The following is a 95092-nucleotide window of genomic DNA, read 5'->3' as shown; positions in this document are numbered from 1 at the left end:
CACCACCACCACCACCACCACCATCCTTCGCATACGCATTCGAAGTATTGCCGATAGTGTCAGGCACCAATACCGCCGAAGCCGACAACACAGCCCCGATGGCCAAAGCCAACAAGCATTTCCTGAGCATGATGATCCTCCGCTTGGAGTTGCACAGATTGCTTGCGGCAACCTGTGTTTTGCGGCCCCCCATGGGGCGACCTGCCAAACCAGCGCGACCATCCATCAGCAGCGGTGAACGTGATCCTTCAGGGCCTGCTGGCCTAATGTTGCAGAATGTTTCTCAAGTAGTGAGCGTAGCCGGCTGCCGGGCTTCTTGCCCGCGATCCATCCAAATGCTAAACGCCAGAATGGGCGTAACACCAAGGCTGCAAGGCCTCGGTAACGGCCGTCTCGCCGGGGACCGAATCGGTGCCTAGGTGGGGGTGCATGGCCGCTACTGTCCATTGCGCTTTACGCTTGACCGAAGAAGTGCCGTGGTTGACGATCGGCTCTTCCCGGAAAAGGACTACAGCATGCTACGGATATTGGGCAGGGATTCTTCCATCAATGTGCGCAAGGTCCTCTGGGCCTGCATCGAGTTCGATATTCCCTTCGAGCGCGAAGACTGGGGCGCAGGCTTCCAGCCCACCGACACGCCCGCCTTCCTGGCCCTGAACCCCAACGCCATGGTCCCAGTGATTCAGGACGGCGACTTCACGCTGTGGGAATCCAACACCATCATCCGCTACCTGGCCACGCGTTATGGCGATGCACTGGTGTACCCCACCGAGGCCACGGCCAGGGCCAGGGTGGATCAATGGATCGACTGGCAGGCCTCGGACCTGAACCGCTCGTGGAGCTATGCGTTCATGTCGCTGGTGCGTCACTCACCCGCGCACCAGGATGCCCAGGCGCTGGCCGCCGGCTGCGCAGACTGGTCGCGCCATATGCGAATCCTCGAGCAGCAGTTGGCTGCGACCGGTGCTTATGTGGCCGGTGACAGCTTTACGCTGGCCGATATCCCCATCGGGCTTTCGGTCAATCGCTGGTTCGAAACGCCCTTCGAGCACCCTCACCTGCCGGCGGTGCGGGATTACTACCAACGGTTGAGCGAGCGTGCAGGCTTCCTGGCCCATGGGCGCAACGGGATGGCGTAGGGGTAGCGTCAACCACGAGGGCCAGGCCGGCGTAACGGCTGAAGCTCGACAGGCACCGGCTTCGCCGGTGAGCGCCGGCAAGCCGGCACACACACGAGGTACGGCGCCGGCCATAAGGCATGGCATCCAACCCGTTTCACCACCTTGCGGGGCACTGGCTTATCCAATTTCTACAGCTGACGCCACTCCTGTAGGAGCCGGCTTGCCGGCGATCACCGGCAAAGCCGGTGCCATACACCGCAGCGCCTGCATCACCAGCAAGGGCGATGCTGCATTCTGCCGCAGGATATCGGACATACTTGCTTTGCCAGGCCGTGGTATGGCCGCAGACTGCGCAAAGCTGACAACACAGGATGCTGCTGCGCAGGGAACGTCTGCCCTGCTGCGCCCTCCCACAGTAATGCAGGGCGAACGGCGCGCTGCCCATTCATGTTTGGAGAACAGGCTCAGATGAAAAAGATCCTGATGGTGCTGACATCCCACGATCAGTTGGGCGATACCGGCAAAAAAACCGGCTTCTGGCTGGAGGAGTTCGCCGCACCTTACTACGTGTTCATCGACGCCAACGCAGACGTCACGCTCGCCTCGCCCAAAGGCGGGCAGCCGCCGCTGGACCCCAAGAGCGACGAGGACGATGCGCAAACCGATGCGACCCGGCGTTTTCGCAGTGACACCGAGGGGCAGATGGCATTGGCCGACACAGTACCGCTGAGCGAAATCGACCCTTACGACTTCGACGCCGTGTTTTATCCCGGTGGCCATGGGCCGCTGTGGGACCTGGCCGAGGACAAGGACTCCAAGACGCTGCTCGAAGCCTTCTATGCGTCCAACAAACCGATTGCCGCCGTGTGCCATGCGCCGGGTGTGTTCAAGAACGTCAACGCGCCAGACGGCCATCCTGTGGTCAAGGGCAAGAAAGTGACCGGGTTCGCCAACAGCGAGGAAGACGCGGTCGGGCTGACCGATGTAGTGCCATTTCTGGTCGAGGACATGCTCAAGCGCAATGGCGGTGAGTATTCCAAGGGCCCGGACTGGGCAAGCCATGTGGTCGAGGACGGGCACCTGATCACCGGGCAGAACCCGGCATCGTCCGAGGCGGTGGCCACGGCGCTGCTCAAGCGCCTGGCAAGCGAATAGGGCCGCTGCACCATGACGCTGAACGCACTCATCTGCGGCGCCAGCCAGGGCATCGGCCTGGCGCTTTGTGAACAGCTGCTGGCACGCGATGACGTGGCGCGGGTGTGGGCGGTGTCGCGCCAGGCCAGGGGCAGCGAAGCCCTGGCCGCGCTCGCCGCTGCACATGGCGAGCGCCTGGTGTGCATCGATTGCGACGCCCGCAACGAACAGTCCCTTGAAGCACTGGCCCGTGAGGTCGGCCGCACCTGCACGCACCTTGATCTGGTCATAAGCACCTTGGGCATTCTGCAGCGCGACGGTGCCAAGGCGGAAAAGGCCCTGGCCCAACTCGACCTGGCTGGCCTGCAGGCCAGCTTCGCGACCAACGCGTTCGCGCCGGTGCTGCTGCTCAAGCACCTGCTGGCGCTGCTGCGCAAGCAGCCCTGCACCTTTGCCGCACTGTCGGCCAGGGTCGGGTCCATCGGCGACAATCGCCTGGGCGGCTGGTACAGCTACCGCGCCAGCAAGGCCGCGTTGAACCAGTTACTGCATACGGCAAGCATCGAACTCAAACGCATCAACCCAGCTTCCACGGTGCTGGTGCTGCACCCCGGCACCACCGATACGCAGCTTTCCCAACCGTTTCAGGCCAATGTGCCCGCCGAGCAATTGTTTGAACCTGCGTTCGCGGCGCAGTGCATCCTGGAGCAGATTGGCCGGCTTGGGCCGGCGGACAGTGGCAGCTTCTGGGCGTGGGACGGTCAGCCGATCACCTGGTGATGTTGCCAAGGTTGAAGACAGTGACGGGTGCATGGCTCGGGTGTTCTGGCGCTCGATCCAGACAGCGCTGAAAACCCCGCCCCATGCACCTGACAGGGCACTGCTCAATCCGCGAAGTTGATCACCATCCGACCCTTGATCTTACCTGCCAGCATCTCTTCGAAAATGTCGTTGATGTCTTCGATCGGCCGCAGCGTCACCTTCGGCACCACCTTGCCTTGCGCGGCAAATTCAAAGGCTTCAGCCAGGTCCTGGCGGGTACCGACCAGTGACCCGACCACTTCGATGCCATCGAGCACCAGCCGCGGAATGTCCAGGCTCATGGCCTCCGGCGGCAGCCCGACAGCCACCAGCCGGCCACCGGCACGCAGCGCATCGACCGCAGAGTTGAACGCGCTTTTCGACACTGCCGTCACCACGGCCGCATGCGCGCCACCGGTTTGCGCCTGGATGACTTTGGCTACATCCTCACTGCGCGCATTGACCACCAGGTCGGCGCCCATCTCACGGGCGAACGCCAGCTGTTCATCATTCACATCGATCGCGATGACCCGGGCGTTGAACACATTCTTCGCATACTGCAGGGCCAGGTTGCCCAGCCCGCCGAGGCCATAAACCGCAATCCACTGCCCAGGGCGGATGTTGGACGATTTCACCGCTTTGTAGGTGGTCACACCAGCGCAGGTGATGCTACTGGCGGCAGCCGAGTCGAGCCCGTCGGGCACCTTTACCGCGTAGTCGGCCACCACGATGCACGCCTCGGCCATGCCGCCGTCGACGGTATAGCCCGAGTTCTTCACCTCACGGCACAGCGTTTCGTTACCGCTGTTGCAGTACTCGCAGTGCCCACAGCCCTGGAAGAACCACGCCACGCTGGCCCGGTCGCCCGGCTTGAGCGAAGTGACGCCCGGCCCTACCTCCACCACCACGCCAATCCCTTCGTGGCCGAGGATCACACCGGTCTTGTCACCGAAATCGCCATTTTTGACGTGCAGGTCGGTGTGGCACACGCCACAGCACTGCATCTTCAGCAACGCTTCACCGTGCGCAAGCGAGCGCAGTTTTTTTTCCACCACCTCCACACGGCGCCCTTTTGCAACAACTGCAGCTTTCATGAATGCCTCCTTGATTACCTGAGTGAGCTTGAGTTGAAGGGTTCAGCATAGTGGTGGTTTGGCCGCAGGACTTGCTGCAGGTCAGGGTCTGTGACGGTAGGTGCCCGGGTTTGCTAGGATTCGAGCCTAGCCTGCTGACAAGGCGCCCCTGCACCATCACCAGGAAGCCCGCCATGCCCTACCCCATCGAACAGAAACTCGTCGTCGGCGTCGCCTCCAGTGCACTGTTCGACCTGACCGTCTCGGACGATATCTACCAGACAGATGGCGTGGAAGCCTACCGCCTGCACCAGGAAGCCAACCTCGACGTACCCTTCCCCAAAGGCGTGGCATTCCCCTTCATCCGCCGCTTCCTGAGCATCAACAAGGCCTTCCCCGAGCAGTTGCCGGTAGAAGTGGTGCTGCTGTCGCGCAACTCACCCGAAACCGGCCTGCGGGTGTTCCGCTCCACCGCCCATTACGGCCTGGACATCACCCGTGCCGCATTCATGTCCGGCCGCTCGCCCTACGAATACATCCCCGCCTTCAACGCCTCGCTGTTTCTCAGCGCCCACGAAGGTGACGTGCAGCGTGCCATCGACGCCGACTACCCCGCCGGCCTGGTGCTGCCGAGCAAGATCTATGATGACGAGATTGACACCGAATTGCGGGTGGCCTTCGACTTCGATGGGGTGATTGCCGATGACGAAGCGGAGAGCGTGTACAAAGAGCGCCAGGACCTGAATGAATTCCAGGCACATGAACATGCGCACAAGGCCATTCCGCACCAGCCGGGGCCGTTGGCGGACCTGTATCGCAAGCTTTCGCTGATTCGCACGCTCGAAGATCAGAAGCTGGTGCAGGACCCGGCATACAAACGCATCCTGCGTATCGCCATCGTCACCGCGCGCAATGCCCCGTCACATGAACGGGTGGTGACGACCTTGAAGGACTGGGGTGTTTCACCGGATGAATCGTTCTTTCTTGGGGGAATGGAGAAGAGCCGCGTGCTGTCGATTCTCAAACCACACATGTTCTTCGATGACCAGCGCAGCCATCTGATGTCGGCGGCAGGGGACTTGCCGATGGTGCATGTGCCGTTTGGGGTAGCCAACAAAACGCTAGAGCGGCGCCCGAGCGAGGTGGTCAACACGACCACGGCACGCTTGAAGATGGGTTGAAAGCGCCGCTTCAGCCACTTCAATCGAACGCCCCGTTCACCACCTCATAAATGATCCCCGTCGCGACAGCTACCAGGATCAGGTCAACCCCGGCCTGCATCCACTCGTATCCGTCGTAATGCGGCAACTGCCCAAGCAGCCGGCCATCGAGCTTCTTGGCGATACCAGGCGGCAGCGGCTTGCCCCGCGCCAGGTTTTTCTGGATGCCCGGCGGTAATGCGGGGCCCGGGCTCCAATAGCTGCGGTGGCCACCCAGAATGCCCAGCACATCCCCCCGGTCGATCGACGGCCCGCCATGCCAGTCACTGCCACCCGAGCCACCCTTTTTGCCGCCAGCGTTGCCTTGCCCTTGGGCATGCGGGGCCTGCCCCTTGCCTTGCCCATGCCCCTTATCGTTGCCATTACCGTTGCCTTTGCCGTTACCCGGGTCGGCGAGCGCAGCGCCCGACGCCGCGAGCAATGCCACTGACGTTACAGCGGCAATCAGAGCGTTCAACTTGGCCATGAGAGCATCCTTTGCGGTGTAGAGGTTTGTTGAAATGTAGACGACATTGCAATCATCGACAGCAGGCCAGCGCGCCTGGCAGGCTCAGCACATGGCGCCTACAACGTGGTAGGCATGCCGCGCCGGTCCAGCTCGAACACCTTGGTACGCTGCAGGCAATCGCGCAACCACAGGGCAGCCCTGCCCGGCCGGCGCTGCTGATGCCACAGCAGGTCGACGCCGACCAGCCAGTCGGTGTGCGGATAGGCCTGCAGCTGCAACTCGATCAGTTCACCGGCACCCAGCTCCCGCTGCACCAGCTGCCGTGGCAGGGTCGCCCAACCCAGGCCACCGCGCACCATTTCCACCAGCGCCAGGTAGCTCTCGGCCTGCCAGAGCTGCGCGGTACGCAGGTATTCGCTGCTGGGCAGCTTTTGCGCGTGGGCGAAGAAGGCCAGACGGCGGTGGGCGTGCAGGTCGGCGAAGGTGCAGGTTTGCAGTTGCGCCAGCGGGTGGGTGGCGTGGCAGACATGAGCCATGATCAGTTTGCCCAGCTGCTGGAAGGCCAATGCAGGCGGGTAGCCCGGCTGGGAAAAAGCGATGCCAAGGTCTGCCTCACCCTTAAGCACCATTTCGCTGACATCGCCGTGCACCGGGTGGCGAATCAGCAAGTCGACGAAGGGGAACGCCTGATCGAACGCTTTGAACACCGGGATCAGTGACCCATACGGCACCTCGATGGCGAGCGTGAGCGCAGGCTCGGCCTGCTGCGCCAGGTTGTCGGCGCTGCCCTCCAGGGCATAGCAACGCTCAAGGATGCCCTCGGCCCGTAGCAGCAGTTTATGCCCGGCGGCGGTCAATGCCGGAATGCGGCTGCTGCGGTCGAACAACTCCACGCCCAGGTCGGTTTCCAGGTTGCTGATTGCAGCGCTGACGGTGGACTGGGTACGCCCCAGGCGCCGCGCCGCTGCCGAAAACGAGCCCGCCTGTACTGCGGCGACGAACACCTGCAATTGCTCCAGCGAAAAGCGCATCCCAACCCCCTGCCCTGCCACATGATCCATCGATGCTAACGATGGTTACTCATTTGTTCCATCGTTCATTTCGCCGGATCATCGGCCTCGACCACGCTTGCAGCTGCCCTGTTCAAACCTGCGCTGCGTGTCACTCCAGGCGCCGAAAACAACGAAAAGAGCCGCACCTTCAGGAGATTCACGCCATGAGCCCAAGCAAGGTCCACGCTGTAGACGAAGTATTACCGCTGCGGCAACTGTTCACCTTTGGCCTGCAGCACGTGCTGGTGATGTATGCCGGCGCGGTCGCGGTGCCACTCATCCTCGGCAGCGCACTGGGCCTGACCCAGGCGCAGGTCGTGACGCTGATCAACGCCAACCTGTTCACCTCGGGCATCGCCACACTGATCCAGACCCTCGGGTTCTGGCGCTTCGGGGCACGCCTGCCGTTGATCCAGGGCTGCTCGTTCATCGCGCTGGCACCGATGATCATGATCGGCAAGCAGTACGGCCTGCAGGAGGTGTTTGGCGCCGTGATTGCCGCCGGCGCCATCACCATTGGCCTCGCGCCACTGTTCAGCCGGCTGCTGCGCTTTTTCCCGCCGGTGGTGATCGGCAGCCTGATCACCATCATCGGTATCTCGCTGATGCCCGCAGCGGCCATCTGGCTGGGTGGCGGCGACCCGGGGGCGCCGGACTTCGGCAACCCCGCCAACCTGCTGCTGGGCATGGCGACGGTCGCCATCACGCTGCTGGTGTATGCGCGCTTTTCGGGCTTTATCGGCAACCTCAGCGTGCTGATCGGCCTGCTGTGCGGCAGCCTGCTGGCCGCAGCCTTTGGCATGACGCACTTCGGCAAGGTCAGCGAAGCCGCCTGGTTCGAGCTGAGCCCACCCATGGCCTTCGGTGCGCCGCAGTTCTCCACTACGCCAATCCTCATCATGGTGCTGGCGATGCTGGTGATCATGGCCGAGACCACGGGTAACTGCCTGGCCATCGGCAAACTGGTCGGCAAGCCCACAGATACCAGCACACTAGGCAACGCTTTCCGGGCAGACGGCCTGTCGACGATGCTCGGCGGGCTGTTCAACAGTTTCCCGTACAACGCCTTCACCCAGAACACCGGGCTGATCGCGCTTTCCAACGTCAAGAGCCGCTTCGTGGTCGCCGCTGCCGGCGCAATCATGGTGTTGATGGGGCTGTTTCCGAAACTGGGCGCGCTGATCGCCGCCGTGCCCACGCCGGTGCTGGGCGGGTGCGCCATCGTCATGTTCGGCATGACCACGGTGGCCGGTATCCAGGCGCTCTCACGCGTGCCTTTCGAAGGTACCCGCAACGGCATCATCGTCGCCGTTTCGATCAGCATCGGCGTGTTGCCAATGTCGTTCCCGGCGCTTTTCCATCACCTGAGCGGCCCGCTCAAGCTGGTGCTGGAGAGCGGCATTTTCCTCGGCGCGATCACGGCGATCACGCTCAACCTGCTGCTCAACAACGACAAGACCACAGACCCCGACCACGCCGATGCCAGCGTGGCCAAGTGAGCCCTTTTACCCCTGCCTATTCCCAGGAGCATCCATGACCACTCCCTACACGCCAGCTGCCACCGACCTGTCCGCCCTCGACCTGGACCTGCTACGCCAGTCAATGCGCCTGGCAGAGCAGTCCAAAGCACGCGGTCGCCACCCCTTCGCGGCCATCGTCGCCGATGCCGAAGGCCGGGTGATCGCCAGCGCCGGCAACAACTCCATGCCGCCCGAAGGCGACCCCACCCAACACGCCGAACTGGTCGCTGCGGCCCTGGCAGCCAAGGCCCTGCCGCCCGAAGCACTGGCCAACTGCACGCTCTACACCAGCGCCGAACCCTGCTGCATGTGCGCCGGTGCCGTGTACTGGACCGGTATTGGCCGGGTGGTGTATGCGCTGTCGGAACATACGCTGCTCGGGCTGACCGGGGACCACCCGGAAAATCCGACGTTTTCCTTGCCGTGCCGTGAGGTGTTCGCCCGTGGTCAGCGTGATGTGATCGTGCACGGCCCGCTGTTGGAGGACGAAGCAGCGGCTGCGCACAAGGGGTTCTGGAAATGAGCATGGCCGCACACTGAGCCCAAGAAGTGCCAGGCAGGGTCACCGAACTGCCTGGCACCTTGAACCGCCTGCAGGCAGCTTACTGCGGTTGGCGATTACGTTTGGCCAGCAATGCCCGTGCGGCCACAGCAGCCACCACCAGGCCTGGTGAAGCCGCCAGCAGCACCCCGCCTACGCCCGTCCCTGCGGCCAGGATCTGCCCCGCCGCCAACGGCCCGGCCATCGAACCCAAGCGCCCGATGGCAACCGAAGCGCCCACCCCAGTGGCCCGCACCTGGGTCGAATACAGCGTCGGCGCCAGTGCATACAGCACCAGTTGGCCGCCGATGGCGCAGTAGCCGGCAATGAACCCGGCCACGAGCATGAAGGCAAAGCTCGTCGACAGGCCCAACCCAGCCAGCGCCGCCAGCATGCCGATGTACGCAATGAACACTGCGCGGCGGGCGTGGCCCTTGTCCATCATCCGCCCGGTCAGGAACGAGCCCGCCGCACCGCCGAGGTTGAACAGGATCTGTACCGTGCCTGCCTGTGGGCGGCTGAAACCTTGCCCGATCAACAACGACGGCAACCAGTTGAGCAGCATGTACAACACGGTCAGGGTAAAGAAGCACGCCACCCACAGCAGCAGGGTGCGGCTTGCATGCCCCGGCCCGAACAGCTGGGCCAGCATGCCTTGGCCGGCAACCTTCTCACCGGTTTGGGCACGAAACGCCTGGGACTCTTTCAGCCATACCACCAGCACCAGGGCGATGACGATCGGTGCGATACCACCCACGTAGAACACCACACGCCAGTCTTCGCCCAACGGCGCCATGCCGATGATCGAAGCGATGGCGCCGCCCAGGGGCACGCCACAATACGTGATGCTCACGGCGGTGCTGCGCAGCCGCTCGGGCGCCGCTTCACTGGCCAGGGCGATCAGGATGGGCAACGCGGCACCCAGGCCCAGGCCCGTCATCAGTCGAGCGACCAGCAGCGAGGCGTAGCTGTCGGCCAGGGCGGTACCGAGCGAAAAGCCGCCGAACAACAGCACCGCCACGATGAGGATGTTCTTGCGGCCCAGCCGGTCAGCGAGCCAACCGCCGATGAATGCACCGGGCAGCAACCCCAGCAGCCCTGCACTGAACACCCAGCCAAGCATCGCCGGTGTCAGTGCAAACGCCTTGGCCATGTGCGGTGCGGCGATGCCGGTAGCCTGAAGGTCGAGGCCTTCGAGCAGTGCCACGAGAAAACACAGGCCGATGGTGAGCACCGGCTTGCTTGAAGATGAGGATGAATCACGCATGGGTAGGCCCTTTTGTTGTTATGCGTTGGGTTGGGATCAAAGCCTGAACGTGGCACGTAACGAGATGAACGAAGAATCTTCCCCACCGGCGTCCTTGATGGCGGAACTGACGTCGTAGTACTTCAGGTCGACGTCCAGGGTCAGGTTGGGTGTTGCCAGCCAACGGGTGTTGGCACGGTAGATGGTGCCCACATGGCGCCCGGTACCACGGGTATTGGCCAGCAGGCTCATGCCAGGCATGTACACACCGTCTTCTGCACGCTGCTTCCACACTTCGAAGACGCCCGGTTCGAAGCGCAAGGTACGCCAAGGTGAAAAGCCGAACGTCGGCCCCACCACGATGATGTTGCTCAAGGTGGTCAGGCTGGCCTCGCCATAAACGCCGTTGCGCGGGAACAGCGGGTCGAAGGTGTTGACCTTGCCATCGCCCAGCTCGCGGTCACCGCTGGCGGCGTCGATGCGCATGCCCAGCCGAGGCTGCCAGGCGTGCGCGAAGGTGTAGCCGGTATCGCTGGACAGCGCCCAGGCACGGATCGAGGCGTTGCCCAGGTGCCCGGTCTGCCCGGCCAGGTTCCAGCTCCAGTCCAGCGCCTGCTGGCGGCCAAACACCCGCGTGCCGAAGGTATAGCGTTGCTCGTCGCCCGCTTCACCGGCCAGGCTGCGGTCATCGGTTTCAAGGCCGAAGGCGAACAGGTCGATGTTCCAGGCCGCCGTCAGCGGCAAGGTGCCATACAGGCCATAGAACTTGACTGCATTGTTGCTGCCATCGTCCCAGCTGTCCTCGCCGGTCTTGAGCGGCCGAAACGCGAAGGCGTCGAGCTTGCGGCCGTCCTTGAGGTTGAGGCTGGCGCGCACGCCGTCGAAGCTCAGGCGGATGTTGGGCGAGTCCCGGTAGGTGACCCAAGCCTGGTCGCCAAGCCCCATCTCCTGGCGGCCGATGCGGGTGGTGTAACGCCCCTGGGCAAAATCATGGTTGAAATCGACGAAGGCCTGGCGCACTTCATTGCGGCTTTCATCATTTGGGGAGTACAGGTCCTTGCCGAAAGCCCGGGTGTTCTCCACCTGGACGAAGGTGCGCACAGCATCATCGAACAGATGCAGGTCGGCGTGCGCCTGCAAGCGCTGCATCAAATAGGAGTCGTCGTTCAACCCGCGCAAGCCGAAAAAAGGCTTGTTGAATACATCGGCCCGGTAACGGGCTTCGGCCCCCAGCTGCAGCCAGGCCGACTCGGACAAGCGATGGTAGCGCACCCCATCGAATGGGTCGCTGGCCTTGGCCGGGGCATCCAGGAACCGATAGTCCTCGACCCAGCGAGGCGCGCCGGGCCGGCCTGGCCGGCTCTGTTCAAGCGGACTGGCCGCCTGCACGCATTGGCCTATCGAAAGCAGTACAACGGGCACCCACCACCGGTTCAACGGCCTGGTCATCAGAATTTCCCTTTACTTGTTTTTATGAAATTGGATAACTCTGTTAACGATTATTTTTGTTAACCATCTTGCCGTCAATAGGGCGAGTGAAACTACCTGATATCAGGCAGATCCAGCGTTCGTTTATCGAACGTTTTTTTCACAGGCGCCTGCGCAGCCGCACAAATGGCCGTTACCATGGACGTTGCGGGCTCTCTACCTTGCGGGCACGCCGCCACGACTCTAATCAAAACAAAAAGAGCATCCTCATGAACTGCCTCAAACCTCTTGCCGCTCTCGGCTTGCTCATGCTCGGCGCAAGCCAGGCCATGGCCACGCCAACCGTTAAACAACCAAACATTCTGCTGATTGTTGCTGACGACCTTGGCTTCTCGGACCTATCGGCCCTGGGCAGCGAAATCCAGACGCCCAACCTGGACAAACTGCTGACCGACGGCCGCCTGATGCTGGACTTCCATGCCGCGCCAAGCTGCTCCCCTACCCGCGCCATGCTGATGTCTGGCAACGACCCGCACCTGGCCGGGCTGGGCATGATGGCCGAAGCACGCAAACGCTTGCCGGCCGGCGCTCAGGTGCGCGCCGGTTACGAAGGGGTCCTGGGCAGCAATGTCGCCACCCTGGCAGAACTGCTGCACGATGCTGGCTACCGCACCTACATCTCCGGCAAATGGCACCTGGGCATGCAGCCCGCGCAGCAGCCCCAGAACCGTGGTTTCGACCAGGCCTACGTGCTGCTCGAAGGGGGCGCCGCGCATTTCAAGCAGGCCAACATGGCGCTGCAGCCCAACTACAGCTCGACCTTCCGCCACAATGGCGAGCCCATCGAACTGCCCGACGACTTCTACTCCACGACCTGGTTCACCGACCGCCTCATCGCCGCCATCGACGACGGCAAGGCCAGCAACAAACCCTTCTTTGCCTTTGCCGCCTACACCGCGCCGCACTGGCCCTTGCAGGCACCGGATGAATACCTGGCGCAATACCGCGGCCGCTACGACCAAGGCTATGAGGTGATTGCCCGCGAGCGCCTGGCGCGTCAGCGCAAGGCCGGGCTGGTGCCAGCGGACTTCCCGCTGGAGCCGCAACTGGAGGGCGTACCGGGCTGGGCATCGCTGACAAAACAGCAGCAACAGCAATCGGCGCGCACCATGGAGGTCTACGCGGCCATGGTGGCGGCCCTGGATGCCGAGGTCGGGCGCCTGGTCGATCACCTGCGCAAAACCGGTGAACTGGACAACACACTGGTGCTGTTCATGTCCGACAACGGGCCGGAAAATGCCACCCGCGTCGACCCCAACTGGATCAAGGAAAACTTCGATACCCGCCTGGCCAACTACGGGCGGCGTGATTCGTTCCTGATGATCGGCTCGGCCTGGGCCCAGGTCAGCGCCCTGCCCAGCCGCCGCTACAAGATGACCACCTACCAGGGCGGCATCCGCGTGCCCGCCTTCGTTTACCACCCGGCCACCATCAAGGCCGGACGCAGCGATGAGCTGGCCAGTGTCCGGGACATCATGCCGACGCTGCTGCAACTGGCCGGCGCGCCGATGCCCGGCATCAACTACCGCGACCGCGCCATCGTTCCGCCGCAGGGCACCTCGGCGCTGGACTACCTGCAAGGCAAGGACACCCGGATCCACGCCCATGACGAGGCCCTGGGCTGGGAAATCAACGGCAGTGCCTCGCTGCGCAAAGGGCCGATGAAACTGCTGTGGGATGCTACCGATGGCACCCCGGCCTGGCACCTGTACGACCTGAGCAACGACCCTGGCGAGCACCATGACATCGCAGCCGCACACCCCCGGCAGGTGAGCGACCTGCTGCGCGACTGGAAGGCCTATGCCCAACGCAGCAATATCGCCATCGACGCTGACGGGCGCCCGGCAAGCCCCGCCCTGCCCCTGGCCAGCAAGCCATGATTGCGCGGGTAGCCGGTTGCGCGTTGGTCGCCGCCGGCTTACTCGCCGTGGCCTACGGCGCCTGGCCACAAGCCCCGGCGCCGGTACTGCTGTGCGAGGGCTACAGCGGCTTGCCCGCCAGGCACGATGGCATGGTGCACGTGCCGGGCGGCGCGTTCACCTTCGGTTCCGACCGTTTCTACGATGAAGAAGGCCCGCCACACGCGGCAAAGGTGTCGGGCTTCTGGGTCGACCGGCACCCGGTCACCAACGCCCAGTTCGCCCGGTTCGTGGCAGTTACCGGTTACCTTACCCAGGCTGAACGGGGCATCAGCGCCGAGGTGGACCCCACCCTGCCCGACACGCTGCGCGTGCCGGGCGCAATGGTGTTCCAGCAAGGGCCGAACGTGCTCGCCCCCGGCTGGCAGTTTGTGCCAGGGGCCAGCTGGCGCCACCCGCAGGGCCCTGGCAGTGACCTGGCAGGGCTTGAAAACCACCCGGTGGTGCAAGTGACACTGGAAGATGCCCAGGCCTACGCGCGCTGGGCTGGCCGTGCCCTGCCCAGCGAAGCGCAACTGGAATACGCCATGCGTGGCGGGCTGGAAGATGCCGACTTCAGTTGGGGCAAGACTGAGCTGCCCAAGGGCAAGCTGATGGCCAACACCTGGCAGGGCCAGTTCCCCTACAACAACATGGCCGCTGACGGCTTCACCGGTACCTCACCGGTGGGCTGCTTCCCGGCCAACCGGTTCGGCGTGTTCGATGCGGGGGGCAATGTCTGGGAGCTGACCCGCACGGGTTATCGCCCGGGCCACGATGCGCAACGCGACGCGGCCTTGGACCCGCCCGGCCCCGCCTTGAGCGAAAGCTACGACCCCGCCGAGCCGGGCATACCGGTGGCGGTGATCAAAGGCGGCTCGCACCTGTGCTCGGCAGACCTGTGCATGCGTTACCGGCCCTCGGCGCGCCAGCCTCAGCCGGCCTTTATCGCGACCTCGCACGTGGGGTTCAGAACGGTTCGCCAATGAACGGCAATGGGCAGGCGGCCGCCTCGATGGCTGCCACCTGCCGGTCGAAGTCTGGCAGCAGATAGTTGAAAAAGAAGGTGGCGCTTTCGTGCTTCTCGCGCCGTAGCGGCGCTTCGGCCGGCAACGCCTCGAGGCAGCGAACGGTGCGGGCCCAGGCAAAAGCCTGCAGTGCCGTGGCGCACAACTGCAGGAACGCCCCGGCCGCGCGGTAGGGGTATTCCGGGCCGTGCGCAGCACTGCGCTCGACCTCGGCAACCACCCCTTGCAACCGGTCGCAGACCGTACCGAGCGCCTCGGCAGCGCCGCCCTGGCCGGCCCCGGCCTCGGCACGCAGCTCGCCCAGCAGCAGCGCAAAGCCTTCACCGCCATCGCCCAGCACTTTGCGCAACAACAGGTCGTTGGCCTGAATTTCGTTGGTGCCTTCGTAGATCATCGCAATCCGGCTGTCGCGCAGCACCTGCTCGATGGGGAATTCGCAGGTGTAGCCATAGCCGCCAAACACCTGCAGCGCTTTGCTCGACAGGCTGAAACCGTAGTCGGTGAACGCCGCCTTGATGATCGGCGTCAGCAACGCCGCCAGTGTCGACGCTTTGGCACGCTGGGCAGGGTCACTAGAGGCGTCGGCCACATCCAGCCAGTGCGCCGTCCAGTATCCCAGGCTGCGCATGCCTTCGGTGCGCACCCGCAACTCCAGTAGCGTCAGGCGCATGGCGGGGTGCAGGTGGATGGGGTCGGCAGCGGCGCCCGGCGAATGCCCGGGTGCGCGCATCTGGCGACGCTCCAGTGCGTAGTCACGGGCCAGTTGCCAAGCCGCTTCGGCGTGCCCCAGCCCTTGCAGGCCGACGTGCAACCTGGCGGAATTCATCATCACGAACATGGCCGCCAGGCCACCGTGCGCCTGCCCCACCAGCCAGCCCTTGGCCCCCTCGAAGCGCAGCGCACAGGTGGCGCTGCCGCGAATGCCCATTTTGTGCTCCAGGCCATCGCACTGCACCCCGTTGCCCACACCGCCCTCCAACCCGTTGGGCACCAGCAGCAATGACAGCCCACGGCTGCCTGCCGGTGCATCGGGCAAACGCGCCAGCACCAGGTGCAGGATGTCGCGGGTCAGGTCGTGGTCGCCCCCGGAAATGAACAGCTTGTTGCCGGTGACCGCGTAGCTGCCGTCGCCCAGCGGTTCGGCACGGCAGCGCAGCAAGGCAAGGTCACTGCCGGCCTGCGGCTCGGTCAGGCACATGGTGGGCAGGCTTGCGCCGCTGACGATGCCGGGCAGGTAACGCGCCTGCAATTGGGCACTGCCATGGGCCTTCAGGCACAGGTAAGCGCCATGGGCGATGCCGGTGTACATAGCCCAGCCATGGTTGCTGGCAAAGAGCATCTCCTGAACCGCCGCATCCAGCACCAACGGCAAGCCCTGGCCGCCGAACCGGGGCTCGCAGGCCAGCGCCGGCCAGCCGCCGTCCACGTAAGCCCGATAGGCCGCCGCAAAGCCGTCCGGTGTGCGCACCCTGCCCTGCTCCAGGTGGCAGCCCTGGCGGTCGCCCAGTGCATTCAACGGCGCCAGTGCCTGTTCGCTGAAGCGGGCGGCCTCCTGCAGCACCTGCAGGGCCAGTTCGAGATCGACGTCGGCGTAGGCCGGCAACTGCTGCCAGGCCTGCTCGGCCCTCAGCCAGTGCTCCAGCACGAATTGCATGTCCTGCAGGGGAGCCTTCCAAGCCATGGGAGTCCTCGGATTCAAGCCACGAAGTGGGGGTTTTCTATCAGCACCGCCATGCCTTGGCCGCCGCCGATGCAGGCCGCAGCGATGCCATAACGCAGGTTGCCCTGGCGCAACTGACGGGCCAGGGTGTGCACCAGACGCAGGCCGGTGGCAGCCAAGGGGTGGCCCAGGGCGATGGCGCCGCCATGCACGTTGAGTTTTTCCACATCCAGTTGCAGCGCCTGGGCCACTGCCAGTACCTGGGCGGCTTGCGCTTCGTTGATTTCGAAGCGGTCGATCTGCTCCAGGCGCAGGCCACTGCGTTCGAGCAGCAAGGCAATGGCCGGGGCCGGCCCGATGCCCATGGTGCTGGGGGGCACGCCCACGGCCGTGGCCATCAGCAAGCGTGCCAACGGTGGCTGGGTGCACGTGGAAAAACGCGTCACCAACGCCGCCGCCGCGCCATCGACCACTGCACAACTGTTGCCGGCGGTTTGCACGCCACCGGCGTGCACCGCACGCAGGCGGGCCAGCGCTGTGGCATCGGTCGGCCGCGGGTGGCTGTCGTGGCTGACGTGGGCCACGCCGCGTGGCAGTTCGATGCCACGTGGCAGGCAGCCTTCAGCGCTGAAAGCCTCTGCCGTGACCTCGACGATTTCCTCGTCGAACCAGCCCTGCTGCTGGGCTTGCAGCGCACGCTGATGGCTGCGCAGCGCCCAGGCATCCACGGTCTCTCGGCCAAGGCCATGCGCGCGTGCCAGGTTTTCTGCAGTACCGATCATGTCCACCCCGGCAGCCGGGTCGTACAGCGCCTCCCAGAGAAAATCCTTGAACCCTACCGGCGCGCCAAGGCGAAAGCCGCCACGGTGTTCATACGCCGCGATCGGGTTGCGCGACATCGACTCGGCGCCCACGCACAGCACCTGCTGCACACCACTGCGCAACTGCTCCCCGGCCTGGCGCAGCAACTCGAGACCGGTGCCGCAGATGCGCTGCACTGCCAGCGCGGGCACGGCTTGCGGCACCCCGCAGTACAGCCCGACATGGCGCGGCAGCAGGTACGCATCGAAACTGGCCTGGGCCATGCTGCCGGCCAGCACGCTGTCCACCGCCTGCGGGCTGATGCCGGCGCGCGCCAGCACCGCCCGCCCGGCCTTGATGCCCAGGTCGATCGGTGAAACCGCGGCGAGCGCACCGCCGAGGTCGACCCACGGCGTGCGCACCATCTGCACGATGGCCACATCGTCGAACGCGGTGCACAGCCCGGCGCTGCTCACGGGCGCGCCTGCGCGGGCAGCACGGTCGGGTCTTCGCCACGGTACAGCGCCTCTACCGTGTCAGCCCGGCGCTGCAACACCGCACGCTGGTTGATCGAACCTTTGTCGGTGATTTCCCCGGCGTCGATCGACGGCGGCTCTACCAGCAGTGACAACCATTCGATCCGGCTGGCGTTGCCCTGGGCGTCACGGTTCAGGCGCTCCAGCCAAGCGGCGAACCAGCTGCGCACCGCGTCGCTGCCGAGCACTTCGGCATCGCTGGCCGCAGCCGGTAGCCCGGCCAGTTGCCGGCATTCGGGCAGACGCGGGAACACCAGGATGCCCAGGCATTCGCGGTCCGGCGCAGCCACCACGATGTCCTGCACATAGGGTGAGCCTTCGAGCACCGCACGGTTACGCAGCGGCCCGACACTGACGAACACCCCCGACGACAACTTGAAGTCTTCGGCAATACGCCCATCGAACATCAGGCCCTGTTCGGGCTGCTGCGCATCGGCGAGCTTCAAGGCATCGCCCGAGCAGTAAAAGCCCTCGTCATCGAACGCCTCGGCCGTTTGCTGCGGCGAACGCCAGTAGCCGGGCATGATGTGCGGGCCGCGAAAGCGTGCCTCCAGCTTGCCGTCCAGCGGCACCAGCTTCACTTCGCACCCCGGGGCAGGCAAGCCCACATAGCCTGCCAGCGACAAAGGCCCGGTGGTGAACGTGCAGGATGGCGCCGCTTCGGTCATGCCAAGGCCGGCCATCATGCGGATGCGCTCGCCACAGTGCTGCTCGGCAATGCGGTCCAGGCGGTCCCACACGCTTTGTGAAAGCCCGGCGGCGGCGAAGAAGAACAGCTTCATGCGGGCAAAGAACACTTCACGCAACTGTGCGTCCTGCTCCAGCGCTTTGACCAGTTCTTCCCAGCCCTTGGGCACGGTCAGGTAGGCGGTGGGGGAAATCTCGCGCAGGTTGCGCAAGGTTTCGCCGAAGCCTTGCGGGGTGGGCTTGCCGGCGTCCAGGTAGAAGCTGCCGCCGTTGTACAGCACGATGCCCAGGTTGTGGCTGCCGCCGAAGGTGTGGTTCCACGGCAGCCAGTCCACCAGCACCGGCGGCTCTTCTGCGAACACCGGGAAGGTCTGCAACAGCATCTGCTGGTTGGCGCACAGCATGCGTTGGGTGGTGACGACCGCCTTGGGCAGCTTGGTGGAGCCGGAGGTGAAGAGGAACTTGGCGATGGTGTCGGGCCCGGTAGCGGCAAACGCCGCATCGGCTGGCGCAAGGTCGCCCGGCTGCAGCAGGCTGTCGAAGCTCAGGTGCCGGCGGCCGGCGGCCTGGCCGCGCACGCTCACCACCGCCACCGATGGGTCCAGCACGGCGTCGAAGGCACGCTGGAACGGCTGGGTGTCGGTGGCGAACACCAACCCCGGCGTCAGTACCTCGCACACATGCCGCAGCTTGGCAAAGTCCTGGGACAGTAGCGCGTAGGCCGGCGACACCGGGCAATACGGGATGCCGGCATACATGGCGCCCAAGGCGATCTGCAGGTGCTCGATATCGTTGCCGGAAAAAAGCGCCAGCGGCCGCTCGGCGCTCAGGCCAAAGCCCAGCAGGTTGGCGGCGATGGTACGTACCTGCACGAGCATCTGCGCGTAGGTGATTGTGCGCCAGGCACCGTCGGGCTGACGCGCGGCAATGAAGGTGGTGTCCGGGCGCTGTGCGGCCCAGTGCAGCAGCCGGTCAAGCAGGCGCACCGGCAGCGGCGCCAGGGGCTCGACGGCCTGCATGCGCAGGATGCCGTCGGCCTCGCTGAACTGCACCTGGGGATGCCCGATGGACACCTGCCGGTAGCGCGGGCTTTGACCAGGGGCGGTCGCCCCTGTGCGGGCTTGGTTATTCACGCAGGTTGCTCCTTGTTATTGTTGTACAGCCTGCCGCCGCCCGGCGGTGCGGGCGGCGGCCGATGGTGCGCGTTGCCTAGATGGGGTAATGCCTGGGGCCGTGCTGGAGGGTGACCCAGCGCAGCTGGGTGAATTGATCGATGGCGGTGCGGCTGCCGAAGCTGCCGTAGCCGCTGGCCTTGACTCCACCGAAGGGCATCTGCGCCTCGTCATGCACGGTCGGGCCGTTGATGTGGCAGATACCCGACTCTACACGCTGGGCCAAGGCCAGCGCACGGCTGGTGTCGCGGCTGAAGATGGCCGACGACAAGCCGAACTCGGAGTCGTTGGCCAGCGTCAGCAAGGCTTCATCGCCCTCGGCGCGCAGCACCACTGCCACTGGCCCGAAGGACTCTTCGTGGTACAGGCGCATGCTCGTGTCGACGCTGTCCAACAAGGTCGGTTGCAAAATGCTGCCGTCCAGCTGGCCACCGCACACCAGGCGTGCGCCCTTGGCCACGGCATCGTCGATCAGCGCCTTGATGCGCTCGCCGGCCGCACCGCTGACCAGCGAACCGAGCACCGACGTGCTGGCCTGCGGGTCACCTGCGCGCAGCCCGCCGACCTTGGCCGCCAGCTTGTCGACGAAGGTGTCGGCGATGCGGTTGTCGACCACCAGGCGCTCGGTGGACATGCAGATCTGGCCCTGGTTGAAGTAGGCCCCAAACGCTGCAGCTTCGACGGCGGCGTCCAGGTCGGCGTCATCGAGCACCAACAGCGGCGCCTTGCCGCCCAGTTCGAGCAAGGCAGGTTTCAGGTGCCGTGCAGCCAGCTCGCCGACAATGCGCCCCACCTGGGTGGAGCCGGTGAAATTGACGCGGCGCACCGCAGGGTTGGCGATCAGCCGCTCGACGATGGCGGGCGCATCGGCAGGGTCATTGCTGATCACATTGACCACGCCCTCGCCCAAGCCTGCATCGTGGAGCACCTGGCCGATCAACCGGTGCACCGCCGGGCTGACCTCGGAGGCCTTGAGCACTACGGTGTTGCCACAGGCCAGCGGCATGGCGATGGCCCGCGTGGCGAGGATCACCGGGGCATTCCACGGCGCGATGCCCAGCACCACACCGCACGGGGCGCGCAGGGCCATGGCGAAGCTGCCGGGCACATCCGAGGGGATGACCTCACCGGTAATCTGCGTGGTCATGGCCGCAGCTTCGCGCAACATGTTTGCGGCCAGCTTCACGTTGAAGCCATACCAGTTGGCCATGGCCCCGGTTTCGCCGGCCGCGGCGATGAACTCGGCAGCGCGCGCCTGCAGCAGGTCGGCGCCGGCCAGCAAGCGGCTGCGCCGCTCACCGGGCGCCAGCGCGGCCCAGGCCGGGAACGCTGCGCTGGCGGCGGCCACCGCAGCATCGGCATCGGCCAGCGTGGCGGCAGCGGCTTGCGACACCACCTGGCCGGTGACCGGGTTGCAGCGCTGGAAGGTTCGTCCATCGCTGGCGGGGCGCGACTGCCCGCCAATCAGCAAAGGCACCTGCAACATGCTCATCCCTCTTGTTGTGGTTGTAGAGAAATATCCGCAGGCTGTGGCCAGTGGCGGCACAGCCCGCCCCGGCCCTCAGCGTTTGTAAGCCTGCAGGCCCGGCTTGATGGACTTGTCGTCGAGGAACTGCTTCATGCCCTGCTCGCGACCGCCCTCGGTGTCCAGCAGGCGGGACTGGTCGAGTTTGGCGTAGAGGTAGTCTTCGTTCTGCTCCCAGGTCAGTTCGCGGCAACGCTTGAAGCCGTTCTTGGCTGCACGCAGCACCACCGGGTTCTTCTCCAGCAGGTTCAGCGCCAGCTCGCGGGTCGTCTCGCGCAGCTGGGCCAGCGGTACGCTCTCGTTGACCAGGCCCATCTCGGCGGCTTTGGCACCGCCGAAGGTCTTGCCAGTCATGATGTAGTACAGCGACTGGCGATGGCCAACGGTATCGGCCATCGCCTTGCTGACCAGGTTGCCGGGCGGGATGCCCCAGTTGATTTCCGACAGGCCGAAGGTGGCCTCGTCGGCGCAGATGGCCAGGTCGCAGGCCACCAGTGGGCTGAAACCGCCGCCGAAGCACCAGCCGTTGACCATGGCGATGGTCGGCTTGGCGTACATGCGCAGCAGCTTCCATTGCCATTGCGAGGCTTCACGGCGGATTTTTTCCTGAAGGATTTCGGGGCCGGCGTCGACCTCGCGGAAGTATTCCTTCAGGTCCATGCCTGCAGTCCACGACTCACCGGCCCCGGTCAGCACCAGCACGCCGGCGTCGGCGTCCTGCTCCAGGGTTTCCAGCACGTCGACCATTTCCCGGTTCAGGGTGGGGCTCATGGCATTGCGTTTTTCCGGGCGGTTGAGGGTTACCCAGGCGATGCCCGACTCCAGTTCGACCTTCACGGTGGTCCAGCGGCCTTCGTATTTGCTCATGGTTCTGCACTCTTGTTGTTCGAGGTGGTGACCATCAAACTAATCCGGCAAATTAGTTATGTCAATTAACTATTATGAAAATTATCTTTGCCTTCCAGCCGTTTGAGAAGCTTTTTAGCCTGAGCTTCACTAGCCGGATTGAGCCAGCGCAGGCAAACTGGGTAACTTTCTTACTCATGACACAGGAGCATGCAATCCGATGGCAAGGTCTGCCCGAACCGACGACACCGCTTCCCTGCCCACGCCCCCTGGCGACACGGTCCTTGAGGACCTGCTCGGTTACGCGTTGCGCCGCGCCCAGCTGAAGCTGTTCCAGCACCTGATCAGCCGGCTGGCGGCCTACGACCTGCGCCCGGCGCAGTTCTCTGCGCTGGCGATCATCGAGCAGAACCCGGGCCTGATGCAGGCGGACCTGGCGCGCGCCTTGGCGATCGAGCCGCCGCAGGTGGTGCCGCTGCTGAACAAACTGGAAGAGCGTGCGCTGGCCGTGCGAGTGCGGTGCAAGCCGGACAAGCGCTCTTACGGGATTTTCTTGAGCAAGTCGGGCGAAGCGATGCTCAAGGAGCTCAAACAGATCGCCAGCGACAGCGATCGGGAGGCTACTGGCAGCCTTGAAGAAGCCGAGCGCACAGAACTGCTGCGGCTGCTGACGAAAATTTACAAGGAATAGGGCCATTCATCCCCAATCCGCCAAATGGATCCATTAAGCGTACGATAATCGCACGGCCTCCAATTTTTGTTGGGATTAACCATTGACCAGCCTTTCAGCTCAGGCCTTAATGGATCCATTAAATAACAACAACAATTGGAGGTCCTTCATGTACCCGAAAAACACCTGGTACGTCGCCTGCACCCCTGACGAAATCGCCGAGAAACCCTTGGGCCGGCAGATTTGCGGGGAAAAGATCGTGTTTTACCGCGCCAACGAAAACCGCGTCGCCGCCGTAGAAGACTTTTGCCCGCACCGCGGCGCGCCCTTGTCGCTGGGCTTTGTCGAAAACGGCAACCTGGTGTGCGGCTACCACGGGCTGGTCATGGGCTGTGATGGCAAAGCCGTCGCCATGCCTGGCCAACGGGTGCGGGGCTTCCCCTGCAACAAGGCCTTCGCCGTGGTCGAGCGCCATGGCTTCATCTGGGTCTGGCCCGGTGACCAAACCCAGGCTGACCCGGCCCTGATCCCGCACCTGCCGTGGGCGGCCAGCGACGAATGGGCCTATGGCGGCGGGTTGTTCCACATCGGTTGCGATTACCGCCTGATGATCGACAACCTGATGGACCTCACCCATGAAACCTATGTGCATGCCTCCAGCATCGGCCAGAAGGAAATCGACGAGGCGCCCCCGGCCACCACGGTGAGCGGCGACGAAGTGGTCACCGCCCGACACATGGAAAACATCATGCCGCCGCCCTTCTGGCGCATGGCCCTGCGCGGCAACGGCCTGGCCGATGACGTGCCGGTGGACCGCTGGCAGATCTGCCGCTTCACCCCGCCCAGCCATGTACTGATCGAGGTGGGCGTGGCCCATGCCGGCCACGGCGGCTACCACGCCCCGGCCGAGCACAAGGCCTCGAGCATCGTGGTCGATTTCATCACCCCCGAGAGCGACACCTCGATCTGGTACTTCTGGGGCATGGCGCGCAATTTTGCCGCCCACGATCAGGCCCTGACCGCGAGCATCCGCGAAGGCCAGGGCAAGATTTTCAGCGAAGACCTGGAAATGCTCGAACGCCAGCAGCAGAACCTGCTCGCCTACCCCGAGCGCAACCTGCTCAAGCTCAACATCGACGCCGGCGGCGTACAGGCGCGCAAGGTGCTGGAGCGGCTTATCGCCAAAGAGCACGCGCCCCAACCGCACGTGATCGCCACCCACACCACCCCCGCCTGAGGAGCCCGCGCCATGATCGATGCCGTAGTGGTATCCCGCAACGACGAAGCCCAGGGCATCTGCAGCTTCGAGCTGGCGGCCGCCGATGGCAGCCCACTGCCGCCCTTCAGCGCCGGCGCGCACATCGATGTGCACCTGCCGGACGGGCTGGTGCGCCAGTATTCCCTGTGCAACCACCCTGCAGAACGCCACCGCTACCTGATCGGCGTGCTCAACGACCCCGCCTCACGCGGCGGTTCGCGCAGCCTTCACCAGCAGGTGCAGGCTGGCCACCGCCTGCGCATCAGCGCCCCACGCAACCTGTTCCCGCTGGCCCAGGGCGCCCGGCGCAGCCTGCTGTTCGCCGGTGGCATCGGGATCACGCCCCTGCTGTGCATGGCGGAGCAACTGGCCTGCAACGGCGACGATTTCGAATTGCACTACTGTGCACGCTCCAGCGACCGCGCAGCCTTTGTCGAGCGCCTGCGCGCCGCACCCTTCGCTGACCGCCTGTTCGTACATTTTGACGAGCAGCCGGAGACCGCCCTGGACATCGCCCAAGTGCTGGGCAACCCGCAGGGCGATGTGCACCTTTACGTGTGCGGGCCTGGCGGCTTCATGCAGCACGTGCTGGACACTGCCAAGCAGTTGGGGTGGCAGCAGGCCAACCTGCACCGCGAGTACTTCGCCGCAGCGCCGGTTGCAAACAGCGACGACGGCAGCTTCTCGGTGCAGGTAGGCAGCACCGGCCAAGTGTTCGAGGTGCCGGCCGACCAGAGCGTGGTGCAGGTGCTGGAACGCCACGGCATCGAGATCGCCGTCTCCTGTGAACAGGGTATTTGCGGCACCTGCCTGACGCGTGTGCTGCAGGGCACGCCAGAGCACCGCGACCTGTTCCTCACCGAGCAGGAACAGGCCCTGAACGACCAGTTCACGCCGTGCTGTTCGCGGGCGAAGACGCCCCTGCTGGTACTGGACCTGTAAAACGCCTCAGGACGGGGGCAGGATCACCTTCATGCCCTCGTCCGCCGTGGCCGCGCCAAAGGTTTCGGCATAGCGCAACGTGGCATTGGCATGTTCGCGCATGATCGCCTCGGCGCGGGCACCCTGGCCGTGGGTGAGCGCATCGAACACCGCATGGTGCTGCATGTGCGCGAAGTTGAAGCGCCGGAATTCACGGGCGAGGTCGTGACGGTCCACCGCCAGCGCAGTGACCGAAGCGAACGGCAAGTGGTCGTTGCGCGCCAGGGCATCGGCGATGGCCGGGTTGTGGCTGGCCTCGACGATCACCTGGTGAAAGCGCATGTTCAGGTCGTGATAGGCGTGCAAGTCTTCTTCGGTCACATACCCCTTGTCGAACAACAGGTCGCCTTCGACCAGGCAGCGCTGCAGCGCCTCGCGCGCCGCAGGCAGCAGGCCGCGCTCAGCGGCCTGGCGGGCAGCCAGGCCTTCGAGCACACCGCGCACCTCCACCGCGCCGGCAATGTCGTCGGCGCTGACCGAACGCACCTGGAAGCCACGGCCGCCGCAACGCACCAGCAAGCCCTCCTGCTCCAGGGTACGAAACGCCATGCGTACGGGCATGCGTGAGACGCCGAACCGTTCGGCGGTAGGCACTTCCATCAGCCGCGCGCCAGCCGCCAGTTCGCCCGAGGCGATCATCTTGCGCAACGCGATCAGCACCATTTGACCGGGCTTGCTCATCCAGGGAGGTTCCAGAGACAGAAGCGCCAATCATACCGCAAGCGCGGGCGCGCTTGGCGGCCTGTGACACCTGCCCTGTTCAGGCTACGATGGTACTTCGTCCTTCGGAGCCCAGCAGCGCCATGCCCAGAACGAGCAAAGTCAGCGACCCGTCCTACGAGTTGATGGACGATCACGAGGGCGACTCTCTGATCTACCGCCAGCATGGCTTTCCCAGCCCGCTGGTGCGCTGGCATTTCCACAAGGAATACGAACTGCACCTGATCGTGGACAGCGCCGGCAAAGTGTTCATCGGCGACTACATCGGCAGCTTCGCGCCGAACACGCTTTTCCTCACAGGGCCCAACCTGCCGCACAACTGGATCAGCCAGGCCGGCCCCGGGGAGGTATTCAGCCAGCGCGACATGCTGGTCAATTTCACGGACGAGGTGCTGCACAGCGGCAGCCGGGCATTTTCTGAACTGCACCAGCTCAGCCCGTTGCTGGCCCGCGCACACTACGGCATCGAGTTCCGTGACCCCACGCTGATCGCCGAGAGCCGCCAATTGTTGCAACGCATCGCGCACAGCCGCGGCATGACCCGCCTTGGATACTTTTTTATCCTCATGGAACAGCTGGCCGGCTGCGAGGACTACCAGTTGTTGTCCACAGTCACCTCCTCGCATTTGGCTGACGAGCACAACGTCGAGCGCATCAACCGGGCGGTGAACTACATCTTCCAGCACTACGCCCAGGACTTGACCCAGAACGAAGTGGCCGAGCACCTGGGCATGACCCCCACCTACTTCTCACGCTTCTTCAAACAGGCGGCCGGGCGCGGTTTTGTCGAGTTCGTCAACCGCCTGCGGGTCAGCAAGGCCTGCGAACTGCTGGCCAAAAGCGACCTGCCGGTGACCGGGGTGTGCTTCGAATCAGGCTTCAGCAACCTGTCCAATTTCAACCGGCGCTTTCAACAGCTCAAAGGCATGACCCCCTCCGACTATCGCAGCCTGGTGATCCAGCGGCTGACCGAGCAGAACCATCACTGAGCGCAACAACTGCAAAAAAGTATCAGCCAGCGTGCAGCCCAAGCTTTGTGGGCTGCGCCACGCGGGGGTGTAATCAGCGCCAGCGACACAAAAATAATAATGTCTTCCGTGCCGTCAGCCGGCCCGGTAAGGGAGTTCATAGATGAACGACGCGATCAAGGCCTGCCTGGCCGCTGCCTGCCTCAGCCTGCCGCTAATGGCCCAGGGCGCCGAAACGCTGACCATCGCCACGGTCAACAACAACGACATGATCCGCATGCAGCGCCTGGCCAAGGTGTTCGAAGAGCAGCACCCGGACATCAGGCTCAAGTGGGTCGTGCTTGAAGAGAACGTGCTGCGCCAGCGCCTGACTACCGACATCGCCACCCAGGGCGGGCAGTTCGACGTACTGACCATCGGCATGTACGAAGCCGCACTGTGGGGCGCCAAAGGCTGGCTGGAGCCGATGAAGGATCTGCCGGCCGATTACAACCTCGACGACGTGTTCCCGTCTGTGCGCAATGGCTTGTCGGCCAACGGCACGCTGTACGCCCTGCCCTTCTACGCCGAGGCCTCGATCACCTACTACCGCAAGGACCTGTTCCAGAACGCTGGGCTGAGCATGCCCGAGCAACCGACCTGGACCCAGCTGGGTGAATTTGCCGCCAAACTCCACCACCCCGACCAGGGCCAGTACGGCATCTGCCTGCGCGGCAAGGCCGGCTGGGGCGAGAACATGGCGCTGATCGGCACCGTGGCCAATGCCTTTGGCGCACGCTGGTTCAACGAACAGTGGCAGCCGGAATTCACCGGCAGCGCGTGGAAGAACGCGCTGAACTTCTACGTCGACACCCTGAAGCAGTACGGCCCGCCAGGCGCGTCGAGCAACGGCTTCAACGAAAACCTGGCACTGTTCAACAGCGGCAAGTGCGCGATGTGGGTCGATGCCAGCGTTGCCGGCTCGTTCGTCACCGACAAGACCCAGAGCAAGGTCGCCGACCAGGTCGGCTTCACCTTTGCGCCAAAAGAGGTCACCGACAAGGGCGCCTCGTGGCTGTATTCCTGGGCGCTGGCCATCCCCAGCAGCTCCAAGGCCAAGGACGCGGCGAAGGCCTTCAGCACCTGGGCCACGTCTGAAGCCTACGGCAAACTGGTGGCCGACAAGGAAGGCGTGGCCAACGTGCCACCAGGCACCCGCGCCTCTACCTACAGCGACGCCTACCTGGCCGCAGCGCCGTTCGCCAAGGTGACGCTGGAGTCGCTCAAGCGCGTTGACCCCAACCACCCCACGCTCAAGCCCGTGCCGTACGTGGGTATTCAGTTGGTGACCATCCCCGAGTTCCAGGCCATTGGGACGCAGGTCGGCAAGCTGTTCTCCGCCGCCCTGACCGGGCAGATGAAGGTCGACCAGGTGCTTGCCGCCGCCCAGCAGTCCACCGAACGCGAGATGAAGCGCGCCGGTTACCCCAAGTAGCCCACCCGTGGCCTGAGCCGCGCCAACGCCTGGCGCGGTGACGGCTGCCGTCCGCCCTTTTCGCTGCACACGGAGTCGCCATGGACACTTCGGCCCTCGATACCCCGCCCCTCGCCACCGCACGCCCCGGCAAACGCCGCGTCGGCCCGGGCTGGTTCCTGGTCAGCCCTTCGGTGGCGCTGCTGCTGTTGTGGATGGTCGTACCCTTGGGCATGACCCTGTATTTTTCGCTGATCCGCTACAACCTGCTGTACCCGGGCGAAAATGCATACGTAGGCCTGGAGAACTTCGCGTACTTCGTCACCGACCCAGGCTTCATGCCCGGCGCCCTGAACACCCTGACCCTGGTCGGCAGCGTGCTGGCGATCAGCGTGGTGTTTGGCGTGCTCATCGCGGCGCTGCTGGAGGCCGGCGAGTTCTGGGGGCGCGGCGTGGTGCGGGTGCTGCTGATTTCACCGTTCTTCATCATGCCCACGGTCAGCGCGCTGCTGTGGAAGAACCTGATATTGCACCCGGTGTCGGGCATCCTCGCGGCCGTGTGGCGGCTGTTTGGCGCGCAGCCGGTGGACTGGCTGGCGCACTACCCGCTGCTGTCGATCATCCTGATCGTCTCCTGGCAGTGGCTACCGTTCGCCATCCTGATCCTGATGACCGCCATGCAGTCGCAGGACCTGGAACAGAAAGAAGCCGCGCGCCTGGATGGCGCCGGGCCGCTGGCGATCTTCTGGCACCTGACCCTGCCGCACCTGGCCCGCCCGATTGCCGTGGTGGTGATGATCGAGACCATCTTCCTGCTGTCGGTGTTCGCCGAAATCTTCACCACCACCAGCGGCGGGCCGGGCTATGCGTCCACCAACCTCGCCTACCTGATCTACAACCAGGCGCTGCTGCAGTTCGACGTCGGCATGGCCTCGGCCGGCGGCCTGATCGCCGTGCTGATCGCCAACATCGCCGCCATCGTGCTGATACGGATGATCGGCAAGAACCTGACCGAGCGCCGCTGAGGAGCCCGCCATGCTGCCACTCAAGCAAACCCGCCGCCTGCGCGACGCATTGATCGGCCTGCTGTGCTGGGGCATCGCCCTGGTGATCTTCTTCCCGATCTTCTGGATGCTGCTGACCAGCTTCAAGACCGAGCTCGACGCCTTTGCCACACCGCCACAGTTCATCTTCGCGCCAACGCTGGAAAACTACCTGCACATCAACGAGCGCAGCGACTACTTCGCCTACGCCTGGAATTCGGTGCTGATCGCCTTCTCGGCAACCGCGCTGTGCATGCTTGTCGCAGTGCCGGCGGCCTACTCCATGGCCTTTTTCGAAACCCGCCATACCAAGCGCACGCTGCTGTGGATGCTGTCGACCAAGATGCTGCCGCCGGTGGGCGTGCTGATGCCGATCTACCTGCTGGCCAAACAGTTCGGCCTGCTCGACTCGCGCCTGGCGCTGATCATCGTCTACACCCTGATCAACCTGCCGATCGTGGTGTGGATGGTGTACACCTACTTCAAGGACATCCCGGTGGACATCCTTGAAGCCGCGCGCCTGGACGGTGCCGGCACCTGGCAGGAAATCGTCCGCGTGTTGCTGCCGATCGCTCGCGGCGGGCTGGCCTCGACCGTGCTGCTGTCGTTGATCCTGTGCTGGAACGAGGCGTTCTGGTCGCTCAACCTGACCTCTTCGGCTGCCGCCCCACTGACCGCGCTGGTGGCTTCCTACTCAAGCCCGGAGGGGCTGTTCTGGGCCAAGCTCTCGGCCGTCTCGACCCTGGCCTGCGCGCCCATCCTGATTTTCGGCTGGATCAGCCAGAAGCAGCTGGTGCGCGGCCTTTCGTTCGGCGCCGTGAAATGAACCGCCCCCACACGACACCTGCTCAATCACCCCTATTGCGGGCCGCCGCAGAGGACATTCGCCATGGCTGACCTGAAGATCCGCAACCTGCACAAAGGCTTCGATGGCCACGCCATCATCAAGGGCATCGACCTGGAGGTGCGCGACCGTGAGTTCGTGGTGTTCGTCGGCCCGTCCGGGTGTGGCAAGTCGACACTGCTGCGGCTGATCGCCGGCCTTGAGGAGGTCAGCGGCGGCCACATCACCCTGGACGGCGTCGACATCACTGACACCGCCCCGGCCAAACGCGACCTGGCCATGGTGTTCCAGACCTACGCGCTCTACCCGCACATGACCGTACGCAAGAACCTGTCGTTCGCCCTGGACCTGGCCGGCGTGGACAAGCGTGAGGTGCAGGCCAAAGTCGACAACGCCGCGCGCATCCTAGAACTGCAACCGCTGCTTGAACGCAAACCCCGCCAACTGTCTGGTGGCCAGCGCCAGCGGGTGGCGATCGGCCGGGCGATCGTGCGCAACCCAAAGATTTTCCTGTTCGACGAGCCGCTGTCGAACCTTGACGCCGCCCTGCGCGTGCAGATGCGCCTGGAGCTTGCGCGCCTGCACCAGGAGCTGGCTGCAACCATGATCTACGTGACCCACGACCAGGTCGAGGCGATGACCCTGGCCGACAAGGTGGTGGTGCTCAACGGCGGGCGCATCGAGCAGGTCGGCTCGCCGCTTGAGCTGTACCACCACCCGGCCAACCTGTTCGTCGCAGGCTTTCTCGGCACCCCGAAAATGGGCTTTTTGCGCGGCCACCTGAGCCACAGCCAGGGCACATCGTGCGAGGTCACCCTTGAATGCGGCGCCCGTGTCAGCCTGGCACTGTGCACAGACGGCCTGCCCGCTGGCAGCCCCGTGACGCTGGGCATCCGCCCGGAGCACCTGAACATCGCCAGCGCCGGGCACGGCACACCCGGCTTGCTGCAGGTGACCGCCGACGTCAGTGAGCGCCTGGGCAGTGACAGCTACTGCCATGTACGTGCCGGCTCCGGGGAAATGCTCACCGTACGGGTGCGCGGCGACTTTGCGCCGACCTTCGGCGAGCCCCTGGAACTGGCCTTCGACCCAGGCCACTGCCACCTGTTCGACAGCAACGGCCAAGCCCTGGACAAACGCCTGCAGCAAGCGGCCTGAGGACGTACACGATGAAACTCGACCCGCACCACCTCGACCTGCTGGCGCCCACGGTCGCCCGCCCTTCCTACGCGCCCTCGCAGCTGCGCCAGGGCATTGTGCACATTGGCGTAGGTGGGTTTCACCGTGCCCACCAGGCGGCCTACACCGACGCCCTGATGAACCGCGGCGAAGGCCTGGACTGGGCCATCTGCGGCGCCGGCCTGCGCAGCGAAGACCGCGCCATGCGCGACGCCCTGGCGGCGCAGGGCTACCTGTACACCCTGTTTGTGCTGGACGACCGACCCGACACCGAAGTGCGGGTGATCGGTGCCCTCAATGACATGCTCTTGGCCGAGGACGATGCCCAAGCGCTGCTGGCCAAACTGGCCGAGCCCGGCGTCCGCATCGTCTCGCTGACCATCACCGAAGGCGGCTACTGCATCGACGACAGCACCGGCGAGTTTCGCGCCGACCTGGCGCAGGTCCGGCACGATCTGGCCAACCCGCAGGCCCCGCAAGGCGTGTTCGGCTTTCTCTGCGAAGCCCTGCGGCGGCGCCGCGAGGCCGGCGTGGGGCCGTTCACGGTGATGTCCTGCGACAACCTTCCGCACAATGGCGCGGTCGCGCGCAAGGCCCTGCTGGCCTTTGCCCGGTTGCTCGACCCGGACCTGGCCCACTGGATAGGCGAGCACGTGAGCTTCCCCAACGCCATGGTCGACCGCATCACGCCAATGACCAGCAGCGACCACCGCCAACGACTGTTCGAGCGCCACGGCGTCGAGGATGCCTGGCCGGTGGTGTGCGAGCCGTTCCTGCAGTGGGTGGTGGAAGACAAATTCGTAGCCGGGCGCCCAGCGTGGGAAAAGGTCGGTGTGCAGTTCACCGACGACGTCACGCCCTATGAAGAAATGAAAATCAAGCTGCTCAACGGCAGCCATCTGGCACTGACCTACCTGGGCTTCCTGCAGGGCTACCGCCTGGTCCACGAAACCCTTGGCGACCCACTGCTGCGCCGCTACATGCGCACGTTCATGGACCTGGACGTGACGCCGCAGCTTGCCCCGGCGCCGGGCATCGACCTGGAACGCTACAAGGACAGCCTCACCGAGCGCTTCGCCAACCGCGCCATCGCCGACCAGCTGGAGCGGGTGTGCTCGGACGGCTCATCGAAGTTTCCCAAGTACATCGTCCCCACCGCCAACCAGCTGATTGCCGAGGGCCAACCGCTGGACCGCGTGGCCCTGGTGGTAGCGGCCTGGGCCCTGTACCTGGGCGGGGTAGACGAACAGGGCAGCGCCTATGCCATCCCCGACCCACGCGCGGCCCAGTGCCAGGCACGGGTGGTGCAGCGTGACGGGCTGGCTGCCCGAGTGCTGGGCGACGAGACGATATTCGGCACGATCATCCCCGCCTCCGACGCCTTCGTCAGCGCTTTCGAGCGCCTGTATGACAGCCTGTGTGAGGTTGGCGTAAGCGAAACGCTGCGCCGAGTGCTTGGCGACTGACCCGGAGCGCACGCAATGGACGGACTGTTTCTCGGCATTGATTGCGGCACCCAGGGCACCAAGGCGCTGGTGCTGGACGCCGGCAGCGGCCGGGTGCTGGGCCTTGGTAGTGCAGCGCACGCCCCTGCGCGGGGCCGCGACGGGCGCCGCGAGCAGGACCCGGCCGACTGGCTGGCCGCCCTGCACACGGCAGTCGCTGGCGCACTGCATGGGGCCGGCGTCGATGGCCAGGCCATCCGTGCGCTGGCGGTATCCGGCCAGCAGCATGGCCTGGTGATGCTGGACGCCCAAGGGCAGGTGCTGCGCCCGGCCAAGCTCTGGTGCGACACCGAAACCACGGCAGAAAACCAGACGCTGCTGAACCTGCTCGGCGGCCCGCAGGGCTCGATCGAACGCCTGGGGCTGGTGATTGCGCCGGGCTATACCGTGTCCAAACTGCTGTGGAGCAAACGCAGCTTCCCCGACCTGTTCGCCCGCCTGGCCCATGTGCTGCTGCCCCACGATTACCTCAATTACTGGCTGACAGGCCGCGCCTGCAGCGAGCCGGGAGATGCGTCTGGCACCGGTTACTACAACGTGCACCACAACACCTGGGCAACCGATGTGCTGCAACACATCGAACCGGGCGAGCGCCTGCTGGCGGCACTGCCAGAGCTGCTCGCACCCGGCGACTGCGTCGGCCCGCTGCGCGAGCAGGCCGCCGCAGGCCTGGGGCTGAACCCTCACGCCTGGGTGGCCACCGGCGGCGGCGACAACATGCTCAGCGCCATCGGTACCGGCAATATCAGCCCTGGCATGATTACCCTCAGCCTGGGCACCTCGGGTACCCTGGCAGCTTACGCCGACCATGCCCAGTTCAACCCCAAGGGCGAGGTGGCGAACTTCTGCGCCTCCAGCGGTGGCTGGCTGCCCTTGGTCTGCACGATGAACCTGACCAACGCCTGCGCGCTGGTGCGTGACCTGCTGGAGCTTGACCTCACCCGCTTCACGGCCCTCGCCGCGCAAGCGCCGCTTGGCGCCGACGGCTTGTTGATGCTGCCGTTTTTCGATGGCGAACGCGTACCGGCGCTGCCCACTGCCAGCGCCAGCCTGCATGGCATGACCAGCGCCAACCTGACCCGCGCCAACCTGTGCCGGGCCGTACTCGAAGGCACTTGCTTCAGCCTGCGCTATGGCCTGGACCTGCTGCGCGCCAGCGGCCTGCAGGGCAGCGAAATCCGCCTGGTGGGCGGGGCGGCAAAAAGCGAGCTGTGGCGCCAGGTACTGGCCAATCTGCTCGGCCTGCCGGTGGTGTGCCCGCGCCAGACCGAAGCCGCCGCGCTGGGGGCGGCAATCCAGGCTGCCTGGAGCCTTGGCCGCCAACTGGGCCACGGCGACAGCCTGCAGGCCCTGTGCGAGCGCTGCGTCGAGCTGGACGAAAGCACCCGCACCCGGCCCGGCCTGGCGCAACAGGCCGCCTACGGCGTGGCCTACAGACGCTACCTGGATCACCTGCCTGTGCTCTGATCGCGGTACTGTCCTTACTCTTTTCTGTTTGGGAGAACTTCATGTATCTGGTATGTGGCGAGGCGTTGTTCGATGTCTTCAGCCTGGCAAACAGCCCGCGCAGCGCAGAGCTGGGCTTTACCGCGATTGCTGGCGGCTCGCCGTTCAACGTCGCCGTCGGCCTGCGCAGGCTGGGCGTTGCCGCAGGCTTTTTCGGCGGGTTGTCCAGCGACCACCTCGGCGCGCGCCTGCGCCGGGTACTGGAGGAAGAAGGCGTGAATTGCCAGCACCTGGTGACCAGCGATGCACCCACCACCCTGGCCATGGTCGGCCTGGATGCCAACGGCTCCGCGCAGTACCAGTTCCGCGGCGAAGGCTGCGCCGACCGGCAGGTGCGGCTTGAGCATCTGCCGGTACTGGATGAGAACGTACGCGGGCTGCACGTGGGGTCATACACACTGGTGGTGACACCCGTGGCCGACACGTTGCTGGCACTGGTGGAACGCGAACGTGACCAGCGGCTGATCAGCCTGGACCCGAACGTACGCCTGAATCCGCAGCCTGATGTGGCGCTGTGGCGCAGGCGCGTTGAAGCGTTTGCCGCGCATGCACATTTGATCAAGGCCAGCGAGGAAGACCTGCAGGTGCTGTACCCGGGGCGCGACACTGGCGAGGTAGCCCGTGGCTGGTTGAACGAGCGCTGCCGGCTGGTGTTCGTGACCCACGGGGCTGAGGGTGCCAGCGTGCATTGTGCGCACGGGTCGTGGCACCGGCCGGCGGACAGCTCACTGCCGGTTCGCGACACCGTGGGGGCCGGGGATACGTTCCAGGCGGCCGTGCTGGCCTGCCTGGTTCGGCTGGGTGCGGACAGCCCGATGGGTGTGGCGATGCTGGCGCGCGACACGGTCGATGCGATGCTGGCCTACGCCATTGGGGCGGCGGCGGTGACCTGTTCCAGGGCCGGGCCGGACCTGCCGTTTGCAGGCGAGCTTTCGTGCATGCCACAGGCCATCGGTACCTCGGGCTGATTGCGGATCAGGGTTTGTGCTGCTTCATCGTTTGCCGATGCAGGGCAATGAACGGCGCCTCGGCCGGGTCGATGCGGTCCATTTTCGCCGCGATGCGATGCCAGTACGGATACTGCGGCGCGATCCGCGTCACCCGCTCGATCTGTTCAAGGTCTTGGCCTGTCAGCACCAGCTCCACCGCCTGCAGGTTGTCGTGCAACTGCTCGGCCGTGCGCCCGGCCGTGATGACACTGGTGATGCCTGGTCGGTCCTTGAGCCAGGCCAGGCACACCCGCGCCGGTGAGCAGCCATGCCGGCGCCCCACCTCGATCAGCGCCTCGATGATGTCGTAGGCCCGCTCCTTGTCATGCACGTAGGGTTCCGGCCAATCGTTGCCTTGGCGGGTACCGGCCGGCGTCTGTTGCCCGCGCCGCACCTTGCCGGTCAGCAAGCCCTCCCCCAGCGGCCCCCACACCAGCGTGGCAAGGCCCTGGTCGAGTGCCATCGGCAGCAGTTCGTACTCCGCTTCACGGGCTTCGGGGGTGTAGTAGATCTGCTGGGAAACCGGCTGCTGCCAACCGTTGAGCCGAGCACTGCCGAGGGTTTTCATCATCTGCCAGGCGGTGTAATTGGACGTGCCGAAGTAACGCACCTTGCCGCTTTGCACCAGGTGCTCAAGGGCGGCCAGGGTCTCTTCCACAGGCGTGATGCCGTCCCAGTTGTGGATCTGGTAGAGGTCGATATGGTCGGTGCCCAAGCGCTTGAGGCTGGCTTCGCAGGCGCGGATCAGGTGATAGCGCGAAGCGCCGCTGTCGTTGGGGTTGTCCCCCATCGGGCTGCGCGCCTTGGTGGCGAGGATGACCGACTGGCGCCGCTCACCCAGCGCCTGGCCGACGATCTCTTCGGCCAGGCCGTGGGAGTACAGGTCTGCCGTGTCGACCAGGTTGACCCCGGCGTCGAAGGCCATGTCGAACATGCGCCGGGCCAGTGCCACGTCCACGCTGCCGGTTTTCTCGAATGCGCCACGCCCGCCGAACGGGACCGTGCCGACCACCAGTTCAGAAACCAGCAGGCCAGTGTTGCCGAGTGCGCGGTACTTCATGGGTAGTGCCTCCAAATGCGAACGACTTGGAAGTACCGACGGGATGGATTGCTGAAACGTTCAATCTGATTGGTTACCTGCGGGGTGGGCGGCGAAGCGTTTCAGGGCTGCTGCGCAGCCCATCGCCGGCAAGCCGACTCCTACACGGACCGCGCAGTTCTTGAGCTGCACGCCTGATCACGCGTCGAACTGAACGTCCAGGCCCTCGGGCGCGGCGAACATTGCCATGCGTCGGCGCGACAGTTCCATGTGCGCGCGGATCAGCCGCTCGGCATCGTCCACGTCACGACGCTCGATGGCATCGATTATCTGGTCATGCTGGTTGGCCGCCGTTTCAAGGTCGGCGGCAAGGTCCGGGTCAGGCTGCACCTTGTAGAAGGTCTTGCCCAGCCGCGCGTGGTCAATCAGCAGACGGCACAGGCTCGGCATGAGGTAGCTGTTGTCAGCCATGCGCCCGATTTCAAGGTGAAATGCATCGTTGTACAGCACGCGACCATCGACATCACCGGCATCTACCGCCTGGCGGAAACGCTGTTGAATGCGCTTGAGCCCTTCGATCTGCGCAGGGGTAGCATGCAGGGCAGCGAGCTTGGTGGTCGCGACATAGATCAGCGGCGCGGCAAGAAAGAAGCTGCGCAGTGTCTGGTGGCTCATCAGCGACACCCGTGGCGCACGGTTAGCTTCCAGGTCAATATAACCCTCAGCAGCCATCTGCCGTAAAAGCTCACGCACTGGCGGACGCGACAGTCCGAATTCCTCGCTCAACGCAACTTCATCGAGCACCGCCCCAGGGGCGATTTCCATGCTCAGGATCCGCTTGCGCAACGATTGGCCCAAGGCTGTCTTGCGATCGACTGCGGGACCTTCGCCATCGTTTAGCACTGCCGCTTTCATGGTTTGCTCCTAGGTGGACGGATGCCAATACTACAATCTGTAGACTCCAGGGTGATAGTCCAAGTGTCAGCCAAGGGCGGGACAGAGCCACTCCCGCCTCGGCCACAACCAGAACCCATGCCTCAGGCAGGGCGCTCGCCGCGTTGCAAAGCCCCACGAGACAGCCGATCCAGCAGCAGCGCCACTGCCACAATCGCCAAGCCTGCGCGCAGCCCCAGGCCCATCTCCATGCGGGTCAGTCCACGGGTGACTTCAGCCCCCAGCCCACCCGCGCCAACCAGCCCGGCCAACACCACCATCGCCAGCGACAGCAGGATGCACTGGTTCAAACCCACCACCAAGGTGGGCATGGCTGTGGGCAGCTCGATCTTCAGCAGAATGGTGCCAGGAGTAGCGCCACTGGCCCGCCCCAGCTCCAGCAGGTCCTTGCGCACTTGGTTAAAGGCCAGGGTGGTGAGCCTGAGCATCGGTGGAATACCGTAGACGATGGTAGCGATGATCGCCGGAACCTTGCCCAGGCTGAATACCATCACCGCAGGGATCAGGTAGACCCAAGGCGGCACCGTCTGCATCACGTTCATCAGCGGCCCTAACGTCCGGTCCAGGCGTTTGAAGCGCGATGCCAGGACCCCCAGCGGGAAGGCGATGGCAACCGAAATCAGTACCGAGACCGAGACCAGCGCCAGGGTCTGCATCGACGACGCCCACAACCCCGACAGCCAGCAGAAGCCCAGCATACAGGCCGCCAACAGCGCGGCACGTACGCCAATGGCCAACAGCGCAAGCACCGCCACCAGCGGGATCATCAGGTAAAACGGAACCCACAGCAGTGCGGCTTCTATACCACCGAGCATGGCCTCGATGACCTTGCTGATAAAGGCGAACAGCGGATGCCAGTTGGTATTGAGCCAGTCCACCGCTGGCGCCAGCCAGGCGCCGGGCGACAGCTTGAGGTCAGTGAGATTCATGCAGTGCCTCCTTGCCGGCGCGGGTCGCGCTCTGCGCCAGCCGGTCGAGGATCAGGGTCAGGATAACGATAGCGATGGCACCATTGATCGAGCGGGCGATGTCCAGCGTGCGGATCGCTCCGTAAATCACCTCCCCCAGCCCACCGGAGCCGACGATGCCGGCGATCACTACCATGCCGAAGGCCATCATCAGGCTCTGATTGACGCCGGTCATGATGCTCGGCAAGGCAAACGGCACGCGAATCTTGAAAAACAGTTGCGCCGTGCTGGTGCCACTGGCCTCACCCAGTTCGATGAACTGCCGGGGTGTACGGCCGATACCCAAGGAGGTCAGGCGCAACACCGGTGGCACGGCGACAATGAACGTGGCAACCAGTGCGGTCGCGGTACCGTAGCCCAACAGTGCAATGGCCGGCAGCAGATAGATGTAGGGCGGCAGGGTCTGGATGAGATCGAGCAACGGTTCGAATACGCGATTCAGGGCTGGAGACAGGCCGGCCGCGACACCGATCGGGATACCGACGATCAAGGCCAGACTGGTCGCGGTCAATACCAGCGCCAAGGTGCTGATGGTTTCCTGCCACAGGCCCATGAAGGCGCACAGCAACAGTGCCAAGGTGGCACCGAGGGCAAATCCGCGGCTAGCGGTGAGCCGCCAGGCCATCAGGCCCACGATGATCGCCAACCCTGGGTAAGGCAGCAGATTCAGGACCCAGAACACCGCTTCGTAGAGGCCGGTGAGCACTGTGTTGAGGCCGTCGAAAAAGCCCGCCCAATTTTCCGATACCCACTCCAGGGCGCCGTCGACCGTTTCGTCAAAGCGCACGGCAAAGGTCGGCTCGTTCATAGCGAGGCCTCCCCTACCGGCGCCGTTTTGAAGTCCGTCTCCACCTGGGCCTGGCCCTGTACGCCACGCAACAGGTCGCTTTGGGTCACCACGCCGACAATCGCACCTGCCTGTACCACTGCAAGCGCATCACTGCCGGACGCAACCATCAGGTTGATCAGTGCATCGAGGTCGGCCTGGGCCTCCACCCTCGCCAGGCTTTCCGGGTCAGCGCCAGGGCGGGCCGCCCGCCAGGCCTGCACCGCCGTCATGATCGAATGGGCGCGCACCAGGTGCAGGCGCGAAATGCCTGCGACGAACTCTGCCACGTAGGCATCCCTGGGGTTGAGCACGATCTCTTCAGCGGTGCCTTCCTGAATGATCATCCCGTCCTTCATGATCGCGATACGGTCACCAATGCGGATCGCCTCTTCCAGGTCATGCGTGATGAACACCGCAGACTTGCCCAAGGACTTGGTCAACTCGCGGAACTCGTCCTGCAATTGGCGGCGGATCAACGGGTCGAGTGCGCTGAAGGGCTCGTCCATGAGGATGACTTCTGGGTCCGAGGTGATCGCACGGGCAAGGCCGACACGTTGCTGCATGCCGCCGGACAGTTCGTCCGGATAGCGACCTGACCACTCCGCCAGGCCGACCTTGGCCAGGGCCTGCTCGGCCACCTTGTGCCGCTCTGCCTTGCCAACGCCCTGCACTTCCAGACCGAACGCGGCGTTCTCCAGCACCGTACGGTGAGGCAACAGGGCCACGCTCTGGAATACCATGCCAATGTGTTTGGCCCTCACCTCGCGCAGTGCCTTGGCATCGAGGCTGGCCAAGTCCTGGCCCTTGACCCGCACTTGACCTGCGGTGGGCGTGATCAGCCGGTTGAGCAGGCGGATCAGGGTGGACTTGCCGCTACCGGAAAGCCCCATGATGCAGAAGATCTCGCCGCGCCGCAGTTCCATGCTGACGTCGGAAACGCCGACGACGCAACCGAAGTCCTGGAGGATCTGGCTTTTCGACAGCCCGCGCTCCTGGTAGGCACGCATCGCCTCCGGCGCCTTCTTGCCAAATACTTTCCAGACGCTCTGGCAACTCACCAGCACATCCCCAGGCGTGTCATTTTTCGTGTTCATATCGCACCCGTCGAACCAGAGGTTTCTGGTTGTTTGAATAATTCAAGTTCGGCAGCAGCAACTAATAAAGGATGGATCAGTACTTCTTTATGTTTTCCCAGCGCTTGAGCAAATCGGCGTTCTTGTCGGTCCAGTCCTTCACCGCTTCGTCCATGGTTTTGCCGTCCTTCACCGCGCCGTTGATCGACGTGATTGCGGTCAACGGCACGTAAACGCTGGCAATGGCTTCGCGGGCCTGTGGGTTCTCGGCAGAAAAGCCCTTCTTGCCGATCCAGTAGTAGCCTTGCGGTGGCGCGAAGACGCCCTTGGGGTCCTTGAGGAATTTGATGTCGAACTTTTGCGCCATCCAGGACGGCTCCCAAACGGTGACCGCTATCCAGTCTTTGCGGTCCACTGCAGATTTCAATGCAGCGGTCATGGCCGCAGTGCTGCCTTCGAGCAGGTCGAGCTTGAGGCCATACTGTTTCACTGCTTCGGCCGCTTCGCTCATCAGGCCAGAGCCCGGCTCGATGCCGATGATCTTGCCGTTGAACTTCTCGGCGTTCTCATTGAGCTGTTCGAGGGAATCAATGGGCACGTAGCTGGGCACGGCGATGGCCTGATACAGGCCGTGGGACACGGGCGAAATCTTCTCCAGCTTGTTTTTGTTCTTGTTCCAGTAGTCCTGAGCCACGTAATCGATCTGCGAAGCGAGGATCTGAATGTCACCTTTGCCCAAGGCTGCGTAGGCAATGCCCCACTCGGAGAACGAAGTCACCTTGACGGTGTAGCCGGAGTCTTCGAGTACCTTCTTGGTGATGCCGCTGATAGGCGTGAGGTCTTCCCAGGAAAGCGTCCCCATGTTGATGACCTTCTCTTCGGCTTGCACCTGGAAGATCGTCAGCCCGACCACCGCCAGTGCACACAACGCCTTACGCATGAGTTTCATATTGATTCCTCGTTCGCAGATAGAGAGGCGACCCGCTTTCAAGGGCGGGCTTCGCGTTTTTATTGATGTAAATCCCTTCCCCGACGGACATCACCGGAATCCGTGACCACACCCCCTGTGGGAGCGGTGGTTTTCAAGAGGCTGGCACGAGTCTCGGCGACCGTCAATGCCATTGTCTTCAAACTGTATACTCATAAAAATCAATGTGAATTACATATAAATTATTGATTTATATGAATATAAAACACGCCCTGTAGCTCCTAGAGATGCACAAGCGTCGTTTTATGACATGAAAAACGTCGTTTATTGACATCACCTCAATTGGCCTCCGACCGCTCGTCAAAAAACCGATAGACACATTGTATATCGAGCAATATATTCGGTAGACGAATTGTAGACACAGCCATGGCGGAGCGGATCCGACCGGGCCGTATCGTTCAAACCGGTACTGAAGTCGAGCCGTTGACAATGACAAAAATTACGTCTTTACCCGCCGATGACCGCACCTGCGGTTGGTATCACCTCAGCCAGCCGCGCACGCCAAAACCCCGGCATAGCGGCCACAGCGACGTGCGTTGGTGCATCGTCGGTGCTGGGTTCACCGGCCTTGCCGTTGCCCGCCAGTTGGCGCTGCACTTCCCCAATGAGCAAATCCTGCTGGTCGAAGCCCAGGAAGTCGGCTTCGGTACCTCCGGGCGCAATGCGGGTTTCGCCATCGACCTGCCCCACGACATCGGCGCAGAGGACTACATCGGCGACATCGAAATCGCCCAGAAATCGATGAAGCTCAATCTGACCGGCCAATCGTCGCTCAAAGCGTTGGTCAGCCAGTTCGACATCGACTGCCAGTTCAAGCACTGCGGCAAATACCAAGCTGCCATCGAGCCACGTGGCATTGCCGTACTCGACGCCTATCGACGGGGCCTGGACAAGCTCGGGCAGCCTTGGGAAATGATCGAGGAACAGGACCTGCCGGGCCACATCGGCACGTCCTTCTACCGCAAGGCGTTGTTTACGCCGGGCACTGCCCTGGTGCAGCCAGCCGCGCTGGTCAAGGGCTTGGCTGACAGCCTGCCGGCCAACGTGCAGCTGTGCGAGAACACTCCGATTCTTGACGTCGAATATGGCCAGAAGGTGCGCCTGAACCACGCGAGCGGCAGCATCACCACCGATAAGCTGATCCTGGCCAATAACGCCTTCGGCATGAGCTTCGGTTTCCTTCGCGGCCGTATGCTGCCGATCTTTACCTATGCCAGCCTGACCCGCCAGCTCACCCCGCAGGAGCAGGCAAGCCTGGGCGGCAAACCCTACTGGGGGCTGATCCCGGCCGACCCGTTTGGCACCACCGTAAGGCGCACACCAGACCAGCGCCTGCTGATCCGTAACAGCTTCAGCTTCAACCCCGACGGGCGCAGCAGCGCCAAGTACCTGGAGCGCTTCGCCAACCGGCACAGGGCCTCCTTCGCCCAGCGCTTCCCGATGTTGCCGGGCGTGACCTTCGACTACACCTGGGGCGGTTCGCTGGCCCTTTCGCGCAACCACACCAGCCAGTTTGGCCAGCTGGCGCCCAACGTCTATGGCGCGCTGTGCTGCAACGGCCTGGGCGTCACCCGCGGCACCGCCACCGGCAAGCTGCTGGCCGACTGGCTGGCCGGCGAGCGCAACGAGCTGATCGATTTCCTGCTGGACTCCCCTGGCCCCAACAGCAACCCACCCCAGCCTTTCCTCTCCTTGGGTGTGAACCTGAACCTGGCATGGGGGCAATACCGGGCGGGCAAGGAAAGCTAAAAACAAGATCCACGAAGAAGCGGAGATAGCATGACAATAAATAATCGCTCCATCGAAGACGTACCCCTCAACAGCTTCCATAGACTCCTGACCGTGCGCTCAGCGGGCGGCTCGTTTGTCGATGGCTATGTTCTAAGCATTATTGGCGTATCGCTCATCTACATGACCAATGCGCTGGGGCTGAGCGGCTTCTGGCAGGGCATGATCGCCGCTTCGGCGCTGATCGGCATCTTCTTCGGTGGCTTTCTCGGAGGCTGGCTCACCGGCCGCCTGGGGCGCAAGCGCGTGTTCTTCATAGGCCCTGCGTTGTTCGTACTGTCGTCGGTGGCACAGTACTGGGTGGAATCCGCATTGGCGCTGTTTGTGCTGCGCTTTGTGATCGGCATCGCCGTGGGCATCGAGTACCCGGTAGCGACATCCCTGTTGGTGGAGTTTCTGCCAAAGAAATACCGCGGGCCACGTCTGGCGATGCTGACCATCATGTGGTTTGCCGGCGCTGCGTTCGCCTACGTGCTGGGTAATTTCATTCTCAACGTCGGTGGCGAGGATGGCTGGCGCCTGGTGCTGGTAAGTTCTGCGCTGATCGGCGCCGCACTGTTCATCGTGCGCCTGGGCACCCCTGAGTCACCACGCTGGCTGCTGAGCAAAGGCCGCAGCACCGAGGCCGAGCAGATCATCAAGCAGGTGTATGGCCCCAGCTTCTCGCTGGCCAACCTGCCCGAGCAGCCCAGGGAGCAGAAAATTTCGGTGTGGAACCTGCTGCACTCCGGCTACGGCAAGCGGATGCTGTTCGTGACCATGTTCTGGAGCTGCTCGGTTATCCCTGTGTTCGCGGTCTACGCCTTCGCTCCGAAGGTACTGCTGGCCTTGAACCTCAAAGGCGAGTGGGCATCATTCGGCTCGGTGGCAATCACCTTGCTGTTCGTCATCGGCTGCGTGATCGCTACCCGCCTGATCAACAGCATGGGCCGGCGCAGCATGCTGATCTACAGCTTCCTGCTCTCTGGCCTGGCCCTGCTTGGCCTGGGCGCCTTCCACGACAGCGCCCCCCTGTTGATCCTGGTGCTGTTCGGTGCTTATGCGCTGTTCATCGGCGGCGCCCAGGTGCTGCAACTGGTCTACCCGAACGAGCTGTTCCCCACAGAGATCCGCGCCCAGGCCGTCGGCATCGGCACCTCGCTGTCGCGTGTCGGTGCGGCAGTGGGCACCTGGCTGGTGCCAATGTCACTGGAGTCGCTGGGCATCGCCAACACCATGCTGGCGGCGGCCGCAGTCACCTTCGTCGGCCTGGCCTTCGCATGGGCCCTGGCGCCGGAAACCCGTTCGCTGAACCTGCAGCAGGCCGCTTCGCTGAGCTGAACATGAATCTGAACCGCCCCCCATTACTCGTTGCACTGGAGACTCAACCGTGAAATTCGAAGGCATCTACACCCCGGCAATCACTCCCCTGGCCGCAGACGGCTCCATTGACATGGCGGCGTTCGCCGAAGTCCTGGACTACCTGGTGGAGTCGAAGATCCATGGCGTGATCATCGGCGGCTCAACCGGCGAGTACTATGCTCACACCGCTCAGGAGCGCATCGACTTGGCCGCCAAAGCCAAGGACGTGCTCAGTGGGCGCCTGCCGCTGATCATCGGCACCGGAGGCATCCGCACCGAGGATTCGGTGGCGTTCGCCAAGCATGCGCGTGAGATCAAAGCGGACGCGCTACTGGTCGGTACACCACCCTACGCACTGCCGACCCAGCAGGAGATCGCCATTCACGTCAAAGCCGTAGATAAAGCTGCCAACCTGCCGATCATGCTCTACAACTACCCAGGGCGAATGGGCGTAAGCATGGGTGAGCCGTTCTTCGATGCCGTCGCCGATGTAAAAAACATCGTTGCCATCAAGGAAAGCTCTGGTGACATGGCCCAACTGCATCGCCTGGCCATCCAGCGCACAAATATCCAGCTGTCGTGCGGCTGGGACGACCAGGCCCTGGAGTTCTTCGCCTGGGGTGCACAAAGCTGGGTCTGCGCCGGCTCCAACTTCATCCCGCGCGAGCACGTTGCGCTGTATGAGGCCTGCGTGGTCGAGAAGGACTTCGACAAAGGCCGCCGCATCATGGGCGCCATGATGCCGCTGATGGACTTCCTCGAAGGCGGCAAGTTCGTTCAGTCGATCAAGTACGGCAGTGAACTGCAAGGCTTGCGTACCGGTGGCGTGCGCGCCCCGCTGCAAGCGCTGGACGACGAAGAAAAGCAGGCGCTTGAGGGCGTCGTGGCCACGCTCAAGCGCAACATCGCGCAGATTACCGGAGGTGCCTGAAATGGCTGAGCTGCTGAGCAAGGAACAATACGCGGCCATCGCCGCCGAACTGCAGTTGCGTACCCAGGCATTCATCGACGGCGAGTTCCGTGACGCCATTTCGGGCCGTACATTCGTCACCACCAACCCGGCCACTGGCAAGCAGTTGGCGGAAGTGGCCGCGTGTGACGTGCAGGACGTCGACGTTGCTGTAGCGGCGGCCAAGCGCGTGTTCGAAGACGGCGCCTGGTCCAAGCTGCAGCCGGCCGAGCGCAAACATGTCTTGCTGAAATTTGCCCAATTGCTGGAAGACAACAGCCACGAGTTGGCCGTGCTCGAAGCGTTGGACAGCGGCAAGCCGGTCAGCGAGTGCCAGAACGTCGATGTGCCGGAAACCATCCACACCATTCGCTGGCACGCCGAGCTGATCGACAAGATCTATGACAACACGGCGCCGACCGGTAACGCGGCGGTGACCATGGTGGTGCGCGAAGCCATCGGCGTGGTTGGCCTGGTGCTGCCGTGGAACTTCCCGCTGCTGATGCTGGCATGGAAGATCGCCCCGTCGCTGGCCGCCGGTTGCTCGATCGTGGTCAAGCCTGCCAAGGAAACCACTCTTAGCGCCCTGCGGGTTGCCGAGCTGGCTTACCAGGCCGGCGTACCTGCCGGCGTGTTCAACCTGGTGCCCGGTGGCGGCCGCGAAGTGGGCGAGGCCATCGGCCGGCACATGGATATCCCCATGGTGAGCTTCACCGGCTCGACCGACACCGGCCGCCTGTTCCTCAAGTACGCCGCCGAATCCAACCTCAAGCGCATCGTCCTGGAGCTGGGGGGAAAGAACCCGGCCGTGGTCATGAACGACTGTGAAGATCTGGATGAAGTGGCTCAGTTCGTCACTGCCGGTGCGTTCTGGAACATGGGTGAGAACTGCTCGGCCTCCTCGCGCCTGATCGTACACAAGGACGTCAAGGATCAACTGCTGGGGCTCATCGCCAAGCACCTTGAAGACTGGAAGCTGGGCGATCCGCTCGACCCGGACAACCGTCTGGGGGCGATGGTCAGCAGGTCGCACTTCGAGAAAGTGAAGTCTTACCTGGACTACGCCGCCGAGCAGAAGCTTACGGTGGTTCAGGGTGGCCAGACTGAGCAAGGCGTGTTCGTACAGCCGACCATCGTCGATGGCGTAGCGCGCGACAGCAAGCTGTTCATCGAGGAAATCTTCGGGCCGGTACTGAGCGTCACCAGCTTCGAAACCATCGACGAAGCCATCGAACTGGCCAACGACACCGTTTACGGCCTGGCCGCTTCGGCCTACACCGGCAGCTTGCGCAATGCCCTGCGCCTGTCGCGGGAAATTCGCGCCGGTGTGGTCACGGTCAACTGCTTCGGCGAGGGCGATGCCTCGACCCCGTTCGGCGGCTACAAAGAGTCAGGCTTTGGTGGGCGTGACAAGTCCATCTGGGCTCATGACCAGTACACGGAGCTGAAAACCATCTGGATCAATGCTTCGTAAACTGAGCGTACCGGTGCTGTTCTGACGGAGTTCGGCACCGCAACAGGCCCCCGCTCCACGCAAGCGGGGGCCGACCTGTTTCACGGCGAATAGCAGCAAAGGCACAACAAACGCTGCGGCGCTTTCGGCAACCGGGTCCCCGGTGGCCACACCTATCCAACCTCTATATTTTTTACCGGATACCGGGAAACTGCCATGTTCGCCACACAAACCGGGGCGGCGTCTTCGCTTGCCCATCGCAATGCATTGATCAATGCCCACATCGCTGCAGTACTGTTCGGCCTCACCGGCATCCTCGGCGCGTTGATCCATGCCGATGCCACTGTGATCACCTTCGGCCGCGCAGCGTTCGCCATCATCGCCCTCGGGCTCGTCGCACAGGTACAAAGGCGCCCGCTGTTCGCCGTCCTGCGTTGGCGCGAACTTGCCCTGATGTGTCTGACTGGGGCACTGCTGGCCTCACACTGGGTAACCTTTTTCATTGCCATCAAAGTTGGCGGCATCGCAGTTGCCACGTTGGGCTTCGCCAGCTTCCCGGCCTTCATCGCGATCATCGACCTCTTGGTATTCCGTGCACGCATCAAAGTCGGTGAAGGCCTGTTGCTGATGCTGGTAACCCTTGGCCTGGTGCTGGTGGTTCCATCGTTCGACCTGCTCGACCAAGGCACGGTCGGCTTGCTCTGGGGGCTGACCTCGGGGTTGTCGTTTGCCCTGCTGGCCATTGCCAACCGCCGCGCCGCGCGGGGCATGGATGCGCTGCGGGTGGCGTTCTGGCAGAACCTGGTGGTTGCCACGCTGGTGGCGCCGTTTGCCATTTCGCATCTGACCATGCAGGAGCTGACGACCAGTGACTGGGTTTATCTCGGCGTGCTAGGGGTGGTCTGCACCGGTTTGTCTCAGTACCTGTTCGTCAAGAGCCTCGAGGGACTGGAGGCCCGTAGCGCGGGCATGATCATCGCGCTGGAGCCCGTGTATGCGATCGCCTGCGCCTGGTGGCTGTTCGATGAACAGCCATCGCTGCGAATGGTGCTGGGCGCGGTTCTGATCATCGTTGCCACCCTTGTGTCGGCCTGGAGCAGTGCTGGGCAGACCTCGGGGCATTGAAAGCTGCCATAGCAACAAGTGCATAAAAAACTGAATTGAAATTGCCAATCGTGCTGATGCGCAGGATCAATTTAGGAGGGCACCCCACGCTCATTATCCTCTGCGGCGCATTCAAAAACGCCCGATTGAGCCTATGGAGCTTCTCGATGACCCCTGTGCTAAAGCATTTCCAACCCGGCCGCCTGCTGGTTGCAGCAAGCCTTGCCGCCAGCCTGCTGACGATGTCCGTCCAGGCCGCGACCCTGACCCGCGACAGCGGTGCACCGGTTGGTGACAACCAGAATTCGCAAACGGCCGGCGCCAACGGCGCGGTACTCCTGCAAGACGCCAACCTGCTGCAGAAGCTGCAGCGCTTCGACCGCGAACGCATTCCAGAGCGGGTGGTGCACGCCCGTGGTACCGGGGTGCACGGTGAGTTCACCGCCAGCGCCGACATCAGCGACCTGAGCATCGCCAAAGTCTTCCGCCCAGGTGAGAAAACGCCGGTGTTCGTGCGCTTTTCTGCCGTGGTGCACGGCAACCACTCGCCCGAAACCCTGCGTGACCCACGCGGCTTCGCCACCAAGTTCTACACCGCAGACGGCAACTGGGACCTGGTAGGCAACAACTTCCCGACCTTCTTCATCCGCGACGCCATCAAGTTCCCGGACATGGTGCACGCGTTCAAGCCTGACCCACGCACCAACCTCGATGACGACTCCCGCCGCTTCGACTTCTTCTCCCACGTACCAGAAGCCACCCGCACCTTGACGCTGCTGTACTCCAACGAGGGTACCCCGGCCAGCTACCGCGAAATGGACGGCAACAGCGTGCACGCCTACAAGCTGGTCAACAGCGAAGGCCAAGTGCACTACGTGAAGTTCCACTGGAAGAGCCTGCAAGGCCAGAAAAACCTTGACCCCAAACAAGTCGAGCAGGTCCAGGGCCGTGATTACAGCCACATGACCAACGACCTGGTCAGCGCGATCAAGGACGGCAAGTTCCCCAAATGGGACCTGTACATCCAGGTGCTCAAGCCCGAAGACCTGGCCACGTTCGACTTCGACCCGCTCGACGCCACCAAGATCTGGCCGAATGTGCCAGAGCGCAAGATCGGCCAGATGGTGCTGAACCGCAACGTCGACAACTTCTTCCAGGAAACCGAGCAAGTCGCCATGGCGCCGTCGAACCTGGTGCCAGGTATCGAACCGTCTGAAGACCGCCTGCTGCAAGGCCGCCTGTTCGCCTATGCCGACACCCAGATGTACCGCATTGGCGCCAACGGCCTGAGCTTGCCGGTCAACCAGCCGCGCATCCCGGTCAATAACGTCAACCAGGATGGCCAGGCCAACGCGGGCCACACCACCACGGGGGTCAACTACCAGCCAAGCCGCCTGCAGCCGCGTGAAGAACAGGCCAGCGCCCGCTATGTGCCGACCCCGCTGGTGGGCAGCACCCAGCAGGCGAAGATCCAGCGCGAGCAGAACTTCAAGCAGACCGGCGAGCTGTTCCGCTCCTACAGCAAGAAGGAACAGACCGACCTGATCAACAGCCTGGGCCAGGCCCTGGCAGTGACCGACGAGCAAAGCCGCTACATCATGCTGTCGTTCTTCTACAAGGCCGATAGCGACTACGGTGCAGGCCTGGCCAAAGTGGCCAAGGCAGACCTCAAGCGCGTTCAGCAGCTGGCAGCGAAGCTGCAGGACTGAGTGCAATGACTGAGCGGGCCGACGGCCCGCTCTTCCTTTGTAAGCAGGTAAACACCATGCACAAATGGATGATGGCAGCCGTGTGTGGCTTGCTGATTCTCACCGCCCAGGCACAAGAGCCGCTGCCGCCCCAAGGGCAAGACACCAACACCGAGCAGCGGTTGCGCGATTACTTCTTCGGGGCCGCACGCCGCGGGGATGAAGCAATGCTCAAAACATTCATCCAGGCGGGCTACAACCTGGATACCCCTGATGAAAAGGGCTACACCGGCCTCATTCTGGCGGCTTACCACGGCCAGCAAGCAGCCGTGGAACAACTGCTGGTGGCCGGCGCCGACCCATGCGCCCAGGACAAGCGGGGCAACACCGCACTGATGGGGGCGATATTCAAAGGCGAGGTGCGCATTGCCAGGCGGCTGATCGACGCCAAGTGCAACCCTGACCAGCGCAATGGCGCGGGGCAGACGGCCGCCATGTATGCGGCCATGTTTCAGCGCAAGGAATTGCTCGACGCGCTGACCACCCATGGCGCCGATATCGAAGCAACAGATGCACTGGGCAACAGCGTGCAAAGCCTGCAACAGGGTGAGCTCAACGGCGTATCGGCGCAACGCTGAGGGCTGCGCATTCTGCAATGCCACTTGCCAGCACACCGCCAGGGAGCTGCGATAAGAAAATTGGATATCTCGTTAAGATAATCCCGCAGGCGCTAGCTGAACCGCAGGATTACAGTCGCCGTCACGCCGAAGTCCGGCGGGGTGATTTCTGCTGGGCCGTAACGCTTTCGAAGCCTTACCGGAACCAGACGGAACTCATACCAATACAAGAACAAAGGTGACCACCCATGCTCAAGACTCCTGTCGATGCCCCTGTCGATGTCAAAGACTGGATCGATAACCGCCCCATCGCTGCCTACCAGTGGCTGATCCTGTCGCTGTGTTTCCTGATCGTGCTGTTCGACGGCTTCGATGTCGCCGTCATGGGTTTTATCGCACCTTCGCTCATGCAGGACTGGGGGCTGTCGCGCACCGCCTTCGGCCCGGTGATGAGTGCCGGCATGGTCGGCCTGGCCATCGGCGCACTGACCGCCGGCCCGTATGCCGACCGGTTGGGCCGCAAGAAAGTGCTGCTGATCGCGGTCAGCGGTTTCAGCCTGCTGAGCCTGGCCTGCGCCTTTGCCCGCAACCCCTATGAGCTGGCCGTGTTACGGCTGCTGACCGGCATCGCCCTGGGTGCGGCCATGCCCAACTGCACCACCCTGCTCGCCGAATACCTGCCCACACGCAACCGCTCGCTGATGATCACCATCATGTTTACCGGTTTCAACATGGGCTCGGGGCTGGGCGGCTTTCTGTCCGCCTGGTTGATCCCTCATCACGGCTGGAAATCGGTACTGCTGGCCGGCGGCCTGCTGCCACTGGCCTTGCTGCCCTTGCTGTGGTGGCTGCTGCCAGAGTCCGCTCGTTTCCTTGCCGCACGCCAGGCGCCGGCCAGCCAGATTGCGTCAGCCTTGGCCAAGCTTGGCGGCCGCTTCGCTGCCGGCACCCGTTTTACCGTCAGTGAGCCGACCACACAGCACAAGGCACCGGCCCGGCAGCTGTTCAGCGAGCGCTACCGGTTTGGCACCCTGGCCCTGTGGCTGACCTATTTCATGGGCCTGCTGGTGATCTACCTGACCATGGGCTGGTTGCCGACCCTGCTGCGCGATGGCGGGCTGTCCATCGAGCGCGCCGCCACCATCACCGGCCTGTTCCAGATCGGCGGCGCAGTGGGCGCAATCGTGGTCGGCTGGATCATGGACCGGCGCAACCCCAACCGGGTCATCGCCATCGCCTATGCCCTGGGCGGCCTGTGCATCGTCTCGCTGGGCGCCCTGAGCCTGGAGTCGAGCCTGCTGGTGGTAGGCGTGGCGGCTGCCGGCTTCTGCATGAGCGGCGCGCAAACCGGCCTGAACGCCTTCGCCCCTGGCTACTACCCAACCGAATTCCGCGCCACCGGCGTAAGCTGGATGCTCGGTATCGGGCGCTTCGGGGCCATTTTCGGCTCCCTCATCGGTGGTGCCTTGCTCAGCCTGGGGCTGGGCCTGCCACTGCTGTTCACCCTCCTCGGCCTGCCGGCATTCGCCGCTGCCCTGGCGATCCTGGCCAACGGCCACGCCCGGCTGCGCACGACCCCCGCAGTAACCGCGCCGTAACCTGTAACAGAGGACTTTCGCATGGCTCGTATCATTGGTGGCCTGGCCGTCTCCCACACCCCGACCATCGGCTTCGCCGTCGACCACGACAAACAGGAAGAAGCCGCCTGGGCGCCGATCTTCGAAAGCTTCGAGCCGATCCGCACCTGGCTGCAGCAGCGCCAGCCGGACGTGCTGTTCTACATCTTCAACGACCACGTCACCTCGTTCTTCTTTGACCATTACAGTGCCTTCACCCTGGGCGTGGACGAGCAATACGGCGTGGCCGATGAAGGCGGCAACCCACGGGACCTGCCGCCAGTAGGCGGCCATGCCGCGCTGTCGCGGCACATCGGCCAGAGCCTGATGGCCGATGAGTTCGACATGAGCTTCTTTCGCGACAAGCCGTTGGACCACGGCTTCTTCTCGCCCATGTCGGCACTGCTGCCCTGCGATGAAAGCTGGCCTGTACAGATCGTGCCGCTGCAGGTCGGTGTACTGCAGCTGCCGATCCCCACGGCGCGGCGCTGCTACAAGCTGGGCCAGGCGTTGCGCCGCGCCATCGAAAGCTACCCCGAGGACCTCAAGGTGGCGATCGTCGCCACCGGCGGGGTATCACACCAGGTGCATGGCGAGCGTTGCGGTTTCAACAACCCTGAGTGGGACGCGCAGTTCCTCGACCTGCTGGTCAACGACCCGCAGCGCCTTACCGAGATGACGCTGGCCGAGTACGCCACGCTCGGCGGCATGGAAGGCGCCGAGGTGATCACCTGGCTGATCATGCGTGGCGCGTTGTCTGCCAATGTCGAGCGCAAGCACCAGAGCTACTACCTGCCGTCGATGACCGGCATCGCCACCCTGCTGCTGGAAAACCGCGACCAGCCACTGCCGGCACCGGTCAACGAACGTCACCGTCAGCACATGCAGCATCAGCTGGCGGGGGCGCAGCAGCTCGAAGGCACCTACCCCTACACCCTTGAGCGTAGTGCCAAAGGCTACCGCCTGAACAAGTTCCTGCACCGCATGATCGAGCCGCAGTGGCGCCAGCGCTTCCTGAGCGAGCCCGAAGCGCTGTACCGCGAGGCAGGCCTGAGCGAGGAGGAAAGCGACCTGCTGCGCCGCCGCGACTGGCGCGGGCTGATCCACTATGGGGTGATCTTCTTCGTGCTGGAGAAGCTGGGCGCCGTGCTGGGTGTGTCCAACCTGGACATCTACGCCGCCATGCGCGGGCAGAGCATCGAAGACTTCATGAAGACCCGCAACCAGCAGGTTCGCTACTCGGTCGCTGGCAAGGCGTCCAGCTGACCGACGCAGCCCGTTGAGCCCGCTCCAAGGCCCCAGTCCGGCTCAGGCATGCTCGGTGATCACCTGGCGGATACAAGCCATCAGCGCGACCGCCGCCGGCGACTGCAGGCAGCCACTGCGCTGCATGAGGCCGATGGCGCGGGCAGTACCGGGCAGTGCCAGCGGCAGGCGTTGCAGCTCGCCGCTGGCAATCTCGTAAGCCAACTGGTGCGCAGACACCGCCGCCAGCATGTCTGAACGCACCAGCAGGCCACGGATAACCGCCAGATCAGCGCTTTCCACCACCGGCCACGGTGCTGCCAAACCAGCGGCGGCGAAGCAGTTGTCGAGCAGCCCGCGCGCCGGCGAACCGGCCCGCGGCAACACCCAGCGCGCCTGGTGCACGCCCTTGAGCGTCAGGTGTGTGTGCAGCAACGGGTGCCCCCGGCGGGCCAGCAGCACCATTTCCTCGTTGATGAGCGGCTCGCCCACCAGGTCGCTGGCATAGTCGTGAGGCCGCAAGGCGCCCAGCACGAAGTCCACATCCCCCACCCGCAATTCGGTTGCCAGCAGGTCGAACGGGCTTTCGTTGGTCACCACCCGGACCTGTGGATGCTGGGCGGTAAAACGCAAAATGGCCTCCGGCAGAATGCGCGAGCGGCCCAACGGCAACGCGCCGACATGCACCACACCGCGCAGGGTGCCTTGCATCGCACTCAGGTCACTGTCCATGTGGCGTAACTCGTTCAGCGCCCGGCGGATGGGGAAAAGAATGTCCCGGCTGGCCACAGTGGGCTGCAGGCCGCGCGACGTGCGCACGAACAAGGGCTGCCCGCACCCGCCTTCGAGCACTTTCAACGCAGCACTGACGGCCGGCTGGCTAAGGCCGAAGTGCCGCGCCACGGTTTGCATGTGCCGTGTTTCACAGAGTTTCACGAACACCTGCAGGCGCCGCGCCTGAAACAGATACAGGGGCTCGCCCTGCGCGGTGCCCAGCAACCCCGGCACACCGTCCAGTTCCGCCAGCACCCGCTGTGCACGCGGCAGCAGGCACTCGCCATAGTCGGTCAGGCGCATGCCATTGGCATGGCGCTCGAACAGCGGGACAGCGAACCGTGCCTCCAGCTCGGCGATGGCCCGGGTGACCACGGACTGAGCACGGAACAACACCTGCGTCGCCCGCGAAACGCTGCCCAACTCGGCGACCCGGATGAACGCACGTACTTGCATCAGGTTGGGCAGTTCGACGTCGATCATAAGGCTTCCCCGGCGCTCGGCTCGTGACTGGGGCGACTATGCCCCTACCCCGCTTGCCAGGCAATAAATAAAACGCATAGCCGTTGCAAGTGAACGCATTAGTGCAGTGCGCAGGCCGATGACATCCTGCGTCAACCCCCACTGCAGGAGCCTACGAACAATGAATACCCCACAAAAAGCCGCCCTGGTGGTCAGTGCACATTCGGCCGACTTTGTCTGGCGTGCCGGTGGCGCCATTGCGCTGCACGCTGAGCAAGGCTATGCCATGCACGTGGTTTGCCTGTCGTTCGGTGAGCGTGGCGAGTCTGCCAAGCTGTGGCGCAAGGGTGAAATGACCGAAGCCAAGGTCAAGGACGCACGCCGTGAGGAAGCCATGGCAGCAGCCGAAATCCTCGGCGCCAGCGTGGAATTCTTCGATATCGGCGACTACCCGATGCGCGCCGACAAGGACACCCTGTTCCGCCTGGCCGATGTGTATCGCCGGGTACAACCGGAGTTCGTGCTCAGCCATTCGTTGAAAGACCCCTACAACTACGACCACCCGCTGGCCATGAACCTGGCCCAGGAAGCCCGCATCATCGCCCAGGCCGAAGGCTACAAGCCGGGCGAGAAGATCGTTGGCGCACCGCCCGTGTACGCCTTTGAGCCGCACCAGCCCGAGCAGTGCGAATGGCGCCCGGACACCTTCCTGGACATCACCCCGGTGTGGGACAAAAAGTTTGCCGCCATCCAGTGCATGGCCGGCCAGGAACACCTCTGGGAGTACTACACCCGCGTGGCCCTGCAGCGCGGCGTGCAGGCCAAGCGTAACGTGGGCATCACCAGCGCACGCAACATCGTCTACGCCGAAGGCCTGCAGAGCGTGTTCCCACGGGTGACGGAGAACCTGGCATGAGCGGGCTGATCGGAAAGACCGGCATCGTGGTACGTAATATCCCGCGCGTCGAGCAGGAACTGATCGATGCCTTGGGCCGGCTGGGCGTGGCCACGGTTCATGAGGCCCAAGGTCGCAAAGGGCTGCTCAGTACCGCCGTGCGCCCCATCCAGCAAGGTGTGGCAGTGGCCGGCAGCGCGGTTACGGTGCTGGTGGCCCCTGGCGACAACTGGATGTTCCATGTGGCCGTGGAGCAGTGCCGGCCGGGCGATGTACTGGTGGTGGCGCCCAGCTCGCCGTGCAGCGATGGCTATTTCGGCGACCTGCTGGCGACCTCGCTGCAGGCCCGCGGCGTGCGCGGCCTGGTGATCGACGCGGGCGTGCGCGACAGCCAGACCCTGCGCGACATGGGCTTTGCCGTGTGGTCGCGCGCCATCAACGCCCAAGGCACGGTGAAGGAAGTGCTGGGTTCGGTGAACCTGCCGCTGCTGTGCGCCGGGCAGCTCGTCAATGCCGGCGACATCGTGGTTGCCGATGACGACGGCGTCGTGGTGGTGCGCCATGGCGAAGCCCAGGGGGTACTCGAAGCCGCCACCCAACGCGCCGACCTGGAAGAACGCAAACGCCTGCGCTTGGCCGCCGGCGAGCTTGGCCTGGACATTTACGAGATGCGCCCGCGCCTGGCAGCCAAGGGCCTGCGTTATGTCGAGCACCTCACTGACCTGGAAGGCTGAACATGGGCCAGACCCGCATACCTTGCCTGCTGATGCGTGGCGGCACCTCCAAGGGTGCCTATTTTCTGCATGACGACCTGCCCGCCCCTGGCCCGCTGCGTGACCGCGTGCTGTTGGCGGTGATGGGCTCGCCCGATGCCCGGCAGATCGATGGGATTGGCGGCGCCGACTCGCTCACCAGCAAAGTCGCCATCATCCGCGCCTCGCAGCGCGAGGACGCCGACGTCGACTACCTGTTCGCGCAGGTGGTAGTGGACGAAGCGCGGGTGGACTACGGGCAGAACTGCGGCAACATCCTGGCCGGCGTCGGGCCCTTCGCCATCGAGCGCGGCCTGGTGGCCGCCAGCGGCGCGAGCATACCGGTGCGTATATTCATGGAAAACACCGGGCAGCTCGCCGTGGCCCAGGTGCCGACCACCGATGGCCAGGTGGAGTATGCCGGCGATACCCGTATCGATGGCGTGCCGGGCCGGGCGGCGGCGCTGGTGGTGACGTTTGCCGACGTGGCCGGCGCCAGCTGTGGAGCCCTACTGCCGACCAGCAGCAGCCGCGACCGGGTCGATGGCGTGGAAGTGACCTGCATCGACAACGGCATGCCGATTGTGCTGCTGCGTGCCGAAGACCTTGGCGTGACCGGCTACGAGCCGTGCGAAACGCTGGATGCCGACAGTGCACTGAAAACGCGCCTGGAAGCCATCCGCCTGCAACTGGGCCCACGCATGAACCTGGGTGATGTCAGCCAGCGCAATGTGCCAAAGATGTGCCTGCTGTCGGCACCGCGCAACGGCGGCACGGTCAACACCCGCTCGTTCATTCCGCACCGTTGCCATGCGTCCATCGGGGTGTTTGGCGCGGTGAGTGTCGCCACGGCCTGTTTGATCGAAGGGTCGGTTGCACAGGGGCTTGCCAGCACGTGCGGCGGTGATATCCAGCGTTTGGCGGTGGAGCATCCTAGCGGCGAATTTACAGTGGAGATCAGCTTGGAACGTGGCGTGATCACGGGGTGCGGGTTGGTGAGGACGGCGCGTTTGCTGTTTGATGGGGTTGTGTGTGTTGGTCGGGATGTATGGGGTGGACCGCAGCAGTGATTGCCACAGTTTCTTCAGCACCCTTGAAGTCAAGCGCCGCCCGCGCGGCGCATCAAAAACTCAAGAAAAAAACTGCTTCGGTTGCAAAACTGAAGATTTTCGCATCCTCGGCAAGAAAATATCGCCACACTGGTCAGAACTGAAGAAAAACCCAAGCACAGATTTCGGACGTTGCGAGCCCACCTCACATGCCCTGTGGAAAGTGAAGAAAAAAACGGCATAATCACGAAATCTGAAGATTTTGTGAGCTGACTTAAAAAAAACACAGCGCTCACGCCCAAACTGAAGGAAAGGTACATGCGGGCAGCGGGATATTCGCTACTACTCGATAGGCTGCAGATCTCTGCGGTCGCACTCAAGCGCCCTGCGATCGTACAACCGGTCACCCGGATTGAGAAAATCGGGAACACGCTCGCGGTGCCCCATCGAATGGCGCCCTCAGAGGACGACCTGCTTGGGAATGTGCTTTTTGCGCTCAAGCATGAAGGTATCAACCTTTCAATTCTCGCCCAGGCTCTGCCACAGATCCCAGCTGAACGTTTTTCGCAAGCGCTGGAAGCATCACCCAATGGCGTTTATATCCGTAAGGCCTGCTATCTCCGGGAAGCCTTCACCGGTGAAGACATTGAGCAGCCTTCACCTGTACGCGGCGGCTTCGCTCAGCTATTCGACCCAGAACAGTACATTACGCGACCAGGTGAGCGAAATTCGAAGTGGCGGGTGGAGTTCAACGGGCTCGGAGATCTGACTTACTGCGCGACCGTAGAGCGCACTGCGCAAGTTACAGAGCTTCTCGAGCATGACATTCTCGGCAAGGCGAAGAACTTCATCGGTTCACTCCCTCCGCTGATGATGGACAGGGCTATCAACTGGGCGTATCTGCACGAGACCCAGGACTCGTTTGCAATCGAGAAGGAAGCCCCAACCGAAGATAAATCCCGCCGCTTCATCAAGCTCTTGCGCCAGGCCCATGAACGCCACCCACTGACTGAGGATTATCTGGTTACTTTACAGAACGCCACTGTGGCAAACCCTCTGGACCTTGCGGCGGCATTTCGGCACGAGCAGAACCACCTTAGCAATGGCATGCATGGAGCAGCCGGGGTGACCTATGTCCCCCCTCCCCCGGGCCTGTGCCGCGAGTTGATGGAAAGCCTGATGCGCTTCGCCAATGAAGGCCCTACCCAAATCGATCCGCTTGTGGCGGCAAGCATCATTTCATTTGGGTTCGTGTTCCTCCACCCGTTCATGGATGGGAACGGGCGCTTGTCGCGCTTTTTGATCCACCAGGCTCTTTGCCATTCCGGGGCGCTTGAAAACGGCCTGTTGCTCCCAGTTTCGGTTGCGATGAAACGCGAAGAGCGCCTGTATCTGGAGACACTTCAAGGATACTCCGGGCCCGTGCGTGAATACTGGCAAGTGCACTGGATCGATCACGAGCAGTTTACATTTGAGTTCATCGGCGCTGACGCGATCTATCGATTCTGGGATGCAACGCAGTGCGTTGTATTCACCTGCATGATGGCAAAGCGGGCGCTAGAGGTCGAGCTACGCGATGAGACGGCCTTTCTGGAAAACTATGACGCCGTCTACAGGGCCGTAGATGAGCGATTCGATGTTCGCGGCAGCGACCTCGCAAACCTGGTGATGATGTGCCTGAGCAATGGCGGGAGCGTGTCGAACAATCGGCGTAAGCAGTACCTGTACAGGGTCCCCGAGGCAGTGTTCGACTATATCGAACAGACGGCGCAACAGGTACTTGCCGCCCAGCGCTCAGCCGCTCAGCCGCAACAGGGCGCAGAGCCACAGACGGATGCATAGTGTTGGGTCGCAGAGCGTCTATTCATGGAACGAAAAGCAAGCCACGCAGCCACCCCCGACTGGGTCATCCGTAGCGCTCACCCTGGCAGTGTGGAGCGGATCGAAGCGTGGTTCGGTAGCCATGGCTATGACCCTCACCGTCACGACACATACTCGATCGGCCGCACCCTCGCCGGGGTGCAGAGCTTTCACTACAAAGGGGCGCTGTGCCACGGCCTACCGGGTAATACGCTGGTCCTGCACCCTGACGAAGTGCACGACGGCATGGCCGGGACTGAAGCGGGCTTTCGCTACCGCATGGCCTACATCGACCCGGCACTGATCCAGAACGTGCTCGGCGGTGAGCCGTTGCCCTTCATTGCTGGCGGGCTGTCCAGCGACCCGCGCCTGTACCGCGCCAGTGAAGCCTTCGTGCAGGCACTGGACCACCCGCTGGAAACGCTGGAGGAACAGGACGCCGTGTACGACCTGGCGATGGCGTTGCGTGCGGTGGGCGGTAAGCCACGCGGCCGCAAACGCCTGGATTACCGCGCGGCCGAGCGCGCCAGGGCATTCATCATGGAGCACCTCCACCTGGGCATCACCCTGCAGATGCTGGAGCAGGCCAGCGGCCGCGAACAATGGAGCCTGTCCCGCGACTTTCGCGCCCTCTACGGCACCAGCCCCTATCGCTTTGTGACCCTGCGACGCCTGGACACTGTGCGCAGGCTGATGCTCGATGGCTTCACCTTGGTTGATGCAGCCCTGGCGGCAGGCTTTCACGACCAGAGCCACATGACACGCCACTTCACACGTAGCTATGGCGTGCCACCGTTGCGCTGGCTGGAGCGCTTGCGACCTGCCCGCTGACGTGCAGGATCGTACAAGAACGCCTTGTGTAGGTTCGATAGGCTGGCCACTTCAACCCATGAGGATCCGCCATGTCCAACTCCAACCCGCAACTTGCAACATGCCCTGTAAACCTTGCCCAGAAAGCTTCGCTGATCGACCAGCAGTGGAGCCCGAGAGTGGTCGCCGAAATGAACGACTACCAGTTCAAGGTTGTGCGAATAGAAGGTGAATTCATCTGGCATTCACACCCGGAAACCGACGAAGCGTTTCTTGTGCTCGAAGGCACCTTGCGCATCGATTTACCGGAGGGCTGCGTTTATGTGAACCCAGGCGAGTTGTATGTGGTGCCCCGTGGGGTGGAGCACAGGACAGCGGCGCAGGGAGAAGCAAAACTGATGATGATCGAGCCGCGAGGCGTTCTGAATACCGGCCATGAAGGTGGGGAGCGCACCGCTGTGAACGACGTCTGGATATGAGCGCTGGAAATCACTCATCAAGGAGTGCTTCTGGTTTCAAAAATCCATTGCTATCGCAAGTGCACTGATCAGCAAACAGAGGCTTGCGACAGCCGTCAAATGGACTCGCATCGGCATGAACCACCCAGGCACAGCTTGCGCCAGTTGGCGATCCTGCCAAAGATGACCGATAAAACCAAAGGTCAACACCAAACAACCCAATGGCACAGGTAGCAGCGTGCCAACCCAACCGATCAGGGCCGGTATTACGCTCCACACGAGCCGCTGGCGACGCTGCTTGGCGAGCAAACCCTCTAACGTCATGGCGAAACCCCAGTGCAGAGCACCGACGAAGCTCAATATCACAGCGCCATAGCTGACCAGCATGATCGAGGCAAAACCTCGGTATTCAGCAAAAAAAACGATGAGCAGCGTCAAACCAACAAACGGCAGCAAGCCACCGTAACCCAGCACTGCAAAGCGGCTTGAAGGTAAAGCAGCAGTAACTGAACTCATTTGGACACCCCTTGGCGACGGCTCAGCATCGCGTGTCAATTGTGTCGGCCAATGAGGTTGAGGAATTCGTGGCGAGTCGAAGCGGAGTCGCGAAACTCACCCAACATCACCGATGAAATCATCACCGAGTTCTGCTTCTCTACACCGCGCATCATCATGCACATGTGCTTGGCTTCAATCACGACTGCAACCCCTGCGGCATCCGTGACTTCCTGAATGGCATAGGCAATTTGCCGCGTCAGGTTTTCCTGTATCTGTAAACGACGGGCAAACATGTCAACAACGCGCGCGACCTTGGAAAGCCCCAATACGCGCCCTGTTGGCAGGTACGCGACATGAGCTTTGCCAATGAAGGGCAACATGTGGTGTTCGCATAACGAGTAGAGTTCTATGTCACGAACAACAATCATTTCATCGTTTTGACTCTCGAACAAAGCGCCGTTCACTACCTCTTGAAGATTCTGGCCATACCCGTTGCACAAGTACTGCATCGCTTTGGCCGCACGCTTGGGCGTGTCCAGGAGCCCTTCGCGCTGCGGGTTTTCACCAACGCCGACGAGGATTTCATGATAGTGCTCGGCTAACGAATGTGACATTTGGACTCCTCACCGCTACAGCGGTGCCCGCCATCGGGATGTGGTAGCCAGGCCAGGTGTGGCCTCAAACGGCAGAACAGCCTGTAGAAAACTGAAAACAGGGGGCGTAACGGGCGCCAGGACAGTGGCGCGACCCACCCTCCCACATCGGCAGCCCGCCAACTCCACAAGGTTGCGTCCAAGCCTGTGACCCAGTGCCCGTTCGCGAACCTTGCATGCAGGCATGACCTCAGTTGCTCAACCGTCAAGCTCAATGCCTCTGCATCGAAATCATCAGCACTGATGTCAACCAGAATGAGCTTTGCCTCGGTCGATTTCCTGCGCAGGAACGCGATCTCTCTGGCGCACAAAGGGCAGGCGCCATCGAAGTACAGCGTCAGGGGCCACTTACAATACATGTACAACCTCTCATCTTTGTACAGTTTTTTGTATAAGTTAGCCGAAACCAGGAAAATCGCAATACAGCCGTACACCTGGCTGTCGCACGCCGCTGTCACTGACCTTTGTGCTCAGGTGATCACTTCACCTTCACCACGACCTTACCTTTGGCTCTACCTTCGGCCACGTATGCCAGGGCATCAGCTGTCGAGCCCAATGCGAAGGCGCGATCCACCACGGGCTTGATGACCCCGGCTTCAACCAGCCTGGCCAGCTCAGCCAGTTGCGCACCACTCGCCCTCATGAACAGAAACTTGTAGTTGACGCCCTTGTGCTCCGATTTTTTCCTGATCCCTCGGCTGATCAAGCGAACGACCTGCCTGAACAGCCAGGAAAGGCGAAGCAGTTCTGCGAACTCGGGGGTGGGTGGGCCTGAGATGGAAATCAACAAACCACCCGGCTTTAATACATGGAGAGATTTTTCGAGAACGTCACCGCCCAGTCCGCTGAGCACGACATCGTAATCACTCAGCTGCGACTCGAAGCGCTGCGTTTTGTAATCGATCACCACGTCCGCACCCAGCGCCTTGACCCACGACACGTTGCCGGTACTCGTGGTTGTGGCGACGAATGCTCCCAGGTGCTTGGCGACCTGAATGGCGATGCTACCGACGCCACCGGAGCCGGCCTGGATCAGAACCTTCTGGCCCGGTTGAACCTTGGCCATTTCCGCCAACGCCTGCCAGGCTGTGAGAGCCACCAATGGCAGCGAGGCCGCTTCTTCCATGTTCAGGTTGGCAGGCTTGAGTGAAACAGCAGATTCGCTGACCGCCACGAACTCGGCGAAGCCACCCATACGCGCCTGGTCTACCCGTGCGTAGACTTCGTCCCCTACCCGGAAACGACTGACTTTCCCTCCGACACGTTTCACAGTGCCAGCAACATCGTTACCCAGGATCAGAGGCATCTTGAACGGCAGGACCAGCTTGAACTCGCCCTTCCTGATTTTGATATCGAGGACGTTCACGCTTGCGGCATGAACCTCAACCAGAACGTCGAAATCATCCACCCGGGGCTCTGGAACTTCAGTGATATCACCGACGACGTCTTTGCCGTAGCGATCGATCAGAAACGCTTTCATGTTCTTAAAATTCCAAAAATATAGACGTGTCCGATGGGCTGGGTCATCGGGCAAGGCGCTGCCTTACTCTTCCAGGAACTGAAGGGCGTGTTTCAGGAAGCGCTCAGGGAACTGGAAGTGCGCGGCGTGACCGGAGTCGGGGTAGATCAGCAACTGGGCATCTGGAATGTTCTGTACCAGGTGCCACGAATTGATCGAAGGGATCATGACGTCGTCGACGCCATTGACCACCAAGGTAGGCTGCTTGATTTCGCTAAGGTAAGCGAAGCGGTTCTCACCCTGTGCCGACTGGACATAGGCTGCAAATGCAGCGCCCTGAGCCATTGCGACCTCAACCGAGCTTGGGGTGTCCTGATCGGCACGCTGGTTGCGCCGTTCCCAGAACGCCAGGCCCGCTTTCCTGGCAGCTTCCGAGCGACCGAAGAAGAGGAACAGGAAGTTCTCGATGGTGGGGACGGGGTTCGAAGCGGCCTCTCTCACACCCTCTGCCATGCTCGGATCACCACCGCGCAGACCGGTGCCGAGCAGCACAAGCTTGCGCACCAACCCAGGGTGACGCAGTGCCACTTCCTGAACCTGCAAGCCACCGATGGAGAAACCGAGCAGGTCGACCTGCGTCAGCCCCAAGGCCTTGATGGCTGCTGCAATGTCATCCGCCATTTGCTCAATGGTGGTGGCCGGAGTGCCCGACGATGAAGCCACACCTCTACCGTTCAGCAGGATCACTTCGCGCCCCGCCGCCAGACCATCAGTGATGATCGGATCCCAGTGGTCGAGCCCGCCACGGAAATGGGCAATGAAGACCAGCGGCACACCAGAAGGGTTGCCCCAGCGGCGGTAGGTGAACGTGTCGCCGCCTACTTCAACTGTGCGGGTCGGAACGGTGAGATGGGTATGGCTCATGACGGTTTGCTCTTTCAGTGGAAGATACGACCTAATGATGATGATCGTAATCGAAACCGTCAACGCCTTTGATGATGAACGTCATCAATGTATGCTATTGGTTGGCTTGATAGCAGAGAGAGCAACGAAATGAAGGTCACAAAGGCCCAGGCACAAGCTAACCGAGCGCATATCGTGGAAACGTCTTCCAGGCTGTTTCGCGAGCGCGGCTATGACGGCGTCGGTGTTGCAGACCTCATGGCTGCCGCCGGCTTCACCCATGGCGGGTTTTACAAGCACTTCAAGTCCAAGGCAGATTTGATGGGCGAAGCAGCCACTTGCGGGATCAACAAGACGGTCGAGCAGATGCAGGGCATCCAGCTGGCCGACTTCGTCAATTTCTACCTGTCCCGCGAGCACCGCGATGAGAAAGGCAAAGGTTGCACGCTAGCGGCGCTGGGCGCAGACGCTGCACGCCAGCCCAATGAGATCAAAGCTGCTTACGGCGCTGGGATCGAAGAATTGCTGGAGGTTTTACAAGGCAAAAATGAAGAGCCTGGCGCAAGCCGTGCTGAAATCATCGATACCTTCGCACATGCCCTCGGCGCCTTGGTTCTGTCTCGCGCCTGCCCGGACGACTCTCCACTGGCTGATGAGGTGCTCAGCGTTTGTCGTGAGAAGATCCTGGGCAAGCTGGGGTCCTGAGGGCGGTCGAGTTCGCGTGGACGTTCGACCGGGATTACCGACCTCGTACAACCCATACTCGATGGATATCACCTACGCAGAGCCGTAGCGCTTGGTGATCGTGCGTGCGGCCTGTCAAACCCCGCACTTTGATTTTGTAGCCCGTGCCCCTATGCTCCCCGCTCGATGTGGCTGCCCGGACGCAGCTGCCGTAATCACCCAAGGACTAGCATGACCAAGCTCACCAAACTTCGAATTTTTCTGACACTGGGCGCGCTCATTGGCATCGCGCCGGTTACCTACTCCTTCATCGGGGCCACGCTGTTTTTGGCAGTAATGCTCTTCAAGGTGCCGGAGTTTGTGGTACCCGTCTTCTTGATTTCCACGTTCGGCCTCTGGGGGTGCTGGAAGGCCTATGCGGCAGCCATGGCTCGCGAGCCGAAACTACCCAAGGACAGGCGAGTTATCGCTGCAGTCATCATTGCGCTGGTCTGGGGGCTGATCTTGGCAGGGGGCTTGGGCTGGGTCAGCGAATTGAGTGAACTGGAGTGGTATTCAGTTTTTGTGTTGTTCTACCCAATGCCTGGATTGACCGCAGTGGTCATGCTGCTCGTGACTCACCGAAGGGCGCGCCAGGCTTCAGAAGAGGGTGTTGTGGCAACAGCTGAATGAGGCCTCTTCAGTTTTCTCGGGGCACGGGTGGAAAAGAGAAATGAGCATTGACTGGCATGCTGCCCACTCTGCCCAGCCCTGAATTTTGACTGCCAACGCTTTACATGCTGTTACATCGAACGGCTGAAAAAATCAGATTTAACCCCTTTCCTGTAGGGCATTTCCCAAAGATACTGCCGCCGCCCATTTTTCGTTGCACATGGCCAACGTGGATTCTAGTCTCGGCCGGTCGCTGCCAATTCAGCGATCGGTTTTGACGGACCGTCGACGCTGTCCACATGTGCACACTGTTATGGTGGCTGTACGTGCGGGCACCCTCTGGTGCGCCGAGTGCCAACGTCTCGGTCCGTCAACCCGCGTACAGCTGCCACCCCAATTGCTTGACGGCATTGCCGTGGTAGCTCCACCGTTCGACGTTGGAGTTTCATCATGCTCAAGATCGTCCCCGATCCGCCTCACAATCCCCACTCCCTCGAAGACACGCTGATGATGGCTGCCGACTACGCGCTCTGCGCCGAGGTCGTTGCCTAACAGGCGATGTTGATGCAGCCCAAAGCACCCGTGTCCTTGATGATCATGACCTCGATGCACGAGCTTGATGCCCTGCGCAAATTGCTCGAGTCAGCACTGGCCCAAATACAAAAGCCAGCCGACCCGCAGACGCTGCATTAATCCTCATCATGATCTGCCTGGCCTGGCTCTTTCACGGGCTAGCTCTTTCGCACAGCACCGCCCCTGAGGTTGTAGACGACCCTTAGGCGTCCGGTGAAACCTGTGGGAGTCCGGCTTGCCGGCGATAGGGCCAGCCCAGGCAGCTACACCTTCAGGGAGATCAAACGATGGCTACCGAAGAAACCGCATTCACCGTCGGCAAAACCACCTTCTACCAAGGTGAAAACCAGACCCACCCCCTGTTCCGCATCGAGCCCGGCATCCCTTGCCAAAGCGCCCGCGAACAGGCCTCGGAACTGATGGGCTATGCCCGCGACCTGACCATCGACGGCCTGATGGAAGACAAGCCCCAGCTGCTGTGGGCCTCGCACTACCTCTGCGCCCTGGCCAAGGCCCTGCTCGATGATGCCGAACTGGGCATGATGAAAAACCCGTGAACACACCGCTACCTGCAGGCCCACGCCGCCACCCCCTAGAGACCGTCTTGACCCTCACCCGCAAGGGGGATTTGGGGGGCAACCGGTTTGCCCGACTTCACCACGCCGTAAACCAGATGCAGCAGCTTGCGCATTGCCGCGCATACGATCTGCTTATACGCCTTATGCCGACCACAGCAGTGCAATATCGAGCAAAAGGCTCTCCTTAACCATACGCTCAAACGCAATTACTTTTTTCTCAATGGATACGGTAAAGATACACACGCAAAATTCAGCGCAACCTCTTGCAGGAAGGTTCCAGGAAGGAAGAGGACATGGATCAGGCATCGCCGCCAGTGCCTTCAACCGTTTTGTACTTTTCCTGGCATAAGACGCGGTTCCTCCCTGGGAGCACTCGACATATCACACGGACTGGTCAAAGTGAGAGAAAACGTGTGGCCAGAACTCATCGGATAACCATACCTCGCGTTCTGTCTGTGCCCTCTGCTTCGTGGCAAGCCAAGAGAACAGATCCCTGACTGCTCAGATGATCCATCCGTTGCCCCCAAAAGTCCTCTCGCCTTTCCGTCGGAATCTACCCCCTTTCAAGAACGGCTGAGGTACAGAATGTGAAACATCTTGACTGGTATTTGCAGATAAACCTGAAGGCGCGGCACTTGCGCCTGCTCGTGGCGATCGACACCTACCGCAATCTGACCCAAGTGGCCGAAGTCACCCATGTGACCGTACCCGCTGTGTCGAAATCATTGGCAGAGCTTGAGCGAGGGCTTGGACTCGCTTTGTTTTCACGCACAACACGAGGTTTTATGCCGACGCCGTATGGTGATTGCCTGATTCGCCACGCGCGCGCAATGCTGGCTATCCTGCACCAGGCCCGCGACGAACTGAAGGCCTTGAGTTCAGGAGCGGAAGGCAAGGTTCGTATTGGCATGTTGCCGGCTTCGGCCTCAGTGCTGGTGCCGTATGCACTGAACCTGCTGAAGCAACAGTCACCTGGTACTAATGTAACTGTAATCGAAGGCACGACAGAGTCACTGCTTCCCGAGCTGTGGCAGGGACGCCTCGACTTGGTAGTGGGCCGCCTGCCGCCCCCGGACACGCTCGGCAGCTTCGAGGAAAAGGAGCTTCTTGAGGAGCCGGTGGTGCTCATGACGGGCCGCCATCATCCGTTGGCCCGGCAGAACACTTTGAATTGGTCGGACCTGTGCGACTACCCCTGGATTTTGCCGCCGCCGGGCTCGATTCTTCGTGACCCACTGGAGCGAGCGCTCGAAGCGAATGATGTGCCGCTGAGTAGCAACTACATCGAGACGCTTTCGATTCACGTCGTCCGTGCGCACCTGCAAGTGTCTGATTTCATAGCGGTTATGGCCGGATCACTAGCCAATGACCCTGTGCAGCCCTTTCATAGGCTGCCGCTGAGCCTGCCTAGACTACTGCGTCCTACCGGCGTGTTGTGGAATAGCAATCGTGGCCTGACCCCCAGTGCGCAGCTCATGGTTTCATGTCTGGAAGAGGCGGCCCAGCATGTGCTGAAGGATTTTACCGGTTCGCTATCCCCTGCCAAATCCAAGCGGACGCGCTAGTCAACCAGCGCATTGAGTTATCGCGCCTTCAACACTTAAAAGTGCATAGCCCCTGATCGTCATAGGCGGGGGGCCGCACCTGCGGGGGCCCTTCGCAATCCCGGATCCACTCCGTATAACAATTGATTGGGCATTGCATATGGCAAGAAACACGAAAGCCCACATTCGGTCTCTGATCATGCAGGAATACCAAATGTAGGCCGATAACTCCTTATTAGAACCGCACTTTGACCCCCGAAATGATAGACACCTGCGAGCCTCCGGCCGCTGGTGGGACCTTCGGTGAGGAATTGGTTGCTGCGAAGTTGAGGTCGCCGCTGTTGCTCATCTGCTCCGCTGACACGTACAGGTCTGTTTGCTTGGACAGCGCATAGACGCCTCGCAATACGATAGCTTGTCCCCTATTGGACGAGTTTTCATAATCCGTTTGCCCCAGCATGCCGTCGATGGAAATTTTCTTGGTCACGGGCACCTTGGCAGCCACCCAGACCAGATTGCTCTGCGGTGTAGTAATACCTTCATTATCGCGCTTGACCCAGCCCACGGCGACTCGCGCATCATGGATCATGAAGTAGCCGCCCAAGAGAAACCGACTGTCTGTGATGTCCGGCGAAGTGAGACCGCCGTAGGTCGCTGAGGTACCGCCGTAGATACGCTCATAGGCACTGGAAAGCCCCCAGCTCTTGCCGTCGTATTTGACCATTGCCGCCCATTCCCGGCACTGGTTTAGATCGTCTGTCTCACCCGCACAATTACTGGCAACGGTGCTCGTGCCTTTAACAGCGTCACGGCCAAAACTGTAGTTCGCTCCGAGGGTGAAGTTACCAACGGGAACGATGTAGCGGACAGCGTTATCAGAGCGGGCGGTGCCTGTATATCCTTCGTCTAGCGTGGTTAGGCCATGCGAACCTGCGCCGAACGGATTGAGCTCCTTCCATGCCAGAAACCGCACGTTGTATTGCCGACCGAGTGTCAACGCGCCGTAAGCGCCTTCGAGGCCGAGGTAGGCCTGCCGTCCGAAAAGGCGCTCCCCCTGGAGCGAAACGCCACTGTCAGGCGTAAAGCCGGCCTCCAAGTTCCATATTGCATTGAGTTTTTCGCCTAGTTTTTCCTTACCACGAACGCCTATGTAGGAGGTGCCCATGCCAGAACTGATACGCGTGGCGTTGCCACTGTTCTTCACGTTGGAGACGTGCTCTAGCCCGAGATCAAGCTGGCCGTAGAAGGTAATGTCGCGGGCAATGGCTTTGAGTTTTTCCTCTTTTGCGGCAAGGGCCTTGCTCTGCTCGGCGCTGGTAACGCTGGCTGCCTTCTCGGCCTTCAGTTCCGCACCCATTTGATCGAGTCGCTTGTTCAGTTCCTCAAGCCTTGCGGTGAGTGCCTCCATCTGCCTGGCCTGGTCTGCGTCCTGCTGAGCCCATGCTGGAGAAATGCTCAAAAGCGCAGAGCAGGCGAAGACAGCAGTTCTGTAATTCGACATCTCGGAAACTCTCTTTTTTGTTATTAGATTGTTGAGTGAGCGCAATGAAAGATTGCGGAGATGCCGGTGTTGAATCAATTGAGAAAGCCTGCCCTGTGCTTGAGCAGATGGTTAAGACACTCGACATTTCAATGCGATAGAGAGCGGGCGAATACACTCATACGATGCTCACGGATGCGTTCGACGCCAATGATGTGATGAGGTAAAGCGAGGGGGATGAGGCACCAGATATCGATACCCCATTATTTTGACCCTGGGCTCGGTCTCCCTTGAGCTGAAGATGATGGCGAGGATGCTGGCCAAGCCCTTAGGCAGCCTCCTCCACCCCCAGCGCAGCGCGGCTTATCATCGGGACGAGGGCCAGCAATAAAACAATCAACACGCCCGAGGACACTTCCACAGTAAGGGTAAGACCTATCCGGTCAGCGGCGAAGCCGATAATCAAAGCGCCAATAGCCGGGCTTCCACGGGCGATGAGGCCGTGCACGCTCAACACGCGTCCGCGCAACCGTTCCGGGGTGGTCAGCTGCACGAATATCTGGGTCGACACAAGACTGCGGGTGACCGTAAAACCGATCACCATGGCCGCGACCACAGCAATGGCCGAACTCTGCGATTGCGCCAGCACAATAGCGGCTACCGCACCGATCCCCCACCACGGCAGTATTCCGTAAAGCAGATGCGGTGCCCTGCCAGGCCCCATGGCCAACCCCGACGCCACGGCACCGAAGGCGCCCGCGCCGGTTAGAACAGCAAGGCCTGTGGCGTCGCCGGAAAAGGTCCCGGCGGCGATGGCCGGAATCAGCTCCATCATTGCCCGCACCATGGAGCCTCCACACAACATCACGAGCAAGATCAGCCATAGCGCCTGGTCGCGCAAAATGTGGGTAAACCCTTCAATCATCTCACTGAAAAAGCTGTGGGCACGAGGAGGAATCCGTTGGGGTGCGAGTCGCAGCCGGGTAAGGATGATGACTAGGATCAAGGTGAACAGCGCATTGATAATGAACACCCATGAAATATCCATTTTAAGGATCATTATTCCCGCGACCGCAGGCCCAACGAGACGCGCTAGGTTAACGCTCACCGAACTAAGGGCCACGGCCGTGCCCGTTTGCTCACGCGGGACCATCTGTTGGACCATGGCCAGGCGAGCTGGCTGAATAGCCGCTGCAAGTGTGCCTTGCGCGGTGATCAACAGCACCAAGCCGATCAGGCCCAGTTCGTCCATGGCTATCAGGACTGCCGTGAGTACTGCCAGCACGGCTGAGGCAATCTGCGCATACATGTTCAGCCTCAGCCTGTTCCATCGGTCGGCAACTACCCCGGCAAATGGGCCGATGACCATGCCAGGCAGCAAATCTCCGGCCGCAAGAATGCCGAGCCAGAAAGCGGAATGGGTCCACTGCCAGACGAGCCACCCACAGGCGAGCCGCTGCATCCAGGTGCCGACCAGGGACAGGTTGTTACCCAAGAAGAACAGGCCGAACTGACTGCCAATGAGCACACGAAGTGGCGCCGGAAGGCGCTTGGTATCGAGCATGGTTTTTTTTGCCGATGTCACTGCAGATCCTTCGGCAACACACTTTCAGGGAGGTTCTGGTAGCACACGGGACGTAACCAGCGGCGAATGGAAAGCGTGCCGACCGAGGTGGCGCCGAAGTTGGTGGACGCCGGATAAGGGCCACCGTGGACCATGGCATCACAGACTTCAACGCCCGTCGGGAACCCATTGACTAGTACTCGACCGGCCTTACGCTCAAGGATTGGCAGCAGGCTACGGGCGATCTCGGTATCCGCCTCATCCATGTGAAGGGTCGCGGTCAATTGCCCAAGGAGGGTGTTGGCAACCTCGCGCATCTCTGCCAGGTTTTCCACCGTAACGATCAGTCCGAGCGGACCAAAAACCTCTTCAGCGAGCGCGTGATTGCCGAGCCATTCCTGAGCAGTCACGCAGAACAGATTGGGCGTGGCGTTACGCTGATCGCAGGACGACGTCAGCAGCGAGCGCACACTCGATTGCGCTGCAACGCGGTCGCGTCCGCCGCGGTAGGCTGCAGCAATACCGTCGGTCAGCATTACCTGCGGTTGAGTCTGGCTCAGCGCAGAACGGGCGGCTTCGGCAAAATCGATACCGTGGGCACCCCGTATCACCACTGCGATACCAGGATTGGTGCAGAATTGCCCCGCGCCCATAGTCAGCGAAGCGGCCCAGCCCGCACCGATCTCCTCGCCACGCGCGGCAAGAGCAGCAGGAAGCAGGAACATCGGATTGACCGAACCCAGTTCGCCAAAGAACGGGATCGGATCGGGACGTGCCATGCACAGGTCGAACAGCGCGCGGCCACCGCCAAGTGACCCGGTGAACCCCACGGCACGAATCAGCGGGTGCTGGACGAGTGCCTCGCCCACATCACGTCGTCCGCCCTGCACGAGTGAGAAGACACCCGGATGCACGCCACAACGAGCGGCGGCCGCAACGACGGCTTGCGCGACGATTTCGCTTGTGCCGGGATGCGCCGAATGCCCCTTGATCACCACCGGACAACCCGCTGCAAGCGCCGAGGCGGTATCGCCCCCTGCTACAGAGAATGCTAGCGGGAAGTTCGAGGCGCCGAAGACCGCGACAGGGCCAATCGGCCGCTGCATCAACCGCAGCTTTGGAGTCGACGCGGATTGTGGGTGAGTCAAGTCGGTGTCGTTGCGCCGATCCAGATAGTCACCCTTACGGATATGTGCAGCAAACAGTCGCAGTTGCATTACAGTGCGGCCGCGCTCGTTGATGAGCCGGGCGACAGGCAGGCCGGTTTCTTGGGCGCCGATCTCGGTGATCGTGTCAGCGCGCGCCTCGACCTCATCCGCGATGGCTTCCAGAAAGACTGCGCGGTCCTCACGTGAGCTGTAGCCAAACGACCAGAAAGCCTCCTCGGCTGCACGACAGGCCTCATCGACCAGTGCAGGCGTGCCCACCGAGAAGGAATGCGCGGGACCATGGGCCGGCGCGGAACTGAACTGCGCCTGTGTTGCAATCTGCTTACCCGCGATGAAGTGCTGCCCGTGGGGGACGAAAGAAGATACGACGCTCATGGGGGCATCCTTTATTCAAGTAGGTATTAGGGGACTAGTGCGCGAAATGCCGTTGAACAGATGTCAGCCTTTTGGTTCAAGCGCATGCAGGCTCATGGCCAACGATACCGAGGTGAAATACCCGATGGTGATCAGCAACTCTGCAATCACAGCTCGGCCCAAATCGGCTTCATAACGATAGAACCGCGCGTCGTCGATCACGCCACCCGCGAGCATGTCGCTGACCGCATCACAGATCAGGGCAAGGCGCTCATCACTCGATTCGGGTCGCTGCTTTTCGAGGATGGCACCGACAACTGCTTCTGGAACGCCGGCCTTGAGCGCGTGCTTGCGATGGTTGGCGATGACGTACGGCGCGCTCCAGAAGACCGCTGTGGATAGGATAGCCACTTCGCTCTCGACCTCGCTCAGCACAGGCGAGCAGTCAACATGTGTGCCGATGATCTCCATTCCCTCGGCCAGGTGCGGGTTGTGCAGCCAGATGTTGAACGGCGTAGGAATCCGTCCGCGTCCTTCGCCCAGCCTGGCGATGACTTGCTGTTGTTTATCACTGGCACTCGTCGAATCTACAGGTTCCAATCGATTCATCTTTCTCACTCCTTCCGCAAATGGATGCCAAGGCAGGACTGCACGTCAGTGCTCCATTGACAGCCTGTTGCACACGTCCTTGTGCGCGGCTTTGTCCTGCAGGCTCTTAATCAGTCTGGTAGTTACCCATCAAAAACCGAGGAGACTGGTCGGCCAGGCGATGTGCAACAGCCGGTCAAACACTGCATACAGGAATGCCGTCACGCAGACCGCCAGGATCAGGCTTAGACGCCAGCTCTCGCGGCCTTCGAAGCGCATGAAACCTATGACCACCAGCGGTACCGTCGGCAACATACCGATCAGTGCTGTGGAAGCGAGAAAGGCGATAAACCAGCCGAAGAACCTCATTGCTCGTGTGATCACTACCTTGTTGGACAGATCGCCGTGGTCACTCGCAGCGTCCATATGCACACCGCTGATAACCCTGGTCGGGTGAGTCGAGGTGACGAACACCTTGTATGCAAGGCTGATCACGCAAGCGATGATGAGCGCAGTCGAGACTACGGTCGGCCCGATCGAAGCCAGGAAGTTCCACTTCTGCGCAGTCACCAACATGAACAGCCCTACGCCGATGAAGGCCACATGCGTGAGGTCTTCGAGCTTGAAGGCGATCTTCGCGCCTTCCGGCCGGTGCAGCATCTGCGAGAACGCGCCTTTTTTCATCAACTTGAACAGCGGGCTCAACAGGATGAGCGTGGAGAGAGTGAGCAGGACCATCACACCCGGCCGCATCAACCAGGCCGAGTCATAGCGCATGAACGAAATCGACATGTAGCGTTCGATGAGCAGGCCAAGTACCAAGCCGAGGATCAGTGGCGGGCGCGGCCATTTTTGACGCTTCATGATCCAGCCGATCAGCCCGGCAATCAGCAGTACGAACAAATCGCCCCAGCTACGCGAACCTTGGAAAGCACCGACCAGCACCACCGGAATGATGACCGGCAGGATAAGCGAATAACGAAGCGACGCGACTTTGGCAAACTGGCCGCTGAACAGGAAGCAAAGTCCCGCACCAAAAATGTTGGCAAGCGCGATCGACCAGACCATGGAATAAGTCAGGTCCAAATGCTTGGTTAACATCTCGGGTCCTGGATTAAACCCGTGGATCATCAACGCACCAAGTAAAATCGCCTGTGCTGCGCCACCGGGCAAGCCGAAAGCAAGCATCGGCACGAGCATCCCGCCTTCCTTTGCGTTATTCGCTGACTCGGGGGCAATCACACCACGCACATCACCCTTACCGAAGGTTTCCTTGGCACCCTTTACGGTCTGCAACGCATGACCATAAGCGATCCAGTCAGTCACCGCTCCCGTGATACCCGGGACTGCGCCGCAGAACGCGCCGATGCCCGCACAACGAATTACCAGGAACCAGTTGCGCAGGGTGTCCTTGATGCCCAGGCCCATCCCTTTGAAGCCCCCAACAGCCGCCTGATTGCTGATCGTTGCACGCTTGATTGCAAGATCACAAAGCTCAGGCAGCGCGAAAACACCAAGCAACACCGGCAAGATCGGCAAGCCCTCCTCCAGATAGAGCAGGTCACCGGTCCAGCGCAATTGGCCGGTCTGGACGTTGGTGCCAATCATGCCGATCAGAATGCCGAAACAAGCGGCGACCACCCCTTTTAGCGGTGCGTTACCTGAAAGCACCGCCACCATCGTGACCCCAAAAATGGTTAGCGCCAGCATTTCCGGCGTCGTTATCGAGAGGACCAGCGGTCGCACCATTGGCAGAGACACGGCGAGGATGAACGCCCCGATCAATCCCCCTAGCAGCGAAGACGTGTAACACGCACTCAGCGCGCGCGACGCCTCGCCGCGCTTAGCCATCGGTAATCCGTCGAGCACGGTCGCTTGCGAGGCCGCGCTCCCTGGCACGCCCAGAAGCACCGCTCCCAAGACATCCGAGGTCGCAGTCACCGAATGCATGCCGAGCAACATACCTATGGCTGCGATCGGGTCCATGGTATAGGTGAACGGCACTAGTAGTGCAAAGCCGGTCAGGCCACCAATGCCTGGAACCAGCCCGATAGCGATACCAACTAACACACCGAGGACGACAAACACTAAGCGGTCGACCGACATGATCAGCGATAGCGCGTGACCAGCTGCCGACAGCGTTGCAGAATCGAAAAGGAAATCCATAATGCACCCTGATAAGTGGGCAAGCTCACTCTGAGAGTCAGCAAGGCTTGAAGATGGCCACATTGCTTGCCAGGCGTTTCATCCCGGCGAGCGTCGTACGGCATCACCCAAGTTTGGAAAGCACTGGCGCTTCCTGATCGGCAAGGCCCGGATAAAGGACCTTCGCCGTTCGTCCCCAAATCCAGGCACGCTCCTCTTCGCTCAACGCTGCGAAACAGGCTTGCCCCTGTTCGATCAAATTTTTCAACGGTCCTTCCGAGGCCGGATAGTTCGATCCAAAGGCTAGATGATCGGCACCGAATACCTTGACCAGATGCGGGAAAAACGCCTCACTTCCGCCCGGTGCTGCCTGCGCCAATTCGAAGGTCTTCGGTGTAATCTTGAGATAGACGTTCGGGTATTTCGCCAGGTCGAACAAGCCGGCGCAGGCGGCATAGGGCGCGCCACCCTCCAGGTCCGGACGCCCGCAGTGATCAAGGGCGATCCTCACGCTCGGAAACCGCTCGGCCAGCTCGGCCACCATATTCAAACCGGACGGGGTGGTCTGGATCACAATGGTCATGCCGATCTCGGCGCAGCGCTGCCAGATCGGGAAGGTCTGCGGGTTGACCAGCCAACTCCCGTCGGTCTGATGTGTCGCGCCGCCAGTAAATAGGCGAATGCCGCCCATACCGTGAGCCAGCCAGTAGTCGAACGTCTGCAGTGCATCGGGCGCCAGCAGATCAAAGGAATAAACACCGGTGAAGCGCTTCGGTTGTTTTTCCACGGAGTCAGCCACGTAAGCGTTGTTGTGGCCGTAGGTGGTCGAAGAATGGACGATCGCCGCCTTGGCAACCCCAGCTTCATCCATTTGCTGGACCAACTGTTCGAACGTGGCCGGACGCGAGGACGACCACTTGGAACGATGCCCGCTTTGCGGAGCAATCGGATACAAGGCAGTGTCTGTTGAAATGATGTGCGGGTGAATGTCGATGATTTCCGGCGTCATTTGACTGAACCTCTTGACGATTTGCTGCCATTGCTCCTCGAAAGGATCATGACCTTTTGTTTTTGACATCAGAGCTGACTTGATGGCGCACACGAGGGCCGTTGGGCGACACCGGCGCGCCTTTTCAGACTGTATGTAATTCAGGGTTAGCGATTACGAAGCTTGCGTGCTTTCTTGATAACCGAGTCGGGTGTTGCGAAGAGCTTGCTGATGATTTGCTCCACCGCAGCCCCGTCAATGGCATTGACCGGAAAGCCGGCACTTTGCACTGACTTGATGAACTCAGGGTCCGCGACTGTCTCGGAAAAAGCCGTTCGCAACGCGGCGAGCCGATCTTCAGGAACACCTTTTGGTACGGCGAGGGGCCGCCCTGCCTCAAACGGAGAAACGAAGAAATCAAACAACGCCTTGGTGTCGGGATCCGTTATGTAGGCACTCAGGCTCGGCGCATCCGGGTAATTCGGATCTGTCTCCCAGCCCATATGCAACAGTACCTTCATCCGGCCATCGGCAATCATTCGCGCTGGCTCGCCTGTTTGCAGCCCATCGATCGTCGAGGCCCAGCCATCGACTTCGCCGCGCTGCATTGCCAGGTAGACTTCGCTGCGACCGGTATAGCCGGAAACGATCCTCATCTTGGTACCAGCGTATTCGTTGAGCATTGCTGGCAGGATCCGGTTCTCACCAGAGAAGCCGGTTGCACCAATGATCAGTTCCTTCTTGAAGAGGTCATCTGCCGTTATCACCCCGGAGTGGGTCATCGCGACCAGGGTGTAGTTGACCTTGTCGAGACTGCCGAGCCAGGTGACTTGCCGAGGATCAAAGCTACTCTTCGACTCCAGCAGCGGTGCGTAGAGATTATTGCGCTGCAGGAAGCCGACAACAGAACCGTCCTTGGGTTGTGTGGCCTGCAGCGAAGCTGCCGCCACCATCCCTCCCGCCCCTACGACGTTTTGTACGACCGGTATAGGCTTGCCGGGAATATGTTGTGCAAAGAAACGCGCGAACTGGCGCGCAAACGTGTCCGTCGGCGTGCCTGCATCGGCACTGACGACCAGTGTGAGCGCTTTGCCACTATAGAATTCTTCTACTGACTGGCCAAAAGCCGGTCCGGCAATGAACGTGGCAGCTGTGAGCGCAAAACCGAACAATGCGGCTCGGCGGGGAGTACCCATGGCCTTTGCCTCCTACTAGTAATTGTAATTGGATAGGAATACGCCATCACCCTTCGTGAGGTCGGTTCAGCTGTTCGGTTTTTCAAACCGTGATGCCCAGGCCTATCGGGCAGTCTTCTTCGCAGAACAGGCGTGTCGAGATGTTGTCGGCGCGCCACTAAAGTGTCTATTGAGAAAAGCTACCCGCGGTTTAAGCAAATGGTTAACCGCAGGCATAGTTGCAATGACGACACCCGGCAGTTGACTACCACGTTAAAGCGCGAGATGTGCCGGGATAACCGTCGGCCCGGTGTTATGGATAATCTGCGAGGAGTTTCACAAGGTACCTCCGCACGCGGCGAAGCCTGAGCCGGGCGCTGTCATCCATGTTGACAGAGCCTTACTGCGCGCTCGATTGATCGCCCAGGCTTGCCAACCGAAACCGGGCCGTCTCTTCCAGGCACAACACCATGAGCTGTGCACTGGGTGTCAGGCCACGGTTGCGATTCCACAGTACGCCGACCGGTCGAACCACTCGAGGCAGGCTCAACGGCAACACATGAAGGGGTTGAATGGGATCAGTAGCGATCGAACCTGCCATTACCGCGATGGAATCCGAGACTTGCAGATGCGCGCGTACGACGTGAATCGAAAGCGTCTCGATGTAGTTGTTGCTCAAGGGTACGCCATTCGCTTCCAACACCCGCTCCAGTGGATCACGTAGCAGCGAGCCGGGCGGCGGCAACACCCAGGGATAAGGACTCAGATCCGACCACTCCACTTTCTTTTTGCGGGCCAATGGGTGATGCAGACCCGTCATCAGCACCACCGGCTCCTCTAGCAACTCTTCTTCTTCGAAGCTGCCGAGCGTATCAGGGGGAGGTAAGCGGCCCACCACCAAATCGAGGCGGCCTTGCCAGAGCTCGGGCAGCAGAAACTCTGTAGTGCTTTCGATCACCGTCACATTAGTACTGGGCGATCGCTGCTTGAGAAGGTTCAACGCCTGGGGCAAAAGCACCGAGGCGGAGGCCGGCAGCATGCCGATTCGAATCTTGCCCTCCGCCCCCGAACTCAAGGCCTTGAGCTCGTCGCGGGCGTCATGCAGGACCGTCAACATGGAACGTGCATGCCGAATCAGACAGTCGCCATAGGGTGTAGGCATCAAGCCCTGGGTCGTACGCGAAAACAATGCGAGCCCCAGCCCCCGCTCGAGTTCGGCCAAAGACTTCGACACAGCAGGCACGGTCACATGGGTGACCTCGGCCACCTGGGTCAGATTGCGGTAAGTGTCGATCGCCACGAGCAGCCGCAAATGCCGCGCCTTCAAGTTGACCTGCAGGTACCAGTCAAACTCTGCCATAGAGTGACCCTCAACAGCTTTACCATTTCGTTAAGCCTAACCCATTTTTACTCAATCGACCGGTGGGCAACTCACGAGCAACATACGGATGCGTCCACTGCCCTACCAGGCAGCCCGGTGGATGCTCTGTTGCCCTTCAAGGCCCGCACAGACCTTGGCGCTACTTCCACTCAGAGTCTGGACCACATCTCTGCAAGTAGTCGTTTGACAAAAATCACCACTCAGGAACGATCAATGTCAGTTCATCTCAAGATTGCTATCGCCGACCATCCACACACCGCAGCGATCCGTAGCGGCGCCATCAAAATCGAAGGCGTTGATGCCGAATTCGTAACCGTCAAACCACAGATCGCCGCTTTCCGTCGCATGGTGCGCGATGTCGAATTCGACGTCTGCGAAATCGCCCCGACCACTTACATCATTGCCCGCGCCTATGGTGCTCCTTTTGTCGCCCTTCCGATCTTTGTGGTGCGCCGTTTCCATCACTCCGGCCTGCTGGTTCGCCCAGAAGCCGGCATCAAAGAACCGAAAGACCTGGAAGGCAAGAAGGTCGGCGTGCGCGCCTACTCGGTGACCACTGGCGTGTGGACGCGCCAGGTACTGATGGATGAGTACGGTCTCGATTCAAGCAAGGTTACCTGGGTTGTCGACGACGAAGAGCATGTGACACAGCTCAAGCTGCCATCCAACGTTATCCACGCCACCCGCCCACTGGCCGACATGATGGCCGACGGCGAACTGGTTGCAGGGTTCGGCGCCAACGCGGGTATCGGCCGCACTGGCAACCCTACTGACGGCTGGAAAGAAGTCGAAGCTGATTATCCCGATCTGTTCCCGAATGCGGCAGAAATCGAAGCTGAATACTACGCGCGGACCGGTGTCTACCCAATGCACGGCACCATCGTGGTAAAGGATTCGATTCTTGCCGAGCACCCGTGGGTGGCCAAGTCCATTTATGACGCTTTCGAGAAGGCCAAACAGGATTACCTCGCCCGCCTCGATAGCGGCGATGCCACCAGCGAAACCGACAAAAAGTACCTCGAGCTGCGCAAAGTCGTCGGCCACGACCCGCTGCCTTACGGCATCGAGGCCAATCGCAAGACCATCGAGGCATTGGAGTCGACCGCGTTCAAGCAGGGCCTGACACCGCGTCGTATGTCCATGGACGAGCTGTTCGTTGATCCCCAAGCCTGAGTTTGCCGGAGCCGATTATGATTATTGATTGCCACGGTCATTTCACGACCGTACCCGCTTCGTTCCGTGACTGGCGCGCCAAACAGATCGAGTTCGCCGACGACCCGCTCAACGCGCCGCCGCTGACTGGCGCCCATGTGACCGACGAGCAGATCCGTGAAGGTGTCGGCAACGGTCAACTGCGTCTGCAGAAAGAACGCGGCGGCGACCTCACACTGTTTTCGCCGATCGCCGGCCTGATGAGCCACCACCTGGGCAACGAGCGCACCAGCCTGGAATGGGCCGAAGTATCCAACGATCTGGTGCGCCGTGTCTGCGACATCTACCCGGACAACTTCGTGCCGGTCTGCCAGCTACCGCAATCGCCGCTGGCGCCACCGAAGAACTCCGTTGCCGAATTGCGCCGCTGCGTGGAAGAGATGGGTTTTGTCGGCTGCAACCTGAACCCCGATCCGAGCGGCGGCTACTGGACCGGCACTCCTATCACAGACCGCGAGTGGTACCCGCTTTTCGAGGCAATGTGCGATCTGGACGTACCGGCCATGGTTCACGTCGCCGCTTCGTGCAACCCCTGCCATCACGGTACCGGTGCGCATTACCTGAACGCCGACACCTCGGTGTTCATGCAACTGCTGCAAAGCGACCTGTTTAAGGACTTCCCGACGCTTCGCCTGGTGATCCCCCATGGCGGCGGCGCGGTGCCCTACCACTGGGGTCGCTATCGCGGCATGTCGCTAGAAATGGCCAAGCGTCCTCTCGAAGGTCTGCTCGATAACATCTTCTTCGACACCTGCGTCTACCACCACCCGGGCGTCGAGTTGCTGACCAAAGTCGTGCCCACCAGCAACGTGCTGTTCGGCTCGGAAATGGTTGGCGCCGTGCGCGGCAAGGACCCGGACACCGACCAGTATTTCGACGATACCAAGCGGTACCTGGATGCATGCACGGCGCTCACCGATGAGGACCGCCACGCAATCTTCGAAGGCAATGTCCGGCGTGTCTATCCGCGTCTCGATAAGCATTTGAAGGCCAAAGGCAAGTAACGCAGGGGCAGAGCATGAACATTATCGATATCCATCCTCACATCATCTCGGACGACGAGAAGCGCTACCCTCCCGCACCGCTGTTTGGCAAGCGCTCGGACTGGTCGCAAGAACGTCCAAGCACCGTTGAAACACTGGTCGCCGCCATGGACGAAGCCGGCGTCGCCAAAGCCGCTATCGTGCACTCCTCGACGACCTATGGCTTCGACAACAGTTACGTGATCGATGGCTGCAACCAGTACAAGGATCGGCTCGTCGCCGTTGGTTCGGTGGACATGCTGGCCGACGATGTGCCCACCGTGATCAAGTCCTGGGTCGACAAGGGCCTCGCCGGCCTGCGCATCTTCACTGGCGGCTCAACCAAAGACTTTGACCCCAGCGAGCTCGATAATCCCAAGTCCTTCAAGGCCTGGGAAATGCTCGCGGAGCAAAACCTGCCGATGTGCATCCAGACCGGTCCGACCGGTTTGCCTTATGTGCGCATGCTGGCCGAGAAATTCCCCGGGGTAAACATCATCCTTGATCACCTCGGTCGTCCCGACGTACTCGATGGCCCTCCCTACGCCAACGCCGCCGGCCTGTTCGCCCTCGCCGACCTGCCCAACATTTACCTGAAGCTGACGCCACGCATCTTCGGCGACGTGGAAAAGGACAAGGCCAGCGCCGAGACCTTTTTTCCCAGAGTGGTTGAAGCGTTCGGCGCGCAACGCATGGCCTGGGGCTCCAATTTCCCCACCTCGCCCGGCACCCTCAAGGAGATTCTGGCGATCGCCGAGAAGGGCCTGGCCTGTCTCTCCGCCGAGGATCGCGCCTGGATCTTCGGCAAGACCGCGCAAACGCTGTATCCGGCATTGCGCTGAGGTTGAATCAATTTCATGAGGAAGTGAACATGAGCAACACACGTCTCAACAGTATTATTGGCGCACTCGAGTCCGGCAAGCCCGCCTACATGGCCTTCGCCAAGCTGGACAAGCAGACCGCTATAGAAATGAGCGACTCTCCTTACGATGGCATCGTCTATGAGATGGAGCACAACCCGTACGATGTCAGCGCCCTCGGCGACTCGCTGCAATACATGCTGAGCCGCAAGCAGATCGCCGAATCGGGCTCGGTAGCACCTCGGGTGACACCGATCGCACGCATCCCGGCCAACGGCATCGAGATGAATCAGACCTTCGCGAAGCAGGTGCTGGACCGCGGTTGCTACGGCGTGATCTGGCCGCACGTAGCCACCGTCGAGCAAGCCTACAATGCCGTCGCCTCTTGCCGTTATGCCCGCCCGAAAGGCGCAGCGCTCTACGAACCCAAGGGCGTACGCGGCGACGGCCCGGCCAACGCAGCGCGCTATTGGGGCCTGACGATGGCCGAGTACTACGAGAAGGCCGACGTCTGGCCTCTGGCGCCACAGGGCGAAATCCTGGTGGGCCTGATGTGCGAGAGCACACAGGCCATCGAGAACCTGGACGACATTCTCGCCAACGTACCCGGCATCGGTTTCATCATGATCGGCGAAGGCGACCTGAGTCAGGAACTGGGCTTCCCGCGCCAATACGAGCATCCGGAAGTCCAGGACGCGATGCGCCGTATCGTGGAGACCTGCCGAAAGCACGACGTCATCGTCGGCAACCCGCATGTTACGGCCAACAACCATCGTCGCTTGCTGGACGAGGGCTACCGCGTGCTGCTGTCGGCACCCAAACGCTCCTACGGCGTGGTAGGCCAGGCTCGCGAACTGGCGGGGTACTGATGCGATGAACGGCGCAGAAAGTCTCGTCGCGACCCTGATCGATCAGGACGTGGACATTTGCTTTGCCAACCCGGGCACCTCGGAGATGCATTTCCTCGCGGCCCTCGGCGGCAACCCGAAGATGCGTAGCGTGCTGTGCTTGTACGAAGGTGTGGCCACCGGCGCTGCCGACGGCTGGTACCGGATGAAGGACAAGCCAGCCTCAACGCTTCTGCATCTGGGGCCTGGCCTGGCCAACGGCCTGGCCAACATCCACAACGCCAAGCGCGCCTCGTCGGGCATGGTCAACATCATCGGCGAGCATTCCGCGTCACATCTCAAGTACGACCCACCGCTGACTTCCGATATCGAAGGCCTGGCGCGTCCGTTAAGTCACTGGGTGCGCCGTGCGGAATCGGCCGACTCCATCGCCTGGGACACCGCCCAGGCAGTGGCCAAGGCGAGTCAGCATCCCGGACAGATCGCTACCTTAATCCTGCCTGGCGACACATCGTGGCAGCAGACCCGTGCAGCCCCTGTAGTGCCGCCGCCTGTTGCAGCCAGCCGCAAGACGCCAAGCGCCGATCGCATCGATCACGTTGCCAGGGTGCTACGTTCGGGCGAGCCGACCCTGATCATCCTGGCCAACAAGGCAACGCGGGGCGCGGCGCTGGAAAAGGCCGGTCGCGTCGCCGCCGCTACCGGTGCTCAACTGGGCTCTCAGTTCTTCACCGCACGTATCGAGCGCGGCGCGGGTTTCGTGCCCATCTCGCGTATTCCTTACGCGGTTGGACAGGCCATGGCGTTCCTAAAGGATTTCAAGCACATCATCACGGTCGAGACTCGGGAGCCGGTGGCGTTCTTCGCTTACCCGGACAAGCCCAGCCTGCTCAAGGCCGAGGGCACGATGGTGCATGAGCTCGTCGAGGCTGACGAGGACAGTGAATTGGCCTTCGATATGTTGCTGCACGCGCTAGGCGCCACCAGCGCGTCCGCGATTGTCCAGTCGCGTATCCAGACGCCGGTTCCGACCGGTGCGCTCAACCCCACGAGCATTGCCCATGCGCTGGCAGCGGCCATGCCCGAGCATTGCATCCTGGTTGACGAGTCGCTGACCACCGGCCGGGAGTCGATCGGGCTGACCGTCGGCGCGCAGCCGCATGATCTGATCAACAACATGGGCGGCTCCATCGGCTACGCCACGCCTGTGGCGACCGGCGCGGCGCTAGCCTGCCCGGATCGTCGGGTGTTCTGCATGGTGGGTGACGGCAGCGCGATGTACACGATTCAGTCGCTGTGGACCCAGGCTCGCGAGAACCTGAACATCACGACGATCATTTTCGCCAATAACACCTACGCCATTCTCAAGGCCGAGTACGCCAACATGGGTGCCGGAACTCCTGGGGAGCGCGCGCTTTCAATGATTGACATCGATCGTCCGAGCATCGACTGGCAGGCCATGGCGAAAAGCATGGGTGTGCCCAGCGTCGCCGTGGATACCGCCGAAGGCTTCTACAAGGCCATGGTTAATTCGACCCGAGAGCCAGGGCCTTGCCTGATCGAAGTAAAACTCTGAACTATTCCTAAATTAAAGGGAGATTCCCATGGCGCTGACCCTGCGCACAAACCTGGCTGAATATCCGGTCACCAAGGCAATGAAGGATGGACGAGTGAGGTCCGACCTCGTCACGCTTGACTATTGCGGCCCTACCCCGGCGCACAACGGCTTCAAGGCGATGGTGCGGGATAACAAGTTCGATGCCGGTGAACTGGCTATCGTTACCTTCCTGCAAGCCAAAGCTTACGGCAAACCTTACGTGCTGCTGCCTGCGCCGATTTCGGGGCGCTTCCAGCACCATTGTGCCGGTTTCAACATCGACTTCGGCCAACTCGACCCGAAGGACATCGAAGGCAAGCGAGTGGGTGTGCGCACCTACTCCCAGACTACGGCCCTTTGGATTCGCGGCGTACTGCGCCACGAGTACGGTGTAGACCTCGACAAGGTCACCTGGATGACGCTCGGCGACGGCCACCTGGCTGAGTACCATGACCCGCAAAACTGCATCCGCCTGCCGGCCGGTTCCAGTATTCCGCAAATGATGCTCGAGGGTGAGCTCGATGCGGCTCTGCTTGGCGAGGACATGCCCAAGGATCCGCGTGTACGCACGCTGGTACCCGATGCGCATAATGCTGCCAAGGCCTGGTACGAACGCGAAGGCTTCGTACCAATCAACCATATGTTCGCCATTCATCAGGACATCTCCAGGCAACACCCGGAGGCCGTGAAAGAGATCTACCGGATGATCGCCGAAAGCCGCGAGCTCACCGAAGGCGGTGTGCCTGCCGTCTTCCCGCCCCTGGGGCTCGAGGCCAACCGCAAAGGGCTGCAAACCGCGATCGACTGGGCACTCGACCAGAAAATCATTCCGCGCGCCATATCGGTTGACGAACTCTTCGACGACGTGACCGGCAGCCTGGGATAAGCGCTGCCGGATTTGCCATCAGTCGATAGACCGAGGCACAGGGCAGGTTGCTGCGCCCCGATTCGTCTCGCTGACGGGACGCACGGGGCGCATTGATCCAACATGCCTTTGGCCAATACCCGAGTCCCGATGGAAACGGGCGGAGGGATACCCTAGCTTCGGGACGCCATCATGCTCCAGTTCGTACACGCCCCTAACCTTCGTCATTTACGGATGCTCCAGGTGGTTGGCAGTATGGGTGGGGTCAGCAGTGCCTCGCGCGAGCTCCATGCCTCGCAGCCTACTGTCACCCAGGCGATAGCCAAACTTGAAACGCAGCTTGGCAGGCGAATTTTCGAACGCCACGCCACCGGTAGCTATCCGACGGCGACAGGCAGGCAATACCTGCTGCGCATCAACCGCTTCTTCGAGATCCTCGACAGCGCGATTACACTGGTCCTGGGCTCGGCCAGGAACGGGCAAGAACGCAATGTGCCGCCGGTTGACCGGCTGATCACCGGTACGCAGTTGCGCTCGCTCATCGCCACCAGCGATCCGCGACAATTCGGCGATGTCGCCCGGCGCGTGGGCCTGTCACCCACGTCGCTACTGCGCTCGGCACGCACACTCGAACGCGCGCTCGGTACGTCGTTGTTCGAACGCAGTGCGCAAGGCCCAACCCTTAACAAAACCGGCATTTTCCTAGCCCGTGAATTTCGTTCTGCGATGCGCGAGCTCGAACTCGCGCGCCATGAAAGCCCGCCAGTAGCGCAAGATTGCAGCGTTGAACTGATTGTGGGGACGCTGCCGATGTCCGGCTCGCACGAACTCGCCGAGGCTACCAGGCGATTCATGGTCGCTTATCCATCGGTAAAGGTGCGGATCATTTCGGGTGAATATCACAATCTGCTCGCGGATTTGACCGCCAGCCGCATCGACATGATCTTCGGGGCGCTGCGCAAACCTGACGGGGTCAACGATGTCAGTGAAGAAATCCTGTTCCGCGACCGATATTGCGTGGTCACGCGCCCTGGCCATCCGCTCACTTACTGCTCGCAGATCACACCCGCCGAGCTTGCACCTTTCCAGTGGGTGGTGCCCGCTATAGGCACGCCGCGGCGTATCAGGATCGAAGCCATTTTCGATAGAGAGCAAGCGCGCCAGGACTTTCACCTGGAAACCTCTTCCCAGGCCATGAGCCGGGCACTGCTACTCGGCTCAGACTCGATCACGCTGATGACACGCTCCGAGGCACAGTGCGATCTCGACCTCGGCGTACTGAGCGAACTGCACTGTCCGTTTCTCGACGAAACCCTGTTCAAGGGTGTGACGACCCGCAGCGATTGGCTGCCGACGCAGGCACATAGCGCTTTCCTCGAGGGCTTGCGTGAAATCACCATGCGTTCAGGTTCGGAGCGCGGTCGGACCAAGTTTAGAGCGGTAAGTGTAGCTGCACGACCACTTCGTCTATCGGCCTAAAAGACACCAGGATCAGGCTTCATGCATACCCGCCCCTGGTGATATTGACGAACTGACGATTACTGCTCAGGCCATCCAGACAGACTCGGGCCCGCCGCGATGATGCGTTCATCAATACCGCTGAACTGGCTGAAGTTTTCAATGAATTGTCCGGCCAAATGCCTGGCTGTGGCATCGTACGCCTGCTTGTCCGCCCAAGTATTGCGAGGGTTGAGCAGTCGGCTCTCCACGCCCGGGACGGCCTTCGGAACCGTGAGGTTAAGGCCCGGCAAAAACTCGGTCTTAACCTCTTTGAGGGCGCCACTCTGAATGGCGGCAATGATCCGACGAGTGGTGGGGATGCTGAAGCGTTCGCCAGTGCCAAATGAGCCGCCGGTCCATCCGGTGTTGACCAGATAAATCCGGGAGCCGAATTCTTCAATGCGCTTGATCAGCAGATCAGCGTACTCACGCGCCGCACGCGGCAGGAACGCTGCGCCAAAGCAGGTGGAAAACGTCGACTTGATACCCCCGCCCGAACCCATTTCGGTAGATCCCACCAACGCGGTGTAACCGGACAGGTAGTGGTACGCCGCCGCGTCCTTGCTCAGGATCGACACCGGCGGCAGCACGCCTGTCAGGTCGCAGGTCAGAAAAATGATAGCCTGCGGTTCGCCACCCAGATTGTCCTTCGTACGTTTATCGACGTGCTCCAGTGGGTATGCGCAACGGCCATTTTCCGTGAGGCGGGTGTCGACGTAATCCGCTGTACGGGAATCGTTCAACACGACGTTCTCGATGAGGGCACCGAAACGTATTGCATCCCAAATGATCGGTTCATTCTTCTGGCTCAGATCGATGGTCTTGGCGTAGCAGCCACCCTCCAGGTTAAATACAACCCCCTTGCCCCAGCCGTGCTCGTCGTCACCGATCAGATAGCGTTCAGGGTCAGCGGAAAGCGTGGTCTTGCCGGTTCCGGACAGACCAAAGAACAGCGTGGTGCTGCCGTCGTCACCGACGTTCGCTGAGCAATGCATCGGCAGCACATCACTTTTGGGTAGCAGGAAATTTTGCACCGAAAACATGGCTTTTTTCATTTCACCGGCATATTGCATACCGGCAATGAGTACCTTGCACTGGGCGAAGTTAATGATGACGCAACCATCGGTTCGGGTACCGTCACGCTCAGGGATACAACGGAACCCCGCAACATTGAGGATCTGCCATTCGTCTTTACCCTTGGGGTTGTAGACCGCGGGTCGAATGAACAGGTTTTGCCCAAAGAGATTTTGCCAGGCTGTCTGCGTGGTCATGACAACCGGCAAATAGTGGTCCTTGTCAGCGCCCACATGAACCATCGAGACAAACTGTTCGCTAGCGGCCAGAAAGCCTTCAACCCGCTCCCAGAGCGCATCAAACCTGTCTGCATCGAAAGGTCGATTGACGTTGCCCCAGTCGATTTCTTCGCTTGTACTTAATTCTTTGACGATGAAGCGGTCTTGCGGAGAACGCCCAGTGCGCTCACCCGTGGTCACGACCAGCGCGCCGGAGTCAGCGAGTTGGCCTTCACCACGTTCAATCGCTTTTTCAACCAGTCGAGCGCGGCTAGGATTGATGTAAATAGCAGACTCAGTTACTAAGGTCATTTCTGGTTCCCTTGGCATTACGCCAACTTTCCAAGCAGTTGCTGTCGCGCAGATGCAAGACCCGACGCGACCCCATTGCGGTGACGAGGTTAAAGAACGAGGCAGCTCGTCAGCCGATCAATTTCGCTGCGGTCCTAGCCGCCGACATGTTGGCGACGGCCGCGAAAGGCAGCTTTCGGCTCAGGCCTCCCAAGCCGATGTAGATGTCCTGCTGATAACCGATGTCTTCGTCGCTCAGCGACAAGTCCTTGGAATAAGGCCGCTGTGTTTGAATGAAATCCCAGACTGCCTGTGCCGAAGCTTCGTCGAGTCTCTTTTCGGCTCGCCGGCGTGCGTCAAAGAAGGCGTCATGCGCTGCCGGCGACATCAAATAGTCGTAGAGCGCCCCGTAGGCCGCCATCACGCCGACCAACCCCTCGTATCTTCCCGTGAGTGCGGCATCAGAGGCGTAGGCCGTCTGAAACGTGTATTTGGGCAGTTCCTGCCACAAATTACCCTCGGGAATAACTACGAGTCCGTCCTTGTCGTTCAGATGAGAAATGCTTGAACAACAGGCATCAACTTCGCCATTGGCGACGGCCCGATAGCATTGGTCATTGCTTCCCTTGTCTACGAAGTTGACCTGTGAAGCGTCGATACCCTTTACTTTCAACAACTGCAGCATCAACACATGCAACAACCCCATGGATGGGCCGACTGCAACGGTCTTGCCTTTCAGATCAGCAATCCCCTTGATCCCTTCAGCTCTGGCGAAGACCGTCAGCGCCGTCTTTTTCATTCCCGCGCCGACAACCTTGACTGGCGCACCTTGCTCGATACGCGACAGCAGCCCGTTGTAGCCCGAAATCATGCAAACGTCGGCCGCGCCAGCAGCGATAGCATCGAAAGGCCCGGTCGCGCCGCCAGCCTCGACGACTAGCGCATCAACACCGAATTGTCTGAGATAGCCCTGCTGGTTCAGCAGCGCGGTCAACGTTGCATTCTCCAATCCCGGGTTGACGGCGATCCTGATCTGCGCGGCAGCCCGCGCGATATAAGGTGCGGCAATGCCACTGACAGCAAATCCCAACCCGAGAAGCGCAGAGTTGCGCAAGAAGCGGCGGCGGTGGGGGTTGAATATTTGGGTCATCGACGGTTTCCTCCTATGGCATCACTGCGCAGGGAAGTTCCGGGATATCACTCCGATAGGCAGTAGGGACAGGCTATGGGGTGGCAGTTGACGGCGCTAATAAAAAAAACGTCCTGAAGATTGGATTTCTTACCGGCCAGGGCGGAAACATAACCTCATTCGTACAACGTTGCCGCCCTCGACGTACTAACTATGCTAGGCGGCCCGCTGCGTCAATTACCATTAGTGGGGCCAGGGCAACTGGCCTCAAGCCCCGAGTGCCAAGGCGTGCAATCTAGGAGCAGGCCGCACCTACGCGGGCCCTATCGCAATGGATGCCTTGGCAGCCCTGCCCTGGAGCCAGCGCTAGCACCCTGCCTCAGCTCAGCGCATCACGGCTGTGCTGGCCATCGACCAGGCGTTGCAGGCCCAGTGGATTGGCGTTTTTCAGGGCGTCGGGCAGCAGCGCATCCGGGTAGTCCTGGTAGCACACAGGGCGCAGGAAGCGGTCGATGGCCAGGGTGCCGACCGAGGTACCACGGGCATCGGAGGTGGCCGGGTAAGGCCCGCCATGCACCATTGCATCGCACACCTCGACGCCAGTCGGGTAGCCGTTGACCAGCAGGCGGCCGGCCTTGCGCTGCAGCAGCGGCACCAGCGCGGCAAAGCGCTGGAAGTCCTCCGGCTCGGCGATCAGGGTGGCGGTCAGTTGCCCATGCAGGGCTTGCAGGGCGCGACGCAGTTCGGCTTCGTCGGCCACTTCGACCACCACCGTGGCTGGCCCGAAAACCTCCTCCTGCAGCAGCTCGTCGCCGTTGAGCAGCAAGCTCACATCAGCCTGGAACAGCTGTGCCCGGGCCTGGTCGCCAACCTGCTCGGCACCGGCCAGATGGCGCACGCCCGGGTGTTGCTGCAGGCGCTGTACGCCGCTGGCATAGCTGCGCAAGGTACCGGCATTGAGCATGGTCTGCGCTGGCTGGTCGGCCATTTGCGCAGCCAGTGCCGCGACGAAGGTGCCGAACGCTTCACCGGCAATGCCAATGACCAACCCGGGGTTGGTGCAGAATTGCCCACAACCCAGTACCACCGATGCGGCGAGTTCCTTGGCCACCTGCTCGCCGCGGGCCTGCAGCGCCGCAGGCAACACCAGCACCGGGTTGATGCTGCTCATTTCGGCGAACACCGGGATCGGCTGCGGGCGCGCTGCGGCCAGGTCGCACAGGGCACGGCCGCCCTTGAGCGAACCGGTGAAACCGACCGCCTGGATCGCCGGATGGCGCACCAGCGCTTCACCGACACCGGCGCCATAGATCATGTTGAACACGCCATCGGGCATGCCGGTCGCCACCGCCGCACGCTCGATGGCTTCAGCCACCTGCTCGGCAGTGGCCATATGGCCGCTGTGGGCCTTGACCACTACCGGGCAGCCGGCAGCCAGTGCTGCGGCGGTGTCGCCGCCGGCCGTGGAGAACGCCAACGGGAAGTTGCTGGCGCCGAACACGGCCACCGGACCAAGGCCGGTGCGGTACTGGCGCAGGTCAGGGCGTGGCAGTGGCTGGCGCTGTGGCTGCGCGCGGTCGATACGCGCCCCCAGGTAGTCGCCACGGCGCAGTACCTTGGCGAACAGGCGCATCTGGTTGCTGGTACGGCCACGCTCGCCCTGGATGCGCGCAGCCGGCAGCGCAGTTTCGCGGCACACCGTGGCGACGAAGCTATCGTCCAGCGCGTCCAGCTGGTCGGCAATGGCCTCCAGAAACCGCGCGCGGCGCTCTGGCGCCAGGGCGTTGTATTCGGCAAATGCTGCTTCGGCGGCCTGGGCGGCGGCGGCCACCTCTTCAGGGGTGGCCTGGGTGAAGACCACCGGCAATGCTTCGCCGGTGCGTGCATCGAGGCTTTGCAGGCGTACGCTGCCGGCAGCGCTGCGCTGGCCGCCAATGAAGTTGCTTCCAGACATGATTGACTCCTGTAACAAAGAATGAGGGCTCAGTGGCGCATGGCGGTCAGTCAGGGTAGAGGGGCCGCGCAAATTCTTGAGGTTTGCGCGGTACCTGTGGGAGCTGGCTTGCCGGCGATGGACCGCACAGCCGTCCCGACTTCATCGACTGACCGGCAACACGCTCAAAGGCTTTTCACTACACCTGGGCGACGCTGCCCGGACGCTGCGCCAATACCATTGCGCAGCGGCTGGCCAAAGGCATCGAGGCTGACCTCGAAGGTATCGCCCGGGCGAGCCTGAACGCCGTCGGCAAACGACAGCGTGGCGGTGCCGAAATAGTGCACATGGATATCGCCAGCACGCAGGAACTGGTCGTACTTGAAGTGGTGGAACTCGAGGTTCTCGAAGCTGTGGCACATGTTCTGCTCACCCGACAGGAACGGCTTGCTCCACAGCACCTGGCCATCGCGCAGGATGCGGCTGGTACCTTCCAGGTGAGCCGGCAATGCCCCAAGGCGCAGCTCCGGGCCGAAGCTGCAGGCGCGCAGCTTGGAATGCGCCAGGTACAGGTAGTTGCGCCGTTCCATCACATGGTCGGAAAACTCGTTGCCCAAGGCGTAGCCGAGGCGGTATGGCGTGCCGTCGCTACCGATCAGGTACAGCCCGACCAGCTCCGGCTCTTCGCCGGCATCTTCGGCAAAGGCCGGCAGCGGCAGGTCGGCGCCGGGGCGCACGACGATGCCGCCGTCGCCCTTGTAGAACCACTCCGGCTGCGCGCCCTCCTCGCCCGCTGGCGGCCGACCGCCCTCCAGGCCCCACTGGAACATGCGCATGCTGTCAGTGACGGCGCCTTCGGCTTGCTGCTGGTGCATCTTGTCGCGGGTGGCGGCGCTGCCCAGGTGAGTCAGGCCGGTACCGGTCACCAGGCAGTGGGCAGGGTCCGGGTGGTCCAGCGGTGGCAGTACGCGGCCTTCGGCCAGCAGGGCCAGGTAGTCATGGCGCTCGCCCAGCCCGGCGGCCTGCACTTCGCAGGCCAGGTCACGGCCAGCGGCTATGGCCTGCAGGGCCAGCTCACGGGTGCTGGCGGCGCCCAGTACTTCAAGGGCGTACTCGCCTTCCACCACGCCCACGCGGCGCGCGCCGGCGGCGGTTTCGAATTGGATCAGTCGCATGCTTGTGCTCGCTTGTCGGTTGCAAAGGTTAGCGGGAGGCGTCGGCCGCCCGCGTGGAAGCCAGGCGCTGGCGGCGCTCCAGGCGGTTGTAGACCACGCCCGTGAGCAGCACCCCGCACAGCATCACCAGCGCCAGGAAATACAGGCCCGACGACAGCTGCCCGGTGTGCTCCTTCAGCGCGCCGATGCCGAACGGGCCCAGGTAACCGCCGAGGTTGCCGATCGAGTTGATCAAGGCGATACCCGCAGCAGCGCTAGCACCAGAGAAGAACCGCCCCGGCAGCGTCCAGAAGATGGCCGTGCAGGAGAACAGCGCGAACGCCACCAGGCACAGCGCGGCCAACTGCAGCACCGGCACCGTCAGCCAGGCGCTGAAGAACAGGCCGACGGCACCTAGTGCGTACAGCAGGCCCAGATGGCCATAGCGGTCGTTCAGGCGGTCGGAGCTTCGCGGCACGATCAGCAGGCCGATGATGCCGAACAGGTAGGGCACCGCCGAGACAAAACCGGTGACCAGGTCACTGCCGCCAAACTGGTGGATCAGCGTTGGCAGCCATAGGCCCAGGCCATAGATGCTCAGGGTCATCGGCAAGTAGAACAGCGCCAGCAACAGCACCCGGCCATCTTTAAGGGCATGCAGCGGGTTGCCATGGCGGGTCTGGCCGAACTCGCGCAGGTCGTTGGCCAACTGCTCCTGCAGCCAGTTGCGTTGCTCGTCACTGAGCCAGCGCACCTTGGCAGGGCCGTCCGGCAGCAGGCGCAAGGTGGGCCAGGCCAACAGCACTGCCGGGGTACCGATACAGATGAACAACCACTGCCAGCCATGCAGGCCGTAGATGCCCTCAAGCCCCAGCAGCGCACCCGAAAGTGGCCCGGTGATCAGCATGGCCAGCGGCTGCGAGAGAATGAAGAAGCCTAGAATTTTGCCGCGATGGCGCACCGGGTACCACTGGGTGATGTAGTACAGCACCCCCGGGAAGAAGCCCGCCTCGGCGGCCCCCAGCAAGAAGCGCATCACATAGAAGCCGTTGGGCCCGGTGACAAACGCCATGCCGACAGTGATCGCGCCCCAGGTCAGCAAAATGCGGGCGAACCAGCGTCGTGCACCGAAGCGGTCGAGCAACAGGTTGCTCGGCACTTCGAAAAGAAAATAACCGATGAAGAACAGCCCGGCGCCAAGGCCATATGCCGCGTCACCCAGGCCTATGTCGGCGCCCATGTGCAGCTTGGCAAAGCCCACCGCCGAACGATCGACATAGGCCACCAGGTAAAGCAGAACCAGAAAAGGGATGAGTTTCAGTGTGATCAGGCGGACGAGCCGCTGCTCCTGAATCATGGCGATGTCTCCAATTGTTCTTGTAATGGGCACAGCACCTGGCCGGGGCTTTTTGGCAGACCGCTAACCTGGCAAATCGATCATATAGTATTACTATTTAAAACAACAACCCTTCACAGATGTCTTTTTAGCCGCTAGAGTCAGCCACATAACGACAAATAGTAATACTAATTAGGTGTCCTGCTTATGTCTGATAACAAACGCCCCCTGCGCTCCGCCCAATGGTTTGGTACCGCCGACAAGAACGGCTTCATGTACCGCAGCTGGATGAAGAACCAAGGCATCCCCGACCACGAATTCCAGGGCAAGCCGATCATCGGCATCTGCAACACCTGGTCGGAGCTGACCCCGTGCAACGCCCACTTCCGCAAGATTGCCGAGCACGTCAAAAAAGGCGTGCTGGAGGCTGGTGGCTTCCCGGTGGAGTTCCCGGTGTTTTCCAGCGGCGAGTCCAACCTGCGCCCTACCGCCATGCTCACCCGCAACCTGGCGAGCATGGATGTGGAAGAAGCGATCCGTGGCAACCCGGTGGACGCCGTGGTGCTGCTGACCGGCTGCGACAAGACCACCCCGGCGCTGCTGATGGGTGCCGCCAGCTGCGACGTGCCGGCGATCGTGGTCACTGGTGGGCCGATGCTCAACGGCAAGCACAAAGGCAAGGACATTGGCGCCGGCACCATCGTCTGGCAGATGCACGAGGCCTATAAGGCCGGCCAGATCGACCTCAACGAGTTCCTCTCGGCCGAGGCCGGCATGTCGCGCTCGGCGGGCACCTGCAACACCATGGGCACCGCCTCGACCATGGCCTGCATGGCCGAAGCGCTGGGTACCTCGCTGCCGCACAACGCCGCCATCCCGGCGGTGGATGCCCGCCGCTACGTACTCGCCCATCTGTCAGGCATGCGCATTGTCGACATGGTGCGCGAAGACCTGCGCCTGTCGAAGATCCTTACCCGCGAAGCCTTCGAGAACGCCATCCGCGTCAACGCCGCCATCGGTGGTTCGACCAACGCCGTGATCCACCTCAAGGCCATTGCCGGGCGCATTGGCGTAGACCTGCAACTGGAAGACTGGACCCGCGTCGGCCGCGGCACACCGACCTTGGTCGACTTGCAGCCATCGGGCCGCTTCCTGATGGAAGAGTTCTACTACGCCGGCGGCCTGCCCGCAGTCATCCGCCGCCTGGGCGAGCATGGCCTGCTGCCCAACCCCACCGCACTGACCGTCAACGGCAAGAGTCTGTGGGACAACTGCCAGGCCGCGCCGCTGTATGACGAAGAAGTCATCCGCCCGCTCGACAAACCGCTGGTGGCCGATGGCGGCATCTGCATCCTGCGCGGCAACCTGGCACCCAAAGGCGCGGTGCTCAAGCCGTCGGCGGCTACCCCAGCGCTGATGCAGCACCGCGGCCGCGCCGTAGTGTTCGAAAACTTCGAGGACTACAAAGCGCGCATCAACGACCCTGAGCTGGACGTGGACGCCAATTCGGTGCTGGTGATGAAATACTGCGGGCCCAAGGGCTACCCGGGCATGGCCGAGGTCGGCAACATGGGCCTGCCCGCCAAGCTGCTGGCCCAGGGCGTGACCGACATGGTGCGCATCTCCGACGCCCGCATGAGCGGTACTGCCTACGGCACCGTAGTGCTGCACGTGGCACCCGAGGCTGCTGCGGGCGGCCCATTGGCAGCCGTGCGCGAAGGTGACTGGATCGAGCTGGACTGCAAGGAAGGCCGGCTGCACCTGGACATTTCTGCCGAGGAACTGGCTGGCCGCCTGGCCGACCTGCAAGCACCGCCACAGTTGATCAGTGGCGGTTATGCGAAGCTGTATCTGGACCATGTGATGCAGGCTGACGAAGGTTGCGATTTCGACTTCCTGGTTGGCTGCCGTGGCGCGGCGGTGCCCAAGCATTCGCACTAACCAACTCTCAACACCTCCCCCCGGTAGGAGCGGCCTTGTGTCGCGAAAGGGGTGCGCAGCGCCCCCACAATTCATGCATCAGGCTGATATTGCCGGGGGC

General features: G+C 62.1%; 83 protein-coding genes and 1 pseudogene. 48 read left to right on the top strand and 36 right to left on the bottom strand.

Features of this window, described 5'->3' with window-relative positions; all coding sequences use genetic code 11:
- Window positions 1-515: 515 nt before the first annotated feature.
- From EGJ09_RS22595 to EGJ09_RS22585, 3 genes are all read left to right on the top strand, one after another.
- Window positions 516-1139, top strand: a complete 624-nt coding sequence (locus EGJ09_RS22595) for a glutathione S-transferase family protein (RefSeq protein ID WP_125924836.1) — start codon at window positions 516-518, stop codon at window positions 1137-1139.
- 450 nt (window positions 1140-1589) lie between these two features.
- A complete protein-coding gene (locus tag EGJ09_RS22590) occupies window positions 1590-2276 on the top strand; it encodes a type 1 glutamine amidotransferase domain-containing protein (RefSeq protein WP_012313957.1) in 687 nt (228 codons plus the stop codon).
- 12 nt (window positions 2277-2288) lie between these two features.
- Window positions 2289-3035: an SDR family NAD(P)-dependent oxidoreductase gene (locus EGJ09_RS22585; protein ID WP_119688738.1), complete on the top strand. Its 747-nt coding sequence runs from the start codon at window positions 2289-2291 to the stop codon at window positions 3033-3035.
- A 104-nt stretch (window positions 3036-3139) separates the two neighbouring features.
- Here EGJ09_RS22585 and adhP read toward each other — a convergent pair whose 3' ends face one another.
- Window positions 3140-4150, bottom strand: coding sequence for an alcohol dehydrogenase AdhP (gene adhP / locus EGJ09_RS22580; protein WP_119688737.1), 1011 nt, complete (start codon window positions 4148-4150; stop codon window positions 3140-3142).
- Between the two features lie 173 nt (window positions 4151-4323).
- Here adhP and EGJ09_RS22575 point away from each other — a divergent pair, with 173 nt between their 5' ends.
- Window positions 4324-5310: a 5'-nucleotidase gene (locus EGJ09_RS22575; protein WP_125924835.1), complete on the top strand. Its 987-nt coding sequence runs from the start codon at window positions 4324-4326 to the stop codon at window positions 5308-5310.
- A 19-nt stretch (window positions 5311-5329) separates the two neighbouring features.
- Here the strand turns inward: EGJ09_RS22575 and EGJ09_RS22570 are convergent, their stop codons facing one another.
- Window positions 5330-5815 (bottom strand): anti-virulence regulator CigR family protein, encoded by a 486-nt coding sequence (locus EGJ09_RS22570; RefSeq protein WP_125924834.1) that lies wholly within the window; start codon window positions 5813-5815, stop codon window positions 5330-5332.
- A gap of 98 nt (window positions 5816-5913) precedes the next feature.
- A complete protein-coding gene (locus EGJ09_RS22565; protein ID WP_125924833.1) occupies window positions 5914-6828 on the bottom strand; it encodes a LysR family transcriptional regulator in 915 nt (304 codons plus the stop codon).
- A gap of 185 nt (window positions 6829-7013) precedes the next feature.
- Here EGJ09_RS22565 and EGJ09_RS22560 point away from each other — a divergent pair, with 185 nt between their 5' ends.
- The gene (locus tag EGJ09_RS22560; protein WP_125924832.1) at window positions 7014-8348 is read left to right on the top strand and encodes a nucleobase:cation symporter-2 family protein; all 1335 of its coding nucleotides are present in this window, start codon (window positions 7014-7016) and stop codon (window positions 8346-8348) included.
- A gap of 34 nt (window positions 8349-8382) precedes the next feature.
- A complete protein-coding gene (locus EGJ09_RS22555; RefSeq protein WP_012313945.1) occupies window positions 8383-8892 on the top strand; it encodes a nucleoside deaminase in 510 nt (169 codons plus the stop codon).
- Between the two features lie 79 nt (window positions 8893-8971).
- Here the strand turns inward: EGJ09_RS22555 and mhpT are convergent, their stop codons facing one another.
- Together mhpT and EGJ09_RS22545 are read right to left on the bottom strand one after the other, a co-directional pair.
- Window positions 8972-10177, bottom strand: a complete 1206-nt coding sequence (mhpT, locus tag EGJ09_RS22550; RefSeq protein ID WP_115275194.1) for a 3-(3-hydroxy-phenyl)propionate transporter MhpT — start codon at window positions 10175-10177, stop codon at window positions 8972-8974.
- 36 nt (window positions 10178-10213) lie between these two features.
- On the bottom strand, window positions 10214-11605 hold the full coding sequence (locus EGJ09_RS22545) for an alginate export family protein (RefSeq protein ID WP_125924831.1): 1392 nt from the start codon (window positions 11603-11605) through the stop codon (window positions 10214-10216).
- Between the two features lie 248 nt (window positions 11606-11853).
- Between EGJ09_RS22545 and EGJ09_RS22540 the strand changes: the two genes are divergently transcribed.
- Together EGJ09_RS22540 and EGJ09_RS22535 are read left to right on the top strand one after the other, a co-directional pair.
- Window positions 11854-13524 carry an arylsulfatase gene (locus tag EGJ09_RS22540; RefSeq protein ID WP_125924830.1) on the top strand — a complete coding sequence of 557 codons (1671 nt, stop codon included), beginning with the start codon at window positions 11854-11856 and terminating at the stop codon, window positions 13522-13524.
- Window positions 13521-14531, top strand: a complete 1011-nt coding sequence (locus EGJ09_RS22535; RefSeq protein ID WP_125924829.1) for a formylglycine-generating enzyme family protein — start codon at window positions 13521-13523, stop codon at window positions 14529-14531. The genes EGJ09_RS22540 and EGJ09_RS22535 overlap by 4 nt, the downstream gene beginning before the upstream one ends.
- On the opposite strand, the gene EGJ09_RS22530 is transcribed toward EGJ09_RS22535, so the two are convergent.
- The 5 genes from EGJ09_RS22530 to EGJ09_RS22510 form a co-directional block, all read right to left on the bottom strand.
- On the bottom strand, window positions 14512-16251 hold the full coding sequence (locus EGJ09_RS22530) for an acyl-CoA dehydrogenase (protein WP_125924828.1): 1740 nt from the start codon (window positions 16249-16251) through the stop codon (window positions 14512-14514). The two genes, EGJ09_RS22535 and EGJ09_RS22530, sit on opposite strands and share 20 nt — an antisense overlap.
- Before the next feature lie 14 nt (window positions 16252-16265).
- Window positions 16266-17507: a thiolase family protein gene (locus EGJ09_RS22525; RefSeq protein ID WP_125924827.1), complete on the bottom strand. Its 1242-nt coding sequence runs from the start codon at window positions 17505-17507 to the stop codon at window positions 16266-16268.
- Window positions 17504-19387, bottom strand: a complete 1884-nt coding sequence (locus EGJ09_RS22520; protein WP_125924826.1) for a feruloyl-CoA synthase — start codon at window positions 19385-19387, stop codon at window positions 17504-17506. Before EGJ09_RS22520 ends, EGJ09_RS22525 begins: the two co-directional genes overlap by 4 nt.
- Window positions 19388-19463: 76 nt before the next feature.
- Entirely contained in the window at window positions 19464-20912 is a 1449-nt protein-coding gene (locus tag EGJ09_RS22515; RefSeq protein ID WP_125924825.1) for an aldehyde dehydrogenase, read from the bottom strand.
- 75 nt (window positions 20913-20987) lie between these two features.
- Window positions 20988-21818, bottom strand: a complete 831-nt coding sequence (locus EGJ09_RS22510; RefSeq protein ID WP_046785643.1) for a p-hydroxycinnamoyl CoA hydratase/lyase — start codon at window positions 21816-21818, stop codon at window positions 20988-20990.
- Between the two features lie 199 nt (window positions 21819-22017).
- On the opposite strand from EGJ09_RS22510, the gene EGJ09_RS22505 reads away from it, so the two are divergent.
- The 3 genes from EGJ09_RS22505 to EGJ09_RS22495 all read left to right on the top strand — a co-directional run bounded on the left by EGJ09_RS22505 (window position 22018) and on the right by EGJ09_RS22495 (window position 24667).
- Window positions 22018-22488, top strand: coding sequence for a MarR family winged helix-turn-helix transcriptional regulator (locus tag EGJ09_RS22505; RefSeq protein WP_046785644.1), 471 nt, complete (start codon window positions 22018-22020; stop codon window positions 22486-22488).
- 148 nt (window positions 22489-22636) lie between these two features.
- Window positions 22637-23704, top strand: a complete 1068-nt coding sequence (locus tag EGJ09_RS22500) for an aromatic ring-hydroxylating dioxygenase subunit alpha (RefSeq protein ID WP_115275202.1) — start codon at window positions 22637-22639, stop codon at window positions 23702-23704.
- Between the two features lie 12 nt (window positions 23705-23716).
- Entirely contained in the window at window positions 23717-24667 is a 951-nt protein-coding gene (locus EGJ09_RS22495; protein WP_125924824.1) for a PDR/VanB family oxidoreductase, read from the top strand.
- 6 nt (window positions 24668-24673) lie between these two features.
- On the opposite strand, the gene EGJ09_RS22490 is transcribed toward EGJ09_RS22495, so the two are convergent.
- Window positions 24674-25387 (bottom strand): GntR family transcriptional regulator, encoded by a 714-nt coding sequence (locus EGJ09_RS22490; RefSeq protein WP_115275204.1) that lies wholly within the window; start codon window positions 25385-25387, stop codon window positions 24674-24676.
- Window positions 25388-25509: 122 nt separating this feature from the next.
- Between EGJ09_RS22490 and EGJ09_RS22485 the strand changes: the two genes are divergently transcribed.
- The 8 genes from EGJ09_RS22485 to EGJ09_RS22450 all read left to right on the top strand — a co-directional run bounded on the left by EGJ09_RS22485 (window position 25510) and on the right by EGJ09_RS22450 (window position 34892).
- Window positions 25510-26415 carry an AraC family transcriptional regulator gene (locus EGJ09_RS22485; RefSeq protein WP_125924823.1) on the top strand — a complete coding sequence of 302 codons (906 nt, stop codon included), beginning with the start codon at window positions 25510-25512 and terminating at the stop codon, window positions 26413-26415.
- 142 nt (window positions 26416-26557) lie between these two features.
- Window positions 26558-27868, top strand: a complete 1311-nt coding sequence (locus EGJ09_RS22480; RefSeq protein ID WP_115275206.1) for a sugar ABC transporter substrate-binding protein — start codon at window positions 26558-26560, stop codon at window positions 27866-27868.
- 80 nt (window positions 27869-27948) lie between these two features.
- Entirely contained in the window at window positions 27949-28872 is a 924-nt protein-coding gene (locus tag EGJ09_RS22475) for a carbohydrate ABC transporter permease (protein ID WP_125924822.1), read from the top strand.
- Between the two features lie 10 nt (window positions 28873-28882).
- Window positions 28883-29716, top strand: coding sequence for a carbohydrate ABC transporter permease (locus EGJ09_RS22470; protein WP_012313928.1), 834 nt, complete (start codon window positions 28883-28885; stop codon window positions 29714-29716).
- Between the two features lie 63 nt (window positions 29717-29779).
- On the top strand, window positions 29780-30892 hold the full coding sequence (locus EGJ09_RS22465) for an ABC transporter ATP-binding protein (RefSeq protein WP_125924821.1): 1113 nt from the start codon (window positions 29780-29782) through the stop codon (window positions 30890-30892).
- An 11-nt stretch (window positions 30893-30903) separates the two neighbouring features.
- Entirely contained in the window at window positions 30904-32379 is a 1476-nt protein-coding gene (locus EGJ09_RS22460; RefSeq protein WP_125924820.1) for a mannitol dehydrogenase family protein, read from the top strand.
- A 15-nt stretch (window positions 32380-32394) separates the two neighbouring features.
- Window positions 32395-33885: a xylulokinase gene (gene xylB / locus EGJ09_RS22455; RefSeq protein WP_125924819.1), complete on the top strand. Its 1491-nt coding sequence runs from the start codon at window positions 32395-32397 to the stop codon at window positions 33883-33885.
- A gap of 41 nt (window positions 33886-33926) precedes the next feature.
- Window positions 33927-34892, top strand: a complete 966-nt coding sequence (locus EGJ09_RS22450) for a carbohydrate kinase (protein ID WP_125924818.1) — start codon at window positions 33927-33929, stop codon at window positions 34890-34892.
- Between the two features lie 7 nt (window positions 34893-34899).
- Here EGJ09_RS22450 and EGJ09_RS22445 read toward each other — a convergent pair whose 3' ends face one another.
- From EGJ09_RS22445 to EGJ09_RS22420, 6 genes are all read right to left on the bottom strand, one after another.
- Complete coding sequence (locus EGJ09_RS22445) at window positions 34900-35973, bottom strand: aldo/keto reductase (RefSeq protein WP_115275212.1); 1074 nt, start codon at window positions 35971-35973, stop codon at window positions 34900-34902.
- A 177-nt stretch (window positions 35974-36150) separates the two neighbouring features.
- Complete coding sequence (locus EGJ09_RS22440) at window positions 36151-36867, bottom strand: GntR family transcriptional regulator (RefSeq protein WP_125924817.1); 717 nt, start codon at window positions 36865-36867, stop codon at window positions 36151-36153.
- A gap of 122 nt (window positions 36868-36989) precedes the next feature.
- Window positions 36990-37835 carry a proline/glycine betaine ABC transporter permease gene (locus tag EGJ09_RS22435; RefSeq protein ID WP_125924816.1) on the bottom strand — a complete coding sequence of 282 codons (846 nt, stop codon included), beginning with the start codon at window positions 37833-37835 and terminating at the stop codon, window positions 36990-36992.
- A complete protein-coding gene (locus EGJ09_RS22430) occupies window positions 37822-38682 on the bottom strand; it encodes a proline/glycine betaine ABC transporter permease (protein ID WP_125924815.1) in 861 nt (286 codons plus the stop codon). Before EGJ09_RS22430 ends, EGJ09_RS22435 begins: the two co-directional genes overlap by 14 nt.
- Window positions 38679-39797 (bottom strand): glycine betaine/L-proline ABC transporter ATP-binding protein, encoded by a 1119-nt coding sequence (locus EGJ09_RS22425; protein ID WP_125924814.1) that lies wholly within the window; start codon window positions 39795-39797, stop codon window positions 38679-38681. Before EGJ09_RS22425 ends, EGJ09_RS22430 begins: the two co-directional genes overlap by 4 nt.
- A gap of 76 nt (window positions 39798-39873) precedes the next feature.
- Window positions 39874-40725: a glycine betaine ABC transporter substrate-binding protein gene (locus tag EGJ09_RS22420; RefSeq protein WP_125924813.1), complete on the bottom strand. Its 852-nt coding sequence runs from the start codon at window positions 40723-40725 to the stop codon at window positions 39874-39876.
- A 468-nt stretch (window positions 40726-41193) separates the two neighbouring features.
- On the opposite strand from EGJ09_RS22420, the gene EGJ09_RS22415 reads away from it, so the two are divergent.
- The 9 genes from EGJ09_RS22415 (at window position 41194) to EGJ09_RS22375 (ending at window position 52586) form a co-directional block, all read left to right on the top strand.
- On the top strand, window positions 41194-42513 hold the full coding sequence (locus tag EGJ09_RS22415) for an FAD-binding oxidoreductase (RefSeq protein WP_125924812.1): 1320 nt from the start codon (window positions 41194-41196) through the stop codon (window positions 42511-42513).
- Between the two features lie 30 nt (window positions 42514-42543).
- Window positions 42544-43872 (top strand): MFS transporter, encoded by a 1329-nt coding sequence (locus EGJ09_RS22410; protein ID WP_125924811.1) that lies wholly within the window; start codon window positions 42544-42546, stop codon window positions 43870-43872.
- 49 nt (window positions 43873-43921) lie between these two features.
- Window positions 43922-44824 carry a dihydrodipicolinate synthase family protein gene (locus EGJ09_RS22405; RefSeq protein ID WP_125924810.1) on the top strand — a complete coding sequence of 301 codons (903 nt, stop codon included), beginning with the start codon at window positions 43922-43924 and terminating at the stop codon, window positions 44822-44824.
- A gap of 1 nt (window position 44825) precedes the next feature.
- Window positions 44826-46316 carry an aldehyde dehydrogenase gene (locus tag EGJ09_RS22400; RefSeq protein WP_125924809.1) on the top strand — a complete coding sequence of 497 codons (1491 nt, stop codon included), beginning with the start codon at window positions 44826-44828 and terminating at the stop codon, window positions 46314-46316.
- 195 nt (window positions 46317-46511) lie between these two features.
- Complete coding sequence (locus tag EGJ09_RS22395) at window positions 46512-47420, top strand: DMT family transporter (RefSeq protein WP_125924808.1); 909 nt, start codon at window positions 46512-46514, stop codon at window positions 47418-47420.
- Window positions 47421-47566: 146 nt separating this feature from the next.
- On the top strand, window positions 47567-49108 hold the full coding sequence (gene katB / locus EGJ09_RS22390) for a catalase KatB (protein ID WP_125924807.1): 1542 nt from the start codon (window positions 47567-47569) through the stop codon (window positions 49106-49108).
- A gap of 56 nt (window positions 49109-49164) precedes the next feature.
- The gene (locus tag EGJ09_RS22385) at window positions 49165-49725 is read left to right on the top strand and encodes an ankyrin repeat domain-containing protein (RefSeq protein ID WP_177433177.1); all 561 of its coding nucleotides are present in this window, start codon (window positions 49165-49167) and stop codon (window positions 49723-49725) included.
- Window positions 49726-49952: 227 nt separating this feature from the next.
- Entirely contained in the window at window positions 49953-51302 is a 1350-nt protein-coding gene (locus EGJ09_RS22380; protein ID WP_125924805.1) for an aromatic acid/H+ symport family MFS transporter, read from the top strand.
- 21 nt (window positions 51303-51323) lie between these two features.
- Window positions 51324-52586, top strand: coding sequence for a gallate dioxygenase (locus tag EGJ09_RS22375; protein ID WP_125924804.1), 1263 nt, complete (start codon window positions 51324-51326; stop codon window positions 52584-52586).
- Window positions 52587-52628: 42 nt separating this feature from the next.
- Here the strand turns inward: EGJ09_RS22375 and EGJ09_RS22370 are convergent, their stop codons facing one another.
- Window positions 52629-53822, bottom strand: coding sequence for a LysR family transcriptional regulator (locus EGJ09_RS22370; RefSeq protein ID WP_125924803.1), 1194 nt, complete (start codon window positions 53820-53822; stop codon window positions 52629-52631).
- A 118-nt stretch (window positions 53823-53940) separates the two neighbouring features.
- On the opposite strand from EGJ09_RS22370, the gene galB reads away from it, so the two are divergent.
- From galB to EGJ09_RS22335, 7 genes are all read left to right on the top strand, one after another.
- Entirely contained in the window at window positions 53941-54717 is a 777-nt protein-coding gene (galB, locus tag EGJ09_RS22365; protein WP_115275216.1) for a 4-oxalmesaconate hydratase, read from the top strand.
- On the top strand, window positions 54714-55430 hold the full coding sequence (locus EGJ09_RS22360; protein ID WP_115275217.1) for a 4-carboxy-4-hydroxy-2-oxoadipate aldolase/oxaloacetate decarboxylase: 717 nt from the start codon (window positions 54714-54716) through the stop codon (window positions 55428-55430). The genes galB and EGJ09_RS22360 overlap by 4 nt, the downstream gene beginning before the upstream one ends.
- 2 nt (window positions 55431-55432) lie before the next feature.
- The gene (locus tag EGJ09_RS22355; RefSeq protein ID WP_125924802.1) at window positions 55433-56518 is read left to right on the top strand and encodes a 4-oxalomesaconate tautomerase; all 1086 of its coding nucleotides are present in this window, start codon (window positions 55433-55435) and stop codon (window positions 56516-56518) included.
- Window positions 56502-56741 (top strand): hypothetical protein, encoded by a 240-nt coding sequence (locus EGJ09_RS22350; RefSeq protein WP_125924801.1) that lies wholly within the window; start codon window positions 56502-56504, stop codon window positions 56739-56741. The genes EGJ09_RS22355 and EGJ09_RS22350 overlap by 17 nt, the downstream gene beginning before the upstream one ends.
- Before the next feature lie 74 nt (window positions 56742-56815).
- Window positions 56816-58339 carry a Fic family protein gene (locus EGJ09_RS22345; protein WP_125924800.1) on the top strand — a complete coding sequence of 508 codons (1524 nt, stop codon included), beginning with the start codon at window positions 56816-56818 and terminating at the stop codon, window positions 58337-58339.
- A gap of 24 nt (window positions 58340-58363) precedes the next feature.
- On the top strand, window positions 58364-59188 hold the full coding sequence (locus tag EGJ09_RS22340; RefSeq protein WP_012313914.1) for an AraC family transcriptional regulator: 825 nt from the start codon (window positions 58364-58366) through the stop codon (window positions 59186-59188).
- A gap of 71 nt (window positions 59189-59259) precedes the next feature.
- On the top strand, window positions 59260-59646 hold the full coding sequence (locus EGJ09_RS22335) for a cupin domain-containing protein (RefSeq protein ID WP_046787094.1): 387 nt from the start codon (window positions 59260-59262) through the stop codon (window positions 59644-59646).
- Between the two features lie 36 nt (window positions 59647-59682).
- On the opposite strand, the gene EGJ09_RS22330 is transcribed toward EGJ09_RS22335, so the two are convergent.
- The 5 genes from EGJ09_RS22330 to EGJ09_RS22310 form a co-directional block, all read right to left on the bottom strand.
- Window positions 59683-60141 carry a DUF3429 domain-containing protein gene (locus EGJ09_RS22330; protein WP_119688712.1) on the bottom strand — a complete coding sequence of 153 codons (459 nt, stop codon included), beginning with the start codon at window positions 60139-60141 and terminating at the stop codon, window positions 59683-59685.
- 35 nt (window positions 60142-60176) lie between these two features.
- A complete protein-coding gene (gene folE, locus EGJ09_RS22325; RefSeq protein WP_125924799.1) occupies window positions 60177-60737 on the bottom strand; it encodes a GTP cyclohydrolase I FolE in 561 nt (186 codons plus the stop codon).
- Window positions 60722-61135, bottom strand: coding sequence for a thiol-disulfide oxidoreductase DCC family protein (locus EGJ09_RS22320; RefSeq protein ID WP_046787331.1), 414 nt, complete (start codon window positions 61133-61135; stop codon window positions 60722-60724). The genes folE and EGJ09_RS22320 overlap by 16 nt, the downstream gene beginning before the upstream one ends.
- A gap of 119 nt (window positions 61136-61254) precedes the next feature.
- A complete protein-coding gene (locus EGJ09_RS22315) occupies window positions 61255-62256 on the bottom strand; it encodes an NADP-dependent oxidoreductase (RefSeq protein ID WP_125924798.1) in 1002 nt (333 codons plus the stop codon).
- Window positions 62257-62319: 63 nt separating this feature from the next.
- Entirely contained in the window at window positions 62320-63159 is an 840-nt protein-coding gene (locus tag EGJ09_RS22310; RefSeq protein WP_125924797.1) for an alpha/beta fold hydrolase, read from the bottom strand.
- Between the two features lie 129 nt (window positions 63160-63288).
- Here EGJ09_RS22310 and EGJ09_RS22305 point away from each other — a divergent pair, with 129 nt between their 5' ends.
- The 5 genes and pseudogenes from EGJ09_RS22305 to EGJ09_RS22280 all read left to right on the top strand — a co-directional run bounded on the left by EGJ09_RS22305 (window position 63289) and on the right by EGJ09_RS22280 (window position 67189).
- Window positions 63289-63843: a TetR/AcrR family transcriptional regulator gene (locus EGJ09_RS22305; protein WP_119688711.1), complete on the top strand. Its 555-nt coding sequence runs from the start codon at window positions 63289-63291 to the stop codon at window positions 63841-63843.
- 210 nt (window positions 63844-64053) lie between these two features.
- Window positions 64054-64494 carry a hypothetical protein gene (locus EGJ09_RS22300; protein WP_125924796.1) on the top strand — a complete coding sequence of 147 codons (441 nt, stop codon included), beginning with the start codon at window positions 64054-64056 and terminating at the stop codon, window positions 64492-64494.
- Between the two features lie 429 nt (window positions 64495-64923).
- A pseudogene (locus EGJ09_RS22295) lies at window positions 64924-65166 on the top strand (hypothetical protein).
- A gap of 167 nt (window positions 65167-65333) precedes the next feature.
- Window positions 65334-65603, top strand: coding sequence for a DUF3077 domain-containing protein (locus EGJ09_RS22290; protein ID WP_125924795.1), 270 nt, complete (start codon window positions 65334-65336; stop codon window positions 65601-65603).
- Window positions 65604-66211: 608 nt separating this feature from the next.
- Window positions 66212-67189, top strand: a complete 978-nt coding sequence (locus EGJ09_RS22280) for a LysR substrate-binding domain-containing protein (protein ID WP_125924793.1) — start codon at window positions 66212-66214, stop codon at window positions 67187-67189.
- A gap of 214 nt (window positions 67190-67403) precedes the next feature.
- On the opposite strand, the gene EGJ09_RS22275 is transcribed toward EGJ09_RS22280, so the two are convergent.
- The 8 genes from EGJ09_RS22275 to EGJ09_RS22240 form a co-directional block, all read right to left on the bottom strand.
- Window positions 67404-68669, bottom strand: coding sequence for a porin (locus EGJ09_RS22275; protein WP_218567559.1), 1266 nt, complete (start codon window positions 68667-68669; stop codon window positions 67404-67406).
- Window positions 68670-68976: 307 nt separating this feature from the next.
- On the bottom strand, window positions 68977-70233 hold the full coding sequence (locus EGJ09_RS22270; protein ID WP_218567558.1) for an MFS transporter: 1257 nt from the start codon (window positions 70231-70233) through the stop codon (window positions 68977-68979).
- Complete coding sequence (locus EGJ09_RS22265; RefSeq protein WP_125924792.1) at window positions 70230-71756, bottom strand: aldehyde dehydrogenase (NADP(+)); 1527 nt, start codon at window positions 71754-71756, stop codon at window positions 70230-70232. Before EGJ09_RS22265 ends, EGJ09_RS22270 begins: the two co-directional genes overlap by 4 nt.
- A 63-nt stretch (window positions 71757-71819) precedes the next feature.
- Window positions 71820-72344 carry a carboxymuconolactone decarboxylase gene (locus tag EGJ09_RS22260; protein ID WP_125924791.1) on the bottom strand — a complete coding sequence of 175 codons (525 nt, stop codon included), beginning with the start codon at window positions 72342-72344 and terminating at the stop codon, window positions 71820-71822.
- 129 nt (window positions 72345-72473) lie between these two features.
- The gene (locus EGJ09_RS22255; protein ID WP_125924790.1) at window positions 72474-74489 is read right to left on the bottom strand and encodes a tripartite tricarboxylate transporter permease; all 2016 of its coding nucleotides are present in this window, start codon (window positions 74487-74489) and stop codon (window positions 72474-72476) included.
- A gap of 103 nt (window positions 74490-74592) precedes the next feature.
- Window positions 74593-75546, bottom strand: coding sequence for an amidohydrolase (locus EGJ09_RS22250; protein ID WP_196997943.1), 954 nt, complete (start codon window positions 75544-75546; stop codon window positions 74593-74595).
- A 77-nt stretch (window positions 75547-75623) separates the two neighbouring features.
- On the bottom strand, window positions 75624-76652 hold the full coding sequence (locus tag EGJ09_RS22245; protein ID WP_125924789.1) for a tripartite tricarboxylate transporter substrate binding protein: 1029 nt from the start codon (window positions 76650-76652) through the stop codon (window positions 75624-75626).
- 379 nt (window positions 76653-77031) lie between these two features.
- The gene (locus EGJ09_RS22240; RefSeq protein ID WP_125924788.1) at window positions 77032-77991 is read right to left on the bottom strand and encodes a LysR substrate-binding domain-containing protein; all 960 of its coding nucleotides are present in this window, start codon (window positions 77989-77991) and stop codon (window positions 77032-77034) included.
- A 117-nt stretch (window positions 77992-78108) separates the two neighbouring features.
- Here EGJ09_RS22240 and EGJ09_RS22235 point away from each other — a divergent pair, with 117 nt between their 5' ends.
- The 7 genes from EGJ09_RS22235 to EGJ09_RS22205 all read left to right on the top strand — a co-directional run bounded on the left by EGJ09_RS22235 (window position 78109) and on the right by EGJ09_RS22205 (window position 85895).
- The gene (locus EGJ09_RS22235; RefSeq protein ID WP_218567557.1) at window positions 78109-79185 is read left to right on the top strand and encodes an ABC transporter substrate-binding protein; all 1077 of its coding nucleotides are present in this window, start codon (window positions 78109-78111) and stop codon (window positions 79183-79185) included.
- Window positions 79186-79202: 17 nt separating this feature from the next.
- Entirely contained in the window at window positions 79203-80228 is a 1026-nt protein-coding gene (locus EGJ09_RS22230) for an amidohydrolase family protein (protein ID WP_125924786.1), read from the top strand.
- A 14-nt stretch (window positions 80229-80242) separates the two neighbouring features.
- The gene (locus EGJ09_RS22225) at window positions 80243-81088 is read left to right on the top strand and encodes an amidohydrolase (protein WP_125924785.1); all 846 of its coding nucleotides are present in this window, start codon (window positions 80243-80245) and stop codon (window positions 81086-81088) included.
- 29 nt (window positions 81089-81117) lie between these two features.
- On the top strand, window positions 81118-81975 hold the full coding sequence (locus tag EGJ09_RS22220; protein WP_125924784.1) for an HpcH/HpaI aldolase/citrate lyase family protein: 858 nt from the start codon (window positions 81118-81120) through the stop codon (window positions 81973-81975).
- A 4-nt stretch (window positions 81976-81979) separates the two neighbouring features.
- Window positions 81980-83530, top strand: coding sequence for an acetolactate synthase large subunit (locus tag EGJ09_RS22215; RefSeq protein WP_125924783.1), 1551 nt, complete (start codon window positions 81980-81982; stop codon window positions 83528-83530).
- A gap of 28 nt (window positions 83531-83558) precedes the next feature.
- Window positions 83559-84437, top strand: a complete 879-nt coding sequence (locus EGJ09_RS22210) for a phosphate ABC transporter substrate-binding protein (protein WP_125924782.1) — start codon at window positions 83559-83561, stop codon at window positions 84435-84437.
- A gap of 171 nt (window positions 84438-84608) precedes the next feature.
- The gene (locus tag EGJ09_RS22205; protein ID WP_125924781.1) at window positions 84609-85895 is read left to right on the top strand and encodes a LysR family transcriptional regulator; all 1287 of its coding nucleotides are present in this window, start codon (window positions 84609-84611) and stop codon (window positions 85893-85895) included.
- Window positions 85896-85954: 59 nt separating this feature from the next.
- Here EGJ09_RS22205 and EGJ09_RS22200 read toward each other — a convergent pair whose 3' ends face one another.
- From EGJ09_RS22200 to EGJ09_RS22180, 5 genes are all read right to left on the bottom strand, one after another.
- Window positions 85955-87520 (bottom strand): phosphoenolpyruvate carboxykinase, encoded by a 1566-nt coding sequence (locus EGJ09_RS22200; protein WP_125924780.1) that lies wholly within the window; start codon window positions 87518-87520, stop codon window positions 85955-85957.
- Window positions 87521-87629: 109 nt separating this feature from the next.
- Window positions 87630-88649, bottom strand: a complete 1020-nt coding sequence (locus EGJ09_RS22195) for an ABC transporter substrate-binding protein (RefSeq protein ID WP_125924779.1) — start codon at window positions 88647-88649, stop codon at window positions 87630-87632.
- A gap of 358 nt (window positions 88650-89007) precedes the next feature.
- Window positions 89008-90582: an aldehyde dehydrogenase (NADP(+)) gene (locus EGJ09_RS22190; RefSeq protein WP_125924778.1), complete on the bottom strand. Its 1575-nt coding sequence runs from the start codon at window positions 90580-90582 to the stop codon at window positions 89008-89010.
- Between the two features lie 164 nt (window positions 90583-90746).
- The gene (gene araD1 / locus EGJ09_RS22185; RefSeq protein WP_125924777.1) at window positions 90747-91736 is read right to left on the bottom strand and encodes an AraD1 family protein; all 990 of its coding nucleotides are present in this window, start codon (window positions 91734-91736) and stop codon (window positions 90747-90749) included.
- A gap of 28 nt (window positions 91737-91764) precedes the next feature.
- Window positions 91765-93072, bottom strand: a complete 1308-nt coding sequence (locus EGJ09_RS22180) for an MFS transporter (RefSeq protein WP_125924776.1) — start codon at window positions 93070-93072, stop codon at window positions 91765-91767.
- Between the two features lie 186 nt (window positions 93073-93258).
- Between EGJ09_RS22180 and EGJ09_RS22175 the strand changes: the two genes are divergently transcribed.
- The gene (locus EGJ09_RS22175; protein ID WP_115275243.1) at window positions 93259-94992 is read left to right on the top strand and encodes an IlvD/Edd family dehydratase; all 1734 of its coding nucleotides are present in this window, start codon (window positions 93259-93261) and stop codon (window positions 94990-94992) included.
- The last annotated feature ends 100 nt before the right edge of the window (window positions 94993-95092 follow it).

Origin of the sequence: Pseudomonas sp. p106 (assembly GCF_003936645.1) — a bacterium.
In the GTDB taxonomy this organism is placed as follows: Bacteria; Pseudomonadota; Gammaproteobacteria; order Pseudomonadales; family Pseudomonadaceae; genus Aquipseudomonas; species Aquipseudomonas putida_E.
Note: the sequence above shows the minus strand (reverse complement) of the source record. Positions and strands in the feature narration are given on the sequence as shown.

What these genes read in the sequence shown, in the direction of transcription:
- EGJ09_RS22215 (WP_125924783.1), top strand. Translation starts at nt 81,980, where the DNA reads ATGAACGGCGCAGAAAGTCTCGTCGCGACCCTGATCGATCAGGACGTG.
- EGJ09_RS22375 (WP_125924804.1), top strand. Translation starts at nt 51,324, where the DNA reads ATGGCTCGTATCATTGGTGGCCTGGCCGTCTCCCACACCCCGACCATC.
- EGJ09_RS22440 (WP_125924817.1), bottom strand. Translation starts at nt 36,867, where the DNA reads ATGAAAGCGGCAGTGCTAAACGATGGCGAAGGTCCCGCAGTCGATCGC.
- EGJ09_RS22250 (WP_196997943.1), bottom strand. Translation starts at nt 75,546, where the DNA reads ATGTCAAAAACAAAAGGTCATGATCCTTTCGAGGAGCAATGGCAGCAA.
- EGJ09_RS22500 (WP_115275202.1), top strand. Translation starts at nt 22,637, where the DNA reads ATGTACCCGAAAAACACCTGGTACGTCGCCTGCACCCCTGACGAAATC.
- EGJ09_RS22175 (WP_115275243.1), top strand. Translation starts at nt 93,259, where the DNA reads ATGTCTGATAACAAACGCCCCCTGCGCTCCGCCCAATGGTTTGGTACC.
- EGJ09_RS22355 (WP_125924802.1), top strand. Translation starts at nt 55,433, where the DNA reads ATGGGCCAGACCCGCATACCTTGCCTGCTGATGCGTGGCGGCACCTCC.
- EGJ09_RS22555 (WP_012313945.1), top strand. Translation starts at nt 8,383, where the DNA reads ATGACCACTCCCTACACGCCAGCTGCCACCGACCTGTCCGCCCTCGAC.
- EGJ09_RS22505 (WP_046785644.1), top strand. Translation starts at nt 22,018, where the DNA reads ATGGCAAGGTCTGCCCGAACCGACGACACCGCTTCCCTGCCCACGCCC.
- EGJ09_RS22210 (WP_125924782.1), top strand. Translation starts at nt 83,559, where the DNA reads ATGGCGCTGACCCTGCGCACAAACCTGGCTGAATATCCGGTCACCAAG.
- EGJ09_RS22475 (WP_125924822.1), top strand. Translation starts at nt 27,949, where the DNA reads ATGGACACTTCGGCCCTCGATACCCCGCCCCTCGCCACCGCACGCCCC.
- EGJ09_RS22265 (WP_125924792.1), bottom strand. Translation starts at nt 71,756, where the DNA reads ATGAGCGTCGTATCTTCTTTCGTCCCCCACGGGCAGCACTTCATCGCG.
- EGJ09_RS22535 (WP_125924829.1), top strand. Translation starts at nt 13,521, where the DNA reads ATGATTGCGCGGGTAGCCGGTTGCGCGTTGGTCGCCGCCGGCTTACTC.
- EGJ09_RS22590 (WP_012313957.1), top strand. Translation starts at nt 1,590, where the DNA reads ATGAAAAAGATCCTGATGGTGCTGACATCCCACGATCAGTTGGGCGAT.
- EGJ09_RS22260 (WP_125924791.1), bottom strand. Translation starts at nt 72,344, where the DNA reads ATGAATCGATTGGAACCTGTAGATTCGACGAGTGCCAGTGATAAACAA.
- EGJ09_RS22245 (WP_125924789.1), bottom strand. Translation starts at nt 76,652, where the DNA reads ATGGGTACTCCCCGCCGAGCCGCATTGTTCGGTTTTGCGCTCACAGCT.
- xylB (WP_125924819.1), top strand. Translation starts at nt 32,395, where the DNA reads ATGGACGGACTGTTTCTCGGCATTGATTGCGGCACCCAGGGCACCAAG.
- EGJ09_RS22305 (WP_119688711.1), top strand. Translation starts at nt 63,289, where the DNA reads ATGAAGGTCACAAAGGCCCAGGCACAAGCTAACCGAGCGCATATCGTG.
- EGJ09_RS22445 (WP_115275212.1), bottom strand. Translation starts at nt 35,973, where the DNA reads ATGAAGTACCGCGCACTCGGCAACACTGGCCTGCTGGTTTCTGAACTG.
- EGJ09_RS22430 (WP_125924815.1), bottom strand. Translation starts at nt 38,682, where the DNA reads ATGAACGAGCCGACCTTTGCCGTGCGCTTTGACGAAACGGTCGACGGC.
- EGJ09_RS22485 (WP_125924823.1), top strand. Translation starts at nt 25,510, where the DNA reads ATGCCCAGAACGAGCAAAGTCAGCGACCCGTCCTACGAGTTGATGGAC.
- EGJ09_RS22425 (WP_125924814.1), bottom strand. Translation starts at nt 39,797, where the DNA reads ATGAACACGAAAAATGACACGCCTGGGGATGTGCTGGTGAGTTGCCAG.
- EGJ09_RS22300 (WP_125924796.1), top strand. Translation starts at nt 64,054, where the DNA reads ATGACCAAGCTCACCAAACTTCGAATTTTTCTGACACTGGGCGCGCTC.
- EGJ09_RS22585 (WP_119688738.1), top strand. Translation starts at nt 2,289, where the DNA reads ATGACGCTGAACGCACTCATCTGCGGCGCCAGCCAGGGCATCGGCCTG.
- folE (WP_125924799.1), bottom strand. Translation starts at nt 60,737, where the DNA reads ATGTCACATTCGTTAGCCGAGCACTATCATGAAATCCTCGTCGGCGTT.
- EGJ09_RS22420 (WP_125924813.1), bottom strand. Translation starts at nt 40,725, where the DNA reads ATGAAACTCATGCGTAAGGCGTTGTGTGCACTGGCGGTGGTCGGGCTG.
- EGJ09_RS22230 (WP_125924786.1), top strand. Translation starts at nt 79,203, where the DNA reads ATGATTATTGATTGCCACGGTCATTTCACGACCGTACCCGCTTCGTTC.
- EGJ09_RS22385 (WP_177433177.1), top strand. Translation starts at nt 49,165, where the DNA reads ATGCACAAATGGATGATGGCAGCCGTGTGTGGCTTGCTGATTCTCACC.
- EGJ09_RS22435 (WP_125924816.1), bottom strand. Translation starts at nt 37,835, where the DNA reads ATGAATCTCACTGACCTCAAGCTGTCGCCCGGCGCCTGGCTGGCGCCA.
- EGJ09_RS22360 (WP_115275217.1), top strand. Translation starts at nt 54,714, where the DNA reads ATGAGCGGGCTGATCGGAAAGACCGGCATCGTGGTACGTAATATCCCG.
- EGJ09_RS22415 (WP_125924812.1), top strand. Translation starts at nt 41,194, where the DNA reads ATGACAAAAATTACGTCTTTACCCGCCGATGACCGCACCTGCGGTTGG.
- EGJ09_RS22380 (WP_125924805.1), top strand. Translation starts at nt 49,953, where the DNA reads ATGCTCAAGACTCCTGTCGATGCCCCTGTCGATGTCAAAGACTGGATC.
- EGJ09_RS22570 (WP_125924834.1), bottom strand. Translation starts at nt 5,815, where the DNA reads ATGGCCAAGTTGAACGCTCTGATTGCCGCTGTAACGTCAGTGGCATTG.
- EGJ09_RS22320 (WP_046787331.1), bottom strand. Translation starts at nt 61,135, where the DNA reads ATGTATTGTAAGTGGCCCCTGACGCTGTACTTCGATGGCGCCTGCCCT.
- EGJ09_RS22595 (WP_125924836.1), top strand. Translation starts at nt 516, where the DNA reads ATGCTACGGATATTGGGCAGGGATTCTTCCATCAATGTGCGCAAGGTC.
- EGJ09_RS22560 (WP_125924832.1), top strand. Translation starts at nt 7,014, where the DNA reads ATGAGCCCAAGCAAGGTCCACGCTGTAGACGAAGTATTACCGCTGCGG.
- EGJ09_RS22370 (WP_125924803.1), bottom strand. Translation starts at nt 53,822, where the DNA reads ATGATCGACGTCGAACTGCCCAACCTGATGCAAGTACGTGCGTTCATC.
- EGJ09_RS22495 (WP_125924824.1), top strand. Translation starts at nt 23,717, where the DNA reads ATGATCGATGCCGTAGTGGTATCCCGCAACGACGAAGCCCAGGGCATC.
- EGJ09_RS22315 (WP_125924798.1), bottom strand. Translation starts at nt 62,256, where the DNA reads ATGAAAGCGTTTCTGATCGATCGCTACGGCAAAGACGTCGTCGGTGAT.
- EGJ09_RS22330 (WP_119688712.1), bottom strand. Translation starts at nt 60,141, where the DNA reads ATGAGTTCAGTTACTGCTGCTTTACCTTCAAGCCGCTTTGCAGTGCTG.
- katB (WP_125924807.1), top strand. Translation starts at nt 47,567, where the DNA reads ATGACCCCTGTGCTAAAGCATTTCCAACCCGGCCGCCTGCTGGTTGCA.
- EGJ09_RS22225 (WP_125924785.1), top strand. Translation starts at nt 80,243, where the DNA reads ATGAACATTATCGATATCCATCCTCACATCATCTCGGACGACGAGAAG.
- EGJ09_RS22565 (WP_125924833.1), bottom strand. Translation starts at nt 6,828, where the DNA reads ATGCGCTTTTCGCTGGAGCAATTGCAGGTGTTCGTCGCCGCAGTACAG.
- EGJ09_RS22195 (WP_125924779.1), bottom strand. Translation starts at nt 88,649, where the DNA reads ATGACCCAAATATTCAACCCCCACCGCCGCCGCTTCTTGCGCAACTCT.
- EGJ09_RS22480 (WP_115275206.1), top strand. Translation starts at nt 26,558, where the DNA reads ATGAACGACGCGATCAAGGCCTGCCTGGCCGCTGCCTGCCTCAGCCTG.
- EGJ09_RS22460 (WP_125924820.1), top strand. Translation starts at nt 30,904, where the DNA reads ATGAAACTCGACCCGCACCACCTCGACCTGCTGGCGCCCACGGTCGCC.
- EGJ09_RS22450 (WP_125924818.1), top strand. Translation starts at nt 33,927, where the DNA reads ATGTATCTGGTATGTGGCGAGGCGTTGTTCGATGTCTTCAGCCTGGCA.
- EGJ09_RS22410 (WP_125924811.1), top strand. Translation starts at nt 42,544, where the DNA reads ATGACAATAAATAATCGCTCCATCGAAGACGTACCCCTCAACAGCTTC.
- EGJ09_RS22395 (WP_125924808.1), top strand. Translation starts at nt 46,512, where the DNA reads ATGTTCGCCACACAAACCGGGGCGGCGTCTTCGCTTGCCCATCGCAAT.
- EGJ09_RS22310 (WP_125924797.1), bottom strand. Translation starts at nt 63,159, where the DNA reads ATGAGCCATACCCATCTCACCGTTCCGACCCGCACAGTTGAAGTAGGC.
- EGJ09_RS22510 (WP_046785643.1), bottom strand. Translation starts at nt 21,818, where the DNA reads ATGAGCAAATACGAAGGCCGCTGGACCACCGTGAAGGTCGAACTGGAG.
- EGJ09_RS22575 (WP_125924835.1), top strand. Translation starts at nt 4,324, where the DNA reads ATGCCCTACCCCATCGAACAGAAACTCGTCGTCGGCGTCGCCTCCAGT.
- EGJ09_RS22345 (WP_125924800.1), top strand. Translation starts at nt 56,816, where the DNA reads ATGCGGGCAGCGGGATATTCGCTACTACTCGATAGGCTGCAGATCTCT.
- EGJ09_RS22540 (WP_125924830.1), top strand. Translation starts at nt 11,854, where the DNA reads ATGAACTGCCTCAAACCTCTTGCCGCTCTCGGCTTGCTCATGCTCGGC.
- EGJ09_RS22515 (WP_125924825.1), bottom strand. Translation starts at nt 20,912, where the DNA reads ATGTTGCAGGTGCCTTTGCTGATTGGCGGGCAGTCGCGCCCCGCCAGC.
- EGJ09_RS22340 (WP_012313914.1), top strand. Translation starts at nt 58,364, where the DNA reads ATGGAACGAAAAGCAAGCCACGCAGCCACCCCCGACTGGGTCATCCGT.
- EGJ09_RS22255 (WP_125924790.1), bottom strand. Translation starts at nt 74,489, where the DNA reads ATGGATTTCCTTTTCGATTCTGCAACGCTGTCGGCAGCTGGTCACGCG.
- EGJ09_RS22205 (WP_125924781.1), top strand. Translation starts at nt 84,609, where the DNA reads ATGCTCCAGTTCGTACACGCCCCTAACCTTCGTCATTTACGGATGCTC.
- EGJ09_RS22240 (WP_125924788.1), bottom strand. Translation starts at nt 77,991, where the DNA reads ATGGCAGAGTTTGACTGGTACCTGCAGGTCAACTTGAAGGCGCGGCAT.
- EGJ09_RS22180 (WP_125924776.1), bottom strand. Translation starts at nt 93,072, where the DNA reads ATGATTCAGGAGCAGCGGCTCGTCCGCCTGATCACACTGAAACTCATC.
- EGJ09_RS22545 (WP_125924831.1), bottom strand. Translation starts at nt 11,605, where the DNA reads ATGACCAGGCCGTTGAACCGGTGGTGGGTGCCCGTTGTACTGCTTTCG.
- EGJ09_RS22190 (WP_125924778.1), bottom strand. Translation starts at nt 90,582, where the DNA reads ATGTCTGGAAGCAACTTCATTGGCGGCCAGCGCAGCGCTGCCGGCAGC.
- EGJ09_RS22335 (WP_046787094.1), top strand. Translation starts at nt 59,260, where the DNA reads ATGTCCAACTCCAACCCGCAACTTGCAACATGCCCTGTAAACCTTGCC.
- araD1 (WP_125924777.1), bottom strand. Translation starts at nt 91,736, where the DNA reads ATGCGACTGATCCAATTCGAAACCGCCGCCGGCGCGCGCCGCGTGGGC.
- EGJ09_RS22275 (WP_218567559.1), bottom strand. Translation starts at nt 68,669, where the DNA reads ATGTCGAATTACAGAACTGCTGTCTTCGCCTGCTCTGCGCTTTTGAGC.
- EGJ09_RS22220 (WP_125924784.1), top strand. Translation starts at nt 81,118, where the DNA reads ATGAGCAACACACGTCTCAACAGTATTATTGGCGCACTCGAGTCCGGC.
- EGJ09_RS22400 (WP_125924809.1), top strand. Translation starts at nt 44,826, where the DNA reads ATGGCTGAGCTGCTGAGCAAGGAACAATACGCGGCCATCGCCGCCGAA.
- EGJ09_RS22290 (WP_125924795.1), top strand. Translation starts at nt 65,334, where the DNA reads ATGGCTACCGAAGAAACCGCATTCACCGTCGGCAAAACCACCTTCTAC.
- adhP (WP_119688737.1), bottom strand. Translation starts at nt 4,150, where the DNA reads ATGAAAGCTGCAGTTGTTGCAAAAGGGCGCCGTGTGGAGGTGGTGGAA.
- galB (WP_115275216.1), top strand. Translation starts at nt 53,941, where the DNA reads ATGACATCCTGCGTCAACCCCCACTGCAGGAGCCTACGAACAATGAAT.
- mhpT (WP_115275194.1), bottom strand. Translation starts at nt 10,177, where the DNA reads ATGCGTGATTCATCCTCATCTTCAAGCAAGCCGGTGCTCACCATCGGC.
- EGJ09_RS22530 (WP_125924828.1), bottom strand. Translation starts at nt 16,251, where the DNA reads ATGGCTTGGAAGGCTCCCCTGCAGGACATGCAATTCGTGCTGGAGCAC.
- EGJ09_RS22465 (WP_125924821.1), top strand. Translation starts at nt 29,780, where the DNA reads ATGGCTGACCTGAAGATCCGCAACCTGCACAAAGGCTTCGATGGCCAC.
- EGJ09_RS22470 (WP_012313928.1), top strand. Translation starts at nt 28,883, where the DNA reads ATGCTGCCACTCAAGCAAACCCGCCGCCTGCGCGACGCATTGATCGGC.
- EGJ09_RS22490 (WP_115275204.1), bottom strand. Translation starts at nt 25,387, where the DNA reads ATGAGCAAGCCCGGTCAAATGGTGCTGATCGCGTTGCGCAAGATGATC.
- EGJ09_RS22200 (WP_125924780.1), bottom strand. Translation starts at nt 87,520, where the DNA reads ATGACCTTAGTAACTGAGTCTGCTATTTACATCAATCCTAGCCGCGCT.